This window comes from Snuella sedimenti (assembly GCF_016428595.1).
GTDB classification, from domain to species: Bacteria; Bacteroidota; Bacteroidia; order Flavobacteriales; family Flavobacteriaceae; genus Snuella; species Snuella sedimenti.
Genome location: NZ_JAELVQ010000003.1, coordinates 57,672 through 173,014, shown reverse-complemented (window position 1 = coordinate 173,014; position 115,343 = coordinate 57,672). Strand labels below are relative to the sequence as shown.

Genomic DNA, 115,343 nt, shown 5'->3' with positions numbered 1-115,343 from the left:
AGAAAACTAGCAACAGTTGATAATTTGCCAACATTCGCCGCCTTTAAAAACGGCGTTTTTGTTAATCAGGTTCAAACCAATAAGTTTGAAGTTTTAAAAGAATTAGTAAATGAAGTTACCAGTAATTAAACATCTCACTCAGTTTATAGAAGAGAACGATGAAGACTTTGTAATTGAAGCCATCGAAACCCTCGAAGCCTTAACCGAAGTATCTTCTCTTAAAGACGAAGAACTAGATGTAATTGGTGAACTTATTTCTAACATGTATGGCGCAATAGAGGTTCATAAATCAATAAAAGAAGGCACACCAAAAAAAGAAGCATTAAACGGCTTTATGAAACGTGTACTGGAATCTATTGACTCCTAGACGTCTTTTTTAACTTTAAATGAAATGTTAAGAACGCTTTGCTTAAATAAATAAGCAAAGCGTTCTTTTTATTTGTGTATTTTTAAAGCATTAAAAGATTAAATATTCCTATTTTTAAATTTTTAAAAACAAATAACATTATGGCAACAGTATCATTAAAAGGCACCCTAATAAACACAATAGGTTCACTTCCTAAAATAGGTTCGGTAGCTCCTGATTTTGAATTAACAAAAACAGATTTATCAGACGTAACGTTAAATGACTATAAAGGTTCTAAAGTTATCTTAAACATTTTCCATAGTCTAGACACAGGCACATGTGCCAATTCTGTTAGAAAATTCAATGAAGAAGCTAGCAAATTGGAAAACACTAAAATTTTATGCATCTCTAAAGACCTTCCTTTTGCAAATGGCAGGTTTTGTGAATCCGAAGGCATAGAAAATTTAGAAGTACTCTCTGATTTTAGAAATGGTAATTTTGGAAAAAATTACAATCTAGAATATGTCGATGGCCCCATTAGGGGTTTGCTATCCAGGTGTATTATTGTATTGGATGAGAACAGCAAAGTACTGCACACCGAACAAGTTTACGATGTTGTTACAGAACCAGACTATAAATCGGCATTGAACGCATTAAAATAGTCTATTGCTACGAAACAGATGTCAAAAAAAGACTCCTTTTTTGTCAACCGCTTAAAAAGTATCGGGTATGCCTTTAAAGGAGCCTTTCTGCTTTTAAAAACAGAAGCAAGTATTAAAATCCAATTTGCAATCGCTATTTTAGTTACTGCTGCGGGGTTCTATTTTCATATTTCTACAAATGAATGGATTGTTCAACTCTTAGCCATTGGACTTGTTATGAGTATAGAAGGCATAAATACTGCCATAGAAGAAATTGCGAATTTTATCCATCCCGAACACCATAACAAAATAGGATTCATAAAAGATATAGCAGCCGGTGCGGTTTTTATAGCCGCTCTTTTTGCTATTATAATTGGCTTGACAATCTATGTTCCCAAGATTTTTTAAAATACTAATTCACTTAGGATAAACGTTTGTAATTTGTATTTTTGTTTAAACTAAAAGGCATTAATGGCAAAACAAAAGACCAAGGCTAAAAAAACACCTAGAAAAAAATTAAGAATTCCAAGTTTTAAGCTATCCAACCAGCAAAAGTTAGTTATTGGAAGCTTTTTAGTACTTTTTGGATTACTTTTATGTATAGCTTTTATATCGCATTTGTTTACTGGCAACGCCGACCAAAGTACCTTAAACGAATTTACCTCCAGAGATGTAAAAGCTAAAAATTGGCTCAGTAAAAGTGGCGCTTGGCTAAGCTATTTTTTCATACAGCAGGGTTTTGGTATTGCTGCATTCATACTTTCTGGCCTAACAGTACTAACAGGTATATTTGTACTCACTAACAGCAACAAAGCCAAATTAAGAAAACATTGGTTTTGGGGCCTTTTAGTAATGCTATGGTTATCTGTCTTTTTTGGTTTCTTTGGCGGCATCAATGGTACGCTTAGCGGCACGGTTGGTTTTGAAATTAATGTATTTCTACAAGACTACATAGGAAAAATAGGCACTTCACTCTTATTACTATTTGCTTTTATAAGTTACCTAGCAATACGCTTTAAAGTAACATTTCAAAGCATTACAAACTTATTTTCATCTGCCAAAAAGAACATTAAAAATGAACTGTCGGATATAGAAGAAGACCTTACCATAGCTTTCGACAACAACCTAACGGAAGAAGCTGAAGCGATTAAATCTGCTTTTGAAATCCCTTTAGGTAATGATGACCCAATTGTTAAAGAAGCTCCCAAACAAGAACCAACAACACTAGAGGTTAATGTTTCCCAAAAGGAAGAAGAAGCTATCGATGAAGACGACCCATCCGACTTAAAAATAGAAGTAGAACACGTTGCCGAAGAACTTTCCGAAACAGATAATCTTTCCAATAAACTGGTTGAAGATTTTGGGTTATTCGATCCCACTTTGGAACTTGCCAAATACCAATTCCCACCCCTTGAACTCCTAAAAAAATATGATACCGAGGGTATTACCATTAATCAGGAAGAACTTGAGGAAAATAAAAATAAGATTGTTGAGACCCTTAACAATTATAAAATTGGCATTGCAAGTATAAAAGCAACCATTGGTCCAACAGTAACACTTTATGAAATCGTTCCTGATGCAGGGATTCGTATATCAAAAATTAAAAACTTAGAGGACGATATTGCCTTGTCGCTTGCTGCTTTAGGTATTCGTATTATAGCCCCTATTCCGGGCAAAGGCACTATTGGTATTGAAGTACCCAATAAAAATTCGACTATTGTTTCCATGCGTTCGGTAATCGCTTCAAAGAAGTTTCAAAATTCCGAAATGCAATTACCTATAGCTTTAGGAAAAACCATTAGTAACGAAACCTTTGTTGTCGATCTTGCCAAAATGCCCCACTTACTTATGGCAGGGGCTACGGGTCAAGGAAAATCGGTTGGATTAAATGCAGTATTAACCTCGCTTTTATACAAAAAACACCCAGCTGAAGTAAAGTTTATTTTAGTAGATCCTAAAAAAGTAGAGCTAACCTTATTCAATAAAATTGAACGTCATTACCTAGCGAAATTACCTGATAGTGAAGATGCTATTATAACTGATAACACCAAAGTTATTAATACATTGAACTCGCTTTGTATTGAAATGGATAACCGTTATGAGTTACTTAAAAATGCTATGTGTAGAAACATAGCCGAGTACAATGCGAAATTTAAGGCTCGAAAACTAAATCCTAACGATGGACATCAGTTTTTACCATACATTGTTCTAGTAGTAGATGAGTTTGCCGATTTGATTATGACAGCCGGAAAAGAAGTAGAAACGCCTATTGCTCGTTTAGCCCAACTGGCACGTGCTATCGGCATTCACTTAATCATTGCCACCCAACGTCCCTCGGTGAATGTTATTACAGGTATTATCAAAGCTAATTTCCCGGCACGTATTGCATTTCGTGTGACTTCAAAAATTGATTCCAGAACGATATTAGATGGTTCTGGTGCCGACCAGTTGATAGGTCGTGGAGACATGCTATTCACTCAAGGAAATGATGTTATTCGCGTACAATGTGCATTTGTAGACACGCCCGAGGTCGAAAAAATAACCGATTATATTGGCTCCCAAAAAGCATATCCAGACGCCTACCTGTTACCAGAGTACATTGGAGAAGAAAGTGGCACAAGTCTTGATGTAGACATCTCGGATAGGGACAAGCTATTTAAAGAGGCAGCCGTTGTAATTGTAACAGCCCAACAAGGTTCTGCTTCCTTATTACAAAGAAAATTAAAATTAGGATATAACCGCGCCGGACGATTAATAGATCAATTAGAAGCAGCAGGTATTGTAGGCCCTTTTGAAGGTAGTAAAGCCCGACAAGTTTTGGTAACAGATTTAGCAGCCTTAGACCAACTTTTAGAAAACGAAATATAATTAAAACAAAATGAGAATCTTAATTACTATATTATTTTTCACTTTAACATTTAATGCTTTTTCTCAAAATAAAGGCAAAGCCCTTTTAAATGAAGTTTCCGAAAAAGTAAAAAGCTATGATAATATAGCTATAGACTTCAAGTACGTACTGGAGAACACTTCCGAAAACATCAAACAGGAAACCCGTGGTGACGTCATCTTACAAGGTGACAAATACAAATTAAATATTCTTGGTGTCACTCGGCTTTTTAATGGGCAAACCTTATATAATATTAGCCCTGAGGACGAAGAAGTAACCATTTCTTCCGAAAGTGATAACGAAGAGGATAGTATTACACCCAGTAAAATGTTATCCTTTTATGAGGATGGCTACACTTACAATTTAGATATCGAACAAAATGTTAAAGGCAGAAAAATACAGTACGTAAAATTAACGCCCATTGATTCGAATTCAGAAATAAAACATATTCTTTTAGGTATCGATGTACAAACAAAGCACATATACAACCTTATCCAAATTGGTAAAAACGGGACAAAAACAACCCTTACGGTCAATTCTTTTAAAACTAATGAGCCAATATCGAAAAGCTTATTTACCTTTGATGCCGATAAATACAAAGATTACTATATCAATAACCTCGATTAACTTAACATTGAAACATATTATAGCTTATCATCGCTTTTTAGAAAACTCAATACGAGAACGCAGTGAGTATTCACGTTCTCAATTTTATAATTAATTTGTTTAACAAATAAATTAATAAGATTAAGAACCTGTGAAAATATTAGATCGGTACATACTAACCACTTATCTTAAAACCTTTATGAGTGTATTTATTATACTCATAATGATTTTTATACTACAAACTATTTGGCTTTACATAAAAGAGCTTGCAGGGAAAGATTTAGATATAATAGTTGTCGCAAAGTTTTTAATCTATTTTATGCCCAAGCTAATTCCGCTAGTACTACCGCTTACTATCTTGCTATCCTCCATTATGGTCTTTGGTAGTTTTGCCGAAAACTATGAGTTTGCAGCAATGAAATCAACGGGTATTTCACTACAACGTGCTATGTCTGGTTTAAGCGTCTTTATTGTTATACTAGGTATTACAACTTTTTTCTTTTCCAATAACGTAATTCCATGGGCTGAATACAATTCGTATAATCTAAGAAGAAATATTGCTAAATTAAAGCCTGGGATGGCCATTGCAGAAGGGCAGTTCACTAATATAGGAGACAACTATAACATTAAAGTAAAGAAGAAAAGCGGAGACAGAGGCCAATACCTGGAAGACGTTATTATACATAAAAAAGGTTCGGACGGAAGAACCAATGCTGCAACCATAACCTCTAAAACAGGTGAGCTAGTTGGAGAAGAAAAGTCCAATGTAGTTAAACTAATACTGTTTGACGGCAATTACTATGAAGACATCTCTAAAAGAAATGCAACAGAAAGAAAAAAACATCCATTTGCTAAAGCCTCCTTTGAAAAGTATGATTTTAATATTGACCTAACGGAATTTAATAAAGTTGACCTTGAAGACAAATCGTATGACGACAGATATAACATGCTAAATATAAGAGATCTGGATTACACCATTGATTCGCTTATAGAAAAACAATATAGCAACCATGAAACGCTAACATCAAACTTATACAAACGATCTAATGTTTATAAAACAACGCCCAAGCGAGCACCTGTAGCAAAAGCAATCAAAAAAACAGTTGCCGAACAAAAAAAGGACTCTATTTATACTGGTGAAATTTTAGAACTTTTCGATACGAAAGCAAAAACACAAATTGTTGATGTTGCTCAAAAATCGGTTGTCTCCACACAACAACTCATTAAAACCAAAAAAAGCACCTCAAAAATTGCTAAAGTCTCTTTTAACAGACACATTATAGCATTACACGAAAAATTTGCCCTAGGCTTTGCTTGTATCATCTTGTTTTTTGTTGGCGCCCCACTTGGCGCATTAATTAGAAAAGGCGGTATTGGTTTACCAATGGTTATTGCTATTTTACTTTTTCTAACCTACCACTTTATAGGTATTTTTGCTACTAATAGTGCTAAAAATGGGAGTTTTAACCCCATATTAGCCAGTTGGTTCTCGACACTTGTCATGCTTCCATTAGGCATATTTTTGACCAAACGAGCCACAGCCGACAAAGGTCTATTTGATTTAGATAGTATTATAGAACCATTAAAAAAAGTTTTAAACATTAAAGAAAAAAACAGTGTCGATTACAAGTTCTTGAATTCATACACTAATGATCGTTTAATCGATCTCATAATAAATTATGAAACACAGGGACATGAAGCTGATTGCTGCTTTGAAGCCATTAAAATTTTAAACTATCGTGGTATTTCAACTAAAGAGCTAATTGATGACGGGTTGCCACTAAACAAAGCGTATCTCACTTCGGAAACAATAGTCAAAAACTATAAGGATCACACCAAGTTTTCCATACTCTTATATGGTGTTGGTGTTGTACTCCTCATTTTATTTTTTGTATTTAGAAACAATAAATTACCTTCGCTGGCAACGGCTTCAATCCAACTTAGTTTGGTATCTCTTTTATTGTTTGTAATTTATTACATAAAATCACTACTAAACATGTCTTCTTTTTACAAACACATGAGCAAAGGAAGAAAACGCCCAAGTCTAGCGCTTTTAATAATAGGATTTCCATTATACATGATTAGTTATGTATTCTTAAACGCTAAAATCAAGGAAGACTTAAAATTTAATTGTTTAGATTCTTTAAAATAAGAATATCTTTGCACTATGATTAAAGATACCATGACGACAAATAATACTGCTAAGTTCGAGCTAAATACCATTCATGACGCCATAGACGATATTAGAAATGGAAAGGTTATTATAGTTGTAGACGATGCCAATAGAGAAAATGAAGGAGACTTTGTAGCTGCTGCCGATAAGGTGACACCTCAAATGATAAACTTTATGGCCAAACACGGTAGAGGCCTTATATGTGCGCCACTTACCGAAAACAGATGTAAGGACTTAGAGCTTAACATGATGGTTCGAAATAACACCGATCCCATGGAAACGGCCTTTACCGTATCGGTAGACTTAAGGGGTAATGGGGTTACCACTGGCATCTCTGCTAGTGATAGGGCAAAAACCATTAAAGCACTTACCGACCCTTCTACCAAACCATTTGAACTAGCCCGTCCGGGGCATATTTTTCCTTTGGTCGCAAAAGAAGGAGGTGTACTAAGACGTACAGGGCATACCGAAGCAGCTATAGATTTTGCAAGACTAGCAGGTTTAAATCCTGCTGGTGTGATTGTTGAAATCATGAACGATGATGGAACCATGGCACGCTTACCCCAACTCATTGAGGTAGCCAAAAAACTGGATATCAAACTTGTTTCCATTGAAGATTTGGTGGCCTACAGAATGCAACACGATTCGTTGATTGATAAAAAAGAAGATTTTCAAATTGAGACCCGCTTTGGCAGCTTTAGACTAAGAGCTTACCAACAAACAACCAATAATCAGGTGCATATAGCCTTAACCAAAGGCCAATGGAAAGATGACGAACCTGTACTTACCAGAATAAACTCTACATTGGTTAACAATGATATTCTTGGAACCTTAACCAATAATGCCGACAAACAATTAGATGACATGTTCAAGGTTATAAATGATGAAGGCAGTGGAGCTATCTTATTCATTAATCAGGAATCTCAATCTATGAATTTACTAAAGCGTTTATCCTTTTTAAAAGACAATCAGCTTCCCCATAAAATAGCCAAAGCGCCACGAATTAATATGGATACCAGAGATTTTGGTATTGGGGCACAAATTCTCCATGATCTAAATATTCATAAGTTACGCTTAATCTCCAACGCCGAACAAACCAAACGTGTAGGTCTAGTTGGTTACGGCCTGGAAATTGTAGAGTATGTGAATTATTAAGCTAAGCAACTATTAAAGTATCTTTTATTGCTTTAACCATTTTTTTCGCGCGTTCTTTAACCTCTGCTTCTGTCCATGATAGTTTTATCAGACATGAAATGTTTCTACCTATATAATGATCGGACTTAACAAACGTTTTGGTTTTTAGATACTCTAAACCTGTCTTAACTTCAGCTGCTATTGGATATAAGGATTTTAATTCCTTTAAATGTTCCCATTTACGTACATAATGCCAATTGTTATCATAATAATGAAAACAACCATCTACACCAGCTTCTTTTAAGGACTTTGATGCCTTACGTGCCAACTCCAAATCGGGCAAAAAGAAACTTAAAAACGCATAACTTTCCACTCCGCCATCAGGGACTGTTCTAAACGTAACTTCTGGAATTTCAGAAAGTGCTGTTCTCAAAATATTATGATTAGCCTTCTGAATCGATAAAAATTCAGGTAAGCGCCTTACTTGTGCCAATCCAACGGCAGCATGTAACTCCGAAATTCTGAAATTATAGCCTAAAAACGGATGGGTTTCAACTCCTCTATCCAATCCTATGTGATCATGACCATGATCACTATAGTGATCAGCATGTGTGTAATAATTTTTATTACTCGTTATTACAGCTCCTCCTTCTCCACAGGTAACGGTTTTTACAAAGTCAAAAGAAAAACATCCCAGATCACCTATACTTCCCAAAGGCTTTCCCTGATAGCTTCCTCCTATCGCCTGACAGGCATCTTCAATTAAAAGTAAATCGTGTCGTTTGGAAATATCTTGTAAAGCCGACATGTCCCCCATACTACCACACATTTGCACAATCATAATAGCTTTGGTCTTAGGGGTAATGGCTTCCTCAACAGCTTTTGGGCTCAATGCTAGCGTGTCATCAATATCCACCAAAACAGGAATTGCTCCTAACATCATAATGGCTTCAAAACTCGCTACAAATGTAAAGGTTGGCATAATAACCTCATCGCCTGCTCCAACGCCAGCTGCTGCTAAAGCGACTGATACGGCTGCCGTACCGCTAGACACCAATTGCACATAGTCTGATTGTAAAACATTACTCAACTCACTTTCCAGTTCCTTGGCTTTCCAATGGCTATTGCGCATTCCATCAAAGCCATAGCGCATTAGCACACCAGTTTCTAAAACATCATGTACTTCCTTGCGTTCTGCACTACCAAATAATTCAAATCCGGGCATATTTTTATTATTTATCTAATATTTATAATTCTATAATGGTTTCTGCTAACGGTCTTCTTACTTTTTCAAAACCTGCAAACATATCATCATGTGAACGGTAGCCAACAGGCAATAACAAAACCGATTTTAAGCCTTTTTCACTTAACTTAAGCATGTTATCATAATCATCGGAAACAAAGCCTTCCATGGGGCAAGAGTCAATACCTTCTACTGCGCAAACCGTCATCAAATTTCCTAAAGCTATATAAGCTTGATTTTTTGACCACTGCTGACGTTCTTCTACCGACATTCCTTTTACTGTTTTAATAAGTTCTTTCTTGTAAGGATCCAATATCGTTTCAGGAGTATCGCGTGTTGTTTTTATATTCTTATAATAGTCATTAACATCATCTTCAACAATATCTCGCTGGATGCATATCACTAGCAAATGTGATGCCTCCATAACTTGTTTTTGATTGTATGAATATTGCACTAACGCTTCCCTTAATTCTTTATTTTCAACTATAACAAGTTTGATAGTTTGCAAACCAAAGGAAGTTGCTGTTAAGTTAAATGCCTGCTTTAAAACATTTAGCTTATTATCAGTCAATATCTTGCCTGTATCAAACTTTTTAGTGGCATAACGCCATTCCAAATATTTTATCGTATCCATTAGCATTGGTATGTTTATGCAAAAATAAGATTTGAAGTCCGTTTTCTAGCATTATAGATTGTAAAATAAAGTTTTTTCCGATTCTAAAAACCGTAAAACACCAAACAGTATATCGAAATCGAACGTTTCAAATGAAGTTTTAAAAAGTAACCCATTAATTCTGAACGCTTAAATAATCCAGTTGATAAGTTTGATGTAAAAGGAGAAAATTTATTTTCAAAAAAATTCAATTTTACTTGAAAGAATTAAAAAAGGATTCTATATTTGCACCCGCATTCAGCAAATAGCTGATGAGGCGCTCTAGGAGGAATGGCAGAGTGGTCGAATGCGGCAGTCTTGAAAACTGTTGAGGGTCACACCTCCGGGGGTTCGAATCCCTCTTCCTCCGCGAAAAGTCCTATAAAAGGCGACAAAAACCCTGTAAATAATTGATTTACAGGGTTTTTTATTTTATATGATATTATTTGATATCAAATAATATCATCCTAAAAGTGGATCAAGACTAATTGTTACACCCTATAAGGTACAAACACAGCAATATTAAAACATTTACACCCTTTAAGGTATAATTTTAAAATAATTCACTATATTGTACCCATAAAGGTATAATACAATGGAATGGGATAGGAAAAATACAATAGCTCAATTTGTAAGGGATAGACGCAAAAAAGCAAATCTAACACAAGTAGAGTTATCAGACTTCACAGGTGTAGGATTGCGTTTTGTACGCGAACTCGAACAGGGAAAACCAAATGTAATGACCGATAAAGTAAATCAGGTATTATTATTTTTTGGACATACACTAACACCAACACCTATAAGCGATGAGACAAGGAGAAATCTGGGTAAATAAAACGTTAGCTGGTATATTAACCGAGGACGATAATGGCTATCATTTCAAGTATGACAAAGCATACCTAGAAAATGAAAGTACATTAGCAGTGAGTTTGACGTTACCATTACAAGAAGAAGCGTTTAGTGCCGAATACCTATTCCCTTTCTTCGATGGTTTAATTCCGGAAGGTTGGTTATTAGACATAGCTCATAAAAATTGGAAAATTAACCCAAGAGACCGCATGGGCATATTATTAACTACATGTAGAGATTGTATTGGCAATATTAGCATTATAGAGAAGGTATGAACTATTGTTTAGCATGTCATAAAAAACTAGAAGATGGTGGCATAAACTACCATCAAAACTGCCTAACAGCATTTTGGCAAGAAGATACGCCTGTACTAAAATTAGAGTATGAGATGTCTCAAATCGAAGCGTTGGCAAAAGAAAACGTAGCACAACGCATCATTGTTACCGGTGTGCAACCAAAATTATCATTAGGTTTCACACAAGAAAATACTCAAAATAGGTTAACCATTGTAGGTGCATTGAATGGCAGGTATATTTTAAAACCACCATTTCATATGTATCCGCAAATGCCAGAAATTGAGGCACTATGCATGTTATTGGCACAAGCTTGCGGTATAGCAACAGTACCCTTTTTATTAATCCCATTAAAAGATGGCGCTTTAGCCTATTTAACCAAGCGTATAGATCGTACTGCAAATAACGAAAAGTACCCAATGGAAGATGCTTGCCAATTCACAGAGCGTCTTACAGAACATAAATATCGTGGATCTTACGAGCAAATTGCAAAGACCATCATAACCTATGCGCAAAACCCGTTACTGGATGCCGTAAAGTTTTATGAGCAAGTTATTGTTTCTTTCCTGATTGGAAATAACGATATGCATTTAAAAAACTTTTCACTCATAGCAAAAGACAGTAAACACTATGCATTGGCACCAACCTATGATATGGTAGCGGTTAAATTATTGATTCCGGAAGATCAAGAAGAATTAGCACTAAACCTTAACGGAAAAAAGCGTAAAATTAAACGCCTAGATTTTAACGATGCCATGACCAAAGCACAAATCCCTGCTAAAGCTATTGAAAACCTATGGAATCGTATAGAAAAAGGTATGCAACAGTGGCAAGAATTAATCGCCTATAGCTTTTTAAGTGAGGAAAACAAAAGCACTTTAATAGCACTAATAGAAAACAGAGCGAAACAGTTAGATTTAACTCTTTAAAAATTATTTGAATTAAATAAACGTAAAATCTATATCAGTAGGTCAACAAATAACAGCAAGAGGTGATTTTTTTTAATTACCAACATCATAAATAACTCTGATGGGAGTCAATTACTAGATGTAGAAGGAATAAGTGGATTAGTTAAAGTAAAGCATTTCGCTTTTGATACTAAAATCGATACTGAAATAAAGCCAGTTGCCCCTAACGACACACAATTTATTGGTATTTAGTACGAAAAAAAGGAGTCTAAATCAGTTACCTTAATTGAGAATAAAACCATAAGACACTAACTTACAGTAATATATAGCACAAAACACCCCCCTTTCCTCCTCAAAAACCCCTGTAAACATCTAGTTTACGGGAGTTTTACTTTTTTAGCTATTACCTAAATTTCTAAGGAAACACCTTGAAAAATTCAAGGTGTTTCCCTAACACTGTTTTCTATAAACCTAATAGATTAGCTCCGTTCGCTACAAATCTAGCTTATAGCGCATTATAAATTATTATCGTTTATGGTTCAACCGTTAAATGTTCTCATCTTAGAGAATTACCCTATTATTATTGAAGCTTATAAAATGGCTCTAAACCAAATTGCTTCAGGAAACAACAAATTCAAATTTAATGTAGATATCGCACATGACTATATAGCTGCTGATATAAAAATTAATGAAACATTAGATGAAACGCCTTATGATCTTGTTCTCCTAGATTATAATTTATTTTCTACTAACAGACCAGGAATAATATCGGGAATTGATCTGGGAATCAAGATAAAACAACTAAATCCCCGAACAAAGCTCATTATTTTAACTTCTGAAGATGATGACCGCAAGCTCTACAACAACTTTAAAATGTTAAAACCTCATGGGTTTTTAATTAAAAATGACTTTTTGTATGAAGATTTAATTCAAGCTTTAACTAAGGTGATTCATGGTTCACACTACTACAGCAATATAGTTAGCAGCATTTTAAGAAATCACAAATCCAATAAAATTGTATTAGATATTGTAGAGAACAATACTTTCAACGATTTACTTAGTGAAGTAGAAATAAAGCTCTTATAATATTACTTCCCTCTCTTACTATAAAATTGTTTAGAGGTATCATAGAAATCAGATTTGCAATAAACAAAAGCAATGCGTTTTCGCATTGCTTTTGTTTATTTAAAATAGGTTCTAATTATTTTAAGCGTGCACAACAGCTTCCTTAGCTGCCAAATACCGTTCCGCGTCCAATGCCGCCATACAACCGGTACCTGCAGCCGTAACCGCCTGACGGTACACGTGGTCGGCCGCGTCGCCCGAGACAAACACGCCCTCTACGTTGGTCCTTGATGTCCCAGGTACGTTAATGATGTACCCGGTCTCGTCCAAGTCCAGGTAATCCTTAAAGATATCGGTGTTGGGCTTGTGGCCTATTGCCACAAAAAAGCCGGTGGCCGGAATCTCCGTAAGCGCCCCCGTTATGTTGTTCTTTGTGCGAACACCGGTTACCACTTGGCCGTCCCCAAGCACTTCATCGGTATTGGTATTGAAAAGGATCTCGATGTTCTCGGTATTCCTTACCCTGGCTTCCATGATCTTGGACGCCCTAAACTCATCACGACGTACCAACATGGTCACTTTTTTACAGAGCTTGGATAGGTAATGGGCCTCCTCACAGGCCGAGTCACCTGCCCCTACGATCACGACTTCCTGGTTGCGATAGAAAAAACCGTCACAAACGGCACAGGCCGACACACCGCCGCCCAACTTCAAATACTTTTGTTCGGACTCCAAGCCTAGGTACTTCGCCGTTGCACCCGTAGAGATGATCACCGTATCGCAGTGGACCTCCTTGGTGCCGTTTACCCACACCTTATGCACGGGCCCCGAAAAGTCCACCTTGGTAACCCAACCATCGCGCACATCAGTTTCAAAACGTTGTGCTTGAGCTTGTAGTTGCATCATCATTTCTGGCCCTGTAACTCCATCTGGATATCCTGGGAAATTTTCAACTTCATTAGTAGTTGTTAACTGTCCACCCGGTTGCGTCCCTTGGTACAATACCGGTGCCATGTTAGCGCGCGCCGCATAGATTGCTGCCGTATAACCCGCTGGACCGGACCCTATGATCAAACATTTTACATGTTCTATTGTTTCTGACATAATCGTTTCAAATTATAAGTTAAACCACGTTTTAGTAATCTCTTTTTCTACAACTTTATTTCCTTTATGAATAAATTCATTTTTAGATGCATGATACTCGTAATCCATTCCCCATACTTTAATATTCTTGGCAACTTGTTTTATGGCATCACATATAAAATCAATTTCATCATTGGTCATTGTTGGGTGAATTGACATACGTATCCAGCCCGGTCTTTCAATGAGGCATCCCTCTAAAATTTTTTGCTCAATAGCTTTAGATTTTGGCAAATCAACATTAAGCAAAAAGTGTCCATAAGTACCCGCACATGAACATCCTCCCCTGGTTTGTACCCCAAAGCGATCATTTAGCAATTTAACGACCAAATTATAATGTGCATCGTCAATATAGAATGAAAACACACCTAAGCGATCGGTATGTTTTTCTGCAAGAATATGCAAGTTCTTAATCTTAGAAAGTGCTTTAAATATACGCTTGTTCAATTCGTGCTCACGATCTAATATTTGCTTTACCCCCATTTGTTCTTTTAAACGAATGGCCAATGCGATACGAATAGCCTGTAAAAATCCTGGGGTACCACCGTCTTCACGAGTTTCTATATCATCGATATAATCATGGTCTCCCCATGGATTGGTATAGGACACGGTACCTCCTCCCGGGTTATCGGGCACCATGTTCTTATACAGTTTTTTATTGAAGATAAGCACGCCCGATGCTCCTGGTCCACCTAAGAACTTATGTGGTGAAAACGTAATAGCATCCAAATATTCCTCATCATTGTCGGGATGCATGTTAATAGCTACATAAGGAGCCGAACAGGCAAAATCGACAAAGCATAAACCATTATATTGGTGTACCAAGCCAGCAATTTTATGGTAATCGGTTTTAATTCCAGTAACATTAGAACAGGCTGTTACCGAAGCTATTTTAATTGGACAATCGGCATATTTTCGTAACAACGTTTCAAAACTGTTTAAACAAATAAGACCTTCTCTATCACATGGAATCACTTCTACCCTAGCAATGGTCTCTAACCATGAGGTTTGATTAGAATGGTGTTCCATATGTGAAATAAATACAATAGGGCGTAATACTTCAGGTACTTGTGTATGGTCTTTGAGGTTTTCGGACACCTTTAAACCCAAAATACGCTGAAATTTATTAATGGCCCCTGTCATACCTGTTCCAACAGTAATCAATACGTCGTCCTTAGAGGCGTTAACGTGCTCTTTAATGATATTTCTGGCGTTGTGATACGCCAAGGTCATAGCCGACCCAGTAATAGAGGTTTCGGTATGGGTATTTGCTACATAAGGCCCTATCTCGTGATGTAGCTTATCTTCTATTTGTTTATAAAGTCTCCCACTAGCCGTCCAATCGGAATATATTATTTTTTGTTTACCATAAGGAGAAGTAAACTCTTGGTCAATTCCAACAATGTTATCTCTAAATGGTTTAAAATAAGCTTCCAAATTTGATCTGTTAGTCTTTTTTAAAACTTTTTTAAGGGTATTGATAGCATTCATAGTTCGAAAAATTAATAAAGAACCACTTTAATATTATTTAAAACTTAAACATATTAAAGCGATTCTTTTCACTAAAACAATCAACTAAAACTTTTACTGTTATATCTTTAGTTCTGCAAACAGGTCTATTAGCCGCTTATCAGAAGGTCTTGGTGCATCAGCAGACACAATGTTTCCGTCGGGAGCAATTAAAATAAATCGAGGAATTCCCTTTATTTTATAATCTTGTACGAACTTAGATCTCCAATCACTATCTGCTAATAATTGGGTGCCTCCAAGTTCTTTCTCGGCAATCATTGTTTTCCATTTTTCCTTATCGGCTTGCTTGTCTATAGAGATACTAACAAACTCAATATTCTTACCATGGTATTTTTTCTCTACTTCTTTTAAAAATGGGATTTCCCTTTTACATGGACCACACCACGTTGCCCAAACATCAACATAAAGATACTTGCCTTTTAAATCATCAATGGACGTAGTACCTCCTGCATTATTTTCATAATTGGAGAATTTAGGAGACGGCTTCCCCTTTGCTAATACCGTTTTTGTATACTGCTTGTCTTCATAATTTGTAACCACATATTCCTTAAGACCATCAATTTGTTTGCTTTGACCTGCTACAAACGTTGAGTCTAAGTTTTTTGTAGATTCTAACAAAGCTGTCATCGATTCAAAAACGGTATTCGTCTCTTTTTCAAAATCGGATTTTTCTAAATCGTACAAATCAAAATTATAAAGCACTTTTTCTTGCAATAGAGCCTTTTTAGCTAAGTAATTATTAACGTCTTCCCCAATACCGGAATAAGTGATCGTTTCATCAAATTGCTTGGTATCCAGTGTTAGCTTAATATCAAATCCATTTTCTAAAAATATGGTTGTAGATTCCTTACCATCAAATAAGTTGTAAGTTCCTTTTTCTACTTTTAGCGTATCTGAAAAAGTCCCATCGGCACCGATATCTATTTTCTTTTGGTATGTTCTGGAACGTACCACTAATGAATCCGAGTTTTTATCGGTTATGGTTCCGGATAAGGTTACATAATCTTTAGGTTCTTGCTCTTTACAAGCTACAAAGGCCAAAGCTATTGCAGCAACATACAGTGTTTTTTTCATTAGTTTAAGTTTTATTGTTTTTATTGGTTAGTTGTTTGATTTTTTATTTGTTAAAATTGCTTATACCCTTTTTTAACCAAGCAAGATAATCATCTGCGTTTGGGGTATAGGCTACTGGATCGATCAAATTATTTTCTTCATGATCCATAAGTACATAAAATGGCTGTGAATTGGCCTTATACCGAATCGTTTGCAATTCGCTCCATTTCTGACCAATATATTTTAGTTTTTTACCAGGTTTTAATTGAGACTCCACAACTTCGTCATCTTGAAGTTTACGTTTATCGTCTACATACAATGATATTAAAACTACATCGTTCTTCAAAATATTTAAAATACCATCCTTAGGCCATACATTCTGTTCCATTTTTCTACAGTTTACACATGCCCATCCTGTAAAATCAATCATAACCGGTTTACCAACTTTCTTAGCATAAGCTAATCCTTTATCGTAATCGTTAAACGCCAATATATCATGCGGCGCCAATAAATGTGCACCATCAGGAAGATTGGCATGAGCATCTCCAGATACCAAACCACTTGCTACTTTAGAATATCCAACCCCATAAGGAGACTCGCTATATTCTAATGGAGGAGGAAACGCACTAATTAAGTTTAAAGGCGCTCCCCAAAGTCCCGGAATCATATAAATGGTGAACGATAGAACAAAAAGACCAAGCCCCAAGCGCCCCACAGAAATATGTGTTAATGGCGAATCGTGCGGTAGTTGTATTTTTCCGAAAAGGTAAAAAGCCAAGGCTCCGAAAATAGCAATCCATATCGCGATAAATACCTCCCGTTCCAAAATATGCGCTTGCAACACCAAATCGGCTTGCGATAAAAATTTAAATGCTAAAGCCAGTTCTAAAAACCCAAGAACTACTTTTACCGTATTTAGCCATCCTCCAGATTTTGGCAACGAATTTAACCAGCCAGGAAAGGCCGCAAACAGGGCAAAAGGCAATGCAATCGCCAACGAGAAGCCTAACATACCGATAATAGGTGCTAAACCTCCCTTGGACGCTGCTTCTACCAACAAGGTTCCAACAATAGGCCCCGTACAAGAGAAAGATACTATTGCCAAAGCCAACGCCATAAAGAAAATACCTATTAGGCCACCTCTATCGGCTTGAGAATCTACTTTGTTAGCCCAAGAATTGGGTAACATAATTTCAAAAGCCCCTAAAAAGGACACTGCAAAAATTACCAACAGTAAAAAGAAGATGATATTAAACCATACATTAGTTGCTAATGCATTTAATGCATCCGCTCCAAACATAGCTGTTACCGCCGTCCCTAACAATACATAAATAACAATGATACAAATACCATAAATAATGGCATTTTTAATACCTGCTGCTTTGGTTTTACTCTGCTTAGTAAAGAAACTAACCGTCATAGGGATCATAGGGAATACACAGGGTGTTAATAAGGCTGCGAACCCTGATAAAAATGCTATAAAGAAAATAGCCCATAATCCTTTTTTGGATTCTTTTCCTGATGTTGATTTGGTCACTGTGCCAACCGATGACTCTCCTACGCTCGTTTTTCCTTCTCCTGCAAGATTGAACACCAAGTCTATTTCTGTTGGAGGCGAACATCGCTCGTCATCACAAATCATAAATTCAACAAAAGCCTCTAAAGTTTTCTTATCTCCTAAAACTTCTATCTGTTGCTTAAATACGGTTTTGTTTTCGAAATACTTGATTTCCATTTCAAAAACAGGGTCATTAACAGTATGCCCTTTTTCCTCTGTTGTGTTTCCTATTATTTTAAAAGCTCCATTGGCGTCATCATAAATAAAACTGGTTGGTATTGGACCACCGTCTGGCACCGTTTGAGAGTATAAATGAAACCCATGTGGTATAACAGCTGTTGTTATTAAATTATATTCGGTATCAGACAGTTTTTCTACAGAGGTCTTCCATTTCACTTCTGGGATCATCTGTGAGAAACTAACAAAACTAATTAAAAGTAGTAGTGAGGTAAGGAATCTTTTCATTTCTAAGGAAGGTTGTTGATAATAGTTCAATTATTGTACGACTTTAAATTCTAAATCGACTTCATTTGGTGGCAAACACTGTGTATCGTTACATACCATAAATTCTACGGTTGCTTTTACATCAAAATCTTCTTTAGATTTTAATTTTATACGCTGTTTAAAATCCGCTTTATGTCCAAAATACTTAATACGCATCCCAAAAACAGGATCGTCTATAGTATGCCCTTTACCTTCGCTTGTATTTCCCTTTTTAAGATAGTTACCATTACCTTCAAAAATAAATTTTGTAGGAAAGGGACCATCTTCAGGAACTGACTGAGAATACAAATGCCACTCGCCTTCTATCGTTGCTGTTGCTACTAATTCGTATTCGGTTTCGGAAATTTTAACGGTATTGGTTGTCCACTTTACTGGATTATGGATTTGTGCCATTGCACCGATACTTAAACTTAAAAACAGTACTACAATTATTTTTTTCATCTATATTTATTTTTTAATAGTAAGATGTAACACCCAAACAACCATTCTGTTGTATGATTACATTTTTAATAATGGATGCTTTACTTACTGCAAATTTATTGGATTTATTTTTTTAAAGAAGGATTGCCATCTAAGCAATCCTTCTTAGGCTTCTTCACTTATTTTGAGTGACTAATTCAAATATATCGGTTTATTAAAAAAGTTTAGCGAATGAAGCCTATTAATTTATTCTTTAGGTTTAATTATAATCTCATACGATTTTGCATTATCCAATACTTTAGCCGTAAATGCTTTTAATTGTTCTGCCGTTATACTTTTAACTATATTTTCAAAACTCTCTGGATCATTGATATTGTAACCTTCGCGATAGAATGTAGTTAACACGTTCATGTCGTAGCTATTATAACCTTCTTGCTGCTTTCTTTCTTTTAAATAATTAGTAGTCGTTTTATCCAGATCTTCCTGATTAATAACTCCTTGTGCTATTTTTTTAAGTTCATTATGAGCTATTGTGGATAGTTTTTCTACTTTATCGGGATTACAATCAAAACCTATACCAATCATGGCCTCTTCTTTGGGTCGTTTAGACACCCAAGCACTCGCGCCAGCCCCATAAGTGCCACCTTCTTCTTCCCTTAATGTTTCTGTGTATCGTAATTTTAGAATGTCGCCTAAAGCTCTTGCCAACAAAGCATTTTTTAAATTGTAATCAATTTCATTTTTATAAGCAATTTTCACCGTACTCTTAGGGTCTTCCATTGTTAAATACACATCTTTATCAATAGTATTGCTAACCCAATTTACCGAATTATCCTGCCATTTTTCAACAACCTTGTTTGTAGGAATGCTTGCTATATATTGTTCCAATAAAGGTTCTAATTGTTCTTCTTGAACATCCCCTACAATAAAAAACTCAAAATCGGCTGCATTGTTAAAGCGTTGCTTATAGATTGTTTTTATCTTATCGAAGTTTATTTCGTTGGCATACTCTTTAGTGAATAACCTATGCTTTGGATTCTTATCTCCATACAATGTTACAGTAACACTGTCTGCTATTTTTGAATTGATATCTTTCGACTTTCTAATGATATAATTATCTATTTGGTTCTGAAACACTTTAAAAGCGTCCTCGTCAAATCGTGGTTTTTCAAATCGTAGATAAACCATCTGTAGCATCGTTTCTACATCCTTCGTCACCGATGAGCCACTAATACTCTCACTTAAATTTGAAATACCTACACTGGTTGAAGCCGATTTTCCGGCCAGTACTTTACTTAAATCCACAGCCGAATAGTCACCAAGTCCCGATTTTTGTGCAATAGTTGTTGTGTATTCTGCTGATGGTAAATCTTCATCTTCAACTAAAGAAAGGCCTCCATAACTTACAGCACTTAATTTAACATCATTTTTATTTTTATCGGCAAACTTGTAATGTACTGTTATACCATTGCTCAACTTATAAGTAGTTGAACCAATGGCTTCATTTTTGTCTTCGGATACAATGCTACCTGCCGTTATATTTACACCAGAAATTAAGGTCTTTCCAGCAAATCCATCGGTATATGGTTCGAGGTTTGCATCATTTTCTACATCTTGAATGATACGTGCGGCTTCTTCCTTAGTTAAATTGTTCCTGCCTTCTACTCCTATAACGGTTACAAATCTATTGTTCTTGGTGTATAAATCTTTTATTCTTTTATGAACTCCATCTTCACTTAATGTTTCGAATAAGGACTTAACAATAGTGTACTCGTCTTCTATTCCTATCATAGCATCGTTATCCAAATAGTTACGTTGCATCGTCTGTACTATAGTCCCATGACTGCGATCGTCCTCCTTAGCTATTTGATTTTCATAATAATTCTTGAACTGCACTATGGTGCGATCGACCTCTTCCTTTGTAAAACCAAACTTCACAGCACGGTTCACTTCTTCTAGCGCCGCTTTAAAGGCTTCATGTTGGTTATTTGGCTTAGGTGAAATGGTTACGCTAAACGCGTTCGCTGTTCTCGAATGCTTCCCATAACTAATCCAAGTTCCCAAAAAGGGAGCATCTGGTTTTTGCGTAACTTCTTTTATACGCGCTGATAACATACTCGTTACCATGCTATTTAGTAGAGATTCTTTTAAATCGGCAACTGTTTCATCCTCCAAGGATCTTGGATGTCTAATATTAAAACTTATTTGGGATGTCGTCACTTCCTCATCCATCACCATAGCGTATAACATTTCATCATTGTCCGGTATGCTTACTAAAATGCGTTCTTTTGGATTTTCAACAGCTGGAATGTCCGAAAACAAGTCTTTAATCTTTTGCTCAATATCATCTATATCTACATCCCCTACAATGGCAATGGCCTGTAAATCGGTGCGGTACCAATCGTGATAAAAATCCCTTAAGGCTTTGTATTCAAAATTTTCGACCACATCCATTAAACCAATAGGCATACGATTAGCATAAATGGTGTTATTAAACATAACAGGTAATTGTTTCTTAAGTATCCTCATACGTCCAGACTGGCGCGTACGCCACTCTTCTTTAATAACCCCTCGCTCTGCATCAATCTCTTCATCGGTTAACAGTAAATAATGCGACCAGTCGTGTAATACCAGTAAGCAAGTATCTATTAATTCCTCTGTATTGGGAATATTATTCATGTTATACACCGTTTCGTCAAATGACGTATAGGCATTAATATCTTTTCCAAATACGGCTCCGTGTTTTTGAAGGGTATTTAAAATGCCTTTACCTTCAAAATTTTCGGTCCCATTAAATGCCATATGCTCTAAGAAATGTGCTAATCCTTGCTGCTCATCGTTTTCGAGTACAGACCCCACGTTTTGAATGATATAATAACTAGCTGCATCTTTTACTACGTCTGTATTTTGGATATAATAAGTCATGCCATTTGGCAAAACCCCTTTTTTAATTTTTGTATCTGTAGGTAATTTGTCATTGAGATTTATGGTTTGTGACAAACCATTATATAAACCCAATACTAAAAATGCTAATACGGTAACTGTTTTTTTCATTTTTAAATTTTTAATACGTTTAGTTTCTTTTATAATAAAACGTGATTACTTCTAAAAAGGGTGGTTTTAATCACGTTAATACTATGTTAATTTATCTTTTACATATATTTGCACCATTTTAATACTACAATGGGATCATTTTACAACTAGACTCCAAAACTAGTAGAAACCCCTAGCCTAATTTAATTTTTAAGATAATTTTATGAATTACGAATACGCCAATCCCTCCCAATAAAATATAACCTTGCAAGTGCTTTGGCAAATAAAACAAAACATCTTTCTAGGCGTAAAGTTATTTAATAAAGAAAAGTTGATTATAGGGAATATTCCTTAATTTTAGACTTCTTTACCCTCTTTTATCTCAAGTATTAAAAAACAAAAAAAGAGACTTTTTCGAAGTCCCTTAAAAATATCATTATTTTCTAATCTCTATTTGGTCTCTCGACTGGCCTTTATCTTTTTAAGTACAATTCTAACTAAAATAAAAACAATAATAAGTACAACACCTATCATAACATAGGTTAATACAGGTGTATCTTCCTTTTGCTCTAACGGCATTGAAGGTTGTAGTTTGATCATAGATATAGCCTCTTTAGGAATGATAGCCCCCTCTTCGCTATTAATTTTGGCAGCTGGCAAAATTTTAGCGGCTTTTATAGTTTTGGCTGTATCTTTTACAACTATTGAATCTTGTATATTTCCAAAAAAAACGTTCACTGTCTTAATGTCCTTTGTTACAAAAGTAATTTTTTAAAACGATAATACCTTTACCAAACTTAAATAGAAATATTAAAGAGTGTTAAAGTTTTAATTTTCGAAATGGTTTTTTAACCCTTCTAAAATTATTTTAAATTCATTTTGCACCTCTTTTTTAACTGCTTTACTTAAAGTATTATCATTAAGACCATAATAAGCTTTAAGCGTTACTTTACTTATATGAGCCCCTTTGGGACGGATCTCGAAATAGTAAAAGTATCTTGAAAACCTATTATCTGGGTTCATTACTTTTACGCCCAATTTGTTCGCTTTCGGAGCTATTATAGCCAATTCTTCCAAACGCTTGTTTCCGTTTTTAAAAACCACTTCTCGCTGTGGGTTGTTTGCCCTTAATACTATTTTACTGGTTAAAACCAGATCGCTAGCATATTCATTGACATTATCAAACGTTCTTAAGTAATCATAGACAACCTGTACTGGCGCTTTAATTTTTATTTGTTGGGTAACATTGGGAGGAATTTGTTTTGCAGGTGTCATTTGGGAATACCCCAAATTAACCATTGCTACTAATACCAACATTACAACACAGTATTTCTTCATAGTTTTAATCTTAATAAAAAAAGTGGCTAATTCATGTAATCTTCTATCTTTGAGAGCACATCGTTCCAGCCACTTTTTTGTTTGCTTAAATTTATTACTTCGTATTCTTTGGGGTCATCCCTGTCATTTTCATAGCAGGAATTGAATGTATTTTAGTTCCTGCTTTTTCAGCTTCTTTATCTGCTTTTTTAGCGGCAAGGGCTGCCAATTCGGCTTCGGTTTTATTTCCTAATTTTTCCAACACTTTACTTTTAGCCTCTAAAACAGCTACTTTATGCTCTACTCTTGTTTCTTTGGCTTCTGCTATTTTTAGCCATAGCAATGCTTTTGCCCATGCACGATCGCTTTCGTACGTATCCATAACATTATTGGCATATTGAACAATTCTACTAGACCCTTCGGCAAGATTAAATTTTACTATATAATCCAAAGTACTTAAGTATTGTTCTTTATCCTCCAATCTTTTATACTTATTTGCAAGAAGTTTCCCTAATAAAACAGGGGCTTTATCGTAGTTTGAGTGTTGTAAAAAAGCAATTAAATTGGTTTCTTTTTCTGTTTCAAACGGCTTATCTCCATACCAAAACGACCATGATTCTATTTGCTTGTCTATGGTATTATAGAATTTAGCAGCTACCTCATCATCACTAATAACTTTGGCTAATTTATCCTGATTCTTAACTAAGAACTGAAACCCTTTCGATGTTGGATCCTTCATAAAATACTTTACAACGTTCCAGTTTTCCTTTTTTAACAAGTCATCGTTTGACAAAGATCCCAAATAATCATAGGCTACCTTCTTTTCCAGTTCTTTATGATAACCCAATCTAAGCGACACTAAATAATCATACATAAAAGCTCCTTCACGCTCTCCAGCATCATAACGTTTTTGGAGGTTTATGGCCATCTTATTTTCATCTAAAGCCATACTAGAATAGTTCATAAATTCGTCCACACCAAAAGCGCCGACCACACGGTGCTGAATTTCTCCATCAGTATTAAAATATAGCAAAGTTGGAAAAGCTTTTATTTCCCAGTCAAGTTTTAACTGGTTCCCTTCCCCTTTTTCCATATCCATTTTTACATTGATAAAGCTTTCGTTGAAAAAATCGGCTACTTCTTTATTCGTAAAGACATCCCTGTCCATCATTTTACAAGGCCCACACCAGGTAGTATAAGCATCTACAAAAATGGGTTTGTTTTGCTTTTTCGCCATTTTTAATACCTTCTTCCATTTTGGTTGCTTTAAAAAGGCTATATGATGTTCCTGAGCATTTACTGAAATACTTAAAATTAAGGCAAATGCCAGCACTATTGTTCTTGATACAATTTTCATGTTATATTTTTATTGTTTTTAAATGGTTATATGAGACTGTAGATATTCAAAATAATCATTGCGCTACCATGCTTAAAGACCACTTTAAACATCCTGTTTCCACTTGTTTAATTTGTTTTAAATGTTCCTCTTAACTAATTTAATTTGGATTTTGAACCAGAATACCTTCAGAAAGGTCAATCTCTCGCTGGGGAATAGGAAATACTTTTTGGTTCTCTGTTAAATCAGGATTTCGCAAAGGTCTACCCGTTCTAATAAAATCAAAACGTCCACGACCTTCGAAAGCGGTTTCAATATAACGTTCGTTATAAAGTGCTGTTAATAAAGCTTCTTTAGAATCAAAATCACTTTCTTGAACAGGATTTAACCCGCTCCGTTCCCTTATTTGGTTTAATAAATTTATGGTTTCCCCATTAACACCTTCCAGTTGTGTTAATGCTTCAGCTTTATTCAATAGTATTTCTGCCAGACGGATCATCTGAACATCATCACGTTGTTCTGAATTATTAAACTTGAAAGTTGTTTTCTCATTAGCCGTATTAGGATTGGTAATATTTGGATTGCCTTGAAAGATAAGATCTGTTCTTCGCTCATCAGAAGGATCCATACTTTCAATAAAATCAGCATCTACCCATATAAATTTGTTATAATAGTATATAGAATGCGTTCCGTATTGAAAGTTTCCTCCGTTAGCACTTACAGGAAATCCAAAAATAACCTCATCGCTAAAACTAGAGGTTGTCCCGTCTGTATTAAGCGGAAACAAATCCAATAGTTCAGGCTCTAGCTTATAATTGGTATTTGCTATAACTGCTGAGGAAACTTCATCACAGGATTCATAATCCCTATGGTACAAATATATTCTCGATAGCATTGCCTGCGCTGTTGCTTTAGTCGCTCTAACACGTGTTTTCAACTGAGTCTCGTATGTTTCTGGCAAACCTTGAACCGCATCTGTTAAATCTGATATAATTTGCGCATACACTTCTCCGTTAGTGTTTCTCGGTATTAAATCGGATTGGTTAAAACCATCGTAAGGAGTTAACTGCAATGGTACTCCTAATCCATCATTATTACCAGTTAGGGCACCATGTCCATAAAAACACAATAAAGCCCAATAGCAGTATGCCCTATTAAATTTAGCTTCTGCGATGTGTTGCTGCTCTAAAGTTTCATCATACTGTCCAAAAACGGGCACTTTATCAATAAATACATTGGCCACATTAATAGCTTCGTAATAGGTCCTCCAAATATTCTCTACCTGACCATCCGTAGGCGTTAAATTTCCTCCAAAATAATTAGCATAAGAGCTTATAGCTGGTAATCCGACATAAGGTAATGAGGCATCGGGTATTACATGAGTAGGTCCTACGGAAGCCAGAAAAAGTTTGTGATAAAGATCTGAAATTGCCATTTCAGCAGTTTCTGAAGTTTCAAACACGTCTTTTTCAATATATACATCTGCAGGTGCCAGATCCAACTGACTATCACATGACATCACTCCTAAAAGTCCTATAAATACTATAATTTTAATTCGTACGTTTTTCATAATCCTTAACTTTAAAATCCAATATTTACACCTATACTATACGACTTCGACTGGGGCAATGTTAACTCATCATAGCCGCTTAATAATGCCGATGACCCAAAGGCACTTACCTCTGGATCCAATCCAGAATATTTTGTGAATGTTAATAGATTATTCCCTTGGATAAAGATAGATGCACTCTTAAGAAAGTTATTTTCCAAAAATGATTTTGGCACATTGTAAGTTAGACTAATATTCTTCAAACGTATATAGGAGCCGTCTTCCAAAAAGCGATCGGAATCACGTCCTGATATATAATCGACCCTACTACCAAATCCAGTGTCTTCAATAGAAGCATTGTTTATACTTGGTATGTCTGTTCTATGTCCGGCAATCTTCCAGTAATCCAGTATATCGGGACTCAAATTGTTAGCTTCCTGTGTTGAATAGGTATACTGTAGGGCTTTAGTACCATTATACAACTGACTTCCATAAGAAAACGAAAAGAAAGCTTCTAGTTTCCAATTTTTATATCTAAATGTATTCGTAAGCCCTCCAAAAAAATCTGGTAAGGCATCTCCCATAGGTTTCCGTGCTACATGAGGATTGTTTCTAATTGGAGAAAACCTGGAAGCTGGATGTACTTCACTTTGTGTACCATCTGGATAATTCCAAAGCGGATTACCTGTTAATGGGTTAACACCTGCCCAATCGTATAAAAAGAACTGACCTGCTGGTTGACCTTCGGCAAAATACTTATAGCCCAAAGCTGCACCTCCGGTATCGCTCCCCTCAAAATTAAGTTTTAATATCTTATTGGTATTTCTGGAGATATTAAAATTGGTAACCCAACTAAAGTTAGTATTTGCTATGTTCTCCGTACTTAAATTAACCTCAAAACCACGGTTCTCCATATCACCAATGTTTTGTTGCTGTATGGCATATCCTTGGTACCACGGTACGGCCGAGGCATATAACAGATTGGATATCTTTTTATAATAATAATCAACCGTAAGGCTCACCTTTTCCCCAAACAAATCTAAATCCAATCCTAAATCAATCGTTTTGGTACGTTCCCATTTAAGGTTGGGGTTATTAGGCTGTACAACTTGTAATATTTCGGAATCTAAGTAATACAACAAACGTCTATCGCCTGCACGTAATAGTTCATATTGTCCTTGATCTCCATAATAACCACTAGTCCCGTCAATACCTGAAAAACCAATACTCCCCCTAAACTTCAATTGATCCAACCAATTCACATTCTCCAGGAATGCTTCTTCAGATGCTCTCCAACCTAATGAAAAAGAAGGGAAACCTACATAGCGATTGTTTTTACTAAAACGCGACGAACCATCTACACGGTAAGTAACTCCTGCTAAGTACTTGTGATCATATTGATAGTTTAAGCGTCCGAACACAGAAAACAAAGCCCATTCTCTTATAATTGGTTCTGGATTTCCTCCAACTCTTCCCGCTTGGTATATGTCCAATATATGGTCACTGGCAAAATCCCCCCCAAAAATAGAAGCAGATTCTTCTCGTGATGTTTCAAAACTCTGCCCTATTACACTGTTAATCGAATGAATGTTATTAAAAACTTTTACTATGGAAGCGGTGTTATTAACTACGAACTTTTTGTTGTTCCTTTTTGTTTGTGTTGCACTTCCTCCTTCAAGATCAACAGGTCTGCTTATTAAACGACTATAGGACTTAGAATTTAGTACATCGATACCCATTTCAGATTTTAGTGTTAACCACCTAAAAGGTTTATATTCCAAATACACATTGCCAATAACACGATCGTCTTTCACATAATTCCTGTCCTTATATGCTTGTGCCAACGGATTATCCCTTAACCCATTAAGATTTGGCGAAAATCCAAATTTATAAGAACCGTCGTCGTTCTTTGCAGCTAAATTTGGCCCTTTTAATACGGCATTTCTATAAATACTTTGCGCATTCAATGCAGCGTTATCGGTATAGCTAATTGTTCCATTTAAGCCCAATTTCAACGTATTGGTCAACTTATAATCGGCATTACCACGAAAACTATATTTTTTATAATCCTGATTTACAATGTAGGCTTCCTGATTTAGATAAGATGCACTAACAAAGTACTTCAACTTATCGTCACCAGCGGAAACAGATATATTTACGTTACTGGTAATACCAGTTTGTAACACACTATCCAACCAGTTCGTTTCAGCCTCTAGCGGATAATTATTCCCTTCGGTATAAAGGTTGTAAAAATTGGAATATTGGCTTGCCGATAGTAACGATGGGGTGTCTATTGGATCATTAAATGTTGTCGTATAATTGAGACTAATGCGCGGCTTCTTGGACGTCCCGTTCTTTGTTGTTATCAATATAACTCCGGCTGCACCTCTTGAACCATAAATAGCCGTAGCATATGCATCTTTTAAAACCTCAATAGATTCTATATCGTTCATGTTTAACATAGCCAAAGGGTTTCTTTCAAATTCCGATTTGTTCTCTAAGGTACTGGCCACAAAAGTTCCTCCAAAACCTGATGCTAATATTGAAGACCTCTCAAAACCTACTGTATTATTAGATCTATTGGTACCATATACGGGCACACCATCTATCACTATTAAGGGATTATTGCTGTTTGCGTTTAATGACGTTATCCCCCTAATGGTAATGGCAGTTGCACTACCTGGAGCTCCCGAACTGGAAATCACCTGAACTCCTGCTATTTTTCCTGCCAGTGCATTATCAAAACTAGGAATCGTCTTATCTAGGTCTTTGGCTTTTATTGTTCCTATAGCTCCAGTTAAGTCGCGTTTTTCCTGAACACCGTAACCCACCACGGTAATTAATTCCAAAGCTTCAATACTTGATTTTAAATATACCTTAAGGGCTTTTTTTTCAGTTATCTCAAGTTCTTTGGTCTCAAAACCTAAAGATGAAAAGATCAAAATGTCTCCCACATTCAAGGCTATTGTAAACTTACCGTCAAAATCTGTAGCCACGCCTTTGGTAGTTCCTTTTACCAGTACTGTAACTCCCAATACAGGTTGATTATCCTCTTCTGCAATGACCGTCCCTTGAACTTCAATAGCCTTTATTGTTTGAGCTTTGGTGATATTCTGTCCATAAAACAGGGATGTACCAAATACCACCACAATTACTAATAAAATTGTCTTTTTAATCATTCCTTTAAATCGTTTATATAATCGATCCTCTCAATTTACTGTCAAGTAAAAGGTTATTTATTAAAGATAAAGCATTCGTATTAAACCTATATATTAACAAGAATGCTTTATCACTTTAATTCAAGTTCCTAAATTCAATAAATTGTTTTTAGTCTAACTTATTTAACTTACCAGACCAAACATCTGTTAAGACAGAATACGTTATAGTGTCTACATAACCTTCGTCCGTGTAGGTTACAGCATCAACAGCTTCACCTCCAACTATCCACAGGTTACCTTCTTCATCTACAGTAACATCTGCATTACAACGAGCCTTAAAGTTAGCTGGCAACGCTTTTTCGGCTGCTACTGCAGTCCATGTAACACCACCATCTTCGGAAACCAATATCTCATTTGTACAAGTTCCATCGACCAATTGTCCTCCGAACATCCATACTTTATTATCGTACACCGCAGTACTTGCCTTAATTCTTGCAGTAAAAGCACCGTCCGATACTTGTGCCCATGTAACACCATCGGTAGACGACCATACGTCACTTAGTGGATAACCGTCCAATCCTAAGCCTCCTGCAACATACATCTTACCATCGTAAACGTAACCTGATGCCAAGGTTCTTTTTGGCATTTCTGAGGTATAATCTGAACTTGCCGTAAAGGTAACGCCGTCTGTAGACACAAGGGTGGTTGAACTAACACTAGCAGCTGGAAAGAATGGCGCTCCAATTGGTTTTGACCCCGTAAAGGCACCAAATCCACCTTGCAAGTTTCCTCCATGTGCATAAATGCTTCCGTCTAAAACATAAACAGGTGATAAAATTCTTGCAACATCTAATGCCGCTTCGGCTTTTGTCCAGTTAATACCATCTTCTGTAGTAAACAAATTGTTTTCTAACGTTGGTTGATCGGCTCCCCAAGTGTCAACTCCACTAACATATCCAACAACATAAGCCTTATTGCCCTCTACGATGATATTGTGATCATATCCTACTGGAAAATCTCCTGTTGGTGTTTCTTCTGTCCAGGTAATACCATCTTCAGAACTATATAATGAAGCTTCTGGTGAGCTGGCAAACCACTGGAACTTTTTCCCTACAACAACCCAATGCTTACCGTTTAAGTAAAAGTACTCCTGAGTTTCATAAGCATTATCGAATGCATTTGGACTCTTTTGGTTCCATTGTACTGCCTCTGGATTTAATTGTGCCACATTTACTTCAACCTTATAGGTTCTTGTTGTTACACCATCCTCGGCTGTTGCTACATAGGTAATGGCATTACTAAAATCGTTAGCAGTAACACCACTGGTTTGCGCTACTCCATTGACAGTTATTGTAGATCCAGAAATAACACTAAACTCAGCTATTAAGCTGCTAACGTCAAACTGATAAGGCAAACTATCCACATTTTTTATCACAAATGATCCGTTATCTACTGTAAAAGGATAATCTTTAATTATATCGTTAGTAAACTCAAACGACAAAATACCTGTTAAATCACTTAAAGGATCATCTTTTTGACAACTTGTAGTTACAAGAAGCCCACCTGCCAATACTATTATAGAGAATAGGCTCTTTAATTTTTGGTTTGTTTTCATAATTTTAAACAAAATTTAGATAGTTAATTAATTCTTTCGGCTACAATCAACATAACCTGCTGTTAATAAAATATTTACATTTACTTAATGACAAACCTATAACTAATGGCTAATAAATATATAGGGACAAATCCTCATTTTTTATCTTTATATAGTTTATAGATTAGCTATTTTAATAGTTTCTCTACAAAACTTAAGCACATATTGGCAACCAATTCAATAACACTTGATTCTTTCGTTTATATTACGTGAGCTTGCAAATGGAAAAAATCATATATTTTTGTTATAGCAAACTACCTCATAAAAAGTCACAAGGCTTTTATAGGGTAAACCATGTTGATTTAGAAACAAGTATCGACGTATTTAAACCTCGATTATCGAGTAAATGATCTATGAAGTTCCGCAATCATACCTTATGCATTTCTATTGCCCTTTTATTGTGGTACATTCCTTCTTATTGCCAAAAACAACAGATATCAGCTCCTATGTTAAATACCATAGATAGCTTATCTATTAATTACTATAAAAGCATTAACAAAAACCCAAAAACAGGCCTGTCCTATGCAGAAAAAGCTTTTAGTTATTTTAATGCTGATCTAAATCCTGAATTAAAATTTAAAATTGGATCCAACTACATTACAGCTCTTTACATAAATGAAGCTTACAACAAGTCCTTGAATATTTTAGACGCTATCGAATCTATCGAAATGACCGAGAACCACAGAGCACTTTACCATACGTTACGAGGACTGGTAGAAACCGATTTAAATCACCCAGTTAAGGCTGAGGACCATTACAAAAGGGCACTGGATCTCTATACCAAACTAAACGACAAAGACAATATATTTACAGTTCTCAATAATTTAGGATTGCTTTACAACAATATAGGCGACTACAAACGGTCTTTACAATCCTATTTACAGTGTTATGACATTATTACCGACTTAAAAGTTAAGATAGACCGCTATAAATACTTTATGAACATTGGAACCGTTAGTCTTAACTTAACCGATTACCAAAATGCCTTAAACTCGTTTGAAGCTGCATTGCAAGATGCCAATAAAAATACCGATACTCTAAGAATATTTAAAGCCAAGGTAAACCTTGCAAAAACCTTCGTTGATTTAAAAGAACTGGATTCGGCCACACATTACTACCACGATGCACTTAAAGGTTATGAACACCTCGACTTAAATAAGGACCGTAGTATCATCCTATTACGTTTAGGTGATATCTTTTATCTGAAAAACGAAAAAAATGCAGCTCTAAAATATTATATGAAAGCTTACAATTTGGCTTTGGATCACAACTATTTACAAGTAGCTTCGGAAGCTTCCTTCCATATCGGGCAATACTTTCAGGAAACCTCAGACTTTAACAAGGCTGCTTTTTATTATCATAAAATCATAAAAGAAAAGGATAGTATCACAAATCATGAGTTATTAAAGGATACTTTTTACAGCTTATACCAAATAGAAAAAAGCAAACAAAACGCTCTTTTATCTTTAGTATATCTTGAAGATTATTTAAAATACGACAATGAGATTAAGAATGATCAATTGATAAGCCAAAAAGAGCAAATTGAAATTCAATACAGCCTCAAACAAAAGGAACAGGATTTAAAGAACTTAGAAATAAACCTGGCACTAAACAAATTAAATTTAAAGAACAAGCAACAGCAATTTCAGGGTTTGATCCTGTTTTCCGCCCTTATTATACTGGTACTAATCTTAATATCCCGCCTTTATTTTTTAAACAAAAAATCGCAGCGTTTGTTGTCTATTCAAAATGAAAAAATAAATGCACAATACAAAAAGTTAACCCTTACCAATCAAGAAATTAAAGCACAGCGAAAAGAACTTAGCGGCCTCAATAAAATTAAAGATCAGTTACTTTCCATTATTGCTCACGATGTTAAAAGTCCGATTACCAACTTACACAATCTATTAACTATCCTACGTAATCACATAAACTCACTAAGTAAGGCTGAGTTACAAAATAACCTAACCGCAATTGAAACTAGCACGAGTAATCTGCTTCATTTTTTAAATAATATATTAAACTGGATTATTAGTCAATCGTCTGGAGTGCAGGTTAAAATAAGTAAGGTGTCGTTAACCGAATTAGTCGAAGCCAATCTAAAGCTAATGGAAAGTTCCATTATTGCGAAAAACCTAACGGTCATTTTTCCTTCTAAACATGAACCCTATACAATTAAATCTGATTTAAACATTATAGATTTCGCCCTGCGAAACATACTGTCTAATGCAGTAAAGTTTACCAACACCAGTGGTTCAATCCACATAGACATAAAAGAGCTACCAGACACTCTAATACAAGTTAGAATAGCCGATACTGGCATAGGATTTAAAGAAGAAATACATGATCTATTAAAAAGCAATATTGAACGTGTACCCAGCTTTTCGGGCACAGATAAAGAAGAAGGTTATGGAATTGGGTTATCTTTGTGTAAAAAAATGCTAACAAATATTGATTCTCAAATTATTTATGAAAAAAATGAACCTGAGGGATCTATATTTATTTTGCAATTAAAACCAATGCATTAACCATATGGATAAGTTAAAAGTACTCATAGCAGACGACCATTATATTGTTAGGTTGGGTTTAAAAATCCTTGTGGATTCATTTGAAGACTTTAAAGTTGTTATGGAGGCCGAAAATGGGCAAGATGTAATTGATAATATTGAAATTGCAGACTATTTTATTTTAGACTTAGAAATGCCCGTTGTTAATGGTATAAAGGCTTTAGAATTCATAAAGACACACTATCCTGAAAAGCGCGTTGTATTACTTACCAACTCTATGAATATCCCCACATTAATTCAAGCCAAAAATTTAAAACCTAATGGTTTTTTATTTAAGGATGGCATGCATGAAGAAATTAAAATTTGCCTAAACGAATTAAAGAAAGGAAATTATTACTGGGGGCGCAATTGCAGGGCGTTTTTTGAAAGGCACGAAAGCGATATTGTAGATACCGAGCATTTAATGGATAATTTAAAAGAACTGACAAAAACTGAAATAAAAATACTCTTTAAAATATCGGAAAACCTTTCTACCCAAGAAATTGCAGAAGCCTTGTTTAACAGCCCTAAAACCATCGATAACCATCGCACGAATATTGCAAAAAAACTGGATATTAGCGGTTATAACAATTTACAGGCCATAGCCATAAAAAACAGATCCTTAATAGAATCACTATACCAGTCCGTTTTTAAGTAACCCCACCTACAAAGGCTTCATACCGCTTTGTCAAGTTGCGTGCAGTCGAAATGTTTCAACTGCACGCCTTGTCATATCCAATCTACTTGTTAGGCGATCTCCACTTATCATTACATGCTAATCCAGTAATTCCTTCAATTTTTGCGTTAGTTTTTCACCTCTCAAATTTATAGCAACAATTTTACCCGTAGAAGTATCTACCAAAAAATTAGCTGGAACCCCGGTAATTCCGTACAATTCTTTGGGTCCTGTTTTTGTTCCCATCCCACTATCTATCCAAGGAAGATTTTCTTCTTTTGATGCTTTTTGCCATGCCGCTCTCGAATCGTCGATAGTAAATGAGAAAATTTCGAATCCTTTGGGGTTATACTCTGAATAAGCTTCTTTCATATGTGGTATTTCTGAACGACAAGGCCCACACCAAGATGCCCAAAACTCTAGCAATACAAATTTATTTTCTTCTTTTGAACAAACGTCCTTAAGAGAAATGGCTTTCCCCTCTAAGGTTTCTGCATAAAATGAGTTCATATCGCTTCCTACCCCTACTTTATTTTTTGCCGCCCTAGCTTTTCCTGCATCAATAGCTTTAAAAATAATATCTTTAATTTGGGCATCCTCTACACAAATATTTATTAAGGCTTTACGAGTTTCTTCTATCCAAGGCCCTCCATAAGAAGCACTGTCGAACAGCATTAATAAAACATCTTTATCTTTTACGGTTTTGGCAACATGAAGATAATGAGCCAATTGATAATCAATCATTTCGCCCGAGATCCTAACTGCTTCGTCATTCACCTTTGCTTTTTCGGCTTCGGTCTTGCTATTATAATCGGTATAAATTTTTCCATAACTATCTTGTAATTCTATATATTCGGGGGCAGATTTATAAGCAAAAATAATTTCATTAAACCTATTATCGCCGCCAGTCATTGTAAAAACACCTGGCCTATCACCTAATGTCATTTTAAAATCGCCAGAAGAAAGAATAAAATTCATTCCTTTTGTAGCGCCCATCAAGATCCCCTGTTTGTTTTTGGCATTGATATAGATATAAACGTTTTGTGGCTTACTTATTTTGCCCGATATTTTAAACGTTCCTTTTGTAACTGGTCCTTCAGCATATACAATTTCATTAGGAGTTGAACCTCCCATCATCATTATTCCACCTCCACCACTCGATGCCTTTTTTGGGTAGCCAACAATTTTAATTGTTCCTTCTGTATAGTAACTCGTTAAATCGCCAGTTATCGTGAATGCTTCTGCTTCAACATTACCTTTATTATTATCTGCAAAAGCAGTAACAAAAGAAAAAAGTAATAGCAATACTGTTTTAAATAATTTCATTTTTATGTATTAATATGTTTAGTTATTTTATAACAAATTCTTTAGAGCAAATCTTAATTCCAATAGGTTATTTAAAGACTTCCTTTAGTTTTTCCTGTAAGGCTTCGCCACGTAAATTTAAGGCCATTACTTTCCCTTCCTTATCTAGTAAAACCATATAAGGAATTCCTGAAAACACATAGTCTTTCATAATTTTCTTGGAGTCTTGGGCCAATAATAAAGCGCCCTTTAGTTTATCTTCCTTAACGGCTTTTCTCCAATCTTCTTCTTTTTTATCTATAGAAACACTTACCACTTCAAAGCCCTTATCTTTATATAATTGATATTGCTTTTGCACATTTGGAGACTCTTTTCTACAGGGGCCGCACCATGACGCCCAAAAATCGATTAACACATACTTTCCTTTAAAATCACTAAGCGATACATCCTTTCCATTAATATCGGGAAAAGTAAAATCGGGAGCAACTTTTCCTATTTCGGTCTTTGCTACGCTTTCAATTTTATCCAATAAATCCGACTTAGCATTTTGAATATATGCGACGTTTGGAAATTTTTTGGCTAATTCATCATATTGCTCGACCATGTAGTCTTTATGTTTTTTCCATGATAAACTTTGCAATACCTTTACAGCAGTAGGTTGATCTTTATACATGGCAATGATGTTTTTAATATCCCTTTCGTACACATCATACATAATATCCCAAGCTTTTGCCGCATCATCTTTCCATTCTTTACAGTCGGATAAAGAAGCTCTATATTGCGCCTGTCCTGTCGCTATCATGTATTGGTAATTTTGGTAAGAAGCCCAGTGCAATGCGTTTAAAACATTGTTCTTTTCGCCTCCGGAAATATGTACGTGAGGTGGATTTTTTATCTTGATTTTTGCCGTATCGACACCTCTGAAATTGATTTCTAAATTTTCGTCATCTGCATAAAATTCAACACGTTGCTGTTTATACACATCTAAAGTGTAAAAATCGGGGGTATCAGTTTCTAATTCAAACGCATAATTGTTTGCTGAATCCAAAACAACTTCTTTAACAACATCATATTCATTATCATCGTTGCGCTTTGTTAGTGAAATCCCGAACTTATCATTAGCATCGGCAAACTTTATATGTCCTTTAACTTGGATTTTACGTACTTGAGGTTGTTCTGGTTGTTCTTTACATGAATAAAACCCCATTACTATAACCCCTAATACTACAATATACTTCTTCATTGTTTATTATTTAGTTTTATTTATAGGGTAAAGGTATTTATCCCCTTACAGGTTTTTATAAGGAAGATTCCTTATTTTTATTGAGGAGATAACAAATAATGGCAAAAAAAAGAATCTCGTTTAAGAGATTCTTTTTTAATAATTAACTGTATGTCTTATTAATTCATAGTCTATCTTATGAGCATTAATTAGTACCTCCATTTAAAAACTTTGGTTTTACTACCAACATAGCCCATGCCCAACTTTGACTATTAGCGGCAGCATTTTCAGTAATACCCTTCAACTCATACATGCCATCGGCAGCAAACATTTGCGAATAGCCTATCTTTAAGGCATAACCTTTAAATGCCTGTGAAAGAACCAAATCCAACTCAGTCCCCAAAGATTTTTCACCACTGGCCAATTCCCGGTCGCTACTAAAGTTTAGTGCTTTTACAAAAAGACTTGACTTGTCTCCTAGTTTAAAATTAGCACTTACATGCACATCTAACAACCCTACATTATTGGCATGATTCCCTACATAAAAGTAATCCATAAATCCGTTAAACTTATGGTTTGTACCATATAGAGGAAAGAAGGCTTCACTTTTTGAGGTCGATACATCATTACCGCTTATAATTTCGAGTCCTGCACCAAGCCCTACTTTAGAAGAGGCTTTGTACGTAAGATCCAATCCTAGAAGATAAGCGCTTTTTACAACATCCCCTGTTTGCAAAAATGCATTAGCAGCAATCCCGAAGCTACCTGCCTTATAATCTAAATGCGTTCCTACCGTTTGTAGACCATTAACACCGTTTGGTGTTACATCATCGGCTTCAAATTTTTGGAATCCGTTATTCAGAAATAACAAGCTTCCCGAGAAATGTTCCCAAGCTTGTTTCAAGTATACATATTGCATACTCTTATAAGAAAAGAATCCTGTGGTATTATAAGCTGTTCCGACAGACTGAAACCCAGTTGGGTTTGAATAATCCTGATTAAAAGCCAATCCAATATCCATTAAAAAACTTCCTTTTTTATATTTTAGTAAGGCGGCATCATGATTTCTTCCTTGTTGTGCCCAATCCAATCCACCAAAAATACGTTGATCGTCGTAAGAAATAACTTGACGCCCTAGTTTGGCAGAAAAACCATCACCCAAATTAATATCTGCCCAAGCTTGAAAAACGGCAAAAGAATTGTTTTGATCGTATGGCAAAATTTGTCTATTTTCTCCCCAAACCATAATATCCTGAAAGCTTACATAAAATTTATAAGCATCTACTTCATACCCTGCATTTAATCGTATACGGGTTGAGATACCAAAACCAGCATCGGCATCATCAGCAATTAAACTACCATAGCCATTACGGTATTCTGTACGCGGTCTAAATTCACCATCTAAAGTAAACTGAGCCTGTACCAATTGCAAGCATCCTAATAACAGTCCTAAAATTATGTATTGTCTTTTCATTTTTTTCATTTTTACTTTTAATCGGTTTGTTTATAAATCTATTTTAAAGTTTATTATTAATTCATGATTAGCAAATATATAGGTAGTCTTTTTTCTAACTTATGACATATCTCATGTTTCAAGTTGTTTATCATCATTAAATACACTTCTAACGTTCTAAAAATCTATAAGACGCTTTCTGTGTTACAATAAACGGTATGTTCTAAAAGCAAACTTTAAAAACTAAGTATTTACACTTGTTTTACTTAGCAAATATATAAGTAACCATATTGCTTTTATATGATATCCCCCATACTGCAACATCCTTTATCACATATTGAAACCTGTCAAAAAAACATAAAACAAACAAAAACAACTCTTTTACAGTGCTTTAAAACATGTAAGACTAACGTGAATAATGGATAGAGAATTTATGTCAGTTTGAGTGGCAAATCTGTGATTTGGTGTATCGAAAACAAATAAATCCCTTACTAAGAGTACTTCTCGATACTAAATTCTTCCAGAATTTCACACGAAGAGGCATTAGGGCTCTTAAACATTATTCACGTTAAACTAATATAAATGGAATAAGCAAATGAAATTAAGACTAGCTATCAAAATAGAAATTATGTTCGCTAATTTCGTTTTTAAGGAGTTCTAAATCAACAATGCCAATTTTTTTTCCTCTGGTAACAATAAGATTTTCCTTTTTTAAAGCCGAGAACACTCTAATAACCTGTTCTTCGGTCGTTCCAGCATATTCGGCATATTCGCGCCTACTTAAAAACACATCAAGAAACCCTTTATTGTCACCAAACTTTCTATTAATATACAGCAACGTATCAATAACACGTTCACGAACGGTCATTTGAGAAATGGTCTTGACCTTAGATTCACTCCTGTTTAGCTCATTAGCATAAAAGAGCATAAAGTCATATGCAAATTTAGGATTACTCAGCAAGGCTTGCTGCAAATTGTTTTTAGAAAAATAACATAGTGTAGTGTCTTCTAAAGCAATAGCTCCAATAGGGTAATGCTCTTCTGTTCCAAAACCGCGATGTCCAATAATCTCTCCGTCTTTGGCAAAGCGTACAATTTGTTCCCTACCATTAATTCCCGTCCTGAACACTTTAACTTTACCCTTTAAAATGAAGAAGAGTCCATTAACAGGGGCTCCTTCAATAGTAAACTGCTGTCCCTTTTTACATCTCAGATTGTTCTTTTCGATAGCCAGTTTACTGTTTTCTAATGCACTTAAATTTCTTTTGATTAAACAATTGTGGTTTTCACATGCTTTACAAGAAATATCATAAGACGTACGCTTACGAGTTGAAGTAGAAACGGTATTTACAACAGCAGTATACAATAGTAATTATAACTTATAACAAACAACCTAACCAAAACAAATATAAGTATTATTACTTAATAAAATTAACGAACTACTTATTTTTAAGAGTTCTATAAAAGTTATATGCTATTCTTGTTCAATTCGAATATTTAAGGACTTTTAATACAAGAAATGGAATTTTATCTAATTTTTATATCGGAGTTTTCCAATTTCAATACCTATAGCTGTTTTAGCCAAAATAGTAAAGACAAATGCCCCCAAAGCCCATATTCCCAAGGTCACACCTATTTCTATAAGTGTTGGCGTATACTCGGCTATCTTACCATATGGACCAGGTATAAATCCAGGCACAATTAACCCAAACCCTTTTTCTATCCAAATAGCTACAAACAATATAAAACACGCAAAGAACAACACTTTAAAATTATTCCTTAATTTATGGAATGTCAACAAAACCGTAGCTAATACATTTAATGGAATGGCGGTCCATATCCATGGTAGCAATGCATCTTTTCCATGTAATCCAAAAAACAGATAGTAAGCACTTTCACTATGATGTGTTGGCGCATAGAATTCCTTGAACAGTTCAGAAACTAACATGATTAAGTTAATTTGAGCTGCCACCGTAACCACCATTGCTATTTTCTTTATGGTTTTATCTTCAATTTTAAAAGCTGTGAAAGTTCTTATAATTGCTAAAACCAAAATAATAAGCGCAGGTCCTGCAGCAAAAGCAGAGGCTAAAAAGCGTGGTCCCAATAAGGCATTGTTCCAGAAAGGACGTGCCTGAAGCCCTTGATACAAAAAAGCTGTCACTAAGTGAATCCCTACTGCCCAAAAAACAGACAAAAAAGCACCCGGAACATACACATTAGACTTAGCTTCTTTACCTTGGTAATGTTTAAATAAAATATAAAAAGGAATAGTTATATTAATAAACAGATATCCATTAAGCACCAATACATCCCAGGTTAGCATAGAATTAGGGAAATTAAAAACACCTATTCCCGGTATCATATGCCATAGTACCGATGGCCCTCCCATATCGGCTACAACAAAAGCCAAGCACATTATAAGCGCCGCGACTGCAAGCCCCTCTCCAATTAATACGGCCTGTTTAAAATCGACATCTTTGAGTACATAGGTAGGCATTACGAGCATAACCGCTGCAGCTGCAACGCCAACTAAAAAGGTGAAATTAGAAATATATAAGCCCCAACTTACCCGATCGGTCATCCCCGTAGCACTCAAGCCTTGCTCCAACTGAATGGAATAACAATACATCCCTACTAGCATTATAAAAGTTAACAATGCCATCCATAAATGGTACTTTCTTGAACCATGGGTAATGGTATCTAGGCTATCTTTAACTAAACTTCTAAAAACTTTTAATCGTCTCATGTAACAATAATTAATCCATAAAATACCAGAACTTCGGTTCGGTACCCAAATCTTCCTTTAAACGAAATACCTTTTTATTTTCAAGTACCCATCGAATGGTACTGTTTGGGTCAAGTAAGTTTCCGAATATACGAGCCCCTGTAGGACAAGCTTCAACACAGGCAGGGTTTTTACCAGCCCTTGAGCGCTGTACACAAAACGTACATTTTTCCATCACCCCCTTTTTTCGCATACGGTTTCCTAAATAATGCTGATTTTTATTAACCTCAGCTTCGGGCACCTCTGGTTTGCTCCAATTAAAACGCCTTCCATCGTAAGGACACGCTGCCATACAATAGCGACATCCTACACACCAATCGTAATCTACTACAACCAACCCATCGTCCTCTCTCCAGGTTGCTTGTACTGGACACACTTCTACACAAGGTGGATTATCACAATGAAAACACTGTGTCCCCATATAAAAATGCCCTTCGGCCGGTACTTCATGGTAATAATTGTCGTCGGCTTCATTAAAATTAAATCCTTTTCCATCTTTCATTTCATGAATACGTATGTACTGCATTTGAGAGTTTCTATCTTGGTTATTCTCTTCAACACAAGCTGTAACACAGTCCATGTAGCCTTGACATTTAGAAATGTTAAATGCATAACCGAATAGCACATCCGGTTCGGCATTTTTTGAAGACATGTTTAAGGTTTTTCCTGTTCTTAATTGATACGATCTTACCAACCTGTCCACTGTTGCTTTTTTTTCTTCATCGGTCATCAATTTATAGTTCCCTTTAAACTGTTCTTCCCAGTCTATTTGCGCCTGTTCCTTAGTCTCATCACCACTAATCATACTACAAGATGTACTAATCGCCCCTGCTCCTATTGCCAAACTGGCTGTAAGCTGTTTAAAGGCCGTACGACGGCTCATTTTTACATCGAACACTTGATCGAAACCATCCTTCTTTGTTTCTTCTCCTATGGTCAGGTCATGAGAACCACAACCGCCAGAGGTTTTCCCGCAACCGCAACCATTTTCTGAGTGCTTATCCTTTTTACCCAGATTTAAAGAAAACCATTTTTTGCTTTTACTGCTCATACCTAATTTTTATTATTACAATTAACGGTGTTACTTACTCTCTTTCCTTTACTTTTTGCGTGTTATATCTAGCTGGCCACCTGGATTCAAAATGTGGTTTGTGCGGATTATGGCAATTCACACAAGTCATTGCCGCCCGTGGAGGTGCCCAACCGCCTATGCGCTTTCCATGCGCCCCACCCTTCCAATCTTCAAACTGCTTGGTGTGGCATTGATTGCACAGATTATAACTTCTATTAAAATCGATATTATTGCCCGTTAAACTTCTCAATGCATCCATGTTATTGGCATCATGACACGTAATACAATTCATGGTATTGGAATTTGCATGGTCCAATTCTATATCCCAATGCGCTTTTTTATACAATCCCTTTTGCAATTCTTTTAAAGGTTTAGTGTGACATTCTGTACACTTAAAAGATTTAATATGACTTTTACGTTCTGGAATTAAAAATGTATGATCGCCTTCAGTAATCTCAATCATTTCTATCCCTTGTAAATAATCTTCAGAAGAAACACTTACACCATGATACTGTTTTCCTTCTGCTTCTATTTTATCCATAACACCATGATACTCGTCATGATGCTGTTTGCATGACAGAAAGCATAACACAAAAGCCGCAGCAAAAACAAACCATTTAAAACTATTCATATGCATTGTTGTTTCTTTTAAATATTTCACCTTGCACCAATTCTTTATTGCTTGGCACATGGCATTGTCGACAGTTAACCCTATTGGGGTGCGATACTCTGATTTCTTTTGGAGCACTTGGCTCTGCATGGCAAGCCAAGCAATTTTCACGCATTTGTATTTGATGTGGAATAACTGGAGGACTGCCTGGCAAGGCATTATTTACCCCCACCAAAGTAACTTCTCCTTTGCTAAAGTTTGTTCCTTTAAACACATCATCTGTATGTTGTGGCACATGGCACTGCCTACAATTAATCATTTCAGGATGTGGTGTTACTGGTGCATAAGCCCTAAGGTTATCCACAAAGCCGCCATTTTGATGGCATTTTAAACATTGCTTTTCCCCCATACTTCGCTCGTCGATAACAGGATGCGGTATACTTGGCGGCGCTCCATGAAACGCACGATTGTTATAATAGGTTTGTAACGAACGCTGATGAGTCTCATCGACAGGCATATTGTATATATAATCCAGAGCAAATTCTGAGCGCTTAAACACGCCTTCTTCTGAAGGAATCAATGGTATTGATGTTCCATTATCTATTGGAATATAAGCAGCTTCCAGACCTTGTCGATAACTTAAGTCCCAAACAGCTATAAAGGCAATAAACAAAAGCACAAATAATGATATGATACCTAATCGTTTCATAGTTTAAACCTTTTCGACTTTTACAGCACATTTTTTATAATCGGGTTGTTTCGAAATAGGACAAAAGGCATCTAATGTAACGTCATTTATCAACATGTTCTCGTCGAAAAACGGCACAAACACTTGTCCCTTTTCTGGCACACCACGCTCATTAACCGAAGCTGGTAAAACAATTTCGCCACGTCTTGTGGTTAATTTTACTTTATCTCCAGTTCGTATCTGCATTTGCTTAGCTTCCTCTGGGTTCAGTTCTACATAAGCATGCGGCATAGCACGGTGCAATACCGGTATTCTACGGGTCATAGACCCCGTATGCCAATGCTCTACCACACGTCCGGTACTCAACCAAAATGGATATTCGTTATCGGGTACTTCTGGCGCTGGCTCATACGGACGTTGCCATATAACAGCCTTGCCATCCGGTTTGCCATAAAAATGAAAATCTTCACCGTTACTACAAGCAGGATCGTATTTTGCATTAAAACGCCATTGTGTTGATTCCCCATCTACATAAGGCCATTGCGCTCCCGGCTGACTTTTTAACACTTCTAAAGGTGCCATGGCATGTTTCTTACCTTCGTGGTGCCTTCTATATTCATTATAGATCTCTTCTATATGTGTTTCCTTTTTATAATAGAATTGTTTTTCATACCCCAATCTTCTGGCTACCTCTATAAGTTGCCAAGTGTCACTCATAGCTTCTCCCGGCGGATCAATCATTTGTTCGAAGTATTGTGTACGTCTTTCCGAATTACCATACATACCCTCTCGCTCTATCCACATAGCCGATGGTAAAATAACATCTGCAATATCGGTTGTTGGTGTCGGATAAATATCTGAGACAACTATAAAACGACCTTCTTTCTTAGTTGCATCCCGATAACGTTTAAGTTTTGGCATGGTTACCATAGGGTTGGTAACCTGAATCCACATAAACCGTATATCGCCCCTATCTAATGCCCTAAACATTTCAACAGTGTGATAAGTAGGTTTAGAAGGGATATTTTCAACGGGAACATCCCATATTTTAGCAGCATGTTCTCTATGTTCTTTATTCATTACCACACCGTGGGGCAGCTTATGGGTTAAGGTTCCAACTTCCCGAACAGTACCACAAGCACTTGGCTGACCGGTTAAAGAAAACGGACTGTTGCCCGGAGTCGATATCTTACCTGTTAACAAATGAATATTATACACCAAATTATTAATCCAAGTACCACGTGTATGCTGATTCATTCCCATACACCATAAAGACATTACTTTTTTGTTTGGATCGCCATAGTAGGCCGCCATGTACTTGATGTCTTTTGCCGATACTCCAGAAATCTTTTCTACTTTTTCTGGCGTGTAATCCTCCAAGAAAGTTTTATATGACTCAAAATCAATTTTTTCTGGTTTATCGTTAAACTTATAACCGTCCTCTAGACCATATCCCATATTTGTCAAACCCTTATTAAAGCTACAATGCTTTTCTACAAAAGCTGTATTCACCCAACCGTTCTTTATAATCTCGTAGCAAATAGCATTAGCAACTGCTAAATCGGTTTGAGGCTTAAAAATGATTGACTTGTCAGCAGCCATACTAGTCCGCGTGGTTCGGGTGGCAAAATCGATAATTTTCACACCGCGTTTTAAACGCTGGTCCAGTAAGCGGGAAAATAATACAGGGTGCATTTCTGCCATATTGTTCCCCCAAAGGAAAAAAACATCTGCATGATCGATATCTTCATAACACCCCATAGGTTCATCTAAACCAAAGGATGTTAAAAACCCTGTTACAGCACTGGCCATACATAGGCGTGCATTCGCCTCTACATTATTAGTTCCTATACACCCCTTAAACAATTTTGAAGCTACATAACCGTCTGGTATGGTCCACTGTCCCGATCCATAAATCGATACGGCATCCTTACCGTGATCATTAATAGTTTCCTTCATTTTGGTTGCTATTAAATCCAAAGCTTCTTTCATGGAAGTCTCAACATACTTACCATTCTTCTTTATTAAAGGCTTTGTTAGTCTATCCTTGCCATATATCGACATGACAGAATGGTAGCCTTTAACACAGCATAAACCCTTATTTACAGGCGACTTAGGATCTCCCTTAACAGCAACCGCTTTTCCATTTTCAACCCCAACTAAAACACCACAACCCACGCCACAAAATCTACAGGGCGTTTTCTTCCAATCCAAATTAGCGCCTTTCGGTAAATTAGCTTCCTGCTCTTTTGCAAACAGTATTCCAGGAAACAATCCCGCAGCAGCTGTCATTGCCGACATAATTGCCATTTTCTTTATAAAACTCCGTCTATTGGTTAAAGATGTGTACATAATTATTTAATCTTGTTTAGGTGTATCAAATCCAGAAACCATCACCAGCAACTTTAAACTTTCTATTGCTTCTATTGTTTCTTTTAAATTTTCGTCTTCAACTTTACTATTGGTGTCGGTAACGACAATAAGTAAATCTCTATTTTCAGCAGGGATAACTTCACAATTAGCGATTTTAGATAAGGCAGTAATCAGTGCGTTTTTTTTCCCTGTATGTGGATGTGCTAAATAGCTCTTTATAGGCATCTATAATTGCGTTTAATAAGACCGTAAAACTCATTTAAATTACAAAAAAATAAACTGACATTTATCATAAAACACCTATTTACATTTATTCTAAATAAATTCTTATCGCTTACAAATACTTAAATTAAAAAACGTTTCGTTATATTTGCAAAGACATAACGAATCGATATGATTGCTGTAAAAAAAGCATTAGAAATAGTAAAGTCCAAAACGACATCTCTTGGGGAGAAAACAACAAAACCAGTTGAGAAATCAAATACTTATCGTTTATGCGAAGATGTTTTTTCTCCAATAAACATGCCCCCTTTTAGGCAATCGGCCATGGATGGTTATGCTATAAATCTTCATGACAACCTAACTTATAAATTAATTGGAGAGGTTAAAGCTGGTGATACTATTGCACCAACTTTAAAACAAGGAGAGGCCGTACGTATATTTACCGGAGCTCCAGTTCCCAACACTGCCAATGCAGTAATAATGCAAGAAAAAGTAACTGTAAACGGCAATGGACTAACCATAGAAGCACAGCCTTCACTCGAACATAATATTCGGCCGCTTGGTGAGCAAGTAAAAAAAGGTGATTTAGCTCTAAAAAGAGGTACTAAATTAACACCTGCAGCTATTGGTTATTTAAGTGCTTTGGGAATCAAAGAAGTTTCTGTATTAAAAAAACCAAGTATTGCCATTTTAACTACTGGCAACGAATTAATTGCTCCAGGACAACCCTTGTCTCATGGAAAGATATACGAAAGTAACTCTAGCATGCTACTAAGTGCTTTGTATGGACTTAAATTTTACGATGTTAGTACTCATAAAATTGAAGACGACTACAACAATACCTTTTCTAAGCTTAAGGAGCTTATAGAACAAAATGATCTGGTAATTATTACCGGAGGTATTTCGGTAGGTGATTACGATTTTGTTGGAACGGCTCTAAAGTCTTTAAATGTAGAACAATGCTTTTATAAAGTAAAACAAAAACCAGGCAAACCACTATTTTTTGGAAAAAAGGATAATACTTCTGTGTTTGCCTTACCTGGTAACCCTGCGGCAGCACTTACCTGCTTTTATGTTTATGTATACACTGCCTTGCAACGTATAACAGGCGAACAAATTACTGAACTGCCCAGAATTAAGGTTAAATCGCTTTCAGAATTTAAGAAACAAGGCGATCGCGCCCAGTTTTTAAAGGCTATTTATCAAAATGATGGGGTTAGTATTTTAGAAGGACAAAGTTCGGCCATGTTACAAACATTTGCTGTATCGAATGCCCTGGTTTATATCCCTGAAGACCTATTCCATGTTAAGATAAACGATTTTGTAGAGGTAATTTTATTACCCGTTTAAATTAAAAACTATGCAGTATACTATTAAAAGTAGAATATGGATAGAATCTGAAGGGCATGTCTTTTTAGGAGAAGGCCGTATACAACTCTTAAAAGCCATTGCGGAGACCGGATCCCTATCAAAAGCAGCTAAATCACTTAACTTGTCCTATAAAAAGGCTTGGCACCTCATCGATTCGGTCAATAAAACATCAAAACAACCTGTAACCATCAATAGCACCGGTGGTAAGGGAGGCGGGGGTGCAGAGCTAACAGACTATGGAAAAAAACTAATCGTTCTATTTGACGACATTAACAAAAACTGTTGGAACTTTTTAGATGAGCAGCTTAAAAAACTGGAAACCATTTAAAATACAATGCTAGCAAGAAATGATTGATAAGAAAAACATAACTGGTATTATTCTGGCCGGAGGCAAAAGTTCCCGAATGGGAACCGATAAAGGCTTAATCATGTTTAAAGGGATGCCTTTCTTTCAACATATTGCAAATGCCCTCCACCCTCTAGTCGGTGAGATCATTGTAATTTCCAATCATTCTGCTTATGACATTTTTGGCTTTAAACGTTTTGAAGACCTTATTAAAAATGCTGGCCCCCTAGCTGGTGTGTATACCGGCTTAAAACATTCTAAAACAGAATTTAACTTAGTTTTAAGTTGCGATGTCCCCTTAATTAATACAGGCACCTTAAATAAACTAATAGATAGTTATGATAACAATTCAGAGGTTATTCAAATAGAAAGTAAAGGTAAAACCATGCCCTTAATAGCACTATATAAAAAACAATGTGAATACCATTTTTTTAAACTATTACAAGAAGGGGAACGACGCTTACAATATGGTGTTAACCAATGCAAGGTTAAGTCTGTTTCTTTAGATGCAGAAAATGATGTTTTTACAAACAACATCAATACGCCCGAACAATTAAAAGCAATACGTCAATGACCATTACCATTAAATACTTTGGATTATTAACTGAAGCAACACAATGCCATGAGGAGTCTATTAACTTTTCTGGCGTATTAGTTTCCGAACTTTTAGAAAATTTATTTTCAAAATATCCAGCTCTAAAGCACAAAAATTTTCAAGTAGCACAAAATCAAGTGTTAGTTCCTGTAAACACCAAGCTTTCAGGAAACGAAATAGCCCTTTTACCACCATATGCTGGAGGCTAAATAAAATGAACAATAACAATGAACAGATACAGCAGACATATCATTCTTAACGAAATTGGCCAGTCGGGTCAAGACAAACTGTCCAATGCAAAAGTACTTGTAGTAGGTGCTGGCGGTTTAGGCTGTCCTATATTACAATATCTTGCTGCAGCAGGTATTGGTTCAATAGGTATTATTGACTTTGATGTGGTAGACATAACTAACTTACAACGTCAGGTGTTATTTGGCACAGCATCACTCGGCCAAAATAAAGCTGAGGCAGCAAAAAAGCGCTTACAAGATTTAAATGATGCCATAAATATTAAAGCCTATCCTGAACAACTAAGCTATAAAAATGCCGTAAACTTATTTAAGCAATACGACATTATAGTTGATGGTACCGATAATTTTGAAACACGCTACCTTATTAATGATGCCTGTATTATAGCGAACAAACCCCTAGTTTTTGGAGCCATTTATAAATTTGAAGGGCAGGTCTCAGTTTTTAATCATCAAAACGGACCAAGCTATCGCTGCTTATTCCCTAATCCACCACAAAAAGGCAGTGTGCCTAACTGTTCGGAAATTGGCGTTTTAGGTGTGCTTCCTGGTATAATAGGTACCATGCAGGCTAATGAGGTTTTAAAACTTATTCTTGGTATTGGCGATGTGCTTTCTGGAAAACTCTTGTGCTATAATGCACTTACGTTACAAACGATAACATTGAACATTACAAAATCTAATAATGAAATTCAAAAGGTGTTGAAGACGCAACACCTGTTTCATAAGAAACAAATGACTAACAATGCTTGCGAAGTTGATATAATTGATATTTCTATCAGCGAAATGTTATCTAAAAGCAACATACAGCTGATTGACGTTAGAGAACCACATGAAACGCCAAAGGTCGAAAACCTGCCAATAACCTACATTCCGCTTAGCGAATTGGAAAATAGTTTAGACAAAATAGATCCAAACAAGGTGAAAGGACTGTTTTGCCAATCTGGGATACGAAGTAAAAGGGCTGTTTCAATTTTACAAGATCACAATATCAATAATTGTGTTAACATTATAGAAGGAGCTCCTGAAATAATAAACTATTTAAATAACCAGCATAGCTGAGAAGAAACAATAAAATTACTTAGTTCCTCCTAACGATAAAAACAATACTAAAATGACAAATAAAAAACCAAAGAATGTGTTTAGACAAGGAGCTATTTCCTCTGAGTTTATTGGTGACTCCATTGCCAAACACCAAACCAAAACCAGCATTGGCGCCCACAACATCTTTTTAGGACAAGTGCGTGCTGATGAAATTGATGGTAAAACTGTTTCTGCTATTGAATACACGGCTTACGAAGATATGGCGAATGCCAAGTTCCATGAAATAAGAGAAGCTGCTTTTGCTAAATTCAACCTAACCTGCATGCATATTTATCACAGCTTAGGAACTGTAAAAGCCGGTGAAATATGTCTTTTCGTTTTTGTGTCATCACCAAGGCGAAAGGTTGTTTTTGAAGCTTTGGAGTTTATTGTAGAAGCCATAAAATCCGAAGTACCTGTTTTTGGTAAAGAGGTTTTTGAGGACAATACGCATCAATGGAAGGTTAATAATTGATTATTGACGATTGACGATTGACGATTGACGATTTATTATTGACGATTTATTATTGATGAAATGGCTATTTGAATAATAATTATGAAGGAAGTACTAAAACAAAGAACAAAGCAATTTGCCCATAATTGCATTAAAGTAACCGAACTACTTCCTAACACCTATTTAGCTAAACACATAAAGATGCAACTTATAAGATGTTCTACTTCTGTAGCTGCCAATTATAGAGCTACATGTATTGCTCAGTCAAAACCAAGCTTTATTGCCAAGATCAGCATCGTAATTGAAGAAGTAGATGAATCAAATTTTTGGTTAGAGTTTGCGTTAGATGAAAATTTAATAGATAGAGAAAAAATAGACGAGTTGCTAAAAGAATCCAGCGAATTAACAGCAATATTCATAGCCTCAAGAAAAACTGCTAATAATAAATAGCCAATAGAAAATAAACAATAAAAAAATTAAAATGGTCGACATCACACATAAAAACACCACACTACGAACTGCTATAGCGCAAGCTGTTATTAAGGTTAGTAAACCCGAAACCATAACTGCTATACAGAACGATACGGTTCCTAAAGGCAACGTATTTGCTATGAGTAAAGCTGCCGGTTTATTGGGTGTGAAACGTACGCCCGACATTTTACCGGATTGCCACCCGCTTCCTATTGAATTTACAGGGGTAGAATACGAAATAAAGGATTTGGAAATTACCGTGCTGTTTACCGTTAAAACCATCTATAAAACAGGGGTTGAAGTGGAAGCCATGCACGGTGCCAGTGTAGTAGCACTTAATATGTATGATATGCTGAAACCTATTGACAAGGGTATCGAGATACACCATATCAAGCTACTGAACAAAAAAGGTGGTAAATCTGACTATAAAAACCGCTTTAAGACCGATTTAAATGCTGCGGTGATAGTATGCTCCGATACCATCTCAGCAGGACAAAAAGAAGACAAGGCAGGTAAGGCTATTATCGAAAAACTAAAGGCTTGTGGTGTAAGTATTGCTGATTACAGTATTATTCCCGATGAAACAGAAAAGATTCAAGACAAAGCCAAAACCTACCAACAACAAGGCATCGATCTTATTATTTATACTGGCGGCACAGGACTTTCCCCACGGGATGTAACACCGGAAGCGTTGACCCCTCTTCTTGACCGACGCATTTCGGGTATTGAAGAAGCCATTCGCAATTATGGACAAGGAAGAACCCCTTATGCTATGTTATCCAGAAGTGTTGCCGGTACGATAAAAAATAGCTTAGTATTGGCCTTACCGGGTTCTACAAATGGGGCAAAAGAGTCTATGGACGCCATCTTTCCATCGGTACTGCATATATTCGGAGTATTACGGGGCGAAAGGCATGATTAGATTAATATTATTAGATATAAGAAGTTAGATATAAGACGTTTTGAAAGAAAATAAAAACATATTGCAAGATACATTTGGCCGAGACCATACCTATTTACGCATCTCATTAATTGAACGTTGCAACCTACGCTGTTCTTATTGCATGCCAGAAGAGGGCGTGCAACTCTCTCCCAAAAGCCACTTAATGACTTATGAGGAAATCTACAATATCGCCAAAACTTTTGTTGATCATGGGGTTACTAAAATAAGATTGACTGGTGGCGAACCATTAATCAGAAAAGATATCCCTATCATCCTCGAAAAGTTAGCATCGCTCCCTGTTACATTGTCAATTACCTCAAATGCGGTAATCATAGACAAGTTTATAGGTGTTTTAAAAGCAAATAATGTCAATAGCATTAATGTAAGCCTAGATTCGTTAGACCGTGAAAAGTTTAAGCATATCACGAGGCGCGATCAGTTTGAAACGGTTTACAATAATATTATGTTATTGGTTTCCGAAGGTTTTAATGTAAAATTAAACGCCGTTTTAATGAAAGGCTTCAATGATAATGAAATTATTGATTTCATTAATTTAACTAAAGGGTTACCAATTTCGATACGTTTTATAGAGTTTATGCCTTTTGATGGTAACAAATGGGATATGCGTAAAATGGTATCCTATAAAGAGATCATGAATTACGTAAACAAAGCCTTTCCAAAAAACCATATAGAACGCTTACAAGATGCTCCTAACGACACTTCTAAAAACTATAAAATAAAAAATTACAGTGGTAGTTTTGCCATTATAAGCTCAGTTACCAACCCGTTTTGCGACTCTTGTAACAGACTACGATTAACGGCCAATGGCCAATTAAAAAATTGCCTGTTTTCATCTACCGAATCCGATTTACTTACAACCCTTCGCCAAGGAAAATCCATAGAACCCATTATACAAAAAGCGGTTCAGGCCAAATTTAAAATGCGTGGCGGCATGGATACTTTAGAGAAACTACAGGATCCCAAATTACACAACAACAACCGAAGTATGATTTCTATTGGAGGCTGATTTATATGAAGCACTTATCCTCAATTACTCGAACAAATCAGAGTACGTCTGGTCAAACATTTTTTTTGCGGTATACTTTTCTAAAAAAAGAGAATAAGCCCTTTCTGCAATCCTGTTTCTTAAGGTTCTATCGCCTATAAACACTTCCATTTTAGAGGTTAATTCCTCTAAATCAACCGCATTATTTGTAACACGTGCTTTTAAACAGGACCAGTTATCTTCTAAAATATTGAAAGCAGTAATATTTGTTACAATTAAAGGTAGTTTGAAGGACATAGCTTCCAACATGACATAACTACTCTGTTCATTCAAAGAAGGAAACACCATAGCATCAGCCATAGAGTAATATTGATAAATATCTTCCGGTGCTACGTATCCCGAAAACGTAATTTTATCTTTAAAACCACAAACATCCTTTTCGAGTTTCTTTTTTAGCATTCCGTCCCCCACAATTAACAAATGAATACGGTCATATCCCTTTTTTAGCAATGTATTGAATGATTCAATCAAAAATTGCACTCCCTTATTGGTCTCAATTCTACCAACATATAACAAAAGAAAATCATCAGGCCTAATATTAATTTTCCTCTTTAATATATCTATTTCTCTTTTTGCATAAGACAAGTTTTGTGGGCTTATACCATTATTGATTTTTTGTACTTTGTCCATCGAGGTTTTATAGGTATTAACTATATCATCTAACATATCATCAGACAAACAAATTACCTTGTCAGCTAATTCGCAATTTTGTATCTCAGTATTTATTGATCTTTTGTATATAGAATCTTCTCCATCTTCTTCTCTCGAAAAATCCTGTAATTGTAATACTTTATTTTTACCATAAAAAGTTTTCAATAAAGACACATGAATGGTATAAATTATTTTAGCAGTAGTGTACGCTTTAATATCATTGAGCAGCACATACTGAGTAACATCATTAAAGTGAAACACATCGTTTTCTCCTATGGTAAAAAAATCATTCAATAATACATATAAGGCTTTAGAGTAGCTATAAGATAAAATATCAGGTTGATTATTATCATACACAACAGGCTTAGGAATGTAGAAATATTTGGTATTATTATTTGTTTTTTCGACTATAACCGTTTTATGTAAACTGGCAAGTAGTACAAGTACTATCTCAAATGCGGTTTCATTTTTCCCATGCTCAAGTATTTCTTTTACATATGTCCCAACACCATACTTAAAGGTCTTATCATCTTGAGCAATAATAAAAATTCGTTTTTTATTCATACATACATCTATTAGAATTGCTTCATTTAGATAATATCTGCTGTTACGACCTTCAAATAAATATCTTTACCCAAATCCATGAAATCTTCCCTATAAAGGACATAATTTGCTAATAAAAGTACATAAGCCATTATTTCCGTAATTTCATTCCGATTTACATCTTCCATATTGTTAATAACGTCTTTTATTTCTCCCCCTATTTGATCAAAATAAATATCCATATTTACTTTTGATAGCTCTGTAATATCCTTAACGAACAGGCTAAAATGCACGGCATTTTTGAAATCCTTTGCTGTAATACTCTTTAAAAAGAATTGATTTGCTTGTTTGGAAAGTTCTGGATGCAAAGCCTCCCTTTTTTTCAGGGTGGAATTAACTTCAATATTTAAACGATCGAGCGTATTTAATAGTTCGGCATATTCTAAAACAGACAGCAATTCTTCTTTATTATTAAATAAAATTTCGCCATCGAATAACCTTGAACAAACAGCTAATAATAGTTGCTTTGAAGCTTGATAGAAATAATCACCTTTATCAAAATAAGCAATTCTAATTGCTATATACATAGCGATTAGACACAAATCTCTGGAAGCACTTTTTTCAACTGTTGGAGACTTTAATACTATATCTCCCTCTTTTAAAGCAACTTTATCTATATGATGCAAAATTTCTTCCAAATCGCTGGATTCAAAAAATTTCTTCTTAGAAAAATCAACCAGTGCATATCCCAATTTAATAAGCTCCATGGCATCTTTTTTTTCTTCTTCATCGGAAAAAAGTTCGCTTAAAATGTCTTCCAAAAAATCAAATGCAAAATTATTATACAAGTCTTTAGTATACATTTCCGCATATTTGAAAAAATAATGGGTGAGTGCTAATCTGGAATCAATACCCATTGATTTTACAACATCGGCATTGATTAATAAAAACTGTGCAACATTATGATTTGTCATTAATTTCTCGCGATTAATCTATTAAACTGATGAAGGAAGCGTTCTATTAATCTTAAATCGTCTGTAATTACCTCTGCAGATGCTTTCATTTCGTGTTTGAATTCAATCTCTTTACCATAGGAAGTAATAAGCTTTTGTGGTAATGACACATCTACATTATAGTATCCTTCTTTATTAGCTATATCAGAAATACTAGAAACCTTTCCTTTTAAAACACCAAATTCATAATCGGGATAATTCTCTAGCTTAATATTAACTACTTGCCCTGTTTTAAGTTTGCCCGAGTTAATTGAAGGCATTTTTAACTTTACAACATACGACGAATTTTGTGAAGGAATTATTGTAAACACCAGATCCCCCTGGTTAACCGATTGGTTTTCGGACCAATAATCAAACAACGAAACAGTACCATCGATATTAGAAACAAATGCGTACTTATTTTGCCAATCTCCAATGGCTTTTTTTAGTAAATTAAATGACTGAATTACATTTTTTAAAAGCATCATTTCTTCTCTTACCTGGGTAATTTGAACGTCTTTATATACTTTTTTAGTTGTAGCGACGGCTTCTCTTAACTGTGACATCGAGGCATTCATATTGTGGTAGCTTTTCTCTGCTTGAATATATTCCAACTGTCTGCTTTCAAATTCTTTTTCCGAAATCATTCCCTTCTCGAAAAGCCCCCTGTATCGCTCCAAATCTACCTTCTTAAAATGCAACTCTTTCTTAATCAAAATACTCTGAGAATGTAATGTTTTGAGCCTTCTTTTTGATTCAACAACGGAAATTTCATTAATTTTTATTTCATTCTCAAAAGGATGCAAATTTTTGTTTAGTATATATTTTATATAATTGTTTTCAAAAGCTGCATAGCTATTTTCTATTTCTCCTAAAAACAAAATAGGAATCATATCTAAGGGAAATACAAACTCGTGCTTATTTACTTTTAAGGTATCAACAATTGATTTTAAGAATATAACATCTTCATATTCAGCTGTATTTTCAATAACCCCTAAAAGACTATTTTTATTAACGTGCTGCTTGTCTTGTATCAAAATAGTATCCATCTTCCCCGTAATTTTAGCATATTCTTTTTGAGGGGGTATTTTTGTTGTAATTACAGCTTCAGAAACTATTATATCCGGGTATTTTATAAAATACGTTAATACAAATATTAGAAGAGTAAGTAGTAAGAATACCATATTACCCCAACGTATGATCCCATTGGGCGTTTTGGTTAAAATTTCTTGTACCTCCTGGCTTCGTATTTCTATACTTTCTAAACTATCCGGCATTATTAATTTCCTAATTCTAATTGGTTTTTAACCAGGTTATAATAATTAGCTTTCTCTTTTATCAAGGAATGATGATTCCCTATTTCAACAACTTTACCTTTATCCAGTACCACTATTTTATGTGCATTTTTTACTGTACTAAGTCGATGCGCAATAACAACAGCCGTTTTATTGCTTAAAAATGTATTTAAATTTTCCATAATCACTTTTTCATTATTAGCATCTAATGCAGATGTTGCCTCATCTAGGAATAAGTACTCGGGGTTTTTATAGACTGCCCTCGCTATCAACAAGCGCTGCTTTTGCCCTGTACTTAATCCGCTACCTTCACTACCTATTGGTGTATTGTAACCTAAAGGCAGTGTTTCTATATAGTCTGAAATGTTAGCAACCTGAATGGCATATGCTAGTCTTTCTTTATCAATATAATCTTTCCCAACTGCAATATTTTTTGCAATTGTATCATTAAAAATATATCCTTCCTGCATTACAACCCCGCAGTTGTTGCGCCATTCCCTTGGTGAAATGTTATTTATATTAAAATCTCCTATTGCTATTTCTCCCTTATCGGCACCATAAAAGCCTAGCAATAATTTTAATAAGGTCGTTTTACCACTACCACTTACCCCCACAATAGCTGTCGTTTTATTTGCCGGGATGTCAAGTGACAAATCTTTCAATACCGGTTCGATGCCTCCTTTATATCTAAAAGAGACATTTGTTAGCTTTATAGATGCCTTCCCGGGTACATTTACAATTTTCCCATCACCAATTTTTTCTTCTGGTTCCATATTATGGATTTCTCCCAGGCGACTTAATGAGATTTGAGCATCTTGTAATTCTCTCATAAAGTTAATAAGCTGACTAATGGGGGCATTTAGTTGTCCTACCATATAGCTAATGGCCATCATCATCCCCAAAGTAATATTACCATCTATGACCAATTTAGCCGATAAAATAGTAATGAACATATTCTTTAATTCATTAATAAAATTGGACCCCACCCCTTGCATTTGCTCTAAGGTAAGGCTCTTCATGGCCACTTTAAATAAGCGCGCCTGTACATACTCCCAATTCCATCTCATCTGTCGCTCCGCATTATGTATTTTAATTTCCTGCATACCATTAATGAGTTCTATCACTTTGCTCTGTTCCTTACTAACTTCTGCAAACCGCTTGTAGTCTAATACTTTGCGCTTTTTGAAAAAGAAAAGTATCCATATAAAGTATAAAGCACTTCCAAAAAGAAATACAGCATATATTTGCAAACTGTAATAAACTAATACCAAGCTAAATACAACAAGATTGAAGAAAGAAAATATAGTGGTAAGCGATGATGTCGTTAATATTTTTTCAATTCGCCTGTGATCATTAATCCGTTGCATCAAATCGCCCGTCATTCTTACATCAAAATAAGAAATAGGCAAACTCATAAGCTTTATAAAAAAGTCTGAGATCAATGAAATATTAATTCTGGTACTTAAATGCAGTAATATCCAACTACGGATAATTTCTAAAGATGCCCTTCCCGTGAATAGAGCTAATTGTGCTAAAAGTACCAAGTATATAAAGTTAATGTCTTGATTTTTGATGCCTACATCAACCACACTCTGGGTTAAAAACGGAAATATTAATTGCAATAAACTACCCGCCAGTAACCCCATAGCCAGTTGAATCACCAAGCGTTTATATTTAATAACATACTTGAATAAAAATGAAATCCCTAATTTTTCATCTTCTTCAAACGCTTCCTGATAAAATTTTGGCGATGTTTCTATAAGTAGCACAATTCCATCTTCGGTAGTATCTTGTACATTACCCCCTATCCAATGTTTTATAAACTCATTTTTGGAATAGGTTATAAGTCCGTGAGCCGGATCTGAGACATATACAATATCCTTCTTAATTTTATAAACAACTACAAAGTGATTTTTATTCCAATGTACAATACATGGTAATACTGCTTCTTTTAGTTTATTATACGACAATTTAACCCCTAAAGAGCGCAAGCCAATTACTTCAGCTGCCTCCCCCAATCCCAGCAAACTACTACCTTCCCTTGTGGTTTCACTGAGGTCTCTTAACGCTTGCGTATTAATAAGCTTACCATAGTATTTAGCGATAATCTTTATACAGGTAGGACCACAATCTTTAGACTCCGATTGTTTGTAGTTAGGGAATTTTTTCAAAAAAAATATTATCTATATTATTAATGTTTATTAGGGTTCAAAAAGTAGTCACTCTTTGAACCCTAAAATTTATTTAACTAAACACTAGGCGTGTACACACCTATGAACATTGAAAGGAATACCACATTGAGGATTATATATTTCCATTTCACATCTCATATCCACTGGACAGTCATAAGGATCATTACAAATGAGACAGCCATTGTATTCAAACCACCCCCCAAGAATACTCTTTTGTTCTTGCTTTGTTAAGGCTTTACCTAAACTTAAAATTCTTTTTTTCATAATAGAAAATTATTATTATTATTATTATTATTATTATTATTTCCTTGGACATTTATAGACCTCCAAGTTTAGGTCTGCCTTTTGCGCAAAAAGGTGTCTTTTAGCTACTGAGAATACCTTGTTTCTTTTATAATACATCCTTTAAGTCTTCTATATTATAATCTTTAGGGAGTTCATAGCCGTTTACAAATATGGTTGGTGTATATGTAATATTCTCTGTTTTACACCATTCTTCCATGGCACGTATTTCATTATATTGATCATTTAAACTTACATTGACAGGATATTTTTTAGCAAACGCATTATAGTTTTTTCTCTCTGTTAAATACCAGTCGTTTAAAGCTTGTTGGGTTAGTTTTTTATCACCAATAGAATCTATGGCTAACAAATGGCTTACAGGATCGCCCTCTCCACTAATATTAGTAACTGAGGTTTTAAATAAAATCTTTAGATTTATTCTTTGTTTCTTAACTAGTTCTTCTAACACAGGGTGCGCTTTTGCACAAGGCCCACAATACGGATTACATACTTTTACTATATCATACTTTGCATTTTCACTAGTTAATGTAATACCCATATTTTGAGGAAGGGTTTTCATTTTACGTGATTTTACCAATAGGCCGTTAAGGACATTTGGGTTGTTCTTGATTTTCTTAAGCCCCCTTTTATGCAAGTTTGCTTCCTTTCCAAGTTCCAACAACGGTTTTAAATAGTTCCATAGAAGAATAGGTAATAAAAACAGTACTCCTAATAATGGGAGCTTATTAAACTCGATATTTATCTTATAAAAGCCTCCTAACACCGACAGGCTTATTTCAACAATTAATATGAGTACTAAATACATACAGAATTTGCACCATTGTTTAATGACGACCGCCTGATGGTATATAGACAAAAAGATTACAGGTATAGTAACCAAACTGAAGGTTCCTAAAACACCATAGGAAGCATAGCTCATTCCATTCATTAGTGCATACCCTGATGTGGCAAAAAAATAAGCAAATCCCAGAATACTTAGACTGAGTGTTTCGTTGAATAGTTTAGCTTGCTTTGAGTTTAGAACGGCATTACAATTTATTTTACTATTTGGGCTACCCCCACAAAAACTCTGAAGTACCGGGCTGTATTGGTCGATGTCAAACCATAACAACATAATACCTACAACCAATCCAATTAGTTTTAAAATCAAATAAAGCCCATATAATGGATTGGTTACTGACTCTGAGTTATAAAAACTAATAAGCATCCAGCTTAGTAATAAAAGCACAAAAGCACTTTTGAAAGCAGTCAAAATTCTTTTAACCGTAACTTTTTGTTCTATATTTTCTTCCTTAGAATACTGATTCCTTTCAACCAAAAGACATATCCCGGTCCAAATCCGTAAAAAATCCTCTTTAGTCTTTTCTTCTAATTTGTTATTCTCATTATAATAAGTAACCGAATTATCCTTAATTGAGTTTAACACATAAAACAACGAGGATCTATTAATGGTTACCTGCACGATGCAAGGTATTGGTAAGCTATCTAGCTTTTCCTTATCTACTTCAATTGCAGCATTTTCAATGGTATATTTATCAAAGGTATCCGAAATAGTTAATAAACTTGGGTGGTCCGGGTGTGAAAGTATATTATCTTTTAAATACGTTTTAGTATACCTGACCTTTAATAGAGTCAATATTTTTCCAGTAGCGTTAATACAATTATCCATATTTTTATTTATAAAATCAAAATTTCATGTCTCATAAAAAAGTATTTAAACCTTTTATTAGAGTTGATTAGCTTTAATATTGGTAATAGCTACTTCAAACCGAAATTTCAAAAATATAATATTTTTCATAATAATCAATGCTTTTTTACAACATAAAAAGAAAAAAATAACTTACAACATAATTATAATAAGGAGCACCACTAATCATGAGCTGTAATAAAAATTCGATTTTTACTCATAAATGCATCTGTTTAGGAAAAGTATTCAAAATAGTTAATAAACTTGGGATGCCCGGATGTGAAAGTATATTACCTTTTAATATTTCTTAGTATACCTGACCTTATATAGACCCAATACTTTTCCATTATTGTCAATACAACTATCCATTATTTTATTAGCTTATCAATAATTTATATGTGATTCAAAAAAGAAGATTAAGTTAAAATGTAAGCTCTTAGTGTACCATAAGTTTTAGTATTTCTCCCAGTATTGTTTATACTAAAACCAGTATTAATCACGTGCTTTCTCTACTATTTATCATTTTTCACATCACAACAATTAGGTTTTTCCTACATATATGAGGACTAATATTCCTCAAAAAAGGCAACCAACATGACCTTTTAACACTTACTCAGAAACTAATTATAAGATGCGAAGGGAAATAATACTTAAGAATGCGACAACAGTCCTGTTGCATACAACCGGTCATTGTATTCTATAACCGCTAATAACTTTACATCTATGGATATAATTGCTTAAAAGTTTTAATCATGAATCGTGCAATCTTTTCTGAATGAAAAAGATTGTACGATTCATTTAAAAAATTAACCTAATTACTTACAAAAGCTGAAATTTCAGCCATGGCAGCATTATCTGTTCCATCATGTGCCGACTTGGCAATGAATTTAAAATATCTGAATGTGGTAGCTGACGACAAGTTTATGTCCTGGGCTGCTGCCGAATTACCTAAGACGAAATCACCAAGACTTACCCAATTTACATTGTCGTCACTTACTTGAAGCTCAATATCTTTTACAGCTCTGCTAAGACTTTGTCTTTGCATAAATCTGAAACCATCAGCAGTTATAGAGGCTCCTGCATCAATAGTGATGTGGTGTGGCGGTGTGGCAGTACAACCAGACCAACAAGAATGCCAGTAGGTATTAACATCATCATCTAATACATCGGCAGCTCTACCTGTACTCCCCTCGCCACCATTATCTTCCTGTGTACTATACTCAACAACCGACCAACCTGTTCTACTTAAAATAGTAGGCTCTGCAGGAAGCGTAGGCACCTCCAACTGGGCAAAGTTTATGTTTGGAGCAACGCCACTGCCTGTTCTTGTGTGCGATGAATAAGCCACTTCGTTATCACTAAAGAAGCCACAGTTCTTTAAATAAAAACTATTGGCATTAGTACTACTTACGCCTCCATCATAATCAAATCGAACACCACTATTAGCTGTATTGTCAATGGTAAACGTAGCAGTTGTCATTTCGTTCCAATTACCTTGGGTATCGTACACCCATTGGTTGGTATAATCCACACGTCTGGTTTCATCTCCCATGGTCGTATCGAAATTTTCTATGAATGAATGTAAGTCTGTTAAGTGTGCTGCTGATGGGAATGGTCGTCTAAAACTGGCTATCAACTGCCAATCCCCAACCTCTGGGGCATAAAAATAAGCTGTGTAATCTGTGGTATTACTAGCATTCGATTCACCCTTCAATAAAAACTTATAGGTATTCCCAGGTACCCAATCATAAACAAGGTAGCTTTGTGCCCCAGAGCCTTCGCCTCCAAATTCACCTACGGTCACACCGTCGCCATAACCCAAAGGAATTACCGTATACGCTTCTGGTATTTGGTTGGGATCTTGTGTATCGTAAGCACTCCACACAGAAAACAGGATACGTCTTTCGGTCTCACTGTTTACCTGCATTCCAAAATAGCCTCCCGAAAAACCATCAGCCATGAAATAAGACCCTACTGGATCCATGCCCACAGGCACCGTTAACTCATTATAAAACCAGGTAATATCTTTATTAGCCGGTTCTTCATAACCTAAATGACAAGAAGGGCCTCGTCTTCCCCAATAGAACCAATCGGACTCTACATAACTGATGTTTGAACTCCACGATGAATCCCCTAAGCGAATATCTGAAATATCACCAAAAGAGCTGCCACTATTAGAAACCCCTTCGAGCTCAACATAATGATACCCTGTTTGGTTAATGTTAAAAGCCCCTACATAATGGTCTTTGTAGTTATTTGATTGCGAAAGCGTAACTTGCTGCGTAGTGCCCCCAAGCGTTACTTTTAGAGTACTGGAAGCACTTACCTTGGCTTTAATACCTACTTCGATAGCGCCCGTGGTAGTGGCATAAAAATAGGTTCGTATTTTATCACTTGAACTTGTCCAGTTTTTAATCCCTCCCGATACAACAATATTTGAAGTCGCTGTAGGGTTACCGACTACCCAACTATTGCCTTCACAAGGAACAGAAATGGATAAATTTTTAGCTGGAGGCCCTCCCTTTTCTTCCATGTCTTCTGTCTGAACGTCTTGCTCTGCAACACTATCATTACTACATGAGTAACTACATATAAAAATAGAGATGCAAACTAATAATACTGATTTTAATGATTTCATAGTTTAGTTTTAGTTAATAAATTAGTTACAATATTTTTGTTTAAATACTTTCTTTTCTCATCTATTGCCTGTTTAAAAGTTTAGCATTTTGGCTAGTTCTTACTCAATAACACTTTATAATAAGACAATTAAACCCTTAAAACGACATCATAAAAAGGCTGTTTCGATTAATTAATTGTTCCAACAAGTTTGATAGTGATAAACTAAAGTGATTTTAATTTTTAGAAATATTAAACAGTTGATGGGTACTGTTGTTATTAATTACCAACACGCCGCTGCCATCACCCGTTTTTATTTTGGCCAATGCTCTCACGTCTCTGTCTGCATAAAACCCGGTTTTTCTATTGTTTATGTATTTAAATGCTCCTACTGAAAATCCTTTTAAAAACACACCAGTTCCAGCGTCTGCACGTGTAGTCTCTACTTCAGATTGGTAATTATTGCCGGCCATTAGTAAATCCTTAATAGCATCGCCATCAAAATCATCATAAACAACACTATTAATGGGCGCTATTTGGGCTTCTATTGGAAATGCAGAAAAGACAAAACCTTCATCTCCCTCGTTTAAAAAGATACCCGATTGAAATTCTGTAACTTCATAATGTAATGAAGATTGAAGGCCATCACCAAGAATACCTTGTAAATCTAAACTTGCAAACTCATTATAAGTTCCTATTCTTTCTTTTAGAATAGGCATTTGTTGTGATGTACAACCTTTACCCCTTACTGGCACTTGTTTGTCATTATAATATTTTGCAAGCATGATATCTTCAATACCATTGTCATCAAAATCTTTAGTGTAAACATGGAACGGTTTGTCTTTTGATGCGTGAAACTTATAATTAAGTCCCAAATTACCCGCTACAATATCCTTATCGCCATCACCATCAATGTCTTCAACCAACAAGGTGTTCCACCAACCTTTAGCGGCTGCTAAACTTTTATAGACATGACTTTTAGACAAGCTCCCTTCATTATTCACAAAAACCTCAATCCCCATCCATTCACCAGTAACAATAAGGTCTAAATCTGCATCATTATCAATATCGCTCCATTGTGCACTCGTTACCATGCCTATGCGCTCCAATTCGGATGCCCGTTCTTTTGTTTTATTTACAAAGGTTCCATTTTCATTGATCAACAGACAGCTTTCTGGTGCATAGGGGTATTTACCCGGAATCACCCTGCCACCTACAAAAATATCGATATCACCATCTTGATCGTAGTCTGAAGTCACCACTATCGCCCCAGACGTTTTTATTTCAGGCAATTTTGACTTCGACCGTTTAAAATTGAAATTCCCATGATTTATGTAAAGCCTATCTTGAAGTAAGTCTGAATCTTCAGTAAATTCATAACTTCCACTTGCTACATACAAATCGTCATCCCCATCATTATCGGCATCAAAAAAACAAGCTGCTACATCTTCATAGTTTTTATCTTTTATAAAATCTGATATATTAATAGCTTCAAAACCGCCTTTTCTATTTGCTATTAACAATTGCCCCGATTGTTGATGCGCTCCACCAATAAAAACATCATCAAATCCATCATTATTCAAATCTGTTTTAGCTATTGCAGGACCTGTTTGCGATAGTTTATGTGGTATCAATAATTGTTTATCATAATCATTGAAAACTTTTTCTTCATGTGAAAAATCAAAAGTTTCATCTTCAACAAATAGTTTTGTGCTAAAATTTTGACTACTAATATTGGTACTATTAGAATCTATTTGTTCTTGATATTCTATTTTTAATGATTGGTTTGCTTCTACATTTTTTAAAATTTGCACATTCCCATTAGACCATGTTACTTCTATTTTTTTAATAGTTTTGTCTTTACCTAAACCAAAATGTAATTGGTTTGGCAAAGCAGAAAGATAGCCTCTAGAGTTAATTAACTCTCTAAAAAGTGTAACGTCACTATTAGTAAGAAGTTTAACTTTAGTACCAACTCCAAATGGGTTACTTTTTTGTCCTTTAAAAGAAATTTGAAGATAATTTCCTTTATTTAATTCTCTACTGTTATTCTTTAATATGGTGGCAGGTTCATCTAAATTACTAGTAACTAAATCTAAATCGCCATCATTATCTAAATCTACATAAACGGCACCGTTAGAAAATGTTTCTTTTATATCAGACCACGCTTCCGTTTTATTACTAAAAGTAAGATCGCCTTCGTTTTTAAATAAGTAATTCTTTAATTTTTCTTGAGGTAGTTTTTGTGAAAACCTAAAAAAATCTGCTTCTTCAAGGTCTTCCTTGTTGGCTTCAATATATTTGTCTATTTGAGCATTAACATCTCTATCCTGAACATTTCTATACATGCCATTGGTTACATACAAATCATTGTAGCCATCTAAATCAAAATCGGCAAATAGTGTTGCCCAACTCCAATCTGTTTTAGCAACACCAGAAAGATAAGCGGTTTCGCTAAACGTGCCATTACCATTACTTAATTGCAAAACATTATGCATGTATTGATAATGGTGACCATTAGCAGTCATAGCGTTAAACCTCTCGATAGGCATCATGGCCATGGTTGTTTTAGATCTTACGTAATCTTCTGGACTCATATCTGCAACAAACATATCGGTAAGTCCATCATTATTTATATCGGCAATATCTGCCCCCATACTGTAATGGGATATGTGCTTAAATAACGCACTACTTTTATCAGTAAACGTACCATCTCCGTTATTCACATAAGCAAAATCCGGTCCTGTAAAATCATTGCTAACATAAATATCTGGCCAACCATCGTTATTTAAGTCACCAACTTGTGCATTTAAACCATAGGCTAAATCAGGAAAAATCCCTGCTTGAGAAGTTACATTCTCAAATTTACCATTGCCGTTATTTCGATATAGCCTATCACTACTTTTATGCTTTGCAACAGCTAATCTGTTATTTTTAATACGCTCAAGATTCATAACCTGACCCGAAAGCTTAGAATTTTCTAAGGTATTTACCACATATAAATCTAAATCACCATCTTTATCATAATCAAAAAAAGTAGAATTTACAGACCTGTTGCTGTCTGCTATACCATATTCTTTTGCTTTTTCGGTAAACGTAAGGTCTCCATTATTGATGTATAGCATGTTGGCAAGTTTAACATCTCCTTTATACCACCCTGCTCGGTTGATATAAATATCTAAATAGCCATCATTATTAACATCTGCTACAGATACACCTGTATCAAAACCTGTACGTTTTATTATTCCAGCTTTTTCGGTAATATCTTCAAACCGAAAATTACCTTTGTTTAAATAAAGCTTATTGGAATAAATATTTGAAATAAAAAAAAGATCTTGCAAGCCATCATTATTAAAATCTCCGGACGCAACACCTCCGCCACTATATAAGTTTACATATTTGTAATAGTGTAGCTTCTCTGTTTCATAAACTTTATTTTGAAAATTAACTCCAGAAATTTCTACAGGGACACTGGTAAACAACTTATCGGTATTCAAGTTTTCAATTCCATTATTACATGAAAAGAAAGTAATAACTAATAGGAAATATAAAACATAAGTTTTCATCAAATATTTATTAAATTAAATTTCGCAATGCATGCTCAATTATTATAATTAATTCTTACTTAAAATATTAATACTGTAGATAGAATAATGTAAAAAACGTAACAAGTAAAGTATAAGCCCAAAACGAATCATTTTTGGGCTTATACTAATAGTTTTTACGTTCTAGAATAAGGAGCTACTTCCGCTAAAGCGGCATTGTTTGTGCCATCAAAAACTTTAACAACATTAATTCTAAAATAACGCGCCTGAACAGATGTTTCTAATGGTTTATCTTGAGATGCTTTAACTTTTTCTAAGGTAAACTCTCCTAAGGAAGTCCAACTCGAATTATCGTTACTAATATCAACGGATAAAATCTCAATATTTCTAGATAATGATTGTCTTTGCACAAAATTAAAACCGTCAATATTTTTAGATTCTAACATATCAATAACAAAATAATGTGGAGGTACCGCAGTACAACCTGCCCAGCAAGTATGCCAAAACGTACTTGGGTCTCCATCAAATGTATTAAAAACTCTTCCATTCCCAGCACCTTCTCCATCTTGATCTTCCTGACTTGTATAATCGATTACTACCCAGCCTGTAGTATTTAGAGGCACTGGTGGTAATTCAAGATCTGTATCTGTGATTAGTATCTTATCTGGGTCACATGATTGTAACACCACAAAAGTGACCATTGTAAAAAAAGCAGCAACTATTAGTGTTATCTTTTTTTTAATTTTTAAGCTTTTCATATTTATTTTGTATTTAATGTTCCATAAGGTTTATTAAGAAAAATAAACCTTATGGAAGCTTATAAGTTAATCATTTTGTATCAACGAAGGTTGTAATAATATCTGCTGTTCTGGAATAAACTCTATAATAGCATTATTAGAATCTGGATCTATCTCAGGGAACGGGTTTGAGTTATCAAGATGTGTACCTGGATATCTTCTAACCATAGTTCTTCCATTTCTAAAAACATCAAACTTTCTATGGCCCTCAAAAGCTAACTCTAATTGACGTTCTTCCAAAACAGTGTCTAGCACATCATACCCATCAGGTAATGTTGATAAAGTATATTCAGGAACCTGAGCTCTGACTCTTAATATATTAATATTATCTATTGCCGCTTGATCGGCTCCTTGCTTCGCTAAAGCCTCGGCTTTATTCAAATACATTTCTGCCAAACGCGATACCGTTGGAGACCATAGATGCAAATCCTGTTCTTGGTATGAGGCTTTAAGAATATAGAAAAATGGGAAACCATTTCGTTTATTCATGTCAAAATCGAACGTAACATCTTGGCGTCCATTAGGGCCATTAAAATAATAAACTGTTCGTCCATTAACATCTTCGGATTGAAGTGTATAATTGCTTCCATCATAATCAAAAGTAATCGTTCCTCCACTATCTGTTGTTCTTGCAAACTCATAATCATAACCCGCAGCATCACTACCAACTACCCAATTAACAGCTGGTATTCTTTGCCCATTATCATCCTCTAAATATTGTGGTTCTATAAAACTACCTCTCAAGTCGCCTTCATTTTTAGATAACAAGTCAAGGTATGTTTTAGAGGCAGACATTTCACCCCAACCTACACCATCAATTTTAGCATAAAACGACCCTATGGTAAACCAATCGTCCGGGAAGCTTCCACCGCCAGCAATATCAATATCTTTTGTCAAAGTGATAGAGAATATAGCTTCATCATTTTCAGAAGGTGGCAACTCATTCATTCTTGCATAAACACTGCTTTCTAGTAATGAATACTGACCAGAGTTAATTACTTTATCGGCATACTCAATGGCTTTTGCATGGTCTTCCATATAGAGGTAAACCCTAGATAATAAAGCTTGAGCCGCCTCTTTAGAGGCAAAAGAAGGGCCTTTGTTTTCATTCATTAATGCTTCAGCCTTAAGTAAATCAGCAATTACTTGGTCATATACCTCCCCAACTGTATTTCTGTCTGGAATATCATCCAATTCTGATGTTAATTTTAAAGGTACCGATAAATTTCCTCTTCCTTGATAGTAAGGTTTTCCAAAAATATTACCCATTTGGAAATACACCAAAGCTCTTATATAGTAGTTCTCACCAAGTACTTGGTTAGCTTCTGGCGAACCTTCTTCCAGTAAGTCTATAACTGTATTAGCACCAACTATGGCTCTGTAAGAGTTTCTCCAAAATCTATCAACCCTACTGTTATTAGGAACCCTTTGATAATTATAGAAAAAGAATAGGGGATCTGATGTTCCTCCTGTAATCATAACATTATCACCAGAATACTCAGACATTCTGTGTAGGTCATCGGCCCACCCATCATAACCTTCATCTCCTTTTAAGAAAAGGTAATTACCTAATGTTGCAGATTGTGCAGCACCTGGGTCTGAAAACAAATCATCTGCAGCTATTTCTGTAAAAGGGCTTCTATCCAAATCACATGAGGCTACAGCTACAGTGATTAGTAATAGTAGTAAATAATTTAATTTTTTCATTATCATATTTTATATTAATTAAAACGAAAGATTAAGTCCTAAAGCAAAACGCCTTGGTACAGGATATGTTAAACCAGTGGTTCCCAAAACAGTTATACCACTACCATTAACATCATTAACTGTAGGATCAACACCTGTAAACTTAGTAAAGGTGGCTAAATTATCTCCAGAAATATAAATGTTAGCACCAGTAATTCCTACCTTTTCTAATATAGATTCAGGTAAATCATAAGATAGTCTTACATTATTTAATCTTAACCAGCTCCCATCTTCTAGGTAGCGTGTTGACACTTGGTTACTTCCTAGGTATCCTCCTTCTTTTGGTTTAGGGTGCGTAGCAATATCTCCCGGTTGTTCCCATCTGCTCCAACCATCAGGCAAAACTTGCTGATTAAATGCTAAATAGAACCCATCAGAATCAAATAAATTTCTCGAAGAGTTATAGAGTTCTGCTCCATATGCAAAACTCCAATTAGAACTTAACGTAAAGTTCTTATATCTAACACTGGTATTAAAACCTCCCGTAAAATCATGATTTGCAGAACCTGCTTTTTGCAGTGTTGCCGCGTTGTAATCAAAAGTAGTCGATCTCGTTCCATCTTCGGCAACTACTTCATAAACCGGCGCTCCATTTACTGGATGAACACCAAGCCATTTTCTCATATAAAATGTTCCGAATTCATCACCTTCACTTATGATAGTATTACCTTCCCCGATAATATCTGCACCATCAGGAAGCTTAGTTACTTCATTATCGTTGAAACTAATATTAGCAGCTATATTTACAGAAAAATCGTCCTTATTTACAATATTGGCCGATATTCCGATCTCCACTCCCTTATTAACAACCGATCCAATATTTTTGAACCTTCCTGTATAACCTGATAAATCTGGTAATCTTTCAAAGAATAACAAATCTGAACTTTCTTTGTTATAATAGTCAACCGTTAGGTCTAATGCATTAAACATAGTAACATCCAAACCAACATTACCCTCTGTAATCTTTTCCCAAGATACATCTGGAGTTCCTAATCTAAAGGGCTTAGCCGCTAATATACCAGCATATTGAAACCTTACATCATAAGTTGTTAAAAATGCAAAACCACCTATTAGGTTACCTACAGAACCATAACTTCCTCTCAATTTTAACACATTTATTTCATCTATGTTAAAGAAATCTTCCTTATGAATATTCCAACCAGCAGCAGCTGAATAAAACGTTCCATAACGATAATCTGACGCGAAGGCAGAAGACCCATCAACTCGTAAAGATCCCTTTACAAAATATTTGCCCTTATAATCATAGTCTGCCGATAATAAAAAGGATTGTTGTGCCCTCTCTGAAGCTGTTCCATCTGCAGCTACAGCCTCTAATCCTATATCTTGAACTTCTCCGTTAGCTAATACATTCTGAGACTCTGCTTCTGCTCGTCTATAAGTACTGTCATTGTACTCATAAGCAGTCAAAATATTTACTGAATGATCTTCGTTAAATGTATTAGAATATTTAAGCATTTGGTTAGTAAACCTACTTAAAGTTCTATCGTTTCGATCTATAACGGAGCCATTAAATGCACGACCTCCGTTAGATCTTGGATCTGTATAAGTAAATCTTTCAAAAGTATTCCATCTAAAGTTATTAGTAGATATAAAGCTTAAGTTAGGTAATAACTTATATTCAAAATCAAAACTTGCAAACAAATCAAAACTTCTTGAATCGTTATAATTCCATTGGCGATCGTGAAAAAAGTTTCGTTTATCTCTACCAATCCATTCATCACCAGGAGCATCTAGTGCGTTAACCACAGATCCATCTGCTGCAACAGGTAAATCCCAGGGCATATTCAAATAAGCTTCATACAAAGAAGCCTCATTTACGTTTTCTCTTCTATCAAAAACAAAATAGAGCTTAGGCTTAATAGTCAATTTATCTGTAATGTTGTAATCTAGATTTATTCGAAAGTTATATCTATCTAAATCATTTCCAATAACAGTACTTTCTTCACCGTAATACCCCCCAGATATTAATAAATTGTGCGTGTCTGTAGCAGACGTAAATCTTACAGAAGCATCTTTTACAAAGGCATCTTGTGTAGCGCCGTTTATCCAGTCGTAATCCCTATCTAATAAGTCTTCGGTAAACCAAGGCTCAGAATTACCAAATGCTTGATGAAAATCATATAACTGCTGAGAGTTCATTACTTCGAAATTCCCAGCGTTAAACTGATTAACAGCGCTTTTAAGAAAAACTTCCATTTTAGGTTTTACTCCTACAGTTCCTCTTTTTGTAGTTACTATTATAACTCCATTTGCTCCTCTATTACCATATAAAGATGTAGCTGAAGCATCTTTTAAAACAGACAAACTAGCGATATCATTAGGATTTAATTTAGGGTCATTGTTTCCAAAAATAATACCATCTACAACCCACAAAGGCTCGTTATTACCATTACTGATAGAAGAACGCCCTCTAATAAAAACGTTTGGAGATGATCCTGGTCTACCACTACTAGGCAAAACTTGAACTCCTGCTACCTTTCCTTGTAGCATCGATGCAACCTCTGGCACAGTCACATCTGTCAATTTTTCTGACTTCACTTCCACCACGGAAGACGTTAAGGTTTCTTTTTTCTGGGTTCCGTAAGCGACCACTACAACTTCCTGTAGTAGGTCTACATCCTCCTGCAGTGTTACATCAATAGTGGTTTGACCATTTACCGGAACCTCCTGGGTTGTATACCCTACATAAGAAAACACCAAAGTCTCATTTTCGTTCGCTCTAATCTTATAATTGCCATCAAAATCGGATGTTACCCCTCTAGAGGTTCCTTTTACAATAACGGTAGCTCCAGCCAATGGCATGCCGGTATTATCTATTACTTGCCCAGTAACCTCTAGTTCCTGTATTTCTGCTCCCTGTAATGTGCTGTTTAATACGACATCGGCTTTTTTCTTTTTCTTTAAAACAATTTGGGTGCCCCTTACTTTAAATGAGGTTTCGGTATTCCCAAAAAGGTTTTCAAGAAAACTAGCAATGGCAGTTTCTTTCGCTTTTACGCTTACTTTACGGTTTAAATTAACAAACTTGGTATTGTAAACAAATCTATATTCGGTGGTTGATTCTATTTTATTAATAACGCTTGCTACGGTCATATCCTCTACGTCCAATGTAATTGTCTGAGAATAAGTATCAATAGCAGACATGCTGAAAAATGAAGCAAAGACCAATAATAAAGTTAATTTCATTTTTAAATCGAGTTTAAGAAAAGGAAGATGCCTCCCTTTTTTCTCATGAAGTTTTTTCATACTTTTAAGGTGTTTAAATAGTGATTACTAATTTCATTGGTACTTCACTCAAACTATCGGGAAATGCGGCATCATTTCCCGTTTTTTTTTGAAGTGGTTTAAACTTTTCGGATGGAAGCGAAAATTGATGGATTTGTGACCTGATGAAGGCTTTTTTGAGTCGCGTAGCAGGGCTACGTGACGATAAAAAGACAATATATGGGTGCAAAACGGCAATTTTTTAGCCAATTTGTTAAAGTTTAAATCACTTCTTTATTAAAAACGCGTTTGAAAGTGAATTTTGTTGATTAAATTTCGAGTGGGTTTTTATGTCATAAATTTTGGTTTTAATAGGGTTAGTTTATATTGATATTGTTAGTTTATAAATATGGTATTGCCTTTAATAGTATACTCAAGCTCGTAACTGTCCCTAAAATAACTTAATACATTCTCCAAGGGCTCCTCTTTAAAATTAGCATAAAAGACCTCTTCATTTAATTGGCTATCGGTTATTATTATATGGACATTATAATAGCGTTCTAGCTTTTTAGCAATGTTTTTGAACGGCATATTCCTAAACATCAAGCCCCCTTCCATCCAAGCTGTATAAAGTGACGTATCAACTGTTTCGGTTGTTATTTTTTGAAGTTCCTTATTAAGAGTTCCTTTGGTACTAGGTGTTATCGTTGTACTCTCCTTTAGCGACCCAGCGTCTGTATATAAGCCCACCGAACCTTCAACAAGAACAACATCGGTTGTTGTATCCTCTGGATAGGCAGAAACATTGAACTCCGTACCTAAAACCTGAACGTTCAGATTTTCGGCGTTAACTACAAATGGATGCGCTGTATCTTCTGTTACGTCAAAATAAGCTTCACCGTTAAGAAATACTTGCCTCGTTTTCTCTCCTTTCAAAAATTTAACAGGGTATTTTAACGACGTTCCAGCATTTAAATGAACATTCGTTCCGTCAGACAGTTGTACTTCAAAACGTTTTCCATAAGGAACCGTTAAAGTATTGTAAACTAGTTTATCTTTAGCGACACTGTTGCTGTAAGTTAACTGAGCACCATTTTGATTACCAATTACATTACCATCTTCATCGACTACCTGAGTGGTGCCATCTTCTTTAATAACCTTTATATTGCCGTTGTCCAGCTGCAGTGTAATACTTTCTTCTGGTATTACTGGTGCTGATTCATTGTTAAAATATCCTTTTTGGTATATAAATCCTGTTCCCAAAAGCACAACAACTATTGCGGCATACTTTATTACATTCTTTATTTTTCGTAATCGATATACTTTCTTTTCCTTATTTATGTATTCAAGCAATCGCTTATTGGAAAGTTCTTCATTAAAGGTCTTAAGGTTAAAGTCTATAGCATAATTAACTTCAACATAAGCCATAAATTCTTTTACATGTTCTGGTTCTTCAAGCCATGTTTTCAACGCTTCAAGTTCTAACAACGAAGCCTGTTTTGTGAAGTATTTTGCTATAAGCGTTTGGGTCTTTTGAGATATCATTTTTTCTTAATCTATAGCACTATAACGTTATAATTTTACATTACCCTAACTTTTATCTCAACTTTTTTTATATTTTCGCTTCATACCCTATTAAATTGTTATCATGTTATCATTTTATTAATGCATATGGAAGTTTCTTTTACAAATGATACTACACTTATAAAATCATTAAAAAAAGGAGATCCTAAGGCCTATACCTTTTTGGTTAGAACTTACCATCATAAACTTTGTGTTTATACCTATAGCCTAACTAATGATAGTGATCAATCTGAAGATATCGTTCAAAACGTATTTGTTAAAATCTGGAATAAACGCCACAAGCTCAAAGATGATTTTTCGGTTAAAAACTATCTATATAAAATGGTATATAACGAATTTATCGATCAATACCGAAAACAAAAAATAACCTTATCCCTTGAAAAGAAACATATAGAAGCATTAAGCACGATTATAGAAGAAAAAGACGAAAAATCACTTGAACGGCTTATTGCTATTGTTAAACAAGAAATAGACAAACTGCCCCCGAAATGTAAAAAAACATTTTTATTGAGCAAGGAAGAAGGACTAACAAACATAGAAATTGCTGAATATTTAAATGTTTCCATCAAAACTGTAGAAGCACATATAAGCAAAGCTTTTGTATTGCTGCGCAAAGCTGTTGGTCATAAAGTAAACGGTATTTTATTTTTATTATTTGGAAACAGTAAGAAAGTAAGAAGCTAAACAAATTTGTTGCCCCTACAAATCACCAATCACTTCACCAGAACTTTCTTTTTAAAACTACTTTTTGGTGCTTCACAAAGTGAACATACATAGCTTTCTGGCAAACTTTCAAAAGATGTTCCAGGTGCAATATTTTGGGTAACATCTCCATAAGCTTCATTGTACACTGTTAAACAATCACTACATTGGTATACAACTTCCTGTTTTTTCTCCTTGATGTCTATCTCTTCAGGTTTTTCTATTTCCTTCTCGGTGCCCAATTGTTCAAAATACAACTGACTTAACTCCATAAGCAAGCCTGGCAATTCTACTTTATCAACATCCTGAACATGCATAATGTATTCTCTTGTATTTGGATCGAAATTCTTTGCATACAATAAATTATAGGTGTCCCTAACAACAAAATCACCCTGTAGTTCCGGTTGTTTGTTCTTTTCTACGACAATAGAAGTAAAATAATAGGCATTACTCTCGTAATTGGTAATTCCAAACGTTAGTCCATAGGTACTTATATCGTTCTGGTCAAAATTGGTAACCAGATATTTCTTTAGGCTCAAAGCATCGTTATCATCCACCGGCAAATGCCAATTCAATTCTAACATAGAATGGCGCACATTAATCCCGTACTTCCCTAAAAACTTTTCCCATTGTAATTTTGTTTGTATTGGAATTCCTTTAACAATAAAAGATTTCCATGGGGTTATTGAAATTTTACCAATCTTGCTTTCTGCACACAAGTCGCACATGGCCTTAAGAAAATCCAAATCATATCTATTATTCCTCCAATAGAGACCCAACCAATATTTATCCATTCCAATGCGGTTCATGCCTTCGTAGTAAGGAAAGGGATAAAAAGGCACTTCTAAAGGCGTATCCACTGTCCTGTTATTGGTATCGACAGCATCGCTCACAAGCTCAAAAACAGTTTCAATTGTTTCTGGTTCTTCTTGTAAAATAGTTTCAATAGCCAACTCTATCTTGTCAAGGTCCCAACTGTAAATAAGTGCTGGATACATTTGCGTTTTTTTCCATTCCGGAAGTCTAATATACAAATACCAATAATCTTCATGCTCTGAAGCTATAAAATTAATATGCCCTGTAAACAAAGGGACCAAACGCTGTTTGGGATCCGTTATATTCACGCGTAGTTTAAGATTGTGCTTAAACTGCTCCAATATATATAAATACCTGTCGCCCGTAAGCCATGACGTACTTGGAAATATATCGGCCGACACATAAGACGACACTATATTTTCTGTACTGGTTTTATTAGGTTCGACTATCTGAATCTTATCAAATGCAACCAATCGCTCCTGATCTATTTTATCTGGAAATATTACGTCCTGTCTTGAACCAAAGGAAATCGCATCTAAACCCAAATTTTCGGCAGTCTCACAAATGTATTTTAACTCCGCAGGAGATAACACACCGCCGTTAATTATTAACCTATTTAATTCCTTCATTTGGTTTCTATCGTTTTTAAATTAACCCAAGTTCTCCAATACAAACACCAGATTATATCTATCTTTTAAGCCAATACCTTAGCATTATTAAGTAATTCCCTTACTTCTGTTTTGCAACTTCCACACCCCAAACCAGCACCTGTTGTATTACATAACTCCGTAAAATTTGTACAACCGCCATCGATAGCTTCCTGAATATTTCCAGCACCAACCTGACTGCACGAACACACTAATTTACCTAGCACTGGTTTGCTATTTGAAGCACCACGCAACAAAGTATTCCGCTTATCAGACATCTCTATTTTACTTTCGATCATGGTCTTAAATTCTGCAAATTCATTTTTGTCTCCCATTAATACCGCTCCAATCAATAAATCGTCCTTAACAATACATTTTTTATAGTAACGCTTGGAAATATCGGTAAAAACTACTTCTTCATAACTTGCATCGTTTTCGGGTACATTAATATCACCTATACTGCATAAATTAAGATCGTTGAATTTTAAAATATTCATCAATACCGAACCGTGATACGAACAACTAATGTCTCCTGCAATAAAATTGGCCAAAATAGCTGCCTGCTCTTCTGCTGCCGAAGTAATACCAAACAATTGATTGTTATATTCGGCTATTTCGCCTATTGCAAAAATATCGGGATTCGAGGATTGTAAATGCTGATTTACTTTCACACCTCGACCACAAAGAATGCCATTATCCCGCGCAATTTCTACATTCGGTATGGTTCCTATTGCATAAACAATGGCATTGGCCGTTATAAACTTGCCACTCTTTAAAGTAATATTAAGTGCTCCCGTATCGTCATCATCAAACACGGTACTCACCTCATTATCAAAATAAATTTGAATGCCACGTTCCTGAACATCTAATGCAAGTAACTTGCTGGAGACTTTGTCCAACTGACGCTCCATAAGTCGCGATGCCCGTTGAATAATGGTTATCTTAACCTGTCTATGCTTAAGGGCTGCCGCCAACTCCAAACCTAACAAACCACCTCCAACGATTACCACATGTTGCTGATCGGTTGGTAAGTTGGTTGCCTCTAAATAAGCCTTAAAACGATCGGCATCCTCTTTATTACGCATGGTAAAGCGACCTGGCAAATCTATTTGAACATCTTTAGGTATGAATGCGCGACTTCCCGTAGCCAAAATCAATTTATCGAAGCTATGTATTTCACCATGACTATCGGTAACTTCCTTTAATTGGGAATCGATCTTGGTAATATATGTTTTAGAATGTGTATAAACATCCAATTTATTTAATTCGCCCTGTTTTATTTTTAATAACTGCTCCCAACTTAATTCTTCAGTAACATATTCCGGCAACAATACCCTATTATAAAATAGATTGGATTCTTTCGAGAACACGTGAATCTCATCCTCCTCATTCTGTTCCCTATAATTCTGAATAAAGCGGAACGAAGCTGCTCCAGCACCAACAATAAGTATCTTTTCAACAGGCTTTTTATACTTTGACACCGAAACTGTTGTGAACTTAAAATCGGGCTCTTTCGATTGCGGATCAACGTGCGTATTGGTTAAATTATTGGCACGGTTTAAATCGCTCTGAAGTTGTTTCCCCCAATGCATGGGCAAGAATACCACGCCTTTTTTTATAGCATCGGTAACTTTTGCTCGTACCCGTACCACACCATTTGTACTTTTTATTTCTGTTATATCCCCATCCTTTATTTTACATAGATAGGCATCAACCGGGTTAATCTCCAATACCGGTGTAGGGTAGTGTGTTTTTAATCTTGACACCTTACCCGTACGCGTCATAGTATGCCACTGGTCGCGGACACGCCCTGTGGTTAATATAAGCGGATACGCTTCTGTTGGTTTTACAGAAGTATTCATTATCTGGTCTGGTACATTGAATATTGCCTTTTGTGACGGGGTATAAAACTTTTTGTCGGTAAACAACCTTGAAGTTCCTGAATGCCTATACTCTGGAACTGGCCATTGGAACGTCCCTTCATTCTTTAAGCGGTCATAATTCAAATAAGATACATCAATATTAGTGCCTTTGGTCATTTCACAGTACTCATCGTAAATTTCTTCGGCACTAGTGTAGTTAAATCCACGAAAGCCCATACGCTGTGCAAAGTCACAAAATATTTCAACATCGGGGCGTGCTTCGCCGGGAGCATCAACTGCTTTTGGTAAATAGGAGATTCGACGTTCAGAATTCGTCATGGTTCCTTCCTTTTCTAACCATCCGGCTGCTGGTAATACCAAATCGGCATAAGCCACAGTATCCGATCGGTGCGAAATATCTTGAACCACTACAAATTTAGCTTGCTTTAAAGCGTTTTCTATACGATGGGTATTGGGTAAACTCACCAAAGGGTTCGTACAAGCAATCCAAACGGCCTTTAATTTTCCACTCTCAAGAGCATCAAACATTTCGGTTGCCGTATATCCCGGTTTGTCAGAAATACGATCCACGCCCCAAAACTGAGCCACCTCACGACGGTGTTCTTCATTTTGCAAATCTTTATGAACAGCCAATAAATTAGCCATCCCTCCTACCTCTCGGCCTCCCATAGCATTGGGCTGTCCGGTCAAAGAAAAGGGACCCGAACCCGGTTTCCCTACTTGACCGGTAATTAGCGATAAATTCAACAACGCCAAGTTTTTATTAACACCAACCACGCTTTGGTTAAGCCCCATGGCCCACATGCTTATAAAACCTTTTGATAGCCCAATGATATCGGCAGCTTTTCTAATATCTTTTTCGGGGACGCCACATAACTTGGAAGCCTTCTTTACCGAAATTGAAAAAATTTGTTCTTTGTATTCCTTAAAACCTTCTGTATGGTTCTTTATAAAATCATCATAAATCAAGCCCCGCTCAAATAAACGCCTACCAATCGCATTATAAAGTATAACATCGGTACCGGGAAGCAATTGCAAATGCAAATCGGCAAAATTCGCAGAATCCGTTTTTCGGGGATCGACCACTATAATTTGAACGTCTGGATTTTGCTCTTTATGTTTTTCTATACGCCTAAAAAGAATTGGGTGACACCAAGCTGGGTTAGCACCAGCAATAAGAAAACAATCTGCCAATTCAATGTCTTCATACGAAACTGGCACACTATCTTCTCCAAATGTTTTTTTGTAACCAACAACAGCCGAACTCATACACAACCTTGAATTGGTATCGATGTTATTAGTTCCCAAAAACCCTTTTGTAAGCTTATTGGCTATATAATATTCCTCGGTCAAACTTTGCCCTGACACATAAAAACCAACACTGTCGGGACCATATTTTTTAATAATTGACTTAAAAACACTACTAGCCCTATCTAACGCATCGTCCCAACTTACTCGTTCTCGTGGATGCGATCGGCTCCAACGCATTTCTGGATACAAAATTCTATCGGAAGTATCATTTACCACATAGTGCAGGTTCATACCTTTGGAGCAAAGCATCCCTTTGTTTACCGGGTGGTCCTTATCACCTTCTACATAGATCTTATTATTGATATCTTTTTTGACAACAATACCACAACCTACTCCACAGTACGAACACGTCGTTTTCACCTCATTATTAAACATTTACACTTGTGTTTTAATACTAATTAAAAAAAATAAACAACACTAAACAAGACATCACATTTATTATTCCCAATACCTTAAAAAAGCGCCATTAAATCTCTAAATTGACAAAAATCTGTACTTATAATTAGCTTTTTACAGGAACCAATGCTCCAACAGATTGCTTTAATTCCATCTCGGCTACTTTTTCATCTTGGGTAGAGAATCGAATAGCCAATGCCACCATACCGGTTATTACAACTATAATTCCAATTATAAAATACCCCTGCGAAACAGCATTTGAAGCTGCTTCTGCTTGTGCCAAACTTATAGCATCCTCCCCTAAACCTTGATTAGCAGCTATTGCTGCTTTCTCTGCCATTGCCGATTTGGATTTAAGCAATAAGGCTGCCAAAAAAGCCCCTACGTTGCCCCCTGCTCCAACAATACCGGAAACAGCACCTATAGCTTTCTTATTTATAAATGGTACTACTGAAAACGTAGCACCTTCGGCCATTTGCACCGACAAACTAAATAAAATCAAAAACACGATTCCCAGCATGATACTGCTTGTAGTAGAAAAAGTAACCAATATAATACCTTGCAATGTTAACATAAAAGATAAAAACAACACACGCCCTCGTAAACCTTTTAGCTTTCCAAATTTATCTCCAAAATAGCCTCCTAGTGTTCTCGCAAAAATATTCATTAGGGCAAAAGACAATACAATGTTACCTGCTGTAACACGCTCTAGTTGAAACGTATTTTGTAAGTAATCGTCCATCGTGCCGTACACGGTAAGTTCTATTCCAAAGCAAGACGCATAGACCAAAAACAGAATCCATATCCTATAATCAGCAATGACTTCCTTAAACTTTATTTGATTCTTTTTTGGAGTAATCATTTCTCCTGAGGTTCTCAGCTCCTTAAAGTTGCCTTCTGGTGTATCCTGTGTGAAAAAGTAATATACCACCCCCATTAAAAAGCATATTACCCCAGCAATTACCATAGCATAACGCCATGCCTCAGCTTCGGCGACTCCAAAACCTATAACAGCTGCTGCAATTAAAGGCATTCCTAAACGATTGGCTCCTCCTCCTAAATTTCCCCAACCAGCAGAAGTTGCATTGGCTGTTCCTACTATATTGGGAGCAAACATTAATGAAGTATGCACTTGGGTTATAACAAATGATGCTCCTATAAAACCAATAAATAACCTACATACTAAAAACTGAAGGGGTGTTTGTACCAAACCGCATAAAACAACAGGAATGGCTCCTAACATTAAAAGTAGGGTATAACATAATCGAGGCCCGTATTTGTCACATAATTTACCTATTAGCAAACGCGCAAAAACAGTTCCAGAAACAGCCAAAATAATAGAGTTCCACTTTTGATCTGGCGTTAAGCCTAAATCCTTAACCACATCGGGCATAAAAGGAACTATCCCAAACCATGCAAAGAAACACATGAAAAATGAAATAGACGTAATCCAAAATGTACGTATTGGAATCGCTTTAAAATCCAGTAAATTTAGTTTTGTTGCTTTAGTCGTGTTTAGATTTGTCATAACTCATAATTTTATACGTACAAATCTATGTATAATTACGTAATAATACGTGACTAAAATACGTATTTGAGTAATAATTATTAAATGTATAATTATTAAAAGTTCATTTTAAGAATCTAATAAAAAGGGCGTGTATAAAATAAAAAATTTTGTTAATCGATGTGAGTACTAAGAATGATTTGCCTGTTCTATTTCAAGGTAAATACCAAAAAGCAGAAAATCCTGCAAAAAATCACAAGCGCGACAATTTCAATAGATATTATTAATACAGAGCCAAGAAAGGAGCACTTTTGTTTAGATCAACTGGTATTCTTTGGCCTTGTCAGTAAGTTCTTTTAGGTTTTTTACATCCATTTTTTTCATCAAATTAAAACGATGTACTTCTGCCGTTCGCTTACTAATATTAAGCTCTTCAGCAATATCTTTATTGTTCTTTAATTGGAGTACAAGCGTCAGAATTTGTTTTTCACGCTTGGTAAGATGAAATAGTGCTTCAACATGCGGGGTTTCAGATGTGGCCGCCTTACTTACACTTCCATTTACAAAATTGTTCATAATAATGGACGATATATCGCCCGTAAAATACTTACCTCCGGAGGCCACTTTTTTAAGTGCTTTTATAAACTCTTCTTTACTAGCGCCCTTTAACAAATAGCCGTCTGCTCCTGCCTGAATGGCCTGCACTACGTACTCTTCGGAATCGTGCATAGAAAGTACCAATGTACGCACATCATCATAGCTATTATTGACAGCTCTTACCACTTCAACTCCATTCATTTCAGGCATACGAATGTCTACCACCAACACATGGGGCTTATTTTTTTTTATAACTTCCAAAGCTTCTTTTCCATTTGAAGCCTCGTCTATTACTACAATTCCAGATTGATCCTCTAAAAGCGCCTTAATACCATCCCTTACCAATGCGTGGTCATCTGCTAAAACTACATGAATAACATCCATAAACTAATTTTAATAAACTACCTCGGGGCAAGTCCACCAGATAGTTATAAGAAAAAACATTTTGATTTCAATGGAAACCCAGAGGCAACGCCTCGAGGAATTCTTTTCGATTAAAATCTCGATTATCGCGTAAGTACAAAACTACTAAATTTTACGTAATACTACGTATCCTTTACAAAGGAATGTTTAAAGTTACGCGCGTTCCTTTGCCTGGCTGAGAACTAAGGAACAAGCGTCCATTAATATAAGTAATACGTTCCCGCATAAAGGTCATTCCCATACCGCCATCGCCATTCTTGATACGCTTTACTTTATCGGGATCAAACCCCTTACCATTATCATCAATTACAATACTCAACAGGTTTTCACTATGCGAAAGGGACACCAAAATATGTGTAGAATCTGCATATTTTATGGCATTATTAATGGCTTCCTGCGTAATCCTATATATATTAATTTCGATTAAAGAGTCTAAACGCTGATTAAAATTGGTTTTATTATAAAAGACGATTTGTTTTCCCGTGAGCTTAGATAGCTCTTTCGTAAGCTTAGTAATGGCAGGAACGATCCCATGATCGGTTAGTTCTGGTGGTGTTAAATTAAAGGTTGCTGTCCTTACACCTTTAATAATATTGGTTGTTAACTCTTTAAGGTGTTCTACTTTAGAAGCTGTTTTTTCTATATCGGAAATGTCGATACTTTCCAGATTGTATTTTAACCCCGTAAGCATCTGCCCAATACCATCATGAACGTCTTTTGCGATACGGTTTTGCTCCTTTTCCTGATTTTCAATAATCTTACTGGAAATAATTTTTTGCTGACTCATTTTTTCCTCAAAACGCGCTTTGGTCAAGCGTTCAATTTCCAATTGTGCTTCTTTCCGCTCAGTAATCTCAGAAGCTATAATCAGCAATTCTGATTTATCATCGGTAGGATTAAAAGGAATGATAGCCATTTCCAGCCAAATCGCTTCACCTTCTTTTGTGGTTGCCTTTACCTCGCCTTGCCAGCCCGTTTTTTTATATTTTGATACCAAATCATCTATGTTCATCCGTTCGTTATCATGGATGGATAGGATTTCAGAAAAACTGGCACTTGCTTTAAACCTATTAAACTTAAAAAGGCGTGAAAATTTATTTCCCATATGCACTACGCTTCCGTTGGACGAAATACGAGCAAACAAAAGTGTTTCGTCCATAGCATGGCTTAAAGCACGCAACTCTTTTATGGATTTTTCCTTGGATACACTTAACACATCGGCGTCATAAGCCATTTTCTTAGCCTTTTTTTCAGCAACAAGTAACTCGGCCAAAGTTTGTTTTACACTTTTTGCCGTTGGCCAAAAAATAAAAAGAAATTCAAAGAGTAATATTAAAAGGGTGAGCGTTGTTAACAGCATTTCTAAGCGCCGCAACCAACTTACTTTTTCGTCGGCTTCCAAATCGTACTGGTTAACGATTTTATCCATTACCGACAGAAAATCGGCTTCGGTATTCTTTATAATCGTAACATCATTAACAAAAGAATCCACAGGTAATGATGGCTGTCCCTCAATTTTTTCAACAATACGTTTTGATGACTCGTTAATGGTTTTAAAGGATACATTTAGCCTTTTAAACAAATCAGATACAACCACACTGTTATTACCGGGCAATCCCAAGCTATCATTTCCGCTTTGAAGCGACTCATGGGATACTTGCCACAAAGCCTGGGTTGCTTTAATGCTGTCCTTGATACTTAAAGCTTTATCCAAATCATCTTCAGCCACCAAAGAAACAATTTCCTTGGTTAACTTCTGACTTAACATACGCTGCCTTCCCGCTATATTTATAACTGTTGAATCACTTTCCTGATCCTGCAAATGCTTTCTTATTAGCACCTGACTAACCACAACCGAGAGTGCAATGGTGCTTAAGGCAATGATGTATAAACGGCTTAACTTATCGAACGTTCGCTGATCTAAAGAATTTCCATTTTTACGCATTGCCGTATAACTTGTTAAGCGATAGCTTGTTTAATTAAGGATAAATCCTTCTCAGAAAATTTAAGTTTTAAGGCTGCTGTATGACCTTCTTCAGACATTTTACCCCAGGTTTTTTTTAAAATATCAATTACCTTTTCATCATCGTGTTTGGCCGCAAACGCTTCTAAATAATAATCAAGGAACACTAAGCATATCACATCCTCCAAAGTTTGGCTTCCTTCGTCTTTTTTAATCAATTTTTTATTGATTAAAAAAGCGACACGTTCAATAAAGTCATCCTCGTACCCCACTTCTTTTAAAATCTCCGACGTTAAATCGGCATGCATTTTTTTTAATGTTTCCCGCCATTTCAAATAGCCTACACGATCCATCGGATATTCGTCCCTTGGTATTTTCCAACGACAAATATGCTGTGCCCTTGCTGCTATTTGAAGTGCTTCGGATGCATCTGGTTTAAACTGCAACAACTTTTGGGTCATACGCTTCGAATACAACAACTCCTTGGAAAAAGCAATGTTTTTCACTTGATAGGTGTTAATATCTTCTGAATTTTTCTGATCTATTAATATAATAGCGCTTTCAAATCGTGTCGGTTTCATAATTCCATTATTGGTTAATCTATAAAGCCAATATACACATTTCCATCTTTTATTTTAACAGGATAGGTTGCTATTTTTAAATCTTCTCCCCCTAGGTTCGACCCGTCTTCCAAAGAAAAATTCTTTTTGTGCATAGGGCATGCGACCTTAGGTATACCATCTTTATCACCTATCATACCTAAGGACAGTACCATCTCCATTTTATGGGGACATAAATTCTGGCAAGCATACCACTTTTCGGTTCGAGTAAAGTTATAAACTGCTATCTGCTTGGTTTTATACTTTATACAAGCACCACTGTTCTCCGGAAAATCGGATACATCGCCTACTTTAAACCAGGTTTTAACACTATCTGCTGTAACGGTTTTGTATTGTTCAAGAATATTTTCCATAGTTCTAATGTGTTATTTCTAAATCTTTTATTTGTACGCTACCACAAGGGTCGGGCTTTTCGTTATATCTTAAATGTTAATTTGTTTATATGTTGATGCGTTTATTCGTTACGTCAATTTTCGATTAAACAGTTACACAATTACACAGTTACACAATTAAAATGTTTATGTGTTGATGCGTTTATTTGTTAAACCGAAGTTTCCAATTAAACCATTAAACAGCTAAACGGCTACACAACTAAAACGTTTATGCGTTGATGCGTTGATGCGTTTATTTGTTAAACCGAAGTTCACGATTAAACCATTAAACAGTTAAACGATTACACAATTAAAATGTTTATGTGTTGATGCGTTTATTTGTTAAACCGAAGTTCCCAATTAAACCATTAAACAACTAAACAATTACACAATCAAAATGTTTATGTGTTGATGCGTTTATTTGTTAAACCGAAGTTTCCAATTAAACCATTAAACAGTTAAACGACTACACAACTAAAACGTTGATGCGTTGATACGTTTATTTGTTAAACCGAAGTTTCCGATTAAACCATTAAACAGTTAAACAATTACACAATTATAATGTTTATGTGTTGATGCGTTTATTTGTTAAACCGAAGTTTCCAATTAAACAATTACACGATTAAACAGTTAAACGACTACACAACTAAAACGTTTATGCGTTAATGTGTTTATTCGTTGAGCCAATTTTCGATTAAACAGTTACACAACTAAACAATTTAACTCCAAGCCTTTGGCATTTTTTGATCCCGCATAGGCACAAACACCAAGTTATCATCTGTATCATCAGAGTTAACAAAGTGCTTAAAGCGCTTGCGTATATTTGGATCTTCGATAGCTTGTTTCCACTCACATTCGTATTTATTAATTAAACCTTTCATTTCTTCTTCCAGTTCTTCTGCAATACCCAAGGAATCTTCAATAACCACTTGCTTTAAATAATCAATTCCCCCATCCAGCTTATCCAGCCAAGGTGCTGTTCTCACCAAAGGACCTGCTGTTCTAATATAGTACATGAGGAACCTGTCCAAATACTTTATAGCGGTCTCATCATCCAACTGCTCTGCAAAAAGTACGGCATGTTTTGGTGTTGCTCCTCCATTACCACATACATACAAGTTCCACCCACCTTCAACAGCTATTAAACCAAAATCTTTACCTCTTGCCTCCGCACATTCGCGAATACAGCCAGACACACCGCCTTTTAGTTTATGCGGCGAACGCAAACCTCGATACCTATTTTCTATATCTATAGCAAAAGTGACACTTTCGTGCATCCCGTAGCGGCACCAAGTAGATCCTACGCAGCTTTTAACGGTACGCAACGATTTTCCATAAGCATGTCCGCTTTCAAAACCAGCATCGATTAAATCCTTCCAAATTAAGGGTAATTCATGTAATTGTGCACCGAATAAATCAATACGCTGCCCGCCTGTTATTTTGGTATATAGGTCGTACTTTTTAGCAACTTCTCCCAAAACAATCAGTTTATCGGGTGTAATCTCACCACCAGGCACTCTTGGCACCACCGAATAGGTTCCATTACGCTGAATATTAGCCAAAAAGCGATCGTTGGTATCCTGAATAGCAAATTGACGATTGGGAGTTTCCATATGGATGCTTGCAAAAATTGAGGCCACAAGCGGCTTACAAACCTCACAGCCGTGCCCTTCTCCAAATAGGTTAAGTGCCTCGTCGTAATCCTTAACCTTATTAATCTTTATAAGATCGTACAACTCTTGCCTATTAAAACTAAAATGCTCACAAATTGTTTCTTTAACTTCTTTTCCTTGTGATTTTAAGGTCTCATTAACCAAATCAACAACCATAGGTTTACAACCACCACATCCTGTCGTGGCTTTTGTTTTCGCGATCACATCTCCCAGATTATTACAATCTCCTTCTGTAATGGAACAGCAGATGTCACCTTTGGTTACACTTTCACATGAACACACTTGGGCAACATCCGGGATATCCATTACACTGCCAAATGACGATCCGCCATCTCCACGACCGCCAATAATCAATTCTTCGGCTTCTTCAGGAATTGACAAACCATTTAAATAAATTTGATGTAGCATATTATAATCGGAGGCATCACCTATTAAAATTCCTCCTAGGAGCGATTTACCGTCATGGCTTACATTAATACGTTTGTACAGGTTTTTTGTCTTATTTTCATAAACGATTGAGTAGCCCTTTTCTACTGGCATAAATGGCTCGCCGTAACTTGCTACATCGACACCAATTAGTTTTAACTTTGTTGACATGTCTATATCGTCCTGCATTAAAACATCTGCATTACCCAATATTTGATTCACTGCTACTTCAGCCATATCGTAACCCGGAGCTACCAATCCATAAATCATCTGATTGAACAACGCTCCCTCTCCAATGGCATAAATCTCGGGGTCGGAGGTTTGCATTTTATTGTTTACAACAATACCGCCACGAACCCCCATTTCAAGGTTACAGGTTTTTCCTAGCTCGTCACGCGGACGGATACCTGCCGACACAACTAACATGTCTACATCTATCTTATCGTATTCACCAAACTCCATACCTGTAATGACATCGTCTCCCAAAATCTTGTTAGTAGCCTTAGACAAATGTACCTTAATCCCTAAAGACTCAATTTTTTCTTGCAACACTTTACTTCCTCGTGTATCTAATTGTCTTGGCATTAATTTAGGTGCAAATTCAACTACATGAGGCTCAAACCCCATGTCCAAAACCGCTTTGGCTGCTTCTAAGCCTAAAAGACCGCCTCCAAGAACAGCTGCACTCACTGTTTCCTTGGTATCTTTTTTTAAAGTCTCGGCATAGGCTAGCATAGCTTCAAGATCTTCAATCGTTCTATAAACGAAAACACCTTTTTTCTCAATACCGGTTATGTTAGGGACAAAAGGAGCAGACCCCGTAGCTAATACTAAATAGTCGTACTTATAGTGGATATCTTCAGAAGACGTAATCTTCTTTGAGGCTCTGTGGATATCTGTAATACGCTGGTTAGTTATTAATTCTATACCATGCGACTCATACCAAGAACGCGGTGCCATTTCCAAAGCTTCTGCATCTTGATTTTCAAAATATTCACTTAAATGGACACGATCATACGCAGGTCTTGGCTCTTCACCAAAAACAGTAATTTGATAACCTTTAGTGTTCGATTGTGCTACAAACTTCTCACAGAATTTGTAACCTACCATACCATTCCCTACAACGATTATTTTTTTCATAACTACGTATTTAAAAGTCAAAAATAAGTATTTTTACGTATTTTAAAATACGTAGTTATACTAATTTTGTTTTGAAACGCAATTATTACCGATTTCTTAAATCCAGTTCGATTTAATTACTTATAAAATAATAAACGGGCTTTTAAATTGGGAAAGCAAAAATTAATCAGTTAAAGCTTCAATCGTTACAACAACACTCTTAGAAGCTGGCGTTTTAGCGGTATGGGCAAAGCTGTCTAAAGGGACCAATACATTGGTTTCAGGAAAATAGGTAGCACAGCAGTTCTTAGGGATATCATATCCAACAACTTTAAAATTGTTTGCTGTTCTAACAACGCTTTTGTAATGGGATTTTAAATTCACCACTTGACGCTCTTCCAGATTCCTTTCTTTCATATCCTCACGATTCATTAAGACAACGCGCCTTTCGTTAAAAATCCCTCGGTATCGATCGTTTAAACCGTATATGGTCGTATTGAATTGATCATGGCTGCGTATGGTCATCATGATTAATTCGTCTTTCTTAAGCTTCCAATCTGGCATTTTGTTTATCGAAAAGTTTGCTTTGCCCGAGGTCGTATTAAATTTTCTTATACGCGCGCCATTAGGCAAATAAAATCCCGATGGCTGTTGTAAACGTTGATTATAGCTTTCGAAACCAGCAACTACTTCCTCTATATCGTCGCGTACCAGATTGTAATCATCTTTATATTGTAACCAGTTAATTTTGGATCGGCCTTTTAAGGTTTCATTTGCAATGCCACACACTACAGCGACCTCACTTAGTAATTTTTCCGAACAGGGTTCTAAAATGCCTTTTGTTGATGATACTACGCCCATCGAATTTTCGACACTCTGTACTTGAATGCCCGATTTTTGATAGTCTTTCTCCGATCGCCCTAAACAAGGTAAAATCAAAGCTTCTTTACCCGTTACCAGATGCGAACGATTTAACTTGGTACTTACCTGTACCGTTAGGTTACAATTACTCAAAGCCTCTGCTGCATATTTTGTATCTGGAACAGCCGAAATAAAATTCCCTCCCAAGCCAAAAAAGACTTTTGCTTTTTGCTCGTACATCGCTTTAATAGCATCTATTACAGAATAGCCGTGCTTATGTCTTGGTTTAAAGCCATATTTCGCTTCTATTTTATCTAAAAAGGCTTGAGGAGCGGCTTCCCATATACCAACGGTTCGGTCTCCCTGCACATTGGAATGTCCCCTAACCGGACAGGTACCAGCACCTTCTTTACCTATACTTCCCTTTAAAAGCAACAAATTAACAAACTCCCGTATGTTATCTACCGCGTTTTGGTGCTGGGTAAGCCCCATCGCCCAACAAATAATAATTTTTTGATTATTGAGTACCATATCAAGTACTTGGTTAAAGAGCTCTAAACTTATACCCGAAGCTTTTAAGCATTCATCAAAATCGTAGGTTTTTAAATCGGTTATAAACGCCTCATAGCCATATGTAAATGTTTCAATAAATTCCTTATCGAACACATTGCCATCCACCATTTCTTTCTCCAGTAATTTTATAAGTAGAGCTTTTACAAATGCCACATCACCATTAATCGTAATAGGTACAAAAACATCGGCTATTTTAGTTCCGCCTTTCAATAACTTTATTGGGTTTTGCGGATTGGTAAACTTTATCAAGCCAGCTTCTGGCAATGGGTTAATGGCTATAATTTTCCCTCCATTCTTTTTACATTTCTCGAGAGCCGTTAACATCCGTGGGTGATTGGTTCCTGGATTCTGGCCAACGACCATTACCAACTCTGCCTTATACAAATCGTCCAAAGTCACCGAGCCCTTACCGATACCCAAGGTTTCGGTTAAAGCACTACCACTGGCTTCATGACACATATTGGAACAATCTGGCAAATTGGAAGTTCCAAATTCCCTTACAAACAGCTGGTATAAAAACGCAGCTTCGTTGGTTGTTCTTCCCGAGGTGTAAAAAACAGCTTCATCTGAATGGCCCAAAGCATTTAAATGCTCGGCTATTTTGGCAAAGGCACCATCCCAAGAAATGGGCTGATAATGTGTGGCGTCTTTGGCTAAATACATGGGCTCTGCTAACCTGCCCGATTTACCTATTTCAAAGTCTGATAAACCTGCTAGTTCATCAACAGCGTGCTTTGCAAAGAAATCTGTTTTAATGGTTTTATTCTGAGCTTCTTCTGCCATAGCTTTCATGCCATTTTCACAATACTCACCAAGTACAGAGCGTTCGTCGTCTGGGTCTGGCCAGGCACATCCGGGACAGTCAAAGCCACCTTTTTGATTTATCTTAAGGGAAAGCTTAAGCGCGTCCGTTAGATTCATATATTTAGACACTTGTCCTACGGCCGATTTCAAAGCCTCCATGCCTGCACTATTCTCTGAAGGTGCTTTAATACTTAAATCTGTAAACGTTTCTGGTGTACTCGCTTTTTCGAAAGGCGTTTTTGGCATAATTCCAATTTTATATTTTAAATGCTTCTTTAAGCATAGCATCATAAACTTCTTTTGTGTCCAAGTCTACCATATCTTCAGAAGTCTTCATCAATCTAACAGCATCTTTATGCTTCTCTAAAAGGTGCTTTGCACCTTTATCATCATTCAGCTCCAATAAGGCTGCAAAGTAATTTTTATCGAAAATAACGGGTACCCCTGTTTGGTTACTACCATAAGAAGTTGCCACAATTACTTTTTCGCCTGATCTAAAGCTTTTGATTAAGGTATTTAAAAACTCCGGCGTTACAAAAGGTTGGTCGGCTAATACGATCATCACGCCGTCTACATCTCTTTTTGATTGGTTAATATATTCTATTCCACAGGCTATGGACTTCCCTAACCCCAAATGCCACTCGTCATTATATACTACGTTTACAGGAAATACTACTATTTTCTTTTTTATGTTATCGTAATGATCTCCTAAAACCACAGTAACGTGTCCGGATTGCAATTGCAATGCCGTCTGTATAATGTGTCCCAATAAAAAAGTGTGTCCCCATGGCAATAATTGCTTAGCCCTTCCCATACGCTTGGAGGCACCTGCAGCCATAATCAACACTTCAATATTAGGTGACTCGTCAACCATATTTATTATCTATATAAGGTATTCAACTATGTATACAACCTGTTTTTTGACTTAACGGTATGGGTTCTTGTTGTCTGGTTACGGCCAATATTTCAGAAATAATGGAAACGGCAATCTCTTGAGGGGTTTCTGCTCCAATATTAATACCAGCAGGCCCATATATACTATCCAAAAATGCCTCATCGGCATCGGGGCAATATTCTAAAAATTGAGACAGCATATCTTCCCGACGTCTAGCAGGACCCAAAAGACCTATATAGGCCGGTTTACAAGCTTTTAAAGCGACGAGATAACGTAAATCATTTGCAAAGTTATGACTCATTAAAACCACGGCGGTCTGTTCATCGATTACTTGCGTCCCTAACTGTTCTGGTGTTTGTGCATAAAATGCATGAGCTCCCGGAAAATCTGTTATGGATTTGGATTCTGAGGCACCAGCAATCACAGTGACTTCCCAACCGGTTAACGCTGCATACTTGCACAACTGCACCGCATCATGTTCTGCACCTACAATGACCATTTTAAAACAAGGTGGTAATTTTTGCTTGAAAACTGACTGTTTAGTCGTATCTATCCCAATCCCAAGTGCTGAAATAGAAAACGTTTTTTCTTCAATTTTCACAACTGAACCTATTCCTAAAACCGATCCTTCTTTTTTATTAAAATACGACCATACTTCTAAAGGCTTCCGTTCTTTTAAACAGCTGAAAAAAGCACTTGAAAAAGCTTCCGTTGGTTCAAACTGTTCCAAAAGGATATATAAAATACCTTCGCAGCCCAATCGGTACCTCCCATCATAGGTCATTATTTTGGAAACACCTGTTTTAAATACGGTTTCGGACTGTAACAGAATTTCTTTTTCAACACAGCCTCCACTTACGGCTCCAACCATACGACCTCCTTCCAACACGAGCATCCTTACTCCTGGTCTGCGATAGGATGATCCGTCTAAGGCTACCACAGATGCTAAAACAGATTTAATGTTATTTTGTTTAGCCCATAAGGCTTGCTCGACTATATACTTTAATTCGTGCGTCATAAACCTTACTATCCAACTACTTGCTCCATTGTTAAGTTATTCATAAAAGGCTGCTTATAAATCCGTTGACCAGTGGCCTGATAGATTGCGTTTGCCAAAGCACCAACCACAGGAGGCAGTCCTGGCTCACCTAAACCTGTTGGGTCTATATCGCTATCCACAAAGTGTACTTCAATCTCTTCTGGTGCCTGCGAATGACGTATTAATTGATACCTGTCAAAATTCATCTCATTAGGAGCGCCATTCTCAAACGTTAATTGGCTATACATCGCATGGCCAATACCATCTACAACACCTCCCTGTATCATATTCTTAGCAGCATCAGGATTGATTACAATACCACAATCCACGGCACACCATACTTTTTTAACTTTAGGCTTTCCATTTTCCATTGCTACATCAACTACTTCGGCAACATAAGAATGATGGCAAAAATAAGCAGCTACACCACGGTATGTACCTGGCTTTGTCTCCCCCCAATTGGATTTTTCCTTAACTAATTTTAAAACACCTGCATACCGTTCTGGTTCATAATCGTTCTTTTCTCCAACCGGGCTTTTTATGGCTCGATCAAACAATTCCAAACGGAAATCTATAGGATCTTTTCCTGCCAATTCTGCAACCTCATCGAGAAAAGCTTGTTCGGCTCCTGCCGTAAAATGCGATCTGGGGGCTCTCCATGCACCTGTTGTTACATTGGTTTCAACATCAATTTTTTCTGCTGTATAGTGATCGACCGTACCGGCGGGGAAACGATTTGGAAAAACTGGTCCTTCTGGCAAACCTGCTCCTTTTACACTAAAGGCAATCAAATTATTATTTTCATCTAAACCTGCTTTAAAAACCGCTTGATAAGCAGGCCTGTATGTTCCTTGGGTCATATCGTCTTCTCTAGTGTAGATAAGCTTAACAGGTGCTCCTGTCTTTTTAGAAATAGCAGCTGCTTCAACCCCAAAATGCGTATAAAGTCTTCTACCAAATCCACCTCCTATACGCGTCATGTTTACCGAAATGTTTTCCACAGGCATGTCCAATAATTTAGAAACAGCATCTTCAAGAGCTTTAGGTGTTTGCGTAGGTCCTATGAGCTCGGCTGAGCTTTCGGTAACATTAGCAAAAAAATTCATGGGCTCCATTGTGTTATGTGGTAAAAAAGGTGAACTATAGGTTTGCTCAATTACTTTCGCTGCTTTACTAAAAGCCATATCCGAATCACCATCCTTTCTGCTCTCATTTGCATTACCAGATGCAATTGCCATCTCTAATTTGTTTGTATGCGTGGCTGAATTTTCCAATTCGGAAACTACTTCCCAATTCGCTTTGATTGCCCTTTTTGCTTTCATAAGTTGCCATGTCGAATCTCCTACTATTGCTATAAGTTGCAAAAAGCCTTTTTCATCGGACCATGCTTTATCCTGAACTTCGGTATCAACAATAAAAGCATCTTTTACTCCGGGCATCGTTTTAATTTCTTCTTCGTTAAAATCTACTACCCTCATTCCAAAAGCAGGCGGATGCTGTATCATGGCCAATTGCATACCTTCTCTTTTAAAATCCAACCCAAATAAGGGTTTACCAGTAACAATATTTTCTCCTTCTACATTCTTTTTACTTTTTCCAATAATTTCAAAGTCCTTAATATCTTTAAGTTCAACTTCTTCTGGAATTTCAATACCCACTGCTTTAGAAGCTATAGCCCCATAACCAATGGTTCGCTCTCCATTTTTCTCTTTAATAACACCTTTGTCAACACTTAAATCTGTAACATTTACGCCCCATTCCTTGGCTGCGGCTTCCAACAACATCCTTTTTCCGGTAGCACCAGCCATTCTAAGTGCATTCCAACTTAGCTTAATAGATAAACTACCTCCTGCAAATTGAGGGTTTTTAAAGGCATCTTCATCTAAAGCGCCTTGTTCAACCACAACGTGGTTCCAATCTACATCCAATTCATCTGCCACAATCATAGGCATTGAGGTCATTACATTCTGGCCAATTTCCGGATTTGGACAATATATGGTTACCATACCGGTATCTCCAATCTTTATATAACCATTTATCTCAAACCACTCCTTAGGAATGGCTACTGTTTCTTTTATTTTTTTATCTGAAGTACAACCGGTAAACCAGCTAAAGCCAATAAGCATTCCGCCACCTGCAGCGGTAGATATCTTTAAAAATGAACGACGGTTATAATGTGTTTTTATCTTTGTCATGATACCAGTATTTATAGTTTGGATGCCGTTTTGATCGCTTGTTTTATTCTTACATAGGTACCACATCGACATATGTTCCCGTTCATGGCTGCATCAATGTCCTCATCAGACGGATTGGGATTGTTTTTCAACAATGCCGAAGCACTCATTATTTGTCCGCTTTGACAATAACCACATTGGGGTACGTCATGTTCTAACCAAGCTTTTTGAACTGGGTGATCTCCTTCTTCGGAAAGTCCTTCAATTGTTGTAATTTTCATTCCTTCGGCTTGCGACACTTGTAACAAGCAACTGCGCATAGCTGTACCGTTAACGTGTATAGTACAGGCTCCACATTGCCCGATTCCACAGCCAAATTTTGTTCCTACTAAATCCAGATGGTCTCGAAGTACCCATAACAACGGCGTATCCATATCCGCCTCGACAGTATGCTTCTTATTGTTAATTGTTAAATTGAATGTTGGCATAATATAATTGGTTTGATTAACTTTTTAAACAGAAATGCAATAAAGATAATAAAAAGTATTTCTTAAAACGAAACTATCTCCAGTACAAAGCCAAAGGAATTCCTTTCTGGTTAACACATGGAACTCATGTAAACTTTTTCAATTGACTAAAAAATTGTGCTTGCTACTTTTTTAAGATGGTTTTTATAAATTCAAAAGCGCGACGCTCATTGTAATAAATATTCTTCTTATCGATAAAACCAACATGCCCCCCATACTTTGGCATTTCTAAATATAGGTTTGGGTTTTCTTTGGCTTCCTTTACAGGAAAGCACTCTGCCGACAAAAATGAATCGTTTAAGGCGTTGATAATTAACGTTGGAACGGTTATATTGGGTAGAAACTGCAAACAACTAGCCTTTTCGTAGTAGTCTATCGCGTTTTTAAAACCATGAGCTTTTGCTGTATATACCTCATCGAAATCGATTAATGTTTTTATGGATGCTATTTCTTGTTCGCTTAAAATATTTTTGAAACGTTGCTGTTTGTTTTTTAGCCTATGTACTAAATACTTCTTAAACCGGTCGTGATATAACTTGTTCTTTAAACGATGTAACTCCTTAGCCGAGCCATACAAATAGCAAGGCACCGACACTGCAATTGCTGCTTTAATTTGCTCCGGCACTTCCTTTCGCTCTCCCAGATATTTCAAAATCATATTAGCACCTAAGCTTACCCCTTTTAGGTAAATAACTTTGTAATGCTTAGCGTCATTTAAATGCTGAATAACATCTTCCAAATCTTCGGTAGCTCCAGAATGGTAGCTTCTGTATTTTAAATTATCCTCACCGCTACAGCCCCTAAAGTTTACACAAACTGCGTCGACACCATGGTCGTTAAACAGTTTTGCGACACCGGTTACATATGGACGTTGCCCATGTCCTTCTAGACCATGAAGTAAAACAATCACTTGATCGCTTTTAGTACTTGCATAGCTCCAATCCAAATCCAAGAAATCACCATCAGATAATTTAATACGTTCCCTATCTTGCATAATGCCCCGTACTTGCCTTAACAACCCTGAATAAACAGTAGATAGAAATCCATTTTTAAAAGGGAAAGACGGTTTATAAGTAGATTCTAATATTGGCATTTTTAAAAAAATTATGCTTCAAGTGGGGTAAATTTAAAATCATTTCCGTTAAAAAGTCCCTTATCACTTAGTTTTAATGCGGGAATGACCAACAACCCCATAAACGACAAAGTCATATAGGGTGATTGTAATTTAGAGCCTAATTGTTTCGCCATGTTATCTAGGGTTGCATATTGTATAGCCGTAGTTTCACCATCCTGATCGCTCATAATTCCTGCTACGGGCAAGGGCAGTACGGCTTCATTTATATTTGAAACTGCACAAACACCTCCTTTATGTTCTATCAGCAAGTTAACAGCTTTACAAATAACATCGTCGTTAACACCAATGGCAATGATATTATGGGAGTCATGCGCTACAGAGGAGGCAATAGCACCTTCTTTTAATCCGAAATTCTTAATAAAGGCCACGGCTGGCTTCGCGTTTTCATATCGATTTACCACCACAATTTTTAAAATATCAGCTTCAACATCAGAAACGATACACCCCTTTTCTATCTTAGCTTGTCTAATGAGTTCATTGGTCACCAATTGCCCTTCTAAAGCTTCTATAACACGTATATTTTCCCCATGGGCTTCTACTTGAAAATCAATATTTTTCACTTTATCGCAATTAAAGTTGTTTAGCCTTTTAAAAGCCACTGGTTTTATTAAGGACATCCCATTATCGAACACCAAATTGCCGTTAACATAAGTTTGAATGGTTTTAAAATTGATTACATCTTCAACGACTATAAAATCGGCTGCATCTCCGGGCTGCAATAGCCCCACTTCTAGATTGTAGTGTTTTACGGGGTTAACACAAGCTACCTGTAACACCTTAAAAACATCCATTCCTTTGGCAACGGCACGAGCACACAATTTATTAATATGATCGATTAGTAAATCGTCGGGGTGCTTGTCGTCACTACAAAACATCACATGCTCATAATACTCAGGTAATAAATCGATTAGAGCGTCGAAATTTTTGGCTGCACTACCCTCACGAATAAGAACCTTCATCCCCTTTTGAAGTTTTTCCAAGGCTTCTTCGTAGGTAAAGCACTCATGGTCGGTTGTAATACCTGCATTTATATATTTGGATATCGCTTCGCCTCGTACACCGGGGGCATGTCCATCGACTGGCTTTCCATAATGTTGGGCCCAAGCTATTTTTTCGAGTACAACCGCATCATCAAACAACACCCCTGGATAATTCATCATTTCTGCGAGGTATTTGATGTCCGGATTAGCCATTAAGGTTCGAATTTCATCAGCACCAATAATAGCTCCAGCCGACTCAAAACTTGTAGCCGGTACGCAGGACGGTGCTCCGAAATTAAACTTAAAGGGAACTTTTTTTCCGTTGGCTATCATGAATTCAACTCCAGTTAGACCAAGTACATTGGCTATTTCATGTGGATCGGAAACAGTTGCAACCGTACCGTGCGTTACTGCAATCCGCGCAAATTCGCTGGGAACCAGCATGGAACTTTCTATATGGATATGCGCATCAACAAATCCAGGAAGAATGTATTGGTTATTACTGTGTTCCTTTTCTTTTACAGAAACAATTTTTCCGTTTTCAATACTTACTTCTCCCTTAAAAATTCGCCTGCCTTGGATATCTACTATGTTACCTAGTATCTTCAATGTAATCGTTAATTATTAAAAATGTCTTCCTATCTTCCAAAGGATGATAAATCTATTGTAATGCAATTTCTAATATTGTTTGGGTATTGTTAGTAACTTTAAACCGATTGTCGGGTCTCCAATTAACAATCCAAACAATAGCATCGCCACTACATAGTAACCACACTTGTTCTTTATCTAATAGTGATAATTTTTCGTCTTTAAAATATTTACTCAATTTCTTTTTTCCGGTCATTCCCAATGGATAAAACACATCGCCTTCATGCCACTGTCTGAGAACGAGGGGGAACTGCAATGTTGCTTTATCTACATAGACAACAGCTTTAGAAGGCTGTTTTACCGCTGCTACCTCTTTAAAATGCAAAGCTCCTAAAGGTATATCCACTACCGTATCGGTACTAGCCACCGATATCGATTGTGATGTTTTAGAAGGTAATTCGCTTAAAAGCAAATACTCCCGGTCTTTAATCAAACGGTGAGTATGAGACAGTACTTGTTTTCCCGATTGTGCATCCATAAGTGCCACTACATCGTCCCATTCGGTAAAATTATAGGGTTTTAGTAATTCGAATAAATACGCCTTGGGATTTCTTAGTTTTTTAAGTGCTTCAATATTAAAAGATGTTGTTTGATCACCTGTATGTTCTACAACAGCTTCTAACACATCGATTATACGGTCTTCGATAATAGACCTTGAAGCGTTTAAATAGCCCTGTGTTTTGCTAAAATTTTGAAGCAACTTCGGGTTAATATCTTTTAATATAGGGATAACATCATGACGTAGTTTATTACGCAGGTACTTGGTTGAAACATTACTGCTATCTTCCCGCCACTGTAAACGGTGTTCTTTTGCATACTTCAGTATAGCTTCTCTAGAAAAAGGCAATAAGGGACGAATAACCCTTCCGTTAATTTCTGGAATACCTGTTAAGCCATCTAAACCTGTTCCTCGAGAAAGATTTATTAAAAAGGTCTCTAAATTATCATCGGCATGATGAGCTGTTAAAATGTAATCGAATTGTAATTGCGAAGCCAGTTCATCAAACCAGTTGTAGCGCAACTCCCGCGCTGCTATCTGTATAGACTGTTTATTTGCCTTAGCGTATGCTTCGGTATCAAAGCTTTCAACAAACACTTCCAGATCTAAGTCTTCAGCCAACTGCAATACAAAATCCTCATCAGTATCACTCTCATCTCCACGTAAATTAAAGTTACAGTGTGCCAATTTTATATCCAGTCCCAAGGTATAACAAATATGAGTTAGCACCACACTATCCAATCCACCGGAAATAGCGACCAAAAGTTTCTTGTTTCTTAAAAAAGGAAGCTTTGTATTTATATGATGTTTTGCTTGTTCAATCATAAACCCAAATATACAACTTTGCTACATCAAACTCTTGCGGTTTTCGTCATTAAAAATGACATAAATCATAATTTACAATGGGTTAAATTTAGTATCTTTAGAAAGATCACATTAAAAACCATAGTTATGAGCTCTATTGAAAAAATGACCGACGAAGCAACTAAATCCGTTTTTGATAAAAAAGTACTTACAGCTGCGCAACAATTGCATCCTTATGTTAAGCATCGCCTTTATATTGCTGCATCCACAGGGGTTATCCCCAAAAACATGTATACCTCCAATGGTATTGTAGATGAGAGCATAGCCCAGCTTTATGAAAGCGGCTATAATATTGACAATAGTGCCTTAGATATTAAGCTCAAACTCTTTAAAATTGCCAATAATGTTTTGGACAACTTGTTCGAAAAGGAAGCGTTTCATAAGGATACCATGAGTACTAATACGCTTTTGGAAGCGGAGCGCAATCATTTAAAAGAGGAGTTTACATTCGATGAAGGTTTTGATTTTATTATGAACGACAACTTGAATGATAAATCATACTCAAAAAAAAAGAACCGCAATCCTTTATTTTTATATGACGACAAGACCAATTCTGTTCTAAATGCATTTGAAATGGAGACCGATTCCTCCAATACAAAAACAGTGCTTGGCGATTTTTACAGTTGGCTTCCTTTAAACGTATCGAACATTATTGACCTTTATGCCTTTGGCAAATTAAGTTTCGAGGAAATTTCTAAAGTCAAGTCTATAGAGGAGAGACGTATTCAGCGCATTTTTGATGAGCTTAAAAAAAACTTAATACACCGTTTGGTTTAATTTTCCAAAACCTCACGCATGGCTTTGGCTTTCACCAAACACTCTTCGTACTCCTTTAAGGGGTCGCTCTTTGCCGTTATGGCACTGCCAACCGAGTAGGACACATAGCGCTGTGTTTCATTGTAAAGAATACTTCGTATTACCACATTGAAATCGAAATCGCCATCGGGAGCAAAATACCCCACTGTACCAGAATACAAACCCCGCTTGGTCTCTTCGAGTGTTTCAATAATCTTCATAGCTGATATTTTTGGTGCTCCGGTCATACTTCCCATAGGAAAGGTACTTTTTATAACTTCTACTGGATGGACAGATGGCACCAACTCCGATTTTACCGTAGATATCATTTGATGCACTTGGTCGAAGGTATAAACCTTACATAATTCTTCAACAGTAACACTACCTTTTACAGCGGTTTTAGACAGGTCGTTACGCACTAGGTCTACAATCATGATATTCTCACTGCGTTCCTTGGTGTCTTGGGATAAGTTTAGCTTGGAAAGTGTGTCTTTGTCAGGATCTGAAGACCGTTTAGCCGTCCCTTTTATAGGTTGTGAAATAACCACATTCCCCATTTTCTTTAAATACCGTTCTGGCGAAGCTGATATAAGATATTTATCGAATGTCTTGAAAAAGGTAGCAAATGGCGGATTGGAAATAGCATTGAGTTTATTGTAGGTTTCCAACGGATTGATAAGGGTATCTTCGGCATAAAACTCTTGACAAAAATTAGCTTCGTATATATCCCCACGATGGATATGCTCCAACATCGCTTTAATTTTCTCAAAATATGCATCTTTATGGATACGCAACTTTATCTTTATAGCGTCTTTAACAGGTTGTGTGACTATTTCTTCCATTTGTCCGATTTGAACCAAATCGTCTTTCCATTCCTTGTCAACACTATTTAAATACCTAAGTTCTAACGTATCATCTTTAATGAAAAACATTTTTTTAGGCTGAAAAAAATACAAATCGGGAAATGCTAAACCGTCATAATTAGAGGACTCCAGATTCTCAATGTCATTTTTCAGATCATAAGTCAAATAACCAAATATCCAGTCATTTACATTGGATTGGTACTCTTTAAGTGCATCAAAAGCGCCTTTGTAATTGGTTTGTACACTTGTTAAAGCATCGACCGCCAAAACGGCATCGTAATTAGAATACGTTTGCTTGTAATTATTAGAATCTAACCAAACGATATCTTCAAATTGCTGGCTCCAAATTAACAATTGCTGCTTGAAACGGGTTACATCCTGAATCTTATAAAAATGCTGCGTCCTCAATGAAAAAGATTATGGCGCAAAGTTAATTAGATTCCTTAAAAAATTAAGATTTTTGTGTATTACTTTAAACACTTCTTATGTACACCATACAAAACAACAAAGTTAAAATAGCAGTAAAAAAAATAGGAGCGGAATTATGTGGTATCACATCTGTAAAAAACACCACTGAATTCATGTGGGATGCTAATCCGAATATTTGGGGGAGTTACGCCCCTAACCTCTTCCCCATTATCGGTGCGCTAAAAGAAGGCACTTACCTCTATGAAAGTGAGACCTACCACATGCCAAAACACGGATTTGTAAGACACAATAAAGATATCGTTGTACATGAACAAACACCAGACAAACTAACTTTTAAATTGAGCAGTAATGAAACGCTTATAAAGATGTATCCGTTTCAATTTGATTTTTACATTAGCTATCAGCTCACAGAGAATGTCATTACCGTTAAGCATACTGTTGTAAACCTAGACAACAAGACCATGTATTTCTCTTTGGGCGGTCACCCTGCTTTTAAATGTCCGGTATACGATAACGAACAATACAATGAGTACAGCTTAGCCTTTGAGTGCAATGAAGATTCTGAAACGCACCTCATAAACCAAAGCAACGGACTCATAAGTTCTAGTACAAAACCGATATTTAATGGCTCCAACAGCATTCAACTAAACCGTGACTTGTTTAAAAGTGATGCCTTGGTATTTAAAGATCTGAAATCTAAAAAGGTAACGCTTAGGAGTGTAAAAAACGGCAATATCCTTACTGTGAGCTATCACGATTTTCCGTATTTGGGTATTTGGGCTAAGCCTAATGGCAACTATGTTTGTATTGAGCCCTGGCTTGGTATAGCCGATCATGAAACGACAGATAAACAGCTAAAAACCAAAGAAGGGATCTTAAGCTTGGCTTTTGGGGAACACTTTAAGGCTGCCTATAGTATAGAAATACACCCTGAGCGTTTAGCCTAAACAGAATATTAAGTGTAACTTTGCCTGCTAAACAGTACATTGTGACTTTTCAAGATCTAAATTTAAATACACCTTTATACAATGCCTTAGAGGACTTAGGCTTTAGCACTCCCACTCCTATTCAGGAACAAGCTTTTAACGTTATTGCTTCAGGGCAGGATATGGTAGGTATTGCACAAACGGGTACGGGGAAAACCTATGGTTATATGTTACCCATTTTAAAGCATTTAAAGTTTTCTACACAAGTAAATCCGCGTGTTTTAATCTTAGTGCCCACCAGAGAACTTGTTGTTCAGGTAGTGGACGATATTGAAAAACTATCCAAATACATAAACAATCGCGTTTTGGGTGTTTATGGGGGGACAAATATCAATACACAAAAGCAAGCTGTAGCAGAGGGTGCTGATATTTTGGTTGCCACGCCGGGGCGTTTGTACGATCTTGCCGTTAGTCGTGCCCTACAGCTTAAATCCATACAGAAGTTAGTGATTGATGAGGTTGACGTGATGCTGGACCTAGGCTTCAGACATCAATTAATCAATATTTTTGACCTGCTTCCGGAGCGCCGCCAGAACATCATGTTTTCGGCTACAATGACCCACGATGTGGATTTGCTCATTAACGACTTCTTTAAAAGTCCACAGCAGGTTTCCATTGCGGTATCTGGCACACCGTTGGAAAACATTTCTCAAAGTCGTTATCAAGTCCCTAATTTTTATACAAAAGTAAACCTGTTAACGCACTTGCTCCGGGACACCGAAACCTTTAATAAGGTATTGGTATTTGTTGCTTATAAGCGTATGGCTGATCGCTTGTTCGAACAACTGGACGAGTTATTTCATGAAGAACTGTGTGTAATCCATTCTAATAAAACCCAAAACTATAGGCTACGGAGTATTGAACAGTTCCGCTCGGGACACAACCGCATTTTAATTGCTACGGATGTAATGGCACGTGGATTGGACATAGACAGCATATCGCACGTTATTAATTTTGACACGCCTGAATATCCCGAAAACTATATGCATCGCATCGGTAGAACGGGCCGTGCGGAACGTAAGGGGCAAGCCATCCTCTTCTCTACCGAAAAAGAGCAAGCTTTTGTGGAAGCTATTGAAGGCTTAATGAACATGCCCGTACCAGTTATGGATTTCCCAGAATCGGTAACGATCTCAACAGAGCTTATCGAAGAAGAACGCCCAATAATAAAAGAGCATAACAACCCCACAAAACGTCGGGACGAAGATGCTCCGGGGCCTGCCTTTCATGAAAAAAAGGACAAAAATAAAAAAGAAAACTTAGGAGGCTCCTATAAATTCAAGATCGCTAATAAGTACAAGAAACCTAAAACCCGTGGCGATAAGAATTATAACAAGCGGAATAAACGGAAGTAGATATACTCATATAACCAAACCCCGCTACAAGCAAACACTAGCCGAGGGACAAACATTGTAACTAGTTTTTATATGGTTGATTTTAGATTGAAATTAAAATAACACCCCTTACTTTCTATTTCTACCCCCTATTGGCCCTCATTCTTAATTTCATAAACTAGATTGTCTACATTATCTTCATCTATTTTACCTAAAATTATTTTAAACCCATTACTTTCCAATAATGCTCTAGAAGGCATATTGCGTTTATGGGTAAACGCTTCAACAGCTTTGAGGTTTAGCTCTTTGAATCCGAAGGATAGAATACTTTGCAGTGATTCGCTCATTATTCCCTTACCCTGAAATTTAGGTACTAAATCGTATCCGACTTCAGCTATTGTATTATCCTGCGAGAAATTCCAAAGACAAATACTTCCAATCATTTCATTTCGATTTTTTTCTGTAACGACCCAATAATACAGGTTCCGACTATCAATCCCTTCATTGATCATTTCTATGAATTCCAATGCTTTGGACTTGGATTCGGCACTTGACCTTTTAACAAACTTATTTACCTTTTTGTCTGATCGTAAAAATGAAATCATTTGCCAATCAGATGGATGTAATCTTCGCAACAAAAGACGTTCTGTTTTTATTTCAGGTAAATTATTTTTGTTCATTGTTTAGTTTCCAACTAATATTTTGTCCAATATTCAATTATTCTAAAAAAGACCAAACAGCTTTCTCTTTTTGACTGAATTAGGTCTATCAACTTGAACAATATCAGACACTCCAAATTTGTCAAATCCATCAAATAACGCTTCAACTCCTTTTTTCATTTTTAAATTCAGTTCTTCACTGTATATTGGGATAAGTGTATAAAAATCTATTGCCTTATTTTTAAGCCGAAGTGTACGAAAATCTTCCCCAAAGACTATCGTTGGCAACAATAGCATAGTGCTTAACTGAGTATTATCTGAAAAAGGTTCTGCGGGATCGCCATTTGGTATTGTATGACCATAGCTTAACCATGTGTTAAATTCATGAGGAAACCTCGCAAGATATTTTAACCACCTCATGGGCCAATAATTTTTTTCTTCTTTAAAGTCTTCCTCAGAAATTTTCCAATCACTAGGCAGACAGATACTCAATTCTGCAAAATCACAACCTTCTACTTCTTCAGGTGTATTCATAGGTTTATCACTCATTCCAGAAGTAACTAGTGTATGGAATGGTCTCTCTAAAGATGGTTTTACCCAATGAACATCAATATGAACCTGATCTGATATTAATTCATGAAATACTTTATGAATCTCACCAATATGTTTCTCTACATGATCTGTGATTTCTTCAATTGACGCCTCTCCCGAAGCGCCTTCAAAATCTCTTTTATCAGATTCAGTATATCTATAAATTGGGGATCTAGATTCCGATTTTTCCATTATTATTTTTATTAATGTTAATTACACAAATATCTACTATGTAAAACGAGGTACTTTATGAAAGACCACTATATTACCTCCCACATGTTTTATTCCTACCGTTTGTCTTTGTATCTTCTTATTTCATATTTCAGAGCTATTTCTACAGCTTTCCATTCTTGGTCGGTTATTGAAAAAACGACTGTGTCCCTGTAACTACCATCAGCACTTAGTTTGTGATTTCTTAAAACACCGTCTTGTTTAGCCCCAAGTCTGGCAATAGCTGCCCGAGAACGTACATTATGCCAATGCGTTCTAAATTCGACTGCAATACAACGCAGTTTTTCAAATGCATGTTTTAGTAACAGGTATTTACATTCGGTATTGATTCCTGTACGCTGGTATGTTTTTGCATACCAAGTGTATCCAATTTCCAATCGCCTATGCTCTGGCGTGGCATTACAATACCTTGTAGAACCAATGATTGTTCCTGTAGACTTTTCTACAACTACAAAGGGATACCCTTTGCCATTCAATTTTTCAATTAATGCGTTTTCAATATAAGAATCTATCGTTTCTTCCGAAGGCACCGATGTAAACCATAACTCCCATAATTTTCCATCGGAAGCCGCACGCAAAAGTGCATTTTTATGAGACATATCCAACGGTTCCAATAGTACTTTGTTACCTTCTAGTTGTATATTATCAAACCAATCTTTCATCTGTTAATATTTATTGTTTTTTTGCGGTCAGATGTAATTCACCAATAATCATCTCGGTAGGTATCAAGATTTGTCATGGCTCATTTCATACCTCTTTTTATTAATAATACCCTATATCAAATACTATTGGATCTCCAGAATAAATCCCATCTACATGAATTGGATAATTTGCACTGTCGTAGGTATAATTGTAAGTAGCTGTTGTATTCAAATTTTCAGTGATAGATACCACATTATTTTTAAAAAACGGAAAACTATAACGCTCAAAACTACTAACGTAAACACCTTCAAAAGGGTAAAAATGTTCAATAAAGCGCTCGATGTATATGGATTTCATTTGACCATAGAATGGGTTTTTACTTTGATCGTAACTTATGTTATACGTATCCCGTAAAATATTATTACCATTATAATGCTTCACGACCGTTAAGTTTCCATTTGAATCATATTCAAAAACAGTATGGTTATCTTCTTCAACTAATTTTGTTATTAATCCGGAACTATTTGTTTCTAATATAATGGTTGTATTTGCATTGCCTTCTATTGTTCCGGTAGCTGTTATAATGTTTCCATTATAACTCAAGTCAACATCGTCATAACTTATTAGGTTGCCCTTGTTGTTATAAGTAAAATAGGTATCGTGCGTGTAAGTTCCAGAGCCTGTTTCTTCGTAATGAATTTCTGTTAAATTGTTATCTGAATCGTAAACATAATTCATTTCGAATCCTAAACTCAGATAAGTTCCTACCCACATTGACAATAATTCATCTGAGTTATACATGTATTCTGATTTTTTGTTGTCACTGACTTTAACAACTTTAACTAATTTATTGCTTGAACTGTTTTCATCAGACGAACAGGAAAACAAAAATGTGTTCAGTAAAATTAGGGCAAAAAATAGTTTCATTCTTTTCATAAAATGTAGGTCTAATTATTTGTTGACTTCTTTTCAAAAATAATACTTTTCTTTAAGAAAGTTGTAATTTTACGCACGTTACCAAAAGTCATTTTTATCAATTTATATTTTCAAAATATTCATTGAAATCATTTTTTAAGAGTTTATCTCTGTATACACACCTTCTGTGCATAAGCCATATCGCCACAACACAATCTCAGTAAGCCTGTGTTCATATTCCTTATCAACTACGTCTATTATTCTATCCAATTTTCATCTATTATCTGATGTGTGATTATCTTGGCAACTTCACTGCCTTCTGCTACGGAAGAGGCAACACCGCTCCATCCTGTCCTTGCATCTCCAATTATATAAAGTCCTTTGATTTCAGTCTCTTTATTATCATCGACTTTATAAGCCTCCATTCCAAAATGCCCTAATTCCTTTGTTACATTCAGATTTTGTGCAAAGTCGCTACTTTCAAAAGATTTTGTATCTGGTATAAACCCTCCATCTCTTTCAACAATTGATCCATCTTCAAGTTGAATACCCTTAAGTATACCATCTTCGGAAATGAGCTGAATAATTTTTTTATCTATTATTGAAATACCGTTTTTATTTAGGTTGGATACAATTTCGTTATCTACAACTTTATCGCCATTGGTAAATACAATGACGTCATTGGACCAATGGGAAATTGTTTTTGAAAACATTGGTGCCATGATACTATCGCCTATAACTGCTAACTTTTTATCAGCCATTTCAAAACCATCACAAAAAGGACATGGGTAAACCGATTTACCATAAACTTCGGCAAGCCCTTTAACGCCAAGAGAATCTATACTGTCAATGTATCCTGTTGCAATGATAACCCTTTGAGATTGGTATATAGATGTTTGTGTTTCTACTGTAAAACCTTTCTTTATTAACTTAAGGTCAATAGCTTTTTTATTTACATAATCTACCGATGTATATTTTGCCAATTGCGCTTTAGCAATTGAAAATATCTCCTTTGGGTGTTTGCCATCTTGAGTTAAGAATCCATGAGAATGAGCAGTGACCATATTTCTTGGAGATTCTGCATTAAGAACTAAGGTCGCTATTCTACTTCTTCCTAAAACAAGTGCTGCACTCATTCCTGCAGGGCCACCTCCTATTATAATAACATCAAATACTTTTTTTACCATAATTTTTTCACTTATTACGAACTATGAACTCATCTTGACTTTTCCCAATTGGTTAAAAAATTGCTCTTTTAAGCCTGCCTTTCATCATTTTCTCATTCCGTAGCCCTGCTATGTAACTTAAAAATGCCTTCCATCAAGCTCAAAATAGCTAATTTTCACTTTAATCAAAAAAGTCAAGATGAGTTCTATTAATAAATATTACCTTCCGTTTCCCCATCATGTTAGGTTTTGTAAACGTATACAAATATTTTCCTTAAAACAAAAAAAGCCCCTTTTCAAACAAATGAAAAAGGACTTAGGTGAGAGACTATAAAAATTGAGTAATTAACCCAACCAAATTTAACCCTAACTATAAAGTTAACCCTCAATTTTAACTTGACTCTCTACAAGCTCTTTAATAGGAATTACAAATTTACCTTGTGCTGTTTTTATGGTAATGGATAGATTATCGATAATAACCACTTCTCCTTTCATGCCTTTAAACTCTATTTGTTGGCCTATTTCGTAGGTTTTCCTTGCATAGAACGCCCGTAACAGATCGGTTACTATTTTTTGGGCTCCCAATCCAAAGGCCAAAGCGAATGATACCAAAAAGGCACCAAGTATCATAGTAATATTGCTCGTAATTATTTCGGTATCTACACCTGCCTGATTTAAGGCTGTTATGGAAACAAAAACAATAAGTAAGAGGAAAACAATATTGCTAACCAACTTAGAACCCGATAGGTCCATTGATTCAAAGAAAGATTTTATGGTTTTCTTGATAAAATTAGCCAACAATAAACCTATGGTAAACACAATTAAGGCCGAAAACAAACGAGGAATGTAGCGCAAAAAGTTTCTGATCTCCTCCGAAACCATGGTAAGGTTTAGAATATCGGTAATAATGATAATGAGTAAGATGTACAGCAACCATTTTAAAAACCGGCTGACAATCTTTATCACATCAAAATTAAATTTCTTGTCACCAAAAAACTCTATCTCGTTTATTTTATCATCCAACTTGTCTGCCTTTGCAAATTTTAAAGCCTTTTTTGCAACACCAACAACTAACTTTGTGACCAACCACCCAATTATCAATACTGCTATTGCCGCAAGCATGTTCGGAATAACTTCTGCTACTTCTGTGGTCATAGCCGAGAGTGAATTTACAATTCCCTCGTTCCATTCTGATAGTTTCCCCATAGTATTCATATTTATAAATATTGTAAAATCATTTTTTTCGTTTCTTAATGGTACGCTCAATAACTTTAGCCATGTCTATAGAAAATAACTTGGTTAGTTCCATGAGCAGCTTAGCAATCGCAACATCGGTCATAACCTTCGATTTTAATTCTTCAGGTACATCCTTAAGTGGCTTATCTATGTATTTAAACGGATTGTCCATTACTTAAGGGTATTATATACAGTTAAAAGTTTATCCTTTGCGCGTTTAATACGCATTTTAACAGCACTTTCTCCAATTCCCAGAACATTGGATATTTCTTTAATAGATAGCAAATCTTGATACTTTAACAACAATATCATTTTCTCATCGGGAGACATAAGCTCTAGGGCAACCTTAAGCTTATCTACTTTCATCTCAAAAAATTCCTGATCGTTATCCAGGTCCGAAATCGCTTCTACGTCTGTATAATCAACCGCTTGCTTTTCAATTTTTTTTGCTGTATTTCTAGTTACATAATTTACACAATGATTATATACAAAAGCATACAACCATGTAGAGAACTTAGATTTCCCTTTAAAACTTGACAGTTTTACGAAAAGCTTTAAAAAAACATCTTGTGTCAAATCTTTAGCCTCGTCTTCATTTTTTGAAAATCCAAAACACTTATTAAAAACCACCGTGGCATACCGGTCATATAAAATCTCGAAAAGCAAGGTGTCATTAGTCTTAACAATTGCCTTAACTAGATCTTCATCGGAAAGTTCATTAAAATTCGTTAGGGTTTTCAAATGTAGCCAATAGCTATTTAGTTATTAATTTTAAGACACAACCATATTAAAAAAGTCACATAAAAACTTGTTTATTTTATTACAATAAAATAGATCCAGACCATACCCAAACCATTATAACCTAAAAAATTAGTAAATTTATTACTCACAAGCAACTAACATTCAAAATATTACAAAATGAAGCTACAAATTTTAGTGGTTGTACTAACTTTATTTTTTTCTTGTAAAAAAAACACCAAACAAGTAGACGAACCGATCGCCACAGCCCCTACAAGCTCAAAGTACAATTGTGTTCCTCAGGTAACTGATGCAGAATGGTACAAAACTGATAACATTGCTCCCCTTTTAGAAGGCTATGATGTAATTCATTATCCAATAACAACCAAAGACAGTTTAACGCAAATCTATTTTAACCAAGGTATGGCTTTAGCCTATGCCTTTAATCATGCCGAAGCCGCAAGGTCCTTTTATTATGCAACTAAGTTAGACCCTACTTGTGCCATGGCCTATTGGGGTTATGCCTACGTTCTGGGGCCTAACTATAATGCTGGTATGGAGGACGACAATTACCAACGTGCGTACAATGCAATTACAAAAGCCAAAACGCTCTCAAACAATGCTACCGATAAGGAGCAACAACTTATTGAAACCATGGCTATTCGTTATGCTCCCGAACCACCCGAAGATAGAAGTCAACTGGATATAGATTACTCTAAAGCCATGAAGACTCTTTACAACAAACACCCCAATGACCCCGAAATAAGTGCTTTATATGCCGAGTCTATAATGAATCTGCACCCTTGGGACCTGTACCACAAAGACGGTACACCAAAACCTTGGACTCCCGAAATTGTAACCTTACTTGAGACCTTAATCGAAAAAAACCCATCGCACCCCGGGGCACACCATTTTTATATTCATGCGGTTGAAGCCTCTAACACACCGGAGCGCTCCGATCCATCTGCTAAAAAGTTTGATGAAGGCTTGGTTCCTGGTTCGGGGCACTTGTTACACATGCCATCACATACTTATATTAGAACAGGTGAATACCACAAAGGAACACTGGCCAATATTGCTGCCGTAAAAGCAGACAGCACCTATGTAACGAGCTGTCATGCCCAAGGTGCCTATCCATTGGCTTATTATCCGCACAATTACCATTTTATGGCTGCTACTGCCACACTTGAAGGCAATAGTCGTTGGGCTATGATTGGCGCAAATAAAGTATCGGAACACGTACATCCCGAAATTATGCAACAACCCGGTTGGGGTACTTTACAGCATTATTATACTATTCCATATTATGTTGCCGTAAAGTTTAAAAAGTGGGATGCTATTTTAAGCATGGATTTGAATACCTACGATTTAAAATATCCGAAAGCAATAAGGCACTATGCCGAGGGCATGGCTCATATTGGAAAAGGCAATGTAAACAAGGCTCAAGAAGCTCTTTCGGCTCTAAAAGCATTCGCTGAGGATGAAGCCTTAAAGGACATTACTATTTGGGACATAAACACCACATACGAGCTAATACAAATAGCCAAAAGGGTTTTAGCTTCCGAAATAGCATCCCAAAAAGGCGATTATAAAACTTCTATTACCCTTTTGGAAGAGGCTGTTGCCATAGAAGATGCTTTAAACTATAACGAACCACCAGATTGGTTCTTTTCCATTCGTCACCATTTGGGAGCCGTTCAAATAAAAGCTGGATTGTTTAAGGAGGCTATTAAAACATATGAAACCGACTTAAAGAACTTCCCAAAAAATGGCTGGGCACACCACGGATTAAAAGCTGCTTACACCGGCCTTAATGATACCGAGAACGTATCAAGAGTAAACAAGTTACTTGCCGATAGTTGGGCGCATGCCGATTTTGAAATATAAAAAAAGCGAACCTTTCGGTTCGCCTCCCCAAATCTAACCAAACATCATTTTTTCAATACTTTCTTTGTTAGTAGCCTACCCATAGGACCACTAACAGTTAAAAAGTATATACCATTGGTTAAATTAGTGATATCTATTTTGTTTTCAGATGCTGTCAAATGTCCTTTAGCAACCTTTTCCCCAAGAAGAGTGGTAATAGTGTACACAGCTTGTGCTTTTATGTTGATATTTATAATATTTGTAGTGGGGTTTGGAAAAACAAGTAACACCACTTTATCATTATCTTCAATACCTAACGAACAGCTTGTATTGTAACTTGCCCAGTCATCTTTTGTCCAATCTGCTTTCGCTTCAGCCTGTGCCACATTATCTACCTGAATACAAGTTAAATTAGGGTTATCCTCCACTCTTACATAATTTAAAATATCATTATGATTATTTTTTAGATTCAAGGAAGTCAATTGAGGATTTAAATTCCCCCAAAACTCAACCAGATTGGGCAGCATACTTGCATCAATACTCGTAAATTTAGTAATCCCCAGATCCAAATATTGAAGACCTGTATTTTTTGTATAATCCAAATTTGATAAATTAGTCCCATAGGCCCACAATTGAGTCAAGGTAGTCGTGTTTGGCAATGTTAAATTGGTAAGATTGGGGTTGTTTCCCGGTTCTACATATTCTAAAACCATATTATTGGTAAGGTCTAGATCTGTAAGATTATTGTTCCATAGACCAAAATCCACTAAACCAGTACAACTGGAGACATCTATGGTTGGTGTAATTGCATTATTTGCGCAATATAACTCCCAAAGCGCAGGATTATTTGGTAAATTTATTGATGTCAAGTCATTATCAGAACACCATATACGCTCAATGAGTGGATTATTACTACAGTCTAACGAAGCTATTTGATTTGAATAGCAAAACAATCCAGTTAAGCCCATATTTTTGCTTATATTCAAAGTTGGCAGATCATTATTATCGCATATTAACCTATACAGCGTAGCTGTATCTGGTAGCGTAAGGCTTGTCAATATATTTTCACCACAGTCCAGATATCCCAAACTAGTATTATTTGACGCATCCAAATTGGTAAGCGCATTTTGTTGACAGGTTAAATAGGTTAAACCTGTATTTTTTGAAATATCTAAGCTCCCTAAATTACATCCATAACATTCAAGTTTCACCAAAGTATTTGTATCGGGTAAATTCAGACTTGTCATGGTAGAATTAGCATAGCAAAACACATTGGTTAAAGCAGTATTGTTTGTTAGGTTTAATCCTGTTAAATCATTAAAACCACAGGATAATATTTCTAATTTAGTATTCGTGGAAAGATCCAACGTCCCCAACATGGTGTCCTGGCAATTTAAGATTTTCAACTCAGTTAAGTTGGTAAGGGTAAGACTTCCTAATGGATTTCCCCAACAATCTAAATTAATCAAGTTGGTATTCGCGGATAGACTTAAACTTGTAATATCATTAAAACGACAGTTTAAAGTGGTTAATGCCGTATGTGAGGAAACATCCAAGCTCGTTAAATCTAAATTATGGCAATATAACTCAACCAAATTATTACCTCCAGGTAATTTCATTGTCGAAATTGGATTTAAATTACAGTCAAATATCTGCAAAGCAGTAAAATCCTCTATTCCAGTTAAATCATAGATACTCCAACCATTGATGCGTAACTCTGTAACGGTATTAATCTTGGATGTTGGAACCATGTCGTTATCAATTATTCCATCCCCCATACTTGAAGCATGCCCCAATGTTACGACATTTCCATTGGCATCATGAGTTTCCAGATATTCTTCGAAGTTATCATCAGGGACTGAAGTTGTTTGAGAAGGGGCCATTAAACTTATTGAAACCAATAAGAGAAAAAATAATTTTGTTTTCATAATGGACTATTTATGGTTAGTAACATAAATAGGCATTAGGAAAACGTGCCACCGCAAATTTAGAGCGTGATTGAGAGAAAAATAGAAGTTATAATTCTTACACACAAGATAAGAAAAATAATCATCAAAAACAACACTAATTACTGATTTCCAAACAACTAAAAAAGCAACCCTTAAGGGTTGCTTTTAAAAAAATTATGTTTTTGTATTTATATATGCAACGCTCTATCTTCAGTAGCCGCTAAAGCAGCTTCCTTGATAGCTTCTGTAAAAGTAGGGTGCGCATGTGACATGCGTGATATATCTTCGGCAGAAGCACGGTATTCCATGGCGACTACAGCTTCAGCAATCATATCGGCAGCACGGGCACCAACCATATGTACTCCTAAAATTTCATCGGTTGTTTTATCTGCTAATACTTTTACAAAACCATCCAAGTCCATACTTGCTCTACTACGTCCTAAAGCACGCATAGGGAATTGTCCAGCCTTATAAGCGATCCCTGCTTCCTTTAATTGCTCTTCTGTTTTACCTACAGCAGCAACTTCAGGCCATGTGTACACTACCCCAGGAATTAGATTGTAATCGATATGTGGTTTTTGACCAGCTAAGGTTTCGGCTACAAATACGCCTTCTTCTTCCGCTTTATGAGCCAACATAGCACCTTTTACCACATCACCAATAGCATAGATATTAGAGGCAGATGTTTGTAAATGCTCATTTACCTCTACTTGCCCCCTATCATTTATCTTAACACCCGCTGCCGCTGCATTTAATCCATCCGTGTATGGCCTACGACCAACAGACACTAAACAGTAATCACCTTTAAATTCAACTTCTTCTCCTTTTTTATTATCTGCTTTAACAACAACTTCGTCACCAACGCGCTCTACAGATTTCACCTTATGAGACGTATTTATCTTAAATTTTTGCTTCTTAAGTACTTTGTTCAATTCTTTAGATAAACCAGCATCCATAGTTGGAATAATTCTGTCCAAATATTCTATAACAGTTACTTCGGCTCCTAAACGCTTATAAACCTGTCCCAATTCTAGACCTATTACACCTCCTCCTATAACAATTAAATGCTTTGGAATCTCCTTAAGCTTCAATGCTTCGGTAGATGTAATTATGCGTTCTTTGTCTATATTAATAAAAGGCAAACTTGAAGGCTTAGAACCAGTTGCAATAATGCTGTGCTTCGCTTCAATCTCTATTGTTTCCTTACCATTAACAACAATATGTGTTGCATCCTTAAAAGCACCCAAGCCCTCATAAACATCAATCTTATTCTTTTTCATTAAAAAATCGATACCACCTGTGGTTTGGTCTACAACTGCCTGCTTACGGGCAATCATTTTTTCTAAATTCACTTTAATCTCTCCCGGCACTTCAATACCGTGATCTTCAAAATGCTTCACAGCATCTTCATAATGGTGAGATGAATCTAAAAGAGCTTTACTTGGAATACAACCAACATTTAAACAGGTTCCACCAAGTGTAGCGTATTTTTCTATAATTGCAGTTGTCATACCCAGTTGCGCACAACGAATGGCTGCCACATAACCTCCAGGACCAGAGCCAATAACGGCTACATCATAAGAATTCATAAGATTGTTTTTAGTCGATTTTGTTAAAACGAGTACAAAAATACGAATTTTGAATGATGTTCATAACTTTCAAAAGCATTGATTTCACTTATTTTTATGCCAAGAGCCTCGTAATTAATCACCTTCTAAACTATATGAAATCTA

At 36.0% G+C, this 115,343-nt stretch carries 90 protein-coding genes and 1 tRNA gene (1 of these 91 only partly in view); 29 read left to right on the top strand and 62 right to left on the bottom strand.

Annotated elements, in window-relative coordinates; genetic code table 11:
- From JF259_RS04275 to ribB, 8 genes are all read left to right on the top strand, one after another.
- A protein-coding gene (locus tag JF259_RS04275) for a thioredoxin family protein (protein WP_199113727.1) crosses the window boundary here: on the top strand, positions 1–129 show its end. 183 nt of this gene lie to the left of the window's left edge; only the last 129 of its 312 coding nucleotides appear in the window; its start codon lies off the left edge, out of view; the stop codon is at positions 127–129.
- Entirely contained in the window at positions 110–367 is a 258-nt protein-coding gene (locus JF259_RS04270; protein WP_199113725.1) for a DUF6952 family protein, read from the top strand. The genes JF259_RS04275 and JF259_RS04270 overlap by 20 nt, the downstream gene beginning before the upstream one ends.
- Before the next feature lie 140 nt (positions 368–507).
- A complete protein-coding gene (gene tpx / locus JF259_RS04265; protein WP_199113723.1) occupies positions 508–1,008 on the top strand; it encodes a thiol peroxidase in 501 nt (166 codons plus the stop codon).
- Positions 1,009–1,026: 18 nt separating this feature from the next.
- On the top strand, positions 1,027–1,395 hold the full coding sequence (locus tag JF259_RS04260; RefSeq protein WP_199113721.1) for a diacylglycerol kinase: 369 nt from the start codon (positions 1,027–1,029) through the stop codon (positions 1,393–1,395).
- A 63-nt stretch (positions 1,396–1,458) separates the two neighbouring features.
- The gene (locus JF259_RS04255; protein WP_199113719.1) at positions 1,459–3,855 is read left to right on the top strand and encodes an FtsK/SpoIIIE family DNA translocase; all 2,397 of its coding nucleotides are present in this window, start codon (positions 1,459–1,461) and stop codon (positions 3,853–3,855) included.
- Between the two features lie 10 nt (positions 3,856–3,865).
- The gene (locus JF259_RS04250; protein WP_199113711.1) at positions 3,866–4,501 is read left to right on the top strand and encodes a LolA family protein; all 636 of its coding nucleotides are present in this window, start codon (positions 3,866–3,868) and stop codon (positions 4,499–4,501) included.
- Positions 4,502–4,631: 130 nt separating this feature from the next.
- The gene (locus JF259_RS04245) at positions 4,632–6,632 is read left to right on the top strand and encodes an LptF/LptG family permease (RefSeq protein ID WP_199113709.1); all 2,001 of its coding nucleotides are present in this window, start codon (positions 4,632–4,634) and stop codon (positions 6,630–6,632) included.
- 15 nt (positions 6,633–6,647) lie between these two features.
- On the top strand, positions 6,648–7,808 hold the full coding sequence (gene ribB / locus JF259_RS04240; RefSeq protein WP_233164098.1) for a 3,4-dihydroxy-2-butanone-4-phosphate synthase: 1,161 nt from the start codon (positions 6,648–6,650) through the stop codon (positions 7,806–7,808).
- A 1-nt stretch (position 7,809) separates the two neighbouring features.
- Here ribB and JF259_RS04235 read toward each other — a convergent pair whose 3' ends face one another.
- Together JF259_RS04235 and JF259_RS04230 are read right to left on the bottom strand one after the other, a co-directional pair.
- Complete coding sequence (locus JF259_RS04235) at positions 7,810–9,012, bottom strand: DegT/DnrJ/EryC1/StrS family aminotransferase (RefSeq protein ID WP_199113707.1); 1,203 nt, start codon at positions 9,010–9,012, stop codon at positions 7,810–7,812.
- Positions 9,013–9,034: 22 nt separating this feature from the next.
- A complete protein-coding gene (locus tag JF259_RS04230) occupies positions 9,035–9,664 on the bottom strand; it encodes an NAD(P)H-dependent oxidoreductase (protein WP_199113705.1) in 630 nt (209 codons plus the stop codon).
- 303 nt (positions 9,665–9,967) lie between these two features.
- Between JF259_RS04230 and JF259_RS04225 the strand changes: the two genes are divergently transcribed.
- The 5 genes from JF259_RS04225 (at position 9,968) to JF259_RS04205 (ending at position 12,818) form a co-directional block, all read left to right on the top strand.
- Positions 9,968–10,052 (top strand) — tRNA-Ser (locus JF259_RS04225).
- A gap of 225 nt (positions 10,053–10,277) precedes the next feature.
- Positions 10,278–10,517, top strand: coding sequence for a helix-turn-helix transcriptional regulator (locus JF259_RS04220; RefSeq protein ID WP_199113703.1), 240 nt, complete (start codon positions 10,278–10,280; stop codon positions 10,515–10,517).
- Complete coding sequence (locus tag JF259_RS04215) at positions 10,489–10,806, top strand: HipA N-terminal domain-containing protein (protein ID WP_199113701.1); 318 nt, start codon at positions 10,489–10,491, stop codon at positions 10,804–10,806. The genes JF259_RS04220 and JF259_RS04215 overlap by 29 nt, the downstream gene beginning before the upstream one ends.
- Positions 10,803–11,753, top strand: a complete 951-nt coding sequence (locus tag JF259_RS04210; RefSeq protein ID WP_199113699.1) for a HipA domain-containing protein — start codon at positions 10,803–10,805, stop codon at positions 11,751–11,753. The genes JF259_RS04215 and JF259_RS04210 overlap by 4 nt, the downstream gene beginning before the upstream one ends.
- Positions 11,754–12,266: 513 nt before the next feature.
- Positions 12,267–12,818: a response regulator gene (locus JF259_RS04205; protein WP_199113697.1), complete on the top strand. Its 552-nt coding sequence runs from the start codon at positions 12,267–12,269 to the stop codon at positions 12,816–12,818.
- Between the two features lie 120 nt (positions 12,819–12,938).
- Here JF259_RS04205 and trxB read toward each other — a convergent pair whose 3' ends face one another.
- The 12 genes from trxB to JF259_RS04145 all read right to left on the bottom strand — a co-directional run bounded on the left by trxB (position 12,939) and on the right by JF259_RS04145 (position 31,010).
- Positions 12,939–13,901, bottom strand: coding sequence for a thioredoxin-disulfide reductase (gene trxB, locus JF259_RS04200; protein ID WP_199113695.1), 963 nt, complete (start codon positions 13,899–13,901; stop codon positions 12,939–12,941).
- Positions 13,902–13,913: 12 nt separating this feature from the next.
- Entirely contained in the window at positions 13,914–15,428 is a 1,515-nt protein-coding gene (locus tag JF259_RS04195) for an aminotransferase class V-fold PLP-dependent enzyme (protein ID WP_199113693.1), read from the bottom strand.
- Between the two features lie 99 nt (positions 15,429–15,527).
- Positions 15,528–16,541 (bottom strand): TlpA family protein disulfide reductase, encoded by a 1,014-nt coding sequence (locus JF259_RS04190; RefSeq protein ID WP_199113691.1) that lies wholly within the window; start codon positions 16,539–16,541, stop codon positions 15,528–15,530.
- 43 nt (positions 16,542–16,584) lie between these two features.
- A complete protein-coding gene (locus JF259_RS04185; protein ID WP_199113689.1) occupies positions 16,585–18,543 on the bottom strand; it encodes a protein-disulfide reductase DsbD family protein in 1,959 nt (652 codons plus the stop codon).
- Between the two features lie 30 nt (positions 18,544–18,573).
- A complete protein-coding gene (locus JF259_RS04180; protein ID WP_199113687.1) occupies positions 18,574–19,023 on the bottom strand; it encodes a protein-disulfide reductase DsbD domain-containing protein in 450 nt (149 codons plus the stop codon).
- A gap of 225 nt (positions 19,024–19,248) precedes the next feature.
- Positions 19,249–22,056: a M16 family metallopeptidase gene (locus JF259_RS04175; protein WP_199113685.1), complete on the bottom strand. Its 2,808-nt coding sequence runs from the start codon at positions 22,054–22,056 to the stop codon at positions 19,249–19,251.
- 429 nt (positions 22,057–22,485) lie between these two features.
- Positions 22,486–22,773 (bottom strand): hypothetical protein, encoded by a 288-nt coding sequence (locus JF259_RS04170; RefSeq protein WP_199113683.1) that lies wholly within the window; start codon positions 22,771–22,773, stop codon positions 22,486–22,488.
- 90 nt (positions 22,774–22,863) lie between these two features.
- A complete protein-coding gene (locus tag JF259_RS04165; RefSeq protein ID WP_199113681.1) occupies positions 22,864–23,373 on the bottom strand; it encodes an SRPBCC family protein in 510 nt (169 codons plus the stop codon).
- A gap of 94 nt (positions 23,374–23,467) precedes the next feature.
- Complete coding sequence (locus JF259_RS04160) at positions 23,468–24,709, bottom strand: thioredoxin family protein (RefSeq protein WP_199113679.1); 1,242 nt, start codon at positions 24,707–24,709, stop codon at positions 23,468–23,470.
- Positions 24,710–24,848: 139 nt separating this feature from the next.
- Positions 24,849–26,258: a RagB/SusD family nutrient uptake outer membrane protein gene (locus JF259_RS04155; RefSeq protein ID WP_199113677.1), complete on the bottom strand. Its 1,410-nt coding sequence runs from the start codon at positions 26,256–26,258 to the stop codon at positions 24,849–24,851.
- 11 nt (positions 26,259–26,269) lie between these two features.
- Positions 26,270–29,416 carry a SusC/RagA family TonB-linked outer membrane protein gene (locus JF259_RS04150; protein WP_199113675.1) on the bottom strand — a complete coding sequence of 1,049 codons (3,147 nt, stop codon included), beginning with the start codon at positions 29,414–29,416 and terminating at the stop codon, positions 26,270–26,272.
- Between the two features lie 148 nt (positions 29,417–29,564).
- Complete coding sequence (locus JF259_RS04145; protein ID WP_199113673.1) at positions 29,565–31,010, bottom strand: DUF6242 domain-containing protein; 1,446 nt, start codon at positions 31,008–31,010, stop codon at positions 29,565–29,567.
- Positions 31,011–31,495: 485 nt separating this feature from the next.
- On the opposite strand from JF259_RS04145, the gene JF259_RS04140 reads away from it, so the two are divergent.
- Positions 31,496–33,577, top strand: coding sequence for a tetratricopeptide repeat-containing sensor histidine kinase (locus JF259_RS04140; protein WP_199113671.1), 2,082 nt, complete (start codon positions 31,496–31,498; stop codon positions 33,575–33,577).
- 4 nt (positions 33,578–33,581) lie between these two features.
- The gene (locus JF259_RS04135; protein WP_199113669.1) at positions 33,582–34,253 is read left to right on the top strand and encodes a response regulator transcription factor; all 672 of its coding nucleotides are present in this window, start codon (positions 33,582–33,584) and stop codon (positions 34,251–34,253) included.
- Between the two features lie 117 nt (positions 34,254–34,370).
- Here JF259_RS04135 and JF259_RS04130 read toward each other — a convergent pair whose 3' ends face one another.
- The 10 genes from JF259_RS04130 to JF259_RS04085 form a co-directional block, all read right to left on the bottom strand.
- Positions 34,371–35,597, bottom strand: a complete 1,227-nt coding sequence (locus JF259_RS04130; RefSeq protein WP_199113667.1) for a TlpA family protein disulfide reductase — start codon at positions 35,595–35,597, stop codon at positions 34,371–34,373.
- Between the two features lie 67 nt (positions 35,598–35,664).
- A complete protein-coding gene (locus JF259_RS04125; protein ID WP_199113665.1) occupies positions 35,665–36,819 on the bottom strand; it encodes a TlpA family protein disulfide reductase in 1,155 nt (384 codons plus the stop codon).
- A 184-nt stretch (positions 36,820–37,003) separates the two neighbouring features.
- On the bottom strand, positions 37,004–38,272 hold the full coding sequence (locus JF259_RS04120) for an alginate export family protein (protein ID WP_199113663.1): 1,269 nt from the start codon (positions 38,270–38,272) through the stop codon (positions 37,004–37,006).
- Between the two features lie 586 nt (positions 38,273–38,858).
- Positions 38,859–39,617, bottom strand: coding sequence for a Crp/Fnr family transcriptional regulator (locus JF259_RS04115; RefSeq protein ID WP_233164096.1), 759 nt, complete (start codon positions 39,615–39,617; stop codon positions 38,859–38,861).
- Between the two features lie 165 nt (positions 39,618–39,782).
- Positions 39,783–41,000: a sulfate reduction electron transfer complex DsrMKJOP subunit DsrP gene (dsrP, locus tag JF259_RS04110; protein ID WP_199113660.1), complete on the bottom strand. Its 1,218-nt coding sequence runs from the start codon at positions 40,998–41,000 to the stop codon at positions 39,783–39,785.
- A 10-nt stretch (positions 41,001–41,010) separates the two neighbouring features.
- Complete coding sequence (locus JF259_RS04105; protein ID WP_199113658.1) at positions 41,011–42,090, bottom strand: 4Fe-4S dicluster domain-containing protein; 1,080 nt, start codon at positions 42,088–42,090, stop codon at positions 41,011–41,013.
- A 34-nt stretch (positions 42,091–42,124) separates the two neighbouring features.
- Entirely contained in the window at positions 42,125–42,742 is a 618-nt protein-coding gene (locus JF259_RS04100; RefSeq protein WP_233164095.1) for a cytochrome c3 family protein, read from the bottom strand.
- Entirely contained in the window at positions 42,735–43,430 is a 696-nt protein-coding gene (locus JF259_RS04095; protein WP_199113654.1) for a multiheme c-type cytochrome, read from the bottom strand. Before JF259_RS04095 ends, JF259_RS04100 begins: the two co-directional genes overlap by 8 nt.
- 3 nt (positions 43,431–43,433) lie before the next feature.
- Positions 43,434–45,761 (bottom strand): molybdopterin-dependent oxidoreductase, encoded by a 2,328-nt coding sequence (locus JF259_RS04090; protein WP_199113652.1) that lies wholly within the window; start codon positions 45,759–45,761, stop codon positions 43,434–43,436.
- A 6-nt stretch (positions 45,762–45,767) separates the two neighbouring features.
- On the bottom strand, positions 45,768–46,007 hold the full coding sequence (locus JF259_RS04085; protein ID WP_199113650.1) for a hypothetical protein: 240 nt from the start codon (positions 46,005–46,007) through the stop codon (positions 45,768–45,770).
- Positions 46,008–46,175: 168 nt separating this feature from the next.
- Here JF259_RS04085 and JF259_RS04080 point away from each other — a divergent pair, with 168 nt between their 5' ends.
- From JF259_RS04080 to moaA, 9 genes are all read left to right on the top strand, one after another.
- A complete protein-coding gene (locus JF259_RS04080) occupies positions 46,176–47,354 on the top strand; it encodes a molybdopterin molybdotransferase MoeA (protein ID WP_199113648.1) in 1,179 nt (392 codons plus the stop codon).
- Between the two features lie 10 nt (positions 47,355–47,364).
- Positions 47,365–47,703 carry a winged helix-turn-helix domain-containing protein gene (locus tag JF259_RS04075; protein ID WP_199113646.1) on the top strand — a complete coding sequence of 113 codons (339 nt, stop codon included), beginning with the start codon at positions 47,365–47,367 and terminating at the stop codon, positions 47,701–47,703.
- A 19-nt stretch (positions 47,704–47,722) separates the two neighbouring features.
- The gene (mobA, locus tag JF259_RS04070) at positions 47,723–48,295 is read left to right on the top strand and encodes a molybdenum cofactor guanylyltransferase (protein ID WP_199113644.1); all 573 of its coding nucleotides are present in this window, start codon (positions 47,723–47,725) and stop codon (positions 48,293–48,295) included.
- Entirely contained in the window at positions 48,292–48,525 is a 234-nt protein-coding gene (locus JF259_RS04065) for a MoaD/ThiS family protein (RefSeq protein ID WP_199113642.1), read from the top strand. The genes mobA and JF259_RS04065 overlap by 4 nt, the downstream gene beginning before the upstream one ends.
- Before the next feature lie 18 nt (positions 48,526–48,543).
- Positions 48,544–49,626 (top strand): HesA/MoeB/ThiF family protein, encoded by a 1,083-nt coding sequence (gene moeB / locus JF259_RS04060; RefSeq protein ID WP_199113640.1) that lies wholly within the window; start codon positions 48,544–48,546, stop codon positions 49,624–49,626.
- A 52-nt stretch (positions 49,627–49,678) separates the two neighbouring features.
- Complete coding sequence (locus JF259_RS04055; RefSeq protein WP_199113638.1) at positions 49,679–50,122, top strand: molybdenum cofactor biosynthesis protein MoaE; 444 nt, start codon at positions 49,679–49,681, stop codon at positions 50,120–50,122.
- An 81-nt stretch (positions 50,123–50,203) separates the two neighbouring features.
- Positions 50,204–50,551, top strand: a complete 348-nt coding sequence (locus tag JF259_RS04050) for a four helix bundle protein (RefSeq protein ID WP_199113636.1) — start codon at positions 50,204–50,206, stop codon at positions 50,549–50,551.
- A gap of 31 nt (positions 50,552–50,582) precedes the next feature.
- On the top strand, positions 50,583–51,494 hold the full coding sequence (gene moaCB, locus JF259_RS04045) for a bifunctional molybdenum cofactor biosynthesis protein MoaC/MoaB (protein WP_199113634.1): 912 nt from the start codon (positions 50,583–50,585) through the stop codon (positions 51,492–51,494).
- Positions 51,495–51,534: 40 nt separating this feature from the next.
- On the top strand, positions 51,535–52,542 hold the full coding sequence (gene moaA / locus JF259_RS04040) for a GTP 3',8-cyclase MoaA (protein WP_199113632.1): 1,008 nt from the start codon (positions 51,535–51,537) through the stop codon (positions 52,540–52,542).
- A gap of 24 nt (positions 52,543–52,566) precedes the next feature.
- Here moaA and JF259_RS04035 read toward each other — a convergent pair whose 3' ends face one another.
- From JF259_RS04035 to JF259_RS03985, 11 genes are all read right to left on the bottom strand, one after another.
- A complete protein-coding gene (locus JF259_RS04035) occupies positions 52,567–53,796 on the bottom strand; it encodes a glycosyltransferase family 4 protein (protein ID WP_199113630.1) in 1,230 nt (409 codons plus the stop codon).
- Positions 53,797–53,822: 26 nt separating this feature from the next.
- Positions 53,823–54,749 carry a hypothetical protein gene (locus tag JF259_RS04030; protein WP_199113628.1) on the bottom strand — a complete coding sequence of 309 codons (927 nt, stop codon included), beginning with the start codon at positions 54,747–54,749 and terminating at the stop codon, positions 53,823–53,825.
- A complete protein-coding gene (locus JF259_RS04025; protein WP_199113626.1) occupies positions 54,749–56,044 on the bottom strand; it encodes an HlyD family secretion protein in 1,296 nt (431 codons plus the stop codon). The genes JF259_RS04030 and JF259_RS04025 overlap by 1 nt, the downstream gene beginning before the upstream one ends.
- 2 nt (positions 56,045–56,046) lie before the next feature.
- Positions 56,047–58,233: a peptidase domain-containing ABC transporter gene (locus JF259_RS04020; protein WP_199113624.1), complete on the bottom strand. Its 2,187-nt coding sequence runs from the start codon at positions 58,231–58,233 to the stop codon at positions 56,047–56,049.
- A gap of 412 nt (positions 58,234–58,645) precedes the next feature.
- On the bottom strand, positions 58,646–60,226 hold the full coding sequence (locus JF259_RS04015; protein WP_199113622.1) for a vitamin K epoxide reductase family protein: 1,581 nt from the start codon (positions 60,224–60,226) through the stop codon (positions 58,646–58,648).
- An 829-nt stretch (positions 60,227–61,055) separates the two neighbouring features.
- Positions 61,056–62,882, bottom strand: a complete 1,827-nt coding sequence (locus JF259_RS04010; protein ID WP_199113620.1) for a DUF3472 domain-containing protein — start codon at positions 62,880–62,882, stop codon at positions 61,056–61,058.
- A gap of 214 nt (positions 62,883–63,096) precedes the next feature.
- Positions 63,097–66,426, bottom strand: coding sequence for a VCBS repeat-containing protein (locus tag JF259_RS04005; protein ID WP_199113619.1), 3,330 nt, complete (start codon positions 66,424–66,426; stop codon positions 63,097–63,099).
- Positions 66,427–66,581: 155 nt separating this feature from the next.
- The gene (locus tag JF259_RS04000) at positions 66,582–67,163 is read right to left on the bottom strand and encodes a discoidin domain-containing protein (RefSeq protein ID WP_199113617.1); all 582 of its coding nucleotides are present in this window, start codon (positions 67,161–67,163) and stop codon (positions 66,582–66,584) included.
- A 66-nt stretch (positions 67,164–67,229) separates the two neighbouring features.
- Complete coding sequence (locus JF259_RS03995; RefSeq protein ID WP_199113615.1) at positions 67,230–68,909, bottom strand: RagB/SusD family nutrient uptake outer membrane protein; 1,680 nt, start codon at positions 68,907–68,909, stop codon at positions 67,230–67,232.
- A gap of 18 nt (positions 68,910–68,927) precedes the next feature.
- Positions 68,928–72,215: a TonB-dependent receptor gene (locus tag JF259_RS03990; protein ID WP_199113613.1), complete on the bottom strand. Its 3,288-nt coding sequence runs from the start codon at positions 72,213–72,215 to the stop codon at positions 68,928–68,930.
- Positions 72,216–72,569: 354 nt separating this feature from the next.
- The gene (locus JF259_RS03985) at positions 72,570–73,718 is read right to left on the bottom strand and encodes a FecR family protein (protein WP_199113611.1); all 1,149 of its coding nucleotides are present in this window, start codon (positions 73,716–73,718) and stop codon (positions 72,570–72,572) included.
- 120 nt (positions 73,719–73,838) lie between these two features.
- Between JF259_RS03985 and JF259_RS03980 the strand changes: the two genes are divergently transcribed.
- Positions 73,839–74,441, top strand: a complete 603-nt coding sequence (locus JF259_RS03980; RefSeq protein ID WP_233164093.1) for an RNA polymerase sigma factor — start codon at positions 73,839–73,841, stop codon at positions 74,439–74,441.
- A 29-nt stretch (positions 74,442–74,470) separates the two neighbouring features.
- On the opposite strand, the gene JF259_RS03975 is transcribed toward JF259_RS03980, so the two are convergent.
- From JF259_RS03975 to tilS, 16 genes are all read right to left on the bottom strand, one after another.
- Positions 74,471–75,904, bottom strand: coding sequence for a rubredoxin domain-containing protein (locus JF259_RS03975; RefSeq protein WP_199113609.1), 1,434 nt, complete (start codon positions 75,902–75,904; stop codon positions 74,471–74,473).
- A 65-nt stretch (positions 75,905–75,969) separates the two neighbouring features.
- Positions 75,970–79,491 carry a nitrate reductase gene (locus JF259_RS03970; RefSeq protein WP_199113606.1) on the bottom strand — a complete coding sequence of 1,174 codons (3,522 nt, stop codon included), beginning with the start codon at positions 79,489–79,491 and terminating at the stop codon, positions 75,970–75,972.
- Between the two features lie 127 nt (positions 79,492–79,618).
- Complete coding sequence (locus JF259_RS03965; RefSeq protein ID WP_199113604.1) at positions 79,619–81,040, bottom strand: MFS transporter; 1,422 nt, start codon at positions 81,038–81,040, stop codon at positions 79,619–79,621.
- A gap of 294 nt (positions 81,041–81,334) precedes the next feature.
- Positions 81,335–82,000, bottom strand: coding sequence for a response regulator transcription factor (locus tag JF259_RS03960; protein WP_199113602.1), 666 nt, complete (start codon positions 81,998–82,000; stop codon positions 81,335–81,337).
- A gap of 172 nt (positions 82,001–82,172) precedes the next feature.
- The gene (locus JF259_RS03955; protein WP_199113600.1) at positions 82,173–83,984 is read right to left on the bottom strand and encodes a sensor histidine kinase; all 1,812 of its coding nucleotides are present in this window, start codon (positions 83,982–83,984) and stop codon (positions 82,173–82,175) included.
- Between the two features lie 14 nt (positions 83,985–83,998).
- The gene (locus JF259_RS03950) at positions 83,999–84,583 is read right to left on the bottom strand and encodes a DUF4202 domain-containing protein (protein WP_199113599.1); all 585 of its coding nucleotides are present in this window, start codon (positions 84,581–84,583) and stop codon (positions 83,999–84,001) included.
- A gap of 14 nt (positions 84,584–84,597) precedes the next feature.
- Positions 84,598–84,975: a nitrite reductase small subunit NirD gene (gene nirD / locus JF259_RS03945; protein ID WP_199113598.1), complete on the bottom strand. Its 378-nt coding sequence runs from the start codon at positions 84,973–84,975 to the stop codon at positions 84,598–84,600.
- Between the two features lie 737 nt (positions 84,976–85,712).
- Positions 85,713–88,232: a nitrite reductase large subunit NirB gene (nirB, locus tag JF259_RS03940; RefSeq protein ID WP_199113596.1), complete on the bottom strand. Its 2,520-nt coding sequence runs from the start codon at positions 88,230–88,232 to the stop codon at positions 85,713–85,715.
- Between the two features lie 162 nt (positions 88,233–88,394).
- Positions 88,395–90,695: an FdhF/YdeP family oxidoreductase gene (locus JF259_RS03935; protein ID WP_199113594.1), complete on the bottom strand. Its 2,301-nt coding sequence runs from the start codon at positions 90,693–90,695 to the stop codon at positions 88,395–88,397.
- Between the two features lie 10 nt (positions 90,696–90,705).
- Positions 90,706–91,323, bottom strand: coding sequence for a nucleotidyltransferase family protein (locus tag JF259_RS03930; protein ID WP_199113592.1), 618 nt, complete (start codon positions 91,321–91,323; stop codon positions 90,706–90,708).
- A gap of 22 nt (positions 91,324–91,345) precedes the next feature.
- Positions 91,346–92,362 (bottom strand): XdhC family protein, encoded by a 1,017-nt coding sequence (locus JF259_RS03925; protein WP_199113590.1) that lies wholly within the window; start codon positions 92,360–92,362, stop codon positions 91,346–91,348.
- A gap of 8 nt (positions 92,363–92,370) precedes the next feature.
- Positions 92,371–94,578 (bottom strand): xanthine dehydrogenase family protein molybdopterin-binding subunit, encoded by a 2,208-nt coding sequence (locus tag JF259_RS03920; RefSeq protein WP_199113588.1) that lies wholly within the window; start codon positions 94,576–94,578, stop codon positions 92,371–92,373.
- A gap of 11 nt (positions 94,579–94,589) precedes the next feature.
- A complete protein-coding gene (locus JF259_RS03915; RefSeq protein ID WP_199113586.1) occupies positions 94,590–95,045 on the bottom strand; it encodes a (2Fe-2S)-binding protein in 456 nt (151 codons plus the stop codon).
- 163 nt (positions 95,046–95,208) lie between these two features.
- The gene (locus tag JF259_RS03910; RefSeq protein ID WP_199113584.1) at positions 95,209–96,177 is read right to left on the bottom strand and encodes a YheT family hydrolase; all 969 of its coding nucleotides are present in this window, start codon (positions 96,175–96,177) and stop codon (positions 95,209–95,211) included.
- An 11-nt stretch (positions 96,178–96,188) separates the two neighbouring features.
- The gene (gene ade / locus JF259_RS03905; protein ID WP_199113582.1) at positions 96,189–97,808 is read right to left on the bottom strand and encodes an adenine deaminase; all 1,620 of its coding nucleotides are present in this window, start codon (positions 97,806–97,808) and stop codon (positions 96,189–96,191) included.
- A gap of 52 nt (positions 97,809–97,860) precedes the next feature.
- Positions 97,861–99,171 (bottom strand): tRNA lysidine(34) synthetase TilS, encoded by a 1,311-nt coding sequence (gene tilS / locus JF259_RS03900; protein ID WP_199113580.1) that lies wholly within the window; start codon positions 99,169–99,171, stop codon positions 97,861–97,863.
- Between the two features lie 126 nt (positions 99,172–99,297).
- On the opposite strand from tilS, the gene JF259_RS03895 reads away from it, so the two are divergent.
- Positions 99,298–99,987 carry a hypothetical protein gene (locus JF259_RS03895; protein ID WP_199113571.1) on the top strand — a complete coding sequence of 230 codons (690 nt, stop codon included), beginning with the start codon at positions 99,298–99,300 and terminating at the stop codon, positions 99,985–99,987.
- On the opposite strand, the gene JF259_RS03890 is transcribed toward JF259_RS03895, so the two are convergent.
- Positions 99,984–101,276 carry an anthranilate synthase component I family protein gene (locus JF259_RS03890; RefSeq protein ID WP_199113569.1) on the bottom strand — a complete coding sequence of 431 codons (1,293 nt, stop codon included), beginning with the start codon at positions 101,274–101,276 and terminating at the stop codon, positions 99,984–99,986. The genes JF259_RS03895 and JF259_RS03890 overlap by 4 nt on opposite strands.
- Before the next feature lie 77 nt (positions 101,277–101,353).
- Here JF259_RS03890 and JF259_RS03885 point away from each other — a divergent pair, with 77 nt between their 5' ends.
- Entirely contained in the window at positions 101,354–102,244 is an 891-nt protein-coding gene (locus tag JF259_RS03885) for an aldose 1-epimerase family protein (RefSeq protein WP_199113567.1), read from the top strand.
- 41 nt (positions 102,245–102,285) lie between these two features.
- Positions 102,286–103,638, top strand: a complete 1,353-nt coding sequence (locus JF259_RS03880) for a DEAD/DEAH box helicase (RefSeq protein ID WP_199113565.1) — start codon at positions 102,286–102,288, stop codon at positions 103,636–103,638.
- A 128-nt stretch (positions 103,639–103,766) separates the two neighbouring features.
- On the opposite strand, the gene JF259_RS03875 is transcribed toward JF259_RS03880, so the two are convergent.
- The 8 genes from JF259_RS03875 to JF259_RS03840 form a co-directional block, all read right to left on the bottom strand.
- Positions 103,767–104,297, bottom strand: a complete 531-nt coding sequence (locus JF259_RS03875; RefSeq protein WP_199113564.1) for a GNAT family N-acetyltransferase — start codon at positions 104,295–104,297, stop codon at positions 103,767–103,769.
- A 42-nt stretch (positions 104,298–104,339) separates the two neighbouring features.
- The gene (locus JF259_RS03870; protein ID WP_199113563.1) at positions 104,340–105,059 is read right to left on the bottom strand and encodes a suppressor of fused domain protein; all 720 of its coding nucleotides are present in this window, start codon (positions 105,057–105,059) and stop codon (positions 104,340–104,342) included.
- Between the two features lie 95 nt (positions 105,060–105,154).
- Positions 105,155–105,760, bottom strand: coding sequence for a GNAT family N-acetyltransferase (locus JF259_RS03865; protein WP_199113562.1), 606 nt, complete (start codon positions 105,758–105,760; stop codon positions 105,155–105,157).
- Positions 105,761–105,860: 100 nt separating this feature from the next.
- On the bottom strand, positions 105,861–106,667 hold the full coding sequence (locus JF259_RS03860) for a hypothetical protein (protein WP_199113561.1): 807 nt from the start codon (positions 106,665–106,667) through the stop codon (positions 105,861–105,863).
- A gap of 245 nt (positions 106,668–106,912) precedes the next feature.
- Positions 106,913–107,842 (bottom strand): NAD(P)/FAD-dependent oxidoreductase, encoded by a 930-nt coding sequence (locus tag JF259_RS03855; RefSeq protein WP_199113560.1) that lies wholly within the window; start codon positions 107,840–107,842, stop codon positions 106,913–106,915.
- A gap of 357 nt (positions 107,843–108,199) precedes the next feature.
- Complete coding sequence (locus tag JF259_RS03850) at positions 108,200–109,027, bottom strand: mechanosensitive ion channel family protein (protein ID WP_199113559.1); 828 nt, start codon at positions 109,025–109,027, stop codon at positions 108,200–108,202.
- A gap of 28 nt (positions 109,028–109,055) precedes the next feature.
- Positions 109,056–109,229 carry a hypothetical protein gene (locus JF259_RS03845; RefSeq protein ID WP_199113558.1) on the bottom strand — a complete coding sequence of 58 codons (174 nt, stop codon included), beginning with the start codon at positions 109,227–109,229 and terminating at the stop codon, positions 109,056–109,058.
- Positions 109,229–109,798 (bottom strand): RNA polymerase sigma factor, encoded by a 570-nt coding sequence (locus tag JF259_RS03840; RefSeq protein WP_199113557.1) that lies wholly within the window; start codon positions 109,796–109,798, stop codon positions 109,229–109,231. The genes JF259_RS03845 and JF259_RS03840 overlap by 1 nt, the downstream gene beginning before the upstream one ends.
- A 177-nt stretch (positions 109,799–109,975) precedes the next feature.
- On the opposite strand from JF259_RS03840, the gene JF259_RS03835 reads away from it, so the two are divergent.
- On the top strand, positions 109,976–111,682 hold the full coding sequence (locus JF259_RS03835; protein WP_199113555.1) for a hypothetical protein: 1,707 nt from the start codon (positions 109,976–109,978) through the stop codon (positions 111,680–111,682).
- Between the two features lie 44 nt (positions 111,683–111,726).
- Here the strand turns inward: JF259_RS03835 and JF259_RS03830 are convergent, their stop codons facing one another.
- A complete protein-coding gene (locus tag JF259_RS03830) occupies positions 111,727–113,589 on the bottom strand; it encodes a T9SS type A sorting domain-containing protein (protein WP_199113553.1) in 1,863 nt (620 codons plus the stop codon).
- 209 nt (positions 113,590–113,798) lie between these two features.
- Positions 113,799–115,199 carry a dihydrolipoyl dehydrogenase gene (lpdA, locus tag JF259_RS03825; RefSeq protein ID WP_199113551.1) on the bottom strand — a complete coding sequence of 467 codons (1,401 nt, stop codon included), beginning with the start codon at positions 115,197–115,199 and terminating at the stop codon, positions 113,799–113,801.
- Between the last annotated feature and the right edge of the window lie 144 nt (positions 115,200–115,343).

Excerpts from the sequence above, each read along its gene's own strand:
- JF259_RS04270 (WP_199113725.1), top strand. The coding sequence starts at position 110 with ATGAAGTTACCAGTAATTAAACATCTCACTCAGTTTATAGAAGAGAAC.
- tpx (WP_199113723.1), top strand. The coding sequence starts at position 508 with ATGGCAACAGTATCATTAAAAGGCACCCTAATAAACACAATAGGTTCA.
- JF259_RS04260 (WP_199113721.1), top strand. The coding sequence starts at position 1,027 with ATGTCAAAAAAAGACTCCTTTTTTGTCAACCGCTTAAAAAGTATCGGG.
- JF259_RS04255 (WP_199113719.1), top strand. The coding sequence starts at position 1,459 with ATGGCAAAACAAAAGACCAAGGCTAAAAAAACACCTAGAAAAAAATTA.
- JF259_RS04250 (WP_199113711.1), top strand. The coding sequence starts at position 3,866 with ATGAGAATCTTAATTACTATATTATTTTTCACTTTAACATTTAATGCT.
- ribB (WP_233164098.1), top strand. The coding sequence starts at position 6,648 with ATGATTAAAGATACCATGACGACAAATAATACTGCTAAGTTCGAGCTA.
- JF259_RS04235 (WP_199113707.1), bottom strand. The coding sequence starts at position 9,012 with ATGCCCGGATTTGAATTATTTGGTAGTGCAGAACGCAAGGAAGTACAT.
- JF259_RS04230 (WP_199113705.1), bottom strand. The coding sequence starts at position 9,664 with ATGGATACGATAAAATATTTGGAATGGCGTTATGCCACTAAAAAGTTT.
- JF259_RS04220 (WP_199113703.1), top strand. The coding sequence starts at position 10,278 with ATGGAATGGGATAGGAAAAATACAATAGCTCAATTTGTAAGGGATAGA.
- JF259_RS04215 (WP_199113701.1), top strand. The coding sequence starts at position 10,489 with ATGAGACAAGGAGAAATCTGGGTAAATAAAACGTTAGCTGGTATATTA.
- JF259_RS04210 (WP_199113699.1), top strand. The coding sequence starts at position 10,803 with ATGAACTATTGTTTAGCATGTCATAAAAAACTAGAAGATGGTGGCATA.
- JF259_RS04205 (WP_199113697.1), top strand. The coding sequence starts at position 12,267 with ATGGTTCAACCGTTAAATGTTCTCATCTTAGAGAATTACCCTATTATT.
- trxB (WP_199113695.1), bottom strand. The coding sequence starts at position 13,901 with ATGTCAGAAACAATAGAACATGTAAAATGTTTGATCATAGGGTCCGGT.
- JF259_RS04195 (WP_199113693.1), bottom strand. The coding sequence starts at position 15,428 with ATGAATGCTATCAATACCCTTAAAAAAGTTTTAAAAAAGACTAACAGA.
- JF259_RS04190 (WP_199113691.1), bottom strand. The coding sequence starts at position 16,541 with ATGAAAAAAACACTGTATGTTGCTGCAATAGCTTTGGCCTTTGTAGCT.
- JF259_RS04185 (WP_199113689.1), bottom strand. The coding sequence starts at position 18,543 with ATGAAAAGATTCCTTACCTCACTACTACTTTTAATTAGTTTTGTTAGT.
- JF259_RS04180 (WP_199113687.1), bottom strand. The coding sequence starts at position 19,023 with ATGAAAAAAATAATTGTAGTACTGTTTTTAAGTTTAAGTATCGGTGCA.
- JF259_RS04175 (WP_199113685.1), bottom strand. The coding sequence starts at position 22,056 with ATGAAAAAAACAGTTACCGTATTAGCATTTTTAGTATTGGGTTTATAT.
- JF259_RS04165 (WP_199113681.1), bottom strand. The coding sequence starts at position 23,373 with ATGAAGAAATACTGTGTTGTAATGTTGGTATTAGTAGCAATGGTTAAT.
- JF259_RS04160 (WP_199113679.1), bottom strand. The coding sequence starts at position 24,709 with ATGAAAATTGTATCAAGAACAATAGTGCTGGCATTTGCCTTAATTTTA.
- JF259_RS04155 (WP_199113677.1), bottom strand. The coding sequence starts at position 26,258 with ATGAAAAACGTACGAATTAAAATTATAGTATTTATAGGACTTTTAGGA.
- JF259_RS04150 (WP_199113675.1), bottom strand. The coding sequence starts at position 29,416 with ATGATTAAAAAGACAATTTTATTAGTAATTGTGGTGGTATTTGGTACA.
- JF259_RS04145 (WP_199113673.1), bottom strand. The coding sequence starts at position 31,010 with ATGAAAACAAACCAAAAATTAAAGAGCCTATTCTCTATAATAGTATTG.
- JF259_RS04140 (WP_199113671.1), top strand. The coding sequence starts at position 31,496 with ATGTTAAATACCATAGATAGCTTATCTATTAATTACTATAAAAGCATT.
- JF259_RS04135 (WP_199113669.1), top strand. The coding sequence starts at position 33,582 with ATGGATAAGTTAAAAGTACTCATAGCAGACGACCATTATATTGTTAGG.
- JF259_RS04130 (WP_199113667.1), bottom strand. The coding sequence starts at position 35,597 with ATGAAATTATTTAAAACAGTATTGCTATTACTTTTTTCTTTTGTTACT.
- JF259_RS04125 (WP_199113665.1), bottom strand. The coding sequence starts at position 36,819 with ATGAAGAAGTATATTGTAGTATTAGGGGTTATAGTAATGGGGTTTTAT.
- JF259_RS04120 (WP_199113663.1), bottom strand. The coding sequence starts at position 38,272 with ATGAAAAGACAATACATAATTTTAGGACTGTTATTAGGATGCTTGCAA.
- dsrP (WP_199113660.1), bottom strand. The coding sequence starts at position 41,000 with ATGAGACGATTAAAAGTTTTTAGAAGTTTAGTTAAAGATAGCCTAGAT.
- JF259_RS04105 (WP_199113658.1), bottom strand. The coding sequence starts at position 42,090 with ATGAGCAGTAAAAGCAAAAAATGGTTTTCTTTAAATCTGGGTAAAAAG.
- JF259_RS04100 (WP_233164095.1), bottom strand. The coding sequence starts at position 42,742 with ATGAATAGTTTTAAATGGTTTGTTTTTGCTGCGGCTTTTGTGTTATGC.
- JF259_RS04095 (WP_199113654.1), bottom strand. The coding sequence starts at position 43,430 with ATGAAACGATTAGGTATCATATCATTATTTGTGCTTTTGTTTATTGCC.
- JF259_RS04090 (WP_199113652.1), bottom strand. The coding sequence starts at position 45,761 with ATGTACACATCTTTAACCAATAGACGGAGTTTTATAAAGAAAATGGCA.
- JF259_RS04085 (WP_199113650.1), bottom strand. The coding sequence starts at position 46,007 with ATGCCTATAAAGAGCTATTTAGCACATCCACATACAGGGAAAAAAAAC.
- JF259_RS04080 (WP_199113648.1), top strand. The coding sequence starts at position 46,176 with ATGATTGCTGTAAAAAAAGCATTAGAAATAGTAAAGTCCAAAACGACA.
- JF259_RS04075 (WP_199113646.1), top strand. The coding sequence starts at position 47,365 with ATGCAGTATACTATTAAAAGTAGAATATGGATAGAATCTGAAGGGCAT.
- mobA (WP_199113644.1), top strand. The coding sequence starts at position 47,723 with ATGATTGATAAGAAAAACATAACTGGTATTATTCTGGCCGGAGGCAAA.
- JF259_RS04065 (WP_199113642.1), top strand. The coding sequence starts at position 48,292 with ATGACCATTACCATTAAATACTTTGGATTATTAACTGAAGCAACACAA.
- moeB (WP_199113640.1), top strand. The coding sequence starts at position 48,544 with ATGAACAGATACAGCAGACATATCATTCTTAACGAAATTGGCCAGTCG.
- JF259_RS04055 (WP_199113638.1), top strand. The coding sequence starts at position 49,679 with ATGACAAATAAAAAACCAAAGAATGTGTTTAGACAAGGAGCTATTTCC.
- JF259_RS04050 (WP_199113636.1), top strand. The coding sequence starts at position 50,204 with ATGAAGGAAGTACTAAAACAAAGAACAAAGCAATTTGCCCATAATTGC.
- moaCB (WP_199113634.1), top strand. The coding sequence starts at position 50,583 with ATGGTCGACATCACACATAAAAACACCACACTACGAACTGCTATAGCG.
- JF259_RS04035 (WP_199113630.1), bottom strand. The coding sequence starts at position 53,796 with ATGAATAAAAAACGAATTTTTATTATTGCTCAAGATGATAAGACCTTT.
- JF259_RS04030 (WP_199113628.1), bottom strand. The coding sequence starts at position 54,749 with ATGACAAATCATAATGTTGCACAGTTTTTATTAATCAATGCCGATGTT.
- JF259_RS04025 (WP_199113626.1), bottom strand. The coding sequence starts at position 56,044 with ATGCCGGATAGTTTAGAAAGTATAGAAATACGAAGCCAGGAGGTACAA.
- JF259_RS04015 (WP_199113622.1), bottom strand. The coding sequence starts at position 60,226 with ATGGATAATTGTATTAACGCTACTGGAAAAATATTGACTCTATTAAAG.
- JF259_RS04010 (WP_199113620.1), bottom strand. The coding sequence starts at position 62,882 with ATGAAATCATTAAAATCAGTATTATTAGTTTGCATCTCTATTTTTATA.
- JF259_RS04005 (WP_199113619.1), bottom strand. The coding sequence starts at position 66,426 with ATGAAAACTTATGTTTTATATTTCCTATTAGTTATTACTTTCTTTTCA.
- JF259_RS04000 (WP_199113617.1), bottom strand. The coding sequence starts at position 67,163 with ATGAAAAGCTTAAAAATTAAAAAAAAGATAACACTAATAGTTGCTGCT.
- JF259_RS03995 (WP_199113615.1), bottom strand. The coding sequence starts at position 68,909 with ATGAAAAAATTAAATTATTTACTACTATTACTAATCACTGTAGCTGTA.
- JF259_RS03990 (WP_199113613.1), bottom strand. The coding sequence starts at position 72,215 with ATGAAAAAACTTCATGAGAAAAAAGGGAGGCATCTTCCTTTTCTTAAA.
- JF259_RS03985 (WP_199113611.1), bottom strand. The coding sequence starts at position 73,718 with ATGATATCTCAAAAGACCCAAACGCTTATAGCAAAATACTTCACAAAA.
- JF259_RS03980 (WP_233164093.1), top strand. The coding sequence starts at position 73,839 with ATGCATATGGAAGTTTCTTTTACAAATGATACTACACTTATAAAATCA.
- JF259_RS03975 (WP_199113609.1), bottom strand. The coding sequence starts at position 75,904 with ATGAAGGAATTAAATAGGTTAATAATTAACGGCGGTGTGTTATCTCCT.
- JF259_RS03970 (WP_199113606.1), bottom strand. The coding sequence starts at position 79,491 with ATGTTTAATAATGAGGTGAAAACGACGTGTTCGTACTGTGGAGTAGGT.
- JF259_RS03965 (WP_199113604.1), bottom strand. The coding sequence starts at position 81,040 with ATGACAAATCTAAACACGACTAAAGCAACAAAACTAAATTTACTGGAT.
- JF259_RS03960 (WP_199113602.1), bottom strand. The coding sequence starts at position 82,000 with ATGGATGTTATTCATGTAGTTTTAGCAGATGACCACGCATTGGTAAGG.
- JF259_RS03955 (WP_199113600.1), bottom strand. The coding sequence starts at position 83,984 with ATGCGTAAAAATGGAAATTCTTTAGATCAGCGAACGTTCGATAAGTTA.
- JF259_RS03950 (WP_199113599.1), bottom strand. The coding sequence starts at position 84,583 with ATGAAACCGACACGATTTGAAAGCGCTATTATATTAATAGATCAGAAA.
- nirD (WP_199113598.1), bottom strand. The coding sequence starts at position 84,975 with ATGGAAAATATTCTTGAACAATACAAAACCGTTACAGCAGATAGTGTT.
- nirB (WP_199113596.1), bottom strand. The coding sequence starts at position 88,232 with ATGAAAAAAATAATCGTTGTAGGGAATGGTATGGTAGGTTACAAATTC.
- JF259_RS03935 (WP_199113594.1), bottom strand. The coding sequence starts at position 90,695 with ATGCCAAAAACGCCTTTCGAAAAAGCGAGTACACCAGAAACGTTTACA.
- JF259_RS03930 (WP_199113592.1), bottom strand. The coding sequence starts at position 91,323 with ATGGTTGACGAGTCACCTAATATTGAAGTGTTGATTATGGCTGCAGGT.
- JF259_RS03925 (WP_199113590.1), bottom strand. The coding sequence starts at position 92,362 with ATGACGCACGAATTAAAGTATATAGTCGAGCAAGCCTTATGGGCTAAA.
- JF259_RS03920 (WP_199113588.1), bottom strand. The coding sequence starts at position 94,578 with ATGACAAAGATAAAAACACATTATAACCGTCGTTCATTTTTAAAGATA.
- JF259_RS03915 (WP_199113586.1), bottom strand. The coding sequence starts at position 95,045 with ATGCCAACATTCAATTTAACAATTAACAATAAGAAGCATACTGTCGAG.
- JF259_RS03910 (WP_199113584.1), bottom strand. The coding sequence starts at position 96,177 with ATGCCAATATTAGAATCTACTTATAAACCGTCTTTCCCTTTTAAAAAT.
- tilS (WP_199113580.1), bottom strand. The coding sequence starts at position 99,171 with ATGATTGAACAAGCAAAACATCATATAAATACAAAGCTTCCTTTTTTA.
- JF259_RS03895 (WP_199113571.1), top strand. The coding sequence starts at position 99,298 with ATGAGCTCTATTGAAAAAATGACCGACGAAGCAACTAAATCCGTTTTT.
- JF259_RS03885 (WP_199113567.1), top strand. The coding sequence starts at position 101,354 with ATGTACACCATACAAAACAACAAAGTTAAAATAGCAGTAAAAAAAATA.
- JF259_RS03875 (WP_199113564.1), bottom strand. The coding sequence starts at position 104,297 with ATGAACAAAAATAATTTACCTGAAATAAAAACAGAACGTCTTTTGTTG.
- JF259_RS03870 (WP_199113563.1), bottom strand. The coding sequence starts at position 105,059 with ATGGAAAAATCGGAATCTAGATCCCCAATTTATAGATATACTGAATCT.
- JF259_RS03865 (WP_199113562.1), bottom strand. The coding sequence starts at position 105,760 with ATGAAAGATTGGTTTGATAATATACAACTAGAAGGTAACAAAGTACTA.
- JF259_RS03860 (WP_199113561.1), bottom strand. The coding sequence starts at position 106,667 with ATGAAACTATTTTTTGCCCTAATTTTACTGAACACATTTTTGTTTTCC.
- JF259_RS03855 (WP_199113560.1), bottom strand. The coding sequence starts at position 107,842 with ATGGTAAAAAAAGTATTTGATGTTATTATAATAGGAGGTGGCCCTGCA.
- JF259_RS03850 (WP_199113559.1), bottom strand. The coding sequence starts at position 109,027 with ATGGGGAAACTATCAGAATGGAACGAGGGAATTGTAAATTCACTCTCG.
- JF259_RS03845 (WP_199113558.1), bottom strand. The coding sequence starts at position 109,229 with ATGGACAATCCGTTTAAATACATAGATAAGCCACTTAAGGATGTACCT.
- JF259_RS03835 (WP_199113555.1), top strand. The coding sequence starts at position 109,976 with ATGAAGCTACAAATTTTAGTGGTTGTACTAACTTTATTTTTTTCTTGT.
- JF259_RS03830 (WP_199113553.1), bottom strand. The coding sequence starts at position 113,589 with ATGAAAACAAAATTATTTTTTCTCTTATTGGTTTCAATAAGTTTAATG.
- lpdA (WP_199113551.1), bottom strand. The coding sequence starts at position 115,199 with ATGAATTCTTATGATGTAGCCGTTATTGGCTCTGGTCCTGGAGGTTAT.